The organism is Mycobacterium sp. SMC-18, from assembly GCF_045310895.1.
Classification (GTDB): domain Bacteria; phylum Actinomycetota; class Actinomycetes; order Mycobacteriales; family Mycobacteriaceae; genus Mycobacterium.
Genome location: NZ_JBJIAL010000007.1, coordinates 1 through 115,343 on the forward strand (window position 1 = coordinate 1; position 115,343 = coordinate 115,343).

Sequence of the window (115,343 nt, forward strand, 5' to 3'; positions counted from 1 at the left end):
TCACCCGTCGCCGGCGGCGGTAGCCGGCGATCCCGGCACTGCGCATGACCCGGGCCACCCGCTTGTGGTTGACCCGCTCACCGTCGGGTGCACCGTCGTTGAGTTCAGCGGTGATCCGCGGCGCCCCGTAGGTGTTGTCCTCATCGTGCACGGTGCGGATACGCGCGGCCAGCGCCTTGTCAGCGGCCTGGCGGGCGGCGCGTCCGTCGGCAGCGGCCAACCAGGCGTAGAACGATGAACGCGCAACCTCGACGACTGCGCACAGCCACTTCACCTCGAAGGTGTGCAGGTGGTCGGCGACGAACTGGAAGCGGCTCACCAGTTCGTCTCCCCGGCGAAATACTTGGCCGCCGACCGCAGAATGTCACGCTCGGTAGACAACCGAGCCTCCGTGGCGCGTAACGCCTTGTTCTCGGCCCGTAGCCGGGCCAGCTCCTGCTCTGGGGTCTCAACGCCGGGGCTCGGCTGTGCTGCTGCGGTGGGGTTGCGGTGCCTGATCGGCACCCCGGCGGCTTTGCACCACGCTGAGAGCGTCACACCGGAGATGCCGAGTTCGTCGGCGATCTGCGTGATCGTGGCGCCCTCGGTGTCTCGGTACAGCGCTACCGCGTCCCGTTTGAACTCGTCAGGGTAATTTTTCCTTGCCATCGTGGTGGATCATCTCGCTTCCCCCGCCAACCTTGCGGGATTCAGCGTGTCCAACACACGGGGTCAAGTCCCAACAGACTTGACACCATGCGTACCGCCCCGGCGGCAGTGTCCGCCGGGGCGGTGCAGCCTGCGTTGTTCTGAGTCAACCGACCTGCAGGACCGCGGCGCCCGAGATGCGTCCGGCCGCCAGATCCCCCAGGGCGCGGTCCGCCTGATTCAGGGGATAGATCGGGGCGGTGACGTCGATGCGATGCGTGCCGGCGAAGGCGAGGAATTCCCGGGCGTCGGCGCGGGTGTTCGATGCCACCGACCGCACCTGGCGTTCCTGGAACAGGTGCCGCTGGTAGTTCAGCGCGGGGATGTCACTGAGGTGGATACCGGCGATCGCCAGCGTGCCGCCACGATCGAGGGCCTCGAGCGCCGGCAACACCAGATCGCCCACGGGGGCGAACAGGATCGCGGCGTCCAGGGCGACGGGCGGCCGGTCGGTGGCGCCCTGGGCCGAGGCGGCACCGAGATCGAGCGCGAGTTGCTGGGCGGCCTCGCCGCGGGTCATGACGTGCACCTCGGCGCCGCGGGCGAGCGCCACCTGCGCCGTGATGTGTGCGCTGCCGCCGAAGCCGTAGATGCCGAGCCGGCCACCGGCCGGCAGGTTGGCCCGAAGCAGCGACCGGTAGCCGATGATGCCGGCGCACAGCAGCGGCGCCAGTTCGGCATCGGTGTAGCCCGCGGGCAGCCGGTGGACGTAAACGGCTGGTGCCGTGACGAATTCCGCGTAGCCACCGTCGGCGTCCCAGCCGGTGTAGCGAGAATTCGGGCAGAGGTTCTCCGCGCCGCGCAGGCAGAATCGGCAGCTGCCGCAGGTGTGCCGGAGCCAGGCCACCCCGACCCGATCACCGACGGCGAGCTGCGCATCGGTGTGTTCGCCGAGCGCGACCACCTCGCCCACGACCTCATGGCCGGGGATGACGAGCGGTCGGTGGACCGGCAGGTCGCCCTCGGCGATGTGGAGGTCCGTGCGACACACGCCGCACGCCCGGACGGCGATGAGCACTTCACCGGCACCGGGCGCCGGGACCTCGACAGAGCCGAATTCGAGCGGGCCGCGCCCGATCGGCGCGGGCTCACGCACCCGCCATGCGCGCATGGGCTCAGCCTACGTCGAAGGTCATCCGGCCCGGACGTGGAAGACGTCCGACAGCGGACGGCGCGGTGTCGGTGGCGGCACGTCGTCGAATTCGGGTGCGACGCCGATCCGGACCAGAACCTGCGGCAGCGGATGGCCCGTCAGCGTACTGATCATGGCGCGCGTGGCGGGGTGCTCGGTCACATGGGTCAGGGTGCAACTTGCCAGGCTGGCGCCGGTGGCTTCGATGAGCACCGCCGACAATGTCTCGCCACACGCCAGGATGCCGCGCGGGGTGTCGTCGAGTGCCGATATCACCACGATGGTGGCCTGATCGTCGCCCACGTCCTGCCGCCGTTCCCTGATATGCGTCACCGGAAAGGTGCGCCCGACCTCGACTCGGTCGGATTCGGCGGCCGACACCAGTGCGCTGTGCGGAATTCCGGTGGTGGCCCCGAAAGGAGCTGTCCACCAGGCCAGTTCAGCGTGATACTCGGTGTCGTACATGCGTAGCGCCTCGGCGAGATGCGAGGCTTCGGCCAATTTGACCCGCTGTTGCGGCGTGATCAGATCGACGTGGGTGGGGCGGTCCTTCACCGCCAGCCGCAGCAGCATCTCGAACGCCGCCAGATTCTCGACCGGGCCGTAGGGCAGCCGGTCGGAGCGCCGGCGCGCGACGGCGTCGGCGTCCCTGCGCTGGGCGGCGGTGATGCCGGCCGATTGCCGGAAGTCGATGTCGGCCAGGTGGTGCCGGTTGTTCGGATTCGGAAAGCGGTCGACCAGGATCTCCCAGCCGCGCGCCGCCATGACCACGCGCAGATGGTCGAGGGCCGCGCCGCAGCTCAGCAGTGCCTGACGGCCGGCGCTGTCGGTGTCCACCAGTTGGTCGGGATCGAGAAAAAGCCGCAACGTGGTCGATTCGAGCACCCAGATCCACGGCTGGCTGTTGTGGAACGACGGTGCGCGACAGGCCGAATGAACTGCGTCCTCGATTTCTCCAAGTGCGACGGCGGTTTTCATCATGAGTTCACACTGCCCGCCATGGACCGGCTCAGACAGGGCCGGAAGTCATCAGTTCTCCAACGCGCGCAGGCAGAACGCGTAGATGCGCTCGCTGCCGATCGGGGTGAGCTCGAGGCCAGGTCCGAGTGCGCGCAGCCGTAGGGCGCCGAAGATGGTCTGCATGACGAGAGCCGCGGTGGCTTCGACGTCGAGGCCGGGCGCAAAGGTGCCATCGGCCATTCCGCGTTCGACGATGTCGACGATGAGCGCATGCAACGGTGTCAGCACGCGGCCGTAGTCGTCCGGCATCGTCTCGGCCAGGCGATCGTGGTAGAAGGTCAGCCCACGATTGATGCTGTCCTGCGTGCTGGACGCGGGCGGCACGCAGATGCGGTCTACCAGCTCCCGCAGCGCCTCGGCGGGGCTCAGCCCGGCCGCCTCGGCCTGCCACGTGGTGGTGAACTCGGTCAGCATCGCGTCGATCAAGGCCAGCACCAGCTCGTCCTTGGTGGCGAAGTGCTGATAGAAGGCCCGCAACGACGTCTTCGACCGCTCCACGACCTCGAGCACCGTGAACTCTGTGCGGCCGGTCTCGCCGAGGATGTCGAGGGCCGAGCGCATGAACTGTGTGGCGCGCGCCTGCGCGTCGAGACTGTTGTTTGCCACCCCGGCGTTCGACTTCGCCATGGCGACTGAGGTTACCCGGTCAGATCTTGAGATAACCCTTGTCTGCCGGGATTTGCGCGGCCGTCACCAACGACGACGCGTCGCTCGCCAACCAGACCACGATGTCCGAGATCTGATCCGGCTTGATCAGCGAATCCGTCGGCAGCGCGCCGGGGGAGAAGCTGTGGATGTACTGCGGATGATCCTGTAGGACCTGGTACATGGACACGTCGTTGCCCATGGGCGTGTCGGTGCCGTACGGGTGTACCGAATTCACGCGGATGCCGAACTCGCCCAGCTCTACGGCGAGCGCGTTGATCATGCCCACGACGCCGAACTTGCTGGCGCAGTAGTGCCCGCAACCCGGCACGGCCTTGATGCCGGCGGCCGAACTGGTGGCGATGATCGACCCACCGTTGCCGGCCGCGATCATCGCCGGCACCACGGCCCGGATGGTGTTCCACATGCCGGTCAGGTTGATGTCCAGGGTGTCCTGCCACTGCTGTGGGGAAATCTCCCAGAGCCGCCCCCAGTTCAGCACGCCCGCATTGGCCACCACGATGTCCAGCCGGCCGAACTGCTCGAGGGCCTCGGCGACCACGCGCTGCTGCCCTTCGGCGTCCCGGACGTCGACCTGCTTGGCGTAGATCTTGCGGCCTTCACCTTCGACGAGATTCACCGTCTCGGCCAGGTCCGCGGGAGTCGCGGGCTCGTAGCCGTTGGCCTCCGCCACGGGCGCGCAGGCGTCGATGGCGACGATGTCGGCGCCGGCGCGCGCCAGCCGGACACAGTGTGAACGCCCCTGTCCGCGCGCCGCTCCGGTGACGAAAGCAACCTTGCCGGCCAGCGGTTGATCGGTCATGCGCTGAGCTCCTCACTCCTCGTGGCGGTCCGGACCTCGCTGAACTCGTAGTCTGTCAGCGGTGACCGCCGCGCGAAAATCCTTGAGCCGGTGATGGTTTGCGGTCGGTAGTAGGGGGTTTCGTGCTGCGAGTTGACGAAGTAGGTGTTCAGTTCGGTCGCACGGGTGTAGTACGTGTGCGCGGTGCGCCCACGCCGGTCCATCAGGGCGTTCCACCTGTGGAACGCGTCACTGCTCACCGCGACGACAGGTGCCTCGGCCCGGCCGCGGGCCGCGTCGATCATCCGAACCGCATGGGCAGCAACGGTTTCGACCCAGTCCATCCAGGCGAAGCCGACGAAGCCGAGCGGGCCGACGATCTCCCAGCGGTTGGGCAGCCGCGGGTGCGCAGTGCCGGCATAGGCGTGCAGTCCGTGGGCGCGGTAGTACTCGGCGAGGTCGAAACCGCCTGCGCCCAGGATGGTTCCGGGGCGGTACGTCTCCGGGTCGGTCCACAGTTCGTAGCCCGTGGCGGTGACCAGAAGGTCGGCCGGGTGCTCCACGCCGTCCACCGTGCGGACACCGTCGCGGGTGATCCGCTCGATGGGCGTGGTGATCAGGTGGGTATCCGGATGGTTGAGCGCCGGCAGGAACGAGCTGGAGATCACCGGGCGTTTGGCCATGATGCCGTACCGGGGGAGCAGTGCCTTGCGGGTTGCCGGGTCCTGCACGGTCGACCGCAGCAGCAACCGGTACAGATTGCGGCTGTTGCCGTCGTACAGGGGCATGAGCTTGGTCAGCACCGTGCGGGGCAGCCGGGAGAAAACGTGGACGATCGGCACGACCATCGTGACGTCCATCAACAGCCGGCCGAAGGTGTTGATCGCGCTGACGAAGCCAGGCACTCTGAACAGGCGCCGCAGCCACGGCGGGATGTCGAAGTCGATCTTGGGCAGTACCCACGCCGGAGTGCGTTGGTAGACATCGAGATTCGCGGCGACGCCGGACAACGCTGCGGTGATCTGCACGCCGCTGGATCCGGTGCCGATCACCGCGACGCGTTTGCCGCGGACGTCGTAGTCGTCGTCCCAGGCGTTCGGGCGCAGGATGGTGCCCTCGAAATCCTCGATGCCGTCGATGTCGACGACGTTCTTGGCGTTGACGTAACCGCCGACCGAGCTGATCAGGAACCGCGCCGTCAACTCCGGCTGGTTGCGGATGGACAACCGCCACATGCCGGCGTCGTCGTCCCACTGCTGGCGCAGCACCTCGGAGTTCGCCCGCAGGTGTGGTCGCAGGCCCAGCTTGTCCGCGGTGTCACGCAGGTAGGCGTAGATCTCCGGCCCCGGCGCGAAGAACCGGCTCCAGTCGGGGTTCGGCGCGAACGACAGCTGGTACCACGGTGACGGGATGTCGACGGCGAGCCCCGGATAGTGATTGTCGCGCCAGGTGCCACCGAAGTCGTCGCCCCGGTCGACGATGACGAAGTCGTGAATCCCTTTCTGCTGCAACAGGTGGGCGGAGGCGATACCGCCGGGCCCAGCGCCGATGATGACCACTTCGTGGTCGGGTGTGGTCATGGTGCCTCTCCGTTGAGTCCATTGATGATGTGGTCGGTGACGAAGCGCCGGATGGCGCGGGGGTTGTCGAGGTTGACCCCGATGGGTGGGAGCAGTTCGAAGCTCAGCAGCACTCGGACGATCCATTCGCCGGCGCGAGCCGGGTCGACGCCCGCGCCGATCTCGCCATCGCGCTGCGCGGCTTTGACGCGTGGCTTCCAGAGCTCGACGGCGCGCTTCATGAGGTCCTCGCCGATGTTGCGCAACAGCAGGACGACGATGCCCTCGTTGATGCCCTTCTGCGGCGCAGAGGGCGAGCTCTGCCGGTGCGCGCAGATCAGGACCGCGGCAGCGGCGACCTGGTCGGCCAGCGTGGACTGCTTGTCGATCTCGGCGGCCATGCCGTCGACGAACTTGGATGCCAGGTGATCCAACGCGACGCTGATTGCGTGGTCGCGGCCGCCGAGCGCGTTGTACAACGTGCCTCGCGAGACGCCGGCGGTCTCGGCGACTGCCGTGAGGCTGAATTGCCTTGGGCCCAAACGGTGGAGGGTCTCCGCGGTGGCTTCGAGTAGCGCCGGCGAGATGGTGCGCGGCGGCGGCGGCTTGGCGGGCATTTGCACACATTAACGAAATTTGTTCAAAGTGGTCAACGATTCGGGAAACCGGTCTTGGTCGTGGCACTTGTCGGGGGCGGGGTGTAACTTCGAACGTATGAGCGAAAGCCTGGTGGTGGACCCTGATGCCGATGAGGCGGCGTTGTTGGGTCGCATGACTCAGCTCGAGCGGGTGAAGTCGGCCGCGGCGGCGGAGCAGGCGCGGTTGGCGGCGGCGTTGGAGGCCCGCCGGATCGCGGCGGCGCGGGCGGGTGGGCCGCGGGTGTCGCGGGCGGCGTTGGGCTCGGAGGTGGGGCTGGCGCGGCGGGAGTCGCCGCATCGGGGTGAGCGGTTGATGGTGATGGCCCGCATTCTGACCGCGGATATGCCGTGCACGCTGGCCGCGTTGGAATCCGGGGTGCTGTCGGAGCATCGGGCCGAGTTGATCACGAAAGAGGCGGCGTGCCTGTCGGTGTTGGATCGCCGGCTGCTGGATGTCGAGCTGTGCGGCGACCCGGCCCCGTTGGTTGGTTTGGGCAACGCCGAGGTGTCGGCGGAGGCCGCACGGATCGCCTATGAGCTGGATCAGCAGACCGTGCTGGAGAAGATGACGCGGGCACGGGCCTCTCGGCATGTGCGGTTCCGCGTGGCCGGTGACGGGATGATGTCGATGACGGTGCTCCTGCCCGCGGCTCAGGGGCAGTTGGTGCGCCAGACGCTCGTCCGGGAGGCGGCGTCGGTGGTGGCGGCGGGCTCGGGGCGTAGCCGTGGGCAGGTGATGGCTGATGTGGTGGTGGAGCGGGTCACGGGGCGCGATCCGGTGCGGTCGCCGGTGCCGGTGGCGGTGAATCTGGTGCTTTCGGATGAGACGCTGCTGACCGGGGGTGAGCAGCCCGCGCAGTTGGACGGGTACGGGCCCATTCCGGCGGCCCTGGCTCGCGACATGGTGCTGGCCGCGGCGGCCGAGGGCACGGCGGCGTTGCGGCGCCTGTATGCCCAGCCGGGCACGAACAAGCTGGTGGCGATGGAATCCATTTCCCGAACATTCCCGAAGGGCCTGGCGACGTTCATCGGGTTGCGCGATCAGCTGTGCCGGACGCCGTATTGCAACGCCCGGATTCGGCACACCGACCACGTCCGGCCGCACGCGCACCACGGGCCCACCAGCGCGCATAACGGGGATGGTCTGTGTGAGCACTGCAATTACGTCAAAGAGGAACCTGGCTGGCAGGCCGCGGCGACCTATGACCGGTTCGGGCGGCACACCATCGCGCTGACCACCCCATCGGGAGCGGTCTACACCTCCACCGCACCGCCAATGCCGACCGGACTACAGGTCCTCACCCGCAGGGTCCATCTCGCGATCATCGACAAGGGATCGCGGCCCCGCGTGCTGCGTGACTAGCCCAGATCCTGCGCGTTGTACGTGTCGCACTGCTTGGGGTCACCGGTCTGGTAACCGGTGGTGAACCACTTCTGCCGTTCGGCCGACGACCCGTGCGTCCAGGACTCCGGGTTCACGCGTCCGGTGGCCTGCTTCTGGATGTGATCGTCACCGACCGACGAGGCCGCCGACAGCGCGTCGGCAATGTCCTTGTCGCTCAACGGCTGCAGGAACGGCACACCCGTGCTCTTCTGCTTGACCGTCGACGCGTAGTGCGCCCACACGCCGGCGTAGCAGTCGGCCTGCAGCTCGGTGCGCACGCTGTTGCCCTCGGCGCCCTTCGGCCCGCGCTGGGCCTTGCCGATGTCTCCGAGTAGGTTCTGCACATGGTGGCCGAACTCGTGGGCCACCACGTATTCCTGCGCCAAAGGTCCACCGCTGGAACCGAATTCGTCGACCAGGGTCTGGAAGAAGCTGGTGTCGAAGTAGGCGACCTTGTCGCCGGGGCAGTAGAAGGGGCCCACAGAGGTGTCGGCCGGGCCGCACGCGGTGTTGACCTGTCCCCGGAACAGCCGGATCTTCGGCGGTGTGTAGCCCTTCAGTAGCTGCGACCACACGCCGTCCACCGAGTTGCCCGTAGCCACGATGCGGCACTCCAGGTACTTGTTGGCGTCCGCGCCGGTCTTGCACTTGCTCAGGTCGTAGGCGCTCGATCCCTGGCTGGACTGCGGCGCCTGGCTCTGGTGGCCGAGAATCGAACTGGGATCCACGCCGAGGAACATGGCGACGACCACGATCACCAAGCCGCCCATGCCGCCGCCGATCGCCAGACCCCGGCCGCCGAAGCCACCGCCCCCGCTGGTCGACGTGTTGCTCGTGTCGATCTGCATACCTTCGTTGAAGGACATCACCGCTCCGTCCGGGCCTCGAATACGACTGGATGTCAGCTTTCCACACTAGGATTCATGACGTGGCCGTCCAGCCCGAAACCATCGACCGTTCGACCATCGTTCACACCGTCGCGGGCGCCCTCAGGGGCACCACGGAAGGCGGTGTCTACGTCTGGCGGGGCGTCGGCTACGCCGAGCAGCCCGTCGGGCCGTTGCGTTTCCGCGCTCCGCAACCGCTGATCCCGTGGTCCGGCGTTCGCGAAGCCATCGATCACGGACCCATCCCGCCGCAGGGCAAGTCGTTCGTCGGCGGCGGCCGCGACGACCCCAAGATGCGTGACGAGGCCTGCCTGACCGTCACTGTCTGGTCACCCGACGTGACGGCTGCGCTGCCGGTGATGGTGTGGATTCCCGGCGGTGCGTTCGTGTTCGGGGCCGGCCAGTTGCAGCTGTACAACGGGTCCCGGTTGGCGGCCAACGGCAATGTGGTGGTCGTCAACGTCACGTATCGGCTCGGCGTGTTCGGCGGCTTCGAACTCGGCGATCTGGGTCCCGGGTTCGACGACAACCTGTGTCTGCGGGACCAGATCGCGGCACTGCAATGGGTGCGCGACAACATCGCCGCGTTCGGCGGCGACCCCGACCAGGTCACCGTCTTCGGCGAATCCGCAGGTGCGACGTCGGTGCTGGCGCTGCTGGCCAGCCCCGCGGCCGACGGTCTGTTCGGCCGGGCCATCGCGCAGAGCCCGGCGCTACCGCTCATCGCCGACCGTGAGACCCGGGCCCGCCAGGCGCACGAGTTCGTCCGCCGGTTGGACGTCCCCGTCGACGAGATCGTCGCGCTGCCCCAGCGTCAGCTGCGCCGAGCCGCCGGCCAGCTGCAGGGGGAGAGTGCGGCCAACAGCCCCAAGCTGGCCTACGGACTGACCTACGGCGTCGACCTGCTGCCCGATCATCCGGTGCTTGCCGCCCGGGCCGGTGCCGTGGCCAAGATTCCGCTGATCGTCGGCACCAACAGCCGCGAGGCATCGATGTTCGCCTGGGGCCGGCCACCCATGCTGCCCACCACCGTGCCCATGGTCGACGACTATTTCGCACGTGTCGCCCCGCACGCCAAAGATGCTGTGCTGCAGGCCTATCCGAGCTATCCGCGGCGCCGGGCGCTCATCGCGATCGGCTCCGACGTCATGTTCGGCGCCCCGACATGGGCCTTCGCGGACGCCTACAGCGGGCACGCGCCGACGCACGTCTACCGGTTCGACCACACCACCTGGACGCTGAAAGTGCTGGGGCTCGGCGCGACGCACGGCAGCGAGATCGTGCACATCCAGCACAGCTACGGCTCGTACCTCGGCCGGATGCTGCATCCGCTCGGGCGTCAGGTGCAGCCGTCGGTCGGCCGGCGCATGCAGCGCACCTGGCTGGATTTCGCGACGGCGGCGCTGGCCAATTGGCCGACCTACGACACCGACCGTCGGGCCACCCGGGTGATCGGCTCGATGCGCGACGAGACCATCGATGACCCGGACCAGGCGCGCCGCGAAGTGTGGGAAGGGCTCTACGCGCCCTAGCTTGCGTCCCCGTAGCGCTCGTCGGTGTAGCGGCGCAGGTTGTGCAGGAACCGCTGGAACAGCCACGCCATCATCGGCCGGCCGGCCCGCATGCCCAGCTCGCCGGCGAGGCCCTTGGGCTTCATCGCCATGACCCACGTCAGGTGACAGCCATCGGCGGTTTCCTCGACGGTGTAACCCTCGGCGAACGCCGACAGCATGTTCGAGGTGCTGGTGTTGAACCGGAACGCCATGTAGGAGAACGGTTCCCAGGCGATGAACTCCTCGTCGCCGACGATGTGGCCGCGCATGGTCACCGTGCGCGTGGTGCCCACGCCGTACGGTTTCGGGCTGGTCCACTCGACGTTGGTGATCAGCGTCGCCCAGCGCGGCCAGGACGTCTCATCCGAGAAGACCTCGAACAACTGCTCCGGCTTGACCGCAAGATCGACCTTGCTGACGAAGCGGAACGGTGCGCTGTCGATGAAGTCGACGCCGACGCGCTCGCACTGGTAGGTCTTCATGAGTAGACACGATAGAACAGGGTGTCTACTGGTTCACGGAGTCCAGACCATCAGGTCTTCCATGCCGTTGTTCATCGTCACCGTCGTGGGGGCCGGGCCGGTGACGTCGAAGTGGATCTTTCCGGTCGACTGCCCGCCCTGCGGAATGGTGGCGCCGCTGATGTTGACCGGGCTGGCCACCATCCACAGCACCCGGTACGCCGCCTGGTTCGGTGCAACGGCGTTGAACTGCGAGATGGCCGGGGTCACCGGGCCGCTCAGGGCGCGGACGGTGGCCGTGGCCTCCCACAGCTTTCCGGCGACCCGGTAGCCCGGCATGACATCGGAGCTCGGCTTGAGGTCCGCGACCTGCCAACTCAGCTGGACCTGACCGACGCTGTCCGTCATCGTCATGGCGCTGCCCAGCTTGCCGACCAGCGGGTAACCGGCCGACGCGATCGGCGCGGTGGCGATGCCGACGACCGAGAGAACCGCAACAGCTGTTCCGGTGACCTTCACTTCTGCCTCCTCGAAACGGTTTTCATCTGCCCTGTCAATTACGGAATACCACTGAAAAGTGCTGATGGGAATAGGATCGGAGCTACGCGAAACCATGCATCGAGGCGCGTCTTTCGTGATCGTTCAGAAGCGGGGCGCGTATTGGCCGGTCTGCTGACGGCGTACCGCGGCAGGCGGGATGTCGTCGTGCTCGGTCTGGCCCGCGGCGGTGTTCCTGTCGCCCACGAAATCGCCCGTGCTCTCGACGCGCCGCTCGACGCGCTCATCATCCGCAAGCTGGGCGTCCCCGGCCACGAGGAGTACGCGATGGGCGCGATCGGCGGCGGCGGTCACGTCGTCGTCAATGAGGATGTGGTTGGGCCGCTGCAGATTTCACAGCAGACGCTGTCCGAGGTCGCGGAAGCCGAGGGGCGCGAGCTGCAGCGGCGGGAAACCGATTACCGCCAGGGGCGGCCACCGCCGAACGTCAAGGGGCGCACCGTGATCCTCGCCGACGACGGCATGGCCACCGGCGCCAGCATGCGCGTCGCCGCCGAAGTGGTGCGGGAGAGCGGGCCGCGGACCCTGGTGGTCGCGGTGCCAGTCGGCACGGAAGCGGCGTGCCGCCAGCTCATGGGAATCGCGGACGACGTGGTGTGTGCCGATATGCCGACGCCCTTTGCGGCGGTGGGGGAGTCGTACCGCGATTTCGGCCAGGTCGGCGACGACGAGGTGCGCCGACTGCTGAGCTAAGGATTGACGACGGTTTCGCCAGGCCCGGACTCGACGGTTTTGCCAAAGCCGATGGCGACGGCGTGGCTGTCCGGACCTTCGGCACTCACCGTGTTGGACGTGCCGAACGCCGCGGCGGTGCTGTCGTTCCCGTTCACTTCGACATCGTTGTACGAACCGTTTCCGGCCTCTGCCGCGCTGTTGTTCCCGTTCACCTGCACGCTGTTTCCGGAATCTGTCGATGCCAAGCCGGCCTTGGCGGAGCTGCCGTCGCCGTAGACCTGCGCGCTGCTGAAGTCGCCGAGGGCGTCGGCCGTGCTGTGATCTCCCTCGATCCAGGCGGTGGTGTGGTCGCCGATGGCGCTTGCCGTGTTGCTGTCGCCGACCACGTAGGCAGAGCTGTGGGGGCCAACCGTCGCCACATCGTTGCTGTTGCCGCTGACCGAGGCGCCACTGTCGACGCCGTCGGTGGATACGTCGTTGTGGTCGCCGGTGACTCGCACGGTGACGGTGTCGGTGTTCGTACTGCCGCTGCTGGTGACGTCGTTGTCCGAGCCCCGCACGACGACGACATTGCGGGCCCCGGTCGCGGCCACGGTGTTGTCGGATCCGATCAACGAGACGGTGCTGTCCAGGCCCGTGGCATCGACGGTGTTGCGGGAGCCGGTGACGGTCGCCTCGCTGTCGATACCGGAGGCGCGCACGGTGTTGTCGGACCCGCTGACGGTGGCCTCGCTGCCGGAACCGGAGGCCGTGACCGTGTTGTCGACTCCGGTGACGGTGGCCGTACTGCCGGCGCCGGAGGCAAGGACTCGGTTCCCCGATCCGCTTGCGGTGGCCGTGGCTCCGGTGCCGCTGGCAGTGACCTTGTTGCCCGAGCCGGCCAGGCAGGTTTCGCATGCGCGCGTGTTGATGATGGCGGTGGCGCCGTCGCCGCGGGCGATGGCCAGTGAGCCCTGGCCGCCCGAGGAGATCGCCGTCGCGTCGGATCCGCGGGCGATGGCCACCGAGCCCTTGCCGTCGGAGGTCGCGGTGGCGTCGCCCTTCTGCACCCGCGTTACGCCGTTGGTCGCCACGGCCATGTTCTGGCCTGGAGAGGTGGTGCCCGGCCCATCCGAGGTCGGCGAAGACGGAGCCGGCTTGGCCGAGGCCACGCTGGGTGCGACGGCCAGTCCGACGCCCAATGCCACCGCCAGCGCCCCGATTCGCCCGATGTGATTGGCATGAACCATGATCCGCCCCTTCCGCCTCCGCCCAGCGCCGGCTATCGCGCCGGTGATTGGACGGTAAGGCGGCCGACCGCCCGGGACTGAGGTAAGGCCCTACCCCAATCATGTAGCGCAGCTATTGTTTGCCCCCGGCGAACCTGGCAGCATCTGGTGCAAATGGTGTGAGTTTGCTGGGGCTGGGACGCGCCGGAGGTGATCCATAGTGATCCACGAGTGGCCCCTGCATGGACGAGCCGAGGAACTGCGGGCGATCGAGGCGGCTATCCGTCGCCCGGACCGGGCTCGCGGCATCGTCTTGTCGGGCGCTGCCGGTGTCGGCAAGACGCGCCTCGCGCGTGAAGTCGTCACCGCCTGCCGGCCGCCGGGGCGCTCGCGATGGATCGCCGGCACGGCGTCGGCCCGCAGCATCCCGTTGGGCGCGTTCGCCGACATCGCCAGCGACTTCGGCCCCGATCCGTTGCGCCGCGTGCGGGAGGTGATCGACGGCGTGATCGGCGCCGCGCCGACGGGCGCGGTGGTCGTCGGTGTCGATGACGCGCACCTGCTCGACGATCTGTCGGCCTTTGCCGTGCATCAACTCGTCGCACGGAAGCTGGCCACCGTCGTGCTGACTCTGCGATCGGGCGAACCGGCTCCGGACGCCATCACCGCGATCTGGAAAGACGACATACTGGAACGCATTGAACTGCAACCACTTTCCTCGGCAGCCATCGCGAAGCTGGTCGAGCGCATCCTGGGTGGGCCGGTGCATTCACGGTGTGTGCAACAGCTGTGGCAGTACACGCAGGGCAACGTCCTGTATCTGCGCCACCTGTTGGACACCGAGGTCAGCGCCGGCCGGCTGACGCAGCAATCCGGGGTGTGGATGTGGCAGGGGCAGCCACGACTGACACCCACGCTCGCCGAACTGCTCACCACCCGGATCGGCCAGATTCCGGCGGCCGCACGCAATGTGCTGGACGCCCTCGCCGTCACGGAACCACTCGACATCGAAACCCTTGCGGCGGTGACGGATTCCGATGCCATCGCCGAGACGGAAGCGCTCGGACTGATCCGCATCGACGGCAGCGCGACGCCCGCGTCGGTGCGGCTGGCCCATCCGATGCTCGGCGAGGTGCGCCGCACCGACTCACTGCGGATGCGCCGCCTGCACGGTCAGATCGCCGCCGCGCTGATCGCTCGCCCCGCCACCGATCCGCGTGATCTGGTCCGCCGCGCGGTGCTGACACTGAACTCCGACCTGGCCCCCGACCCGGCGATCCTGAACGCGGCGACGTCGGCGGCGATCCAACTGACCGACATGCGGCTCGCGGAGTCACTGGCCGAGCGGGCGGTGGCGGCGGGTGGCGGCCTGGAAGCCGACATCGCCCTGTCGCTGGCCTTGATCTGGCAGGAGCGTGGCGAGGAGGCCGAGGTCATCTTCGCCCGCCTCGCCGCCGACACCTCCGGCCCGCTGCGGGTGCAGGTCGCCCTCCTGCGCGCCCTGAACTTCGCCGTGATCCTCGGTCACACGGCCCGCGCCGAGGCCGAACTGGACAGCGAGATACCGGCAGGCGACGCCACGGTCGCGGCGACGGCCCTGGCGTTGCGCGCGTCGATCGACGTGGCGCGCGGCCGGTCCACGGCCGCCATCGAGCAGGCGCGGCGGGTTGTCGACGACCCGGCTGCCGAACCCGTCGCGCAGATGCTCTCTACGTGGGCGCTGGTGAGCAGCCTGGGGGAGCTGGGCCGCATCGACGAGGTCGAGACGGTCGCGGAGGCCGGCTACCGGCTGGCCGACACCAGTGCCGAGGTGTCGCACCTGCGCCTGCCGCTGGCGTTTCTGCACCTGCACATGCATCGGCTGGCCGGGACCCTCGACCAGGCCGATGTCACCATCGCACGCATCCGCCGCGACACCGTCGACGTCCCGATCGAGGGCTCGTGGCAGGTCGCCGAATCGTGGCACGCCTTCGTGGCGGGCCTGTCGGCCGTCAGCCGGGGCGCCTTGGTCGACGCACACCGGTTGTGCCTGGAATCGCTCGCCGATTTCAGTGCCCGGGACAGCGGCAGCATGCGCAAGATGCTGGCTCGCTTGTGGCTCGTCACTGCCGACGCCATGGCGGGCCGCGCCGAGGATGCGCGCCGCGAGTTCGCCGCGACGCCGTGGTGGCAGGCCGACCCGGACGCCTGCGCCCGCGATCCTGACCGCACGCTGGCCCATGCCTGGGTCTGTGCGGCCGAAGGCGCTGTGTCCGAAGCGATTTCGATAGCCCGGGCGGCTGCGGCGCGGGAGCGTCAGCTCGGCCGGCTGGGCTGGGAGGTCATGCTGCTGCAGACCGCGACGCAGTTCGGCGACCGCACCACCGCGGCCAGGCTCGCCGAGCTCGCGCTGACGGTACGCGGGCCGCGCGCGGCGGCCGCCGCCGCGCATGCCGTCGCGCTGGCCGCGGCCGACGGCGACGGCCTGGTGGCGGCGGCCAAGCACTACGAATACTTCGGCGACCGGGTGGCGGCCGCCGATGCGGCCGCGCAGGCCGCGGCCGTCTACCAACAGGCGGGGCTGCGCGGATCGGGCCTCGGCGCGGCCAGCACCGCGGCGCGGCTGGCGGCCGAATGCGGCGGCGCCGACACCCCGGCGCTGCGGGCCGCGGCGACTCCGTTGGCCATCACCGCCCGGCAACGCGAGATCGTCGGGTTGGCGGCCAAGGGGCTGAGCAACACCGCCATCGCGGAGCGGCTCGGGATGTCCCGTCGCTCCGTGGAGGGCCACATCTTCCGGGCGTGCCAGCGCGTCGGCGTCAACAGCCGCGACCAGTTGGTCGAGCTCGTCTTCGGCCGCCGCTAACCCGGTCCGTCACTGGCCGCGGCGAGCAGCGGCACCAGCACGTCACTGATCGGCGTGGGGATGCCGTGCGTGGCACCTTTGCGCTGGATGACGCCGTTGCGGATGTCCCACTCCAACGGACGGTGCGCTTCGCGGTCGATCAGCATCGAGGTCGCCATGTCCGTCGGTGCCTGCGCGAGCATGTCGGCGATCTCGTCGACGACACCGTCGGGCAGCGTCGCGCCCTCGGCCCGGGCGACCGCGAGGCACTCGCTCAGGTACCTGCGGGCCACCGCCGCGACGTCGTCGCGCCGGAACATCCCCGAGCGCCGGCCCGACAGCACCATGCACCCGACCACGGCGTTGACCAACAGTTTGCGCCACGCCGCGCTGAGGAAATCCGGGTCGAGCTCGACGGCGATCCCGCTGTCCGCCAGGTCCGCCGCCAGGCGGCCCGCGGCCGCGTCGTCGGGCAGCACCAGCCGCGGGGCGCTCAGCACCTGCACCCAGCCCTCTGGCCGGGTCTCCGCGGCAATCCAGATCGCCGCAGGTACGACGGCGGATTCGGGGCAGTAGGGCCGTAGCCGGTCGGCCTGTTCGACACCGTTCTGCAGTGCGCAGACCACGGTGTCCGGTCCGCACAACCGGGCCAGCCACGGCGCGGAGGCGGCGTACTGGGTGTCCTTGACCGCCAGCAGCACGACGCCGACCGGACCGGCGACAGCGTCGGGATCGGTGTGCACCGGGCCGGGTACGACGATGGGCGCGCTGCCGTCCATCCGCACCTCGATGGCCTCGCGCGGCGTCCGTCCACACAGCAGGACTTCATGACCCGCGGCGTACAGCAGCGCGGCGATCGTTGATCCGATGGCACCGGGTCCCACGAGGGCAAAGCTCACTGTCGCCAAAATACCGGTCGAGGCGCCCCTTAGACTTAGCGGTCGATTCAGACGTCAGAGGAGATTTTCGTGTTGCGCAGCCACGCCGCCGGTTCGTTGCGGTCCACCGATGCCGGTCAGACGGTGACCCTCGCCGGATGGGTGGCGCGTCGGCGCGACCACGGCGGCGTCATCTTCATCGATCTGCGTGACGCCTCCGGAGTCTCCCAGGTGGTGTTCCGGGACGCCGCCGTGCTGGAGCAGGCCCACCGGCTGCGCGCCGAATTCTGCGTCCTGGTCACCGGCACCGTCGAGGTGCGGCCGGAGGGCAACGCCAACAAGGACATCGCCACGGGCGATATCGAGGTCAACGCGACGACGCTCGAGGTGCTGTCCGAGAGCGCGCCGCTGCCGTTCCAGCTCGACGAGACCCCGGGCGAGGAAGCGCGCCTGAAGTACCGCTACCTGGACCTGCGCCGGGAAGGCCCGGGCAACGCGCTCCGGTTGCGCTCCAAGGTCAACGCCGCCGCGCGCGCCGTGCTCGAGAAGCACGATTTCGTCGAGGTCGAGACGCCGACCATGACCCGGTCGACCCCCGAAGGTGCCCGCGACTTCGTGATTCCCGCGCGCCTGCAGCCGGGCTCGTTCTACGCGCTGCCGCAGAGCCCGCAGCTGTTCAAGCAGCTGCTCATGGTGGCGGGCATGGAGCGCTACTACCAGATCGCGCGCTGCTACCGCGACGAGGATTTCCGCGCCGACCGCCAGCCCGAGTTCACCCAGCTGGACCTGGAGATGAGCTTCGTCAACGCCGACGACGTCATGGGCGTCGCCGAAGAGGTGCTGGCCGCGCTGTGGCAGCTCATCGGCGTCGAGCTGACGCTGCCGCTGCCGCGCATCAGCTACGAGGAGGCCATGCGCCGCTTCGGTTCGGACAAACCGGACCTGCGCTTCGCCGTCGAGCTCGTCGAGTGCACCGACTACTTCAAGAACACCCCGTTCCGGGTGTTCCAGGCGCCGTACGTGGGCGCGGTCGTCATGCCGGGCGGGGCGTCGCAGCCGCGCCGCACGCTGGACGGCTGGCAGGAGTTCGCCAAGCAGCGCGGTCACAAGGGGCTGGCCTACGTGCTCGTCGGCGAGGACGGCGAGCTGGGCGGCCCGGTGGCCAAGAACCTCACCGACGACGAGCGGGCCGGTCTGGCCGCACACGTCGGCGCGAAGGTGGGGGACTGCATCTTCTTCGCGGCCGGTCCGGCCAAGGGCGCCCGTGCCCTGCTGGGTGCGACGCGCATCGAGATCGCCAAGCGCCTCGATCTGATCGATCCGAACGCCTGGGCGTTCACCTGGGTGGTCGACTGGCCGCTGTTCGAATCCGCGGACGCGGCCACCGCATCGGGCGACGTCGCTGTCGGTTCGGGCGCCTGGACCGCGGTGCACCATGCGTTCACCGCGCCGCAGCCGGACTCCATCGCGACGTTCGACACCGACCCGGGTGCTGCGATGGCCGATGCCTACGACATCGTCTGCAACGGCAACGAGATCGGCGGCGGCTCGATCCGTATCCACCGCCGCGATGTCCAGGAGCGGGTGTTCGCGATGATGGGCATCGACGAGGCCGAGGCACAGGACAAGTTCGGATTCCTGTTGGACGCCTTCACCTTTGGCGCGCCGCCCCACGGCGGCCTGGCCTTCGGCTGGGACCGCATCACCGCGCTGCTGGCCGGGGTGGACTCCATCCGCGACGTCATCGCGTTCCCGAAGTCCGGCGGCGGCGTCGACCCGCTGACCGATGCCCCGGCACCGATCACCGCGCAGCAGCGCAAGGAGTCAGGGATCGACTTCAAGCCTGAGAAAAGCGCGTAAGGCTTCGGCCATCTGCGCCCGGATCGGCGCCCCGGACACGACGAGGTCGACCATCGTGATCGACAGGTGCGTGTGGCCGCGGGCCTGAACGTGCTCGGTGGGCACGCCGGCCGCGGCCAGTGCGGCGGCGTAGGCGTTGCCTTCGTCGCGCAGTGGGTCGAACTCGCAGGTCACCACCATCGCCGGGGGTAGACCCGCGAGGTTGCCACGCAACGGTGACCGCCGCGGGTCGTGGGCGGGGCCGTCGTACAACTCGGTGAACCACTGCATGAGCGGCGTGGTCAGTCCGTAGCCGTCGGCGTTCTCCTGATACGACGGGTACGGCTGCGCGTCGGTCACCGGGGTCAGCAGGAGTTGCCCGCGGATGTGCGGGCCGCCGTGGTCGCGGGCCCACTGGCACACGGCCGCGGCGATGTTCCCGCCCGCGCTCCAACCGGCGACCGCCAGTTGGTCGGGGAGCCCGCCCAGTGCCGCGGCGTTGTCGGCCACCCACCGCAGCGCGGCGATGCCGTCGTCGATGGCCGCGGGGAACGGATGTTCCGGCGCGTGCCGGTAGTTCATCGAGAAGACCAACGCGTCGGCCCGCACACACAGGTCGCGGCACAGCGGATCGTCCGACGTCGCGTCGCCCAGCACCCAGCCGCCGCCGTGGAAGTACACGATCACCGGGTGTGGCCGCGGCGTCGCCGGCCGGTACAGCCGGTACTCGAGTTCGCCCGCGAATACACCGTCGATGATCTCGCCGACGTCCGGCCCCGGGGGTCGGGCGGCATTGGCCTCGACCATGGCGGCGCGGGCCACCTCGACGGGAAGTGATTCCAGCGGAGGCGGATTCATGGCCGCCACCATCTCCAGCACCATCTGCACGTCCGGTTGCAGCCGCCTGACCACGCCGTCGTGGCACTGCGCACCGTTCGGCCCCGTCAGCTCGAATCCGAGATAGTCCCGGCTCACCACGTCGGTGCAGGCGGCGGCATAGAAGTCGACACCTGCCGCGTACGGCATGAACACCCGGGGCTTACCGGGGATGTTGGCGCCGACGTACCACGAATTGGCTTGCGGGAACATGGTGATGGCGCCGGCGTCGGCGACGTGCTGCATCCAGCCGGCCTCGGCGGTCGGCGTCGGTTCGATGGTGTCGAAGCCGTGCTCGCGCAGATATGCCACCGTCTCGGCGACGAGCTCGACGTGCTGTTCGATGGATACCGCCATGTTGGACAGCACCGACGGACTGCCCGGTCCGGTGATGAGGAACAGGTTCGGAAATCCGGTGGTGGTGAGGCCCAGGTAGGTCGACGGCCCTTGTGCCCATTTGTCTTTCAGTGCGAGTCCGTCGCGCCCGACGATGTCGACGGCCGTCACCGCACCGGTGATGGCGTCGAACCCCGTCGCGAACACCAGCGCGTCGAGGTCGAAGGACTCACCCACGGTCTGCACGCCGCTTTTGGTGAGGCCGACCAGCGGCTGGGTGCGGAGGTCGACGACACGCACGTGGGGCTGGTTGAACGTGGCGTAGTAATCGGTGTCGAGGCACAGCCGTTTCGCGCCGACGGGATAATCATTGGGACACAACAGTTCCGCGGTCTGCGGGTCATGGACCGCCGCGCGGATCTTGTCGCGGACGAAGTCGGCGAACGACGCGTTGGCGGCCGGGTTGCTCATCAGGTCGGAGAACATGTTGAGGGTTTCGAGCAGTTCGCCGATCTGCCAGGCACGTTCGTAGCGCTGTTGACGGTAGGCCTCGGGCACCGCGAACGTCGGGATCAGCGTGCGCTCCTGCGGTACCCCGCCGAACGACGCCCGCGCCGCTGCCCGGTACGCGCGTTCGTCTGCCAGCGCCGCCTGCTTCTCCGGTGACACCGGCCCGTTGTGTGCCGGGATGGAGAAACACGGTGTGCGCTGGAAGACGGTCAGCTGCGCGGCCTGCGCGGCGATCAGTGGAATCGACTGGATGCCGGACGACCCGGTGCCGATCACCCCGACGCGCTTGCCGGTGAAGTCGACCGGTTCGTGCGGCCAGCGGTTGGTGTAAAACGTTTCACCCGTGAAGGTTTCGATGCCCTTGATGTCCGGTTCCTTGGGGATCGACAGGCAGCCGGTGGCCATCACCAGATGACGGCAGGTGACATCGTCACCGTTGCTGGTGCGCACGCGCCACGCGTCGTCGACCCAGTGCGCGCTGGTGACCCGGGTGCCGAAGGTGATGTCGCGGCGCAGATCGAACTTGTCGGCGACGTGGTTCAGGTACCGCAGGATTTCCGGCTGGGTGGCGTACTTCTCCGACCATTGCCAGTCGCGATGCCAGTCCGGGTCGAAGCTGAACATGTAGTCGAGGCTGGGGATGTCGACGCGCGCGCCGGGATACCGGTTCCAGTACCAGGTGCCGCCGACGTCGTCGGCGGCTTCGAAGACGCGGACCGAGAAACCCTGCTGCCGCAGCCGGTGTACCAGATACAGGCCGGCAAACCCGGCTCCCACCACAACTGCGTCCGCGTCTGGCGTCATCGGCACCTCCGTCAATATCAGGCAAGTATCGCGCCGTGACGGGAACATTTGGGCCGGTTCGCGAGGTTGGGTCAGGCATGACCGAATTCACGGACGCCGCGTCCTTTCATGCCTTCAACGCCGCCATCGTCGACGAGTTCCGCGCCAACGGCGGCAAGGTTGGCGGCCAGTTCGAGGGCGGCAATCTGCTGCTGTTGCACACCACGGGCGCCAAGTCGGGTCAGCCGCGCATGTCGCCGCTGGCGTACCTGCCGGTCGACGGCAAGATCCTCATCGTCGGCTCGAAGGCCGGCGCTCCGACCCATCCGGACTGGGTGCACAACCTCCGCGCCAACCCGAATGCGCATATCGAGATCGGAACCGACGCCGGCCTGGAGGAGTACGACGTCGTCGCCCGCGAACTGCCCGATGACGAGCGCGAGGCCACGTATCCGTTGATCACGGCCGTGGCCCCCGTCTTCGCCGACTACCAGGCGAAGACGTCGCGCGTCATCCCGCTGTTCGAGCTCGTGCGCGCCTGAGCGCTACAGCCGCTCGATGATGGTGGCGTTCGCCATGCCGCCGCCTTCGCACATCACCTGCAGGCCGTAGCGGCCGCCGCGCTGGTCGAGGGCATTGACCAGCGTGCTCATGATGCGGGCACCGCTGGCGCCCAGGGGGTGACCGATGGCGATGGCGCCGCCGTTGACGTTGGTCTTCGCCAGGTCGGCTCCGGTGTCGGCCGCCCAGGCCAGCACGACGGGTGCGAAGGCCTCGTTCACCTCGAACAGATCGATGTTCGACAGTGACAGGCCGGAGCGGGCCAGCACCTTCTCGGTCGCGGGGATGACACCGGTCAGCATGTACAGCGGATCCGAGCCGACCGCGGTCATGGTGTGGATGCGGGCCAGCGGCGTGAGCCCATGGCTACGCGCGAAGGCGCCGCTGGTGATCATGACCGCCGCGCTGCCGTCGGACAACGGTGACGAGTTGCCGGGCGTGATCTCCCAACGGATCTGGGGAAAGCGCGCGGCGTAGGCGTCGCTGTAGAACGCGGGCTTCAGCCCGGCCAGGGTCTCCACGGAGGTGCCCGGCCGGATGATCTCGTCGGCGGTCAGGCCCGCCACCGGCACGAGTTCGTTGTCGAACAGTCCGTCCTTGGCGGCGCGGGCGGCCTTCTCGTGGCTGGCGGCGGAGAACTCGTCGAGCTGGGTGCGGGAGAAGTTCCAGCGCGCCGCGATCAGTTCGGCGCTGATGCCCTGGGGGACAAGGCCGTCGGGATACCGCTCGGCCAGGCCCACGCCGAACGGATTGCTGCCCGGCAGGACCGCGGCACCCATCGGCACGCGGGACATGGACTCGACGCCCGCGGCGATCACCGCGTCGTACGACCCGGCCAGCACACCCTGCGCGGCGAACGAGATGGCCTGTTGCGAACTGCCGCACTGGCGGTCGACGGTGGTGCCGGGCACGCTCTCGGGAAAACCGGCGCCCAGCAAGGCATTCCGGGCGATGTTGGCGGCCTGGTCACCGGCTTGCGTGACGGCGCCGGCGATGACGTCGTCGACCAGAACCGGGTCGACGCCCGTGCGTTCCACCACGGACCGCAGGCTGTGGGCGAGCAGGTCGGCGGGAAGTACGTCGTGCAGCGCGCCGTTCGCCTTGCCCTTACCGACCGGCGTGCGCACCGCCGCGACGATCACGGCATCGCGGTCTGTGTATCCCGACATGAGAATCCTCCTGTAACTCCACGCTGAGTACTGCTTCCTATACTCAGATCTAACACCTGAGTATGGCAAGAGCAACCCAGCGGTAGAGTGATTCGCATGACAGCGCTACAGGGTGTGCTCGCCGAACGCGACAAGTGGTCGGCGGTCGGCCAGTGCGCCATCGAGAAGACCATGTCGTTGGTCGGCACCAAATCCGCCATGCTGCTCATGCGTGAGGCCTACTACGGCACAACGCGTTTCGACGACTTCGCCAAGCGGGTCGGCATCACCAAGGCGGCCACCTCGGCGCGGCTCGCCGAACTGGTGGCGGCCGGCCTGCTGACCAAACGGCCGTACCAGGAGCCGGGTCAGCGCAGCCGCGACGAATACGTGCTGACACAGGCCGGCACCGACTTCATGCCGGTGGTGTGGGCCATGTTCGAGTGGGGCCGCAAACACCTGGGCGACACCGGCCTGCGGCTGACGCACCTGGGCTGCGGCGCCGATGCCACCGTCGAGATCCGGTGTGCGGACGGACACGAGGTCCCGCCCGAGGAACTCGGGATGAAGCTGGCACGCCGCCGCGGTCGGTAATCTTCGGCCGTGCTGCATCTACGCGTGATCACCCCGCCGGAACTCGCCGATTCGGTACTCGAGCTCTACCGGCACCACGGCGGCATCGCCAACGTGGTGGCCCACCCGGGCGCGGCGATCGATCCGCGCGGTGACGTCATCACCGCCGACATCGCCCGTGACGCCGCCGACGGGCTGATCAGCGGGCTGCGGGCGCTCGGCATCGATCAGGACGGCGCCATCACGATGGAGGTGCTCGACACCGTGCTGTCGACGGCCGCCTACCGCGCCGAGGACGAGATCGACGGCGACGGCGAAGACGCGGTGGTCTGGGACGAGCTGGTGCTGCGCACCCGCGAGCAGAGCAGCCTCGGCATCTCCTACATGGCGTTCCTGTGCATCGCGTGTCTGCTGGCCGCGGTCGGCGTGCTGACCGATTCGGCGATCACCGTCGTCGGCGCGATGGTCGTGGGCCCCGAATTCGGGCCGCTGGCCGCCCTGGCGGTGGCGGTGGTGCGACGCAAGGGCTATCTCGCGAAGCGCGCGGCGCTGGCCCTGCTCGTCGGATTCCCGGCGGCGATGCTCGTCACAGCGGTGGCCACGCTCGGCTTCGAGGCGCTGGGCTGGGTGACGTTGCGCAGTATCCACGAGCTGCAGAACGTGGACTTCATCTTCCAGGTCGGGCCGTTCTCGTTCGTGGTGGCGCTGCTGGCCGGTGCCGCCGGGATGCTATCGCTGGTGACGTCGAAATCGGCTGCGCTGGTTGGGGTCTTCATCTCCGTGACGACGGTCCCCGCGGCCGGGATGTCGGTGGTTGCGGCCACCACGCGCGACTGGGATGTGGCCCTGGCGTCGGCGGGGCAGCTGGCCGTCAACATGGTCGGCATCGTGGCGGCGGGGGTGCTGGTCCTGGCCGGGTACAACCGGGCCCGCCGCCGCTAGTTTTCTCCGCCCTGCGACCTGCCCGTTCTTGTGGTGGGATCGATCGCTATGGCAATCAAGGTGGCGCTGGAGCACCGCACCAGCTACACGTTCGACCGGCTGGTCAAGGTGTACCCGCACGTGGTTCGGTTGCGCCCCGCACCGCACTCGCGGACGCCGATCGAGGCCTATTCGCTGCAGGTCGAGCCCGCCGACCACTTCATCAACTGGCAACAGGACGCCTTCGGTAACTTCGTGGGGCGCTTGGTCTTTCCGAACCGCGCCACCAAGTTGAGCATCACCGTCGGACTGATCGCCGACCTCAAGGTCATCAACCCGTTCGACTTCTTCATCGAGGAATGGGCCGAAACCGTCCCGTTCGCCTACCCGGACAACCTGCTCGACGACCTCAAGCCCTACCTTCGCCCCGTCGACGACGCCGACGATCTGACGGCGGCCTGGGTCCGGAACTTCGACGTGGTGCCCGGCACCGGCACCATCGACTTCCTGGTGTCGCTGAACCGGGCGGTCAATGCCGACGTCGGCTACAGCGTTCGCCTCGAACCCGGTGTCCAGACACCGGATCACACCCTGCGCACCGGCATCGGCTCGTGCCGGGACTCCGCCTGGCTGCTGGTCGCCATCCTGCGGAAGATGGGCTTCGCCGCCCGCTTCGTGTCCGGCTACCTGGTGCAACTGGCCGCCGACATCGAGGCGCTCGACGGACCGTCGGGCCCCGCCGCCGACTTCACCGACCTGCACGCCTGGGCCGAGGTGTACATCCCGGGCGCCGGCTGGGTCGGCCTCGACGCGACCTCGGGTCTGCTGGCCGGGGAGGGCCACATCCCGCTGTCGGCCACGCCGCACCCGGAATCGGCCGCTCCGATCACCGGCGCCGTCGAGCCCTGCGAATCCACGCTCGACTTCGTCAACGTGGTGACGCGGGTGCACGAAGACCCGCGCGTCACCCTGCCGTACACCGAACAGGCATGGGAGTCGATCCGGGCCCTCGGCGCCGTCATCGATGAACGGATGGCCGAGCGCGACGTGCGGCTGACCGTCGGCGGCGAACCCACCTTCGTCTCGATCGACAACCAGACCGACGAGGAATGGACCACGGCCGCCGACGGCCCGCACAAGCGCGTGCTCGCCTCGGCGCTCACCGCCCAGCTGAAAGCCGCCTGGGCCCCGGACGGGCTGGTACAGCGCAGCCAGGGCAAGTGGTATCCGGGGGAGCCGTTGCCGCGCTGGCAGATCGGGCTGATGTGGCGCACCGACGGGACGCCACTGTGGACCGATGCGGCGCTGCTGGCCGATCCGTGGTCCGGGGAATCGCCTGCGGTCGCACCGGATGCGGCACGGCGGTTGCTCACCGAGATCGCCGACGGGCTCGGGCTGCCGGACAGTCAGGTGCGTCCGGCGTACGAGGACGCCCTCGCCCGGCTGGCCGCTGCCGTCCGGCGGCCGGATGGGGATCCGGTCACCGACGACCTGACGGACGACGGAGCCGCCCAGCGGAAAGCCTTGGCGGACAAGCTCGATGCCGCGGTGACCGAACCCGCGGCCCACGTGTTGCCCCTGCATCGCCGTGATGACGACACCGGATGGGTCTCCGCCGACTGGAAACTGCGCCGCGGGCGATTGGTGCTCATCGGCGGCGATTCACCTGCGGGCCTGCGATTGCCGCTCGACTCGATCAGCTGGCAGCCGCCGCGATCGGTGCCCGACGCCGACCCGCTGGCGCCCGCGCGCGTCGACACCCCCGCCAGGCCCGCGACCGTCGTCAGCGCCGACGGCGCACCTCCCACCGCCCTGGTCGCCGAGGTCCGCGACGGTCTGCTGTACGTATTCTTGCCGCCCACAACGGCATTCGACGATTTCGCCGATCTGGTCGGCCGGATCGAGAAAGCCACTGCCAATCTCGGCGTCGCCGTCGTGATCGAGGGCTACGGACCGCCGCCGGACGCCCGGCTCCAGCAGATGACCGTCACTCCCGACCCGGGTGTCATCGAGGTCAACGTGGCGCCCACCGCCGGCTTCGCCGAGCAGGCCGCACAACTGGAGACCCTGTACGAGGCGGCCCGGCAGGCCCGGCTCGGCACGGAGTCCTTCGACGTCGACGGCACCCACGGCGGCACGGGCGGTGGCAACCACATCACCCTCGGTGGCGTCACCCCCGCCGACTCACCGTTGCTGCGCCGGCCCGACCTGCTGGTGTCGATGCTGACGTACTGGCAACGGCATCCGGCGCTGTCGTACCTGTTCTCCGGCCGGTTCGTCGGCACGACGTCGCAGGCCCCGCGCGTCGACGAAGGACGCCTCGAGGCGCTGTACGAGCTGGAGATCGCGTTCGCCGAGATCGAGCGTGTGGCCGAGGGAGCTCCGTGGGCCGTCGACCGCGCCCTGCGGCACCTCCTCACCGACATCACCGGAAACACGCACCGCGCCGAGTTCTGCATCGACAAGCTCTACAGCCCCGACAGTGCCCGCGGCCGGCTCGGCCTGCTGGAACTGCGCGGCTTCGAGATGCCGCCGCATTTCCAGATGGCCATGGTGCAGTCGCTACTGGTGCGGTCGCTGGTCGCGTGGTTCTGGGATGAACCGCTGCGAGCCCCGCTGATCCGGCACGGTGAGAACCTGCACGGCCGGTACCTGTTGCCGCACTTCGTCATACAAGACATCGCCGAGGTCGCCGCCGACCTGCGGGCGCACGGCATCCCGTTCGACACCAGCTGGCTGGATCCGTTCACCGAGTTCCGCTTCCCCCGGATCGGCAGCGTCATTCTGGACGGTGCCGAATTGGAGCTGCGCGGCGCCATCGAGCCGTGGAACACCCTCGGCGAGGAATCCACCGGCACCGGCACCGCCCGCTACGTCGACTCCTCGGTGGAGCGGCTGCAGGTCCGGCTCATCGGCGCCGACCGGAACCGGTACCTCGTCACGGTGAACGGTCACCCGATCCCGCTGCTGGCCACCGACTCGCCCGACGTGCAGGTCGGCGGCGTCCGGTACCGGGCCTGGCAACCACCGAGCGCGCTGCACCCCACCATCACCGTCGACGGACCGCTGCGGTTCGAACTCGTGGATGGGTTCACCGGTTTCTCCAAAGGCGGCTGTACCTACCACGTCTCGCATCCGGGAGGCCGCGCATACGACACCCCGCCGGTCAACGCCGTCGAGGCCGAGTCACGACGGGGCCGCCGTTTCGAGGACATCGGATTCACCCCGGGCGCCGTCGATCTGGCCGATCTCCGGGAGAAGCGGGCCCGTCAATCCACCGATGGCGGAGCGTCGGGCATCCTCGATCTGCGCCGGGTGCGTACCGTTCTGCGGTAATGGTTCTCCGTACACACACATCCCCAGAGCTGGCCGAGGAGGCGGCGCCCGTCGGCGACCCACTGGCCGGATATCGGGCCGACCGGGCCCAGGAGCCGTTGTTCGACGTCCGCGACGTGGCCGGTGTCGGTTACGACGAGCTGGTCGATGAGTCGGGCGCGATCCGGCCGGCCTGGCAGGAGCTGACCGACTGCGTCCGCGACCGCGGTCGGGCCGGCCTGGACCAGCTGCGTGGCGTCGTCCGGGAACTCGTCGACAACGACGGCATCAGCTATGTGCAGGTCGACCGGGACGGCGAGACCGTCACCGACATCGACGGCACGCCGGTGGTGGACACCTGGCAGCTCGACGCCCTGCCCCTGGTGTTGTCCGCGGCGGACTGGCGCACCCTCGAATCCGGATTGGTGCAACGTTCCCGCCTGCTCGACGCGGTGCTCACCGACCTGTACGGCGCGCGCCGCGCCATCACCTCCGGCGTGCTGCCGCCGGAGTTGTTGTACGCCCATCCCGGTTACGTGCGGGCGGCCCGCGGCATCACGGTGCCGGGACGCCACCAGCTGTTCCTGCACGGCTGCGACGTCAGCCGCCATCGCGACGGTGGCTTCGCGGTGAACGCGGACTGGACGCAGGCGCCGTCGGGCGCCGGGTATGCGCTCGCCGACCGGCGGGTCGTCGCGCACGCGGTGCCCGAGCTGTACGAGAAGATGGCGCCGCGCCCGGCGTCGCCCTGGGCACAGGCCTTGCGGCTGGCACTGATCGATGCGGCACCAGAAGCCGCGCGGGAGCCGGTGGTCGTCGTCCTCAGCCCCGGCAGTCACTCCGAGACCGCCTTCGACCAGGCCTACCTAGCCGGCGTGTTGGGTTTCCCGTTGGTCGAGAGCGCCGACCTCGTGGTGCGTGACGGCAATCTCTGGATGCGCTCGCTCGGCACCCTCAAACGGGTCGACGTCGTACTGCGCCGGGTGGACGCCGAGTACGTCGATCCCTTGGACCTGCGTCCGGATTCCCGGCTCGGCGTCGTCGGTCTCGTCGAGGTACTGCGCCGCGGGGCGGTGACGGTGGTGAACACCCTCGGCAGCGGCATCCTGGAAAGCCCGGGTATCGCCCGCTTCCTGCCGGAGCTGGCCGAGCTGCTCACCGGGGAGACTCCGGAACTGCCGAGCGCCCGATGTTTCTGGGGCGGCATCGACGCCGAGCGTTCGCACCTGTTGAGCAAACTGTCCACCCTGTTGATCAGGCCGGTGACCGGCGGACCGGCGATCGTCGGCCCCGCCCTGTCCAGCGCCAAGCGGGCCGCGCTGGCGGCCCGGATCTCCGCCGCCCCGTGGCAATGGATGGGCCAGGAACTGCCCGAGTTCTCCACGGCCCCCGTGGATCTGCTGCCCAGCGGACTGTCCGCCGACAGCGTCGGGATGCGGCTGTTCACCGTCGCCCAGCGCGGGGGATACGCGCCGATGATCGGTGGGCTGGGTTACGTGCTGGCCCGCGGGCACGCCGCCTACGGCATGGAAACCGTTGCGGCCAAGGATGTCTGGGTGCGATCGCCCGACCGGGCCGCGGTGGTGCAGACGCAGGCCGTCGAGCTGCCGGCCATGACGGCGAGCCCGACCCGCGCGGTGAGCTCGCCGCGTGTGCTCTCCGACCTGTTCTGGCTGGGCCGGTACGCCGAACGTGCCGAGTTCACCGCCCGGCTGCTCACCGTCACCCGCGAGCGCTACCACGAATTCCGCTACCGGCGGGACCTCGGCGGCAGTGATTGCGTGCCGGTACTGCTGACCGCACTGGGCCAGATCACCGGCACCGACACCGGCGCCGACGGCGACTACGCCGAACAACTGGCCATCACGCCGACCACGCTGTGGGCACTCACCGCCGACCGGCACCGTCCGGGCTCGCTGGCGCAATCCGTCGAACGGCTGGGCCTGGCCGCGCGCGCCGTCCGCGACCAGATGTCGAACGACACCTGGATGGTGCTCGCCGCCGTCGAACGCGCGGTGCTGCAGCCGTCCGACCGCGCTCGGCAGCGCCAGGGCACCGCGCTGCCGCCGCCGGATTCGAAGACCAAGGGGGAGGCGTACCTGTCGACCGCGCCCAGCCAGACCCTGGCGGGGATGCTGGCGCTGTCCGGCGTGGCGGCCGAATCCATGGTGCGTGACGTGGGCTGGACGATGATGGACATCGGCAAGCGCATCGAGCGCGGTCTCGGCCTGACCGCGCTGCTGCGGGCCACCCTCACCACCGCCCATGGCGCCGAGACCGAACGGACCGTCAGCGAGTCCGTGCTCGTGGTGTGTGAATCGGCGGTGATGTACCGCAGGCGCATGCTGGGACAGGTGAGCGTGGCAGCCATCGCCGACCTGGTGCTGTTCGACGAGGAGAACCCGCGGTCGCTGGCCTTCCAGTTCGAGCGCCTGCGCACCGACCTGCGGGCACTGCCGTCCTCCACAGGATCGACCCGCCCGGAACGGATGATCGACGAGATCGCCGCCCGCCTGCGACGCCAGGATCCGGCCGACCTCGAGCACGTCACCGACGACGGGCGGCGCACTGAACTCGCCGAGCTGCTCGACGGTATGCACACCGATCTGCGGGAGTTGTCCGAGCTGATCCGTGCCGCGCACCTGGCCCTCCCGAGTGGCATGCAGCCGCTGTGGGGCCCCGACGAACGGCGGCAGATGCCATGAGCCGCGAGTACCAGATCACCCATCGCACGCGGTACCGCTACTCCGACGTTGTCACCAGCTCGTACGGCCGCGGATTCCTCACCCCGCGCGACAGCGGTCAGCAGCGTTGCCAGTCGTACCGGCTCAACATCGACCCCGAACCTGCCGACCGTTCCACGAGCCGGGACGCGTACGGCAACATCAGCTCGTATTTCCATGTGACACAACCACATCACGAACTCGTCGTGACGGGACGCAGCATCGTGGAGGTCGACCCGCCGCCCGCCGAGTGGTACGCCGCAGGTGCGGCGCTGGCGCCGTGGGAGCAGTCCCGGCCGGCCGGGCCGGACGGAGCGCTGGCCACCGAATTCGTGCTCGACCTGCAACCCGCGGAGATCACCGACGAGGTGCGGGATTACGCCGCACCGAGTTTCGCGCCCGGCCGGCCGCTGATCGAGGTGCTGCGCGAGCTGAACTCGCGCATCTTCGCCGACTTCACCTACCGGTCCGGGTCGACGACGGTGTCCACCCGGGTCGCGGAGGTTTTGGCCGCCCGCGAAGGGGTATGTCAGGACTTCGCCCGCCTGGCCATCGCGTGCCTGCGGGCGAACGGTCTTGCGGCGAGCTATGTCTCGGGATATCTGGCGACCGACCCGCCGCCGGGGAAGGAACGGATGGTGGGTATCGACGCCACCCATGCCTGGGCGTCGGTGTGGACGCCGCAGAACCAGTGGCTGGGGCTGGACCCGACCAACGACCAGATGGTCGACGAGCGCTACATCGTGGTGGGGTTCGGCCGGGACTACGCCGATGTGCCGCCGCTGCGCGGCATCATCTACACCGACTCCGAGAGCAGCATCATCGACGTCTCCGTCGACGTCGCACCAATTGTGGGAGGACAACTGCGTGCGTGACTTCAACTGCCCCAACTGCGGGCAGCGACTGGCCTTCGAGAACTCGCTGTGCCTGGGCTGCGGCAGCGCGCTCGGCTTCTCCCTGGACGACATGGCGCTGCTGGTGATCGCGCCGCCCGACAGCAACGGCGACACCGACCATGCCGGCGCGGTGGCCTCGACCGACTACCAGCTGTGCGCGAATCTGCATCTGGCGCAATGCAATTGGCTGGTCCGGATCGAGCCGGTGCGGCAACTGTGCCCATCGTGTGCGTTGACCCGGACCCGACCCGCCGACGATGACACCAAGGCCATGGCGGCTTTCGCGGTCGCCGAGCAGGCCAAGCGCCGGCTGATCGCCGAACTGTCGGAGCTGGGCCTGCCGACGGAGGGACTGTCCTTCGACCTGCTGTCCAGCGAGCAGCACCAGGTGTTCACCGGCCATCAGGACGGGGTCATCACCCTGGACCTCGCCGAGGGCGACGACGTGCACCGCGAACAACTGCGCATCGCCATGGCCGAGCCGTACCGAACCCTGCTGGGCCACTTCCGCCACGAGATCGGGCACTACTACTTCTACCGGCTGGTGCAGCCGTCGCCCGATGCCGTCGCGCGGTTCACCGAATTGTTCGGGGACCCCGACGCCGACTACCAGGCGGCGCTGGACCGGCACTACCGCGACGGTGCGCCCGCCGGGTGGGAGGAGCAGTACGTGTCCTCCTACGCGACGATGCATCCGGCCGAGGACTGGGCCGAGACGTTCGCGCACTATCTGCACATCCGGGACGCACTCGACACCGCGGCGGCCTTCGGCTTCGCGCCCGCCGGTGCCACCTTCGAACGGCGGGTGCTGGGCCCCAGCGGATTTGACACCCTCATCGAGCTCTGGCTACCGCTGGCCTGGGCGTTGAACATGGTCAACCGGTCGATGGGCAAGGACGATCTGTACCCGTTCGTGCTGCCGGCCGCGGTGCTCGAGAAGATGCGGTTCATCCACACGGCGGTCGACGACGCCGGTGCCTCCCGCGCGGCGCGTTGACTCGGCCCACGGCGATAGGACACGATCGCGCCCATGATGCGCGTACGGGTGGGGGCAGCGGTGCTAATGGGTCTGGTGGCCCTGTCGCCGGCTGCGTGTAGCTCAAAGACCACGGTCAAGTCGGACGACGCCGCCAAGCAGGTCGTCAAGCTGGTGTCGGATCAGAACAAGTTCACCCCCACCGATGTGAAGTGTCCGTCCGACGTGGAGGCCACCAAGGGCGCCCAGTTCGACTGTCACTTCACCGGTCCTCGCAAGGTCCAGTACGTCGCGCACATGAAGATCGTGAAAGTCGACGGTGAGCGCATCACCTGTGACATCAAGGTCGAGAAGGCCCCGTAACCGGTCTGTGACGAAAACACGGGTGGCGCAACCGGATCTGGCCCGCGATCGTTCCTAGGATCGGTGCCGTGAGCGACCGATACGGATCCGATGTACTGGCCCGCAACCCGAACGCCAGAAAGCGTTCGACCGAGCAACCCGCCGAGAAGGGGCTCGTGGTGGAGTGCGCCACGACCGGCTTCGTGGGCGCCGTGATCTCGGTCGAGTACGGCCGCATGGTCCTCGAGGACTTCGACGGCTACCGCAAGCCGTTCCCCATCGGCCCGGGCTATCTGGTCGACGGCAATCCCGTCATCCTCACCGCGCCCAAGCGCACCGCGCCGGCCGCGCCCACCCGCACGGCCTCGGGTTCGGTTGCCGTGCAAGGACATCGGGCCCGCACCGCGCTGGCCAGCCGCATCTACGTGGAGGGCCGCCACGACGCCGAACTGGTCGAGCAGGTGTGGGGACACGATCTGCGGGTCGAGGGCGTGGTCGTCGAATACCTCGGCGGTGTCGACGACCTGGCCGCCATCGTGCGCGAGTTCCGGCCGGGACCGGGCCGCCGGCTCGGCGTGCTCGTCGACCACCTGGTGTCGGGCTCGAAGGAGGCCCGGATCGCCGAACAGGTGCGCCGTGGTCCGGGTGGCGAGCACACGCTGGTCGTGGGCCACCCGTTCATCGACATCTGGGAGGCCGTCAAACCCGCCCGCATCGGGCGTGAGGCGTGGCCCGTCATCCCGCGCGGCATCGAATGGAAGCACGGCGTGTGCGACGCGCTCGGCTGGCCGCACGCCGACCAGGCCGACATCGCCCACGCGTGGCAGCGCATCCGGGGCCGGGTGCGGGACTGGAACGACCTCGAACCCGCGCTGATCGGACGGGTCGAGGAACTCATCGACTTCGTGACCGCACCTGCCGACTGAACCGCCGGTCGGTGCGGCGTGGTAAGCCTGAACCGTGTCTGATGGGCTGTTCGACGTAGGGGGCGAACCCGACGTATCGTCCGCCGCCCCCACCCAGGCACCATTGGCGGTGCGGATGCGGCCCGCCGGCCTCGACGAGGTCGTCGGCCAGGATCACCTGCTCAAGCCGGGTTCGCCCCTCCGCCGCCTCGTCGAGGGCTCGGGCGCGGCCAGCGTCATCCTCTACGGGCCGCCCGGCACCGGCAAGACCACCCTGGCGTCGCTGATCTCGGGGGCCACCGGCCGCCGGTTCGAGGCGCTGTCGGCGCTGTCGGCCGGCGTCAAGGACGTCCGCGCGGTGATAGAAGAAGCACGTCGAGGCGCGATTCACGGCCGTCAGACCGTGCTGTTCATCGACGAGGTGCACCGCTTCTCCAAGACGCAGCAGGACGCCCTGCTGGCGGCCGTCGAGAACCGGGTCGTGCTGCTGGTGGCGGCGACCACCGAGAATCCGTCGTTCTCGGTGGTGGCCCCACTGCTGTCGCGCTCGCTGATCCTGCAGCTGCAACCGCTCACGGCCGACGCCGTCCGGACCGTCGTGCAGCGGGCGATCACCGATCCGCGCGGTCTGGGCGGTGCCGTCGAGGTCGACGACAACGCCGTCGAGCTGCTCGTGACGCTGTCGGCGGGTGATGCGCGGCGGGCGCTGACGGCGCTCGAGGTCGCCGCCGAGACGGCCGGAGACGGGCCGGTGTCCATTGAAGTCATCGAGCAGTCCCTCGACAAGGCTGCCGTGCGCTACGACCGCGACGGGGACCAGCACTACGACGTCGTCAGCGCGTTCATCAAATCGGTGCGCGGCTCGGACGTCGACGCCGCGCTGCACTACCTGGCGCGGATGCTGACCGCGGGGGAGGACCCGCGCTTCATCGCTCGCCGGCTGATGATCCTGGCCAGCGAGGACATCGGCATCGCCGATCCGACGGCCCTGCCGATCGCCGTCGCCGCCGCGCAGACCGTGCAGCTCATCGGGCTACCGGAGGCCCAACTGACCCTGGCCCACGCGACGGTGCACCTGGCGACGGCGCCGAAATCCAACGCGGTGACCGTCGCCCTCGGCGCGGCGATGGCCGACATCAAGGCCGGCAAGGCCGGCATGGTGCCCGCGCATCTGCGCGACGGGCACTACGCCGGTGCCGCCGCACTCGGCCACGCCCAGGGCTACAAGTACGCCCACGACCACCCGGGTGGTGTTGCGGCGCAACAGTATCCACCCGATGAGCTGGTCGGGGTCGACTACTACCGGCCCACCGCGTACGGGGCGGAACGCGAGATCGGCGGCCGGTTGGAGAAGCTGCGCGCCATCATCCGGCGCAAGCGCTAGACCAGTTCGGGTACCCGCAGGTGGGCGATCGCGAGATCGAATGCGCAGTCGGCGATCTCCGACGCCCCGGCGGCCTGCACCGATTCGACCTTCAGTGCCGTGGCCTGCTGCCAGTAGTCCGCCATCAACTCGCGGGTGCGGAAGGACGCCGACGACACCGCACGGCCCGAACCGCGGTCGACGAGCAGGCTGGCGCTGCAGAACCCCGGCAGGTGCTCGATCTGCCGCAGCACGGTGTCGCGGTAGTAGTCGATGCCGGCCTCCATGAGATCCGGCGGCACGGTGAGCCAGGTGGCCCGCACACACGCGCCGTTACCGTGCTCACGGTGCAGAACGGCGATCTCCCACTCCTCGACCAGCGGGGCGCCGCCACCGAAGCGTTCGGCGGCGAGATTGCGGAGCCGGCGGCCCTCGCCGGCGCTGTAATGCAGGGCGTCCTCGGACTCCCACGCGCTGGTGGCGATGCACCGGCCGGATTCCCGGTCGACCAGCAGAGACAGGCCGATGGAACCGGGAAGTTCCTGCAGCACGGGCATGACCTCGTCGCGGATATAGGCAATGCCGTCATCGATCTGGTCAGGGCTCGCCATCATCGTGGTAGAACGTGCGAACACGGTCCACCCCCTCTTTGTTCAGGGCGGCGCTCCGGTGGCGCCACCGGATAGACACAACTGTCCGCCGCGGCGGCGCTGCGCACAAGGCCGACCGGTACTGTTATCCGGGCAACTACCCGGTCCCCAGACGGACAACAGAAGGACAACAGCACGTGCAGACACACGAGATCAGGAAACGATTCCTCGATCATTTCGTGAAAGCGGGCCACACCGAGGTGCCGAGCGCATCGGTGATCCTGGACGATCCGAACCTGTTGTTCGTCAACGCCGGCATGGTGCAGTTCGTGCCGTATTTCCTGGGCGACCGCACCCCGTCGTATGACAAGGCAACCAGCGTCCAGAAGTGCATCCGCACACCGGACATCGACGAGGTCGGCATCACCACCCGGCACAACACGTTCTTCCAGATGGCCGGCAACTTCTCGTTCGGCGACTACTTCAAGCGTGGCGCCATCGCGCTCGCCTGGGACCTGCTGACCAACCCGGTGTCCGAGGGCGGCTACGGCTTCGATCCCGAAAAGCTCTGGGCCACCGTCTATCTCGATGACGACGAGGCCATCGGGCTGTGGGAGGAGATCGCCGGTCTGCCGCCCGAGCGCATCCAGCGCCGCGGCAAGGCCGACAACTACTGGTCCATGGGTATCCCGGGGCCCTGCGGCCCGTGTTCGGAGATCTACTACGACCGCGGCCCCGAGTACGGCATCGACGGTGGTCCCGAGGCCAACGAGGACCGCTACATCGAGATCTGGAATCTCGTGTTCATGGAGAACGAGCGCGGCGAGGGCACCAGCAAGACCGACTTCGAAATCCTCGGCCCGCTGCCGCGCCAGAACATCGACACCGGCATGGGTGTCGAGCGCATCGCCTGCCTGCTGCAGGGTGTCGACAACGTCTACGAGACCGACCTGGTCCGCCCGGTGATCGACATGGTCGCCTCGGTGGCGCCGCGCCACTACGGCGTGGGCAACCACGCCGACGATGTGCGCTACCGCGTCATCGCCGACCACAGCCGCACCGCCGCGATCATCATCGGCGACGGCGTCACCCCGGGTAACGAGGGCCGCGGCTACGTGCTGCGCCGCCTGCTGCGCCGCATCATCCGCGCCGCCAAGCTGCTCGGTGTCGAGCAGCCGATCATGAGCGACCTGATGGCCACCGTGCGCGACACGATGGGTCCGTCGTACCCGGAGCTGGTCACCGACTTCGAGCGCATCAACCGCATCGCGGTAGCCGAGGAGACCGCCTTCAACCGCACCCTCGCGTCGGGTTCGCGGCTGTTCGAGGACGCGGCGGCCGCCACCAAGGCCGCCGGCAAGACCGTCGTCTCCGGTAGTGACGCCTTCACGCTGCACGACACCTACGGTTTCCCGGTCGAGCTGACGCTGGAGATGGCGGCCGAAGCCGGCCTGACCGTCGACGAAGAGGGCTTCCGGGGCCTGATGGCCGAGCAGCGCGCCCGCGCCAAGGCCGACGCCGCTGCCCGCAAGCACGCGCACGCCGACCTGTCCGCCTACCGCGACCTGGTCGACGCCGGCCCCACCGAGTTCACCGGTTTCGACGAATTGACCTCCGAGGCACGGATTCTCGGCATCTTCGTGGACGGCAAGCGGGTGCCGGTGGTGACGCACGGCAGTGAGGGCTCGGATCGCGTCGAGCTCGTGCTGGACCGGACGCCGCTGTACGCCGAATCGGGTGGCCAGATCGCCGACACCGGAACGATCACCGGCACCGGGTCGTCGGCCACCGCCAAGGCCGCGGTCACTGATGTGCAGAAGATCGCCAAATCGCTGTGGGTGCACACCGTCAACGTCGAGTCCGGCGAGTTCGTCGAAGGCGACACCGTCACCGCCGCCGTCGACCCGACCTGGCGCCGCGGTGCCACGCAGGGCCACTCCGGCACGCACATGGTGCACGCCGCGCTGCGACAGGTGCTGGGCCCGGGCGCCGTTCAGGCTGGTTCGCTGAACCGGCCGGGCTACCTGCGCTTCGACTTCAACTACCAGGGCGCGTTGAGCGACGCACAGCGCACCGAAGTGGAGGAAGTCACCAACGAGGCCGTGCAGGCCGACTTCGAGGTGCACACCTTCCACGAGAAGCTGGAGAAGGCCAAGGCGATGGGCGCCATGGCGATGTTCGGCGAGTCCTACCCGGACGAGGTCCGCGTCGTCGAGATCGGCGGCCCGTTCTCGCTGGAGCTGTGCGGTGGTACGCACGTCGAGCGCTCGGCGCAGATCGGCCCGGTGACGATCCTCGGTGAGTCGTCGGTGGGTTCGGGTGTGCGTCGTGTCGAGGCCTATGTCGGGCTCGAGTCGTTCCGGCACCTCGCCAAGGAACGTGCGCTGATGGCCGGCCTGGCCGCGTCGCTGAAGGTGCCCTCGGAAGAGGTGCCCGCCCGCGTCGCCACCCTGGTCGAGAAGCTCAAGGCCGCCGAGAAGGAACTCGACAAGGTCCGCCTGGCCGGTGCCAAGGCGGCCGCCGCCGACGCCGCGGCCGGTGCCGAGGTCATCGGCAAGGTCCGCGTCGTCGCCCAGCGGATGGCCGGCGGCATCTCCGGTGGTGACCTGCGCACCCTGGTCGGCGACATCAAGGGCAAGCTCGGCTCGGAGCCCGCGGTGATCGCGCTGATCGCCGACTCGGGCGAGTCGGTGCCGTACGTGGTGGCCGTCAACGCCGCCGCGCAGGACCTCGGGTTCAAGGCCAACGAACTGGTGCAGCAGCTGGGCGCCGCCGTCGGTGGCCGTGGTGGTGGAAAGGCCGATCTGGCACAGGGTTCCGGTAAGGGGGCAGCGGGTATCGACGCGGGTCTGGCCGCGCTACGCGCTGAACTGGGCCGGAGCTAGCTTTGGCTGATACCGACCGCATGCCCGACCGCCCCGGCGCCGACGACCCCGGTCGCGGCCGCCGGCTGGGCATCGACGTCGGCACGGTGCGGATCGGTGTCGCGGTGTGCGACCCCGACGGCATCCTCGCGACGCCGCTGGAGACGGTGCGTCGCGACAAGACCGACAAGCACCTGGGCCGGCTGGTGAAGCTGGCCGGTGAGCAGGAGGCGGTCGAGATCGTCGTCGGGCTGCCGCGCACACTGAAGGACCGGGCGAGCAGCTCGGCGCGGGACGCGATCGAGGTGGCCGACGCCCTGGCGGTGCGGGTGGCCCCGACTCCGGTACGGATGGCCGACGAACGGCTGACGACGGTCACCGCGCAGCGCTCGCTGCGGGAGGCCGGGGTGCGTGCGAAGGGGCAACGTCAGATGATCGATCAGGTGGCCGCCGTCGGCATCCTGCAGAACTGGCTGGACATGCGCCGCTCGGTGCTGGCCGCCGCAGAGCGCGAGGTCGGCGAATGACTCCGGCCGAGGACATGCGCCCGGACGCCCCGGGCGACGACGACGAGTGGGGCAGCAGCACCCGCATCAAGCCCGAATCGGTGGGCCGGCCGCGCCGCGGCATGAGCCGGGCCGAGCGGGTCCGCGCCGAGCGCAACCGCAAGCGCCGCCGGCGCCGCAGCATGGTGGCGTTGACGGTGTTCATCGTCGTCGTGGTCAGCGCGGTGTTCCTCGGCTCCCGGCTGTGGCACGGCATCTTCGGCTCGGGCAACGACTACTCCGGTGACGGCAACAACGACCTCGTCGTCGAGGTGCATCAGGGCGACTCGACCACCGCGATCGGGCAGACCCTGTTCGATCACGGCGTCGTGGCGAACGTGAAGACGTTCGTCCTGGCCGCCGAGGGCAACAAGGCGATGACCGAGATTCAGCCCGGGTTCTACAAGCTGCGCACCGAGATCTCGGCCGCCAACGCGGTGTCCCGGCTCACCGAGAAGAACAATCGGGTGGGCCGCCTGGTGATCCCGGAGGGCCGCCAACTCGACGACACCACCGACGTCAAGACCAACAAGATCAACCAGGGCATCTTCAGCCTGATCTCGGCGGCTTCCTGCGTCGACCTGGACGGCAAGCGCAAGTGCGTGTCCGCCGACGAGCTGAAGAAGGCCGCCGGTGCCGCCGACATCTCGGCGTTGCTCGTGCCGAGCTGGGCGGCCGGACCGGTGAAGTCGCTGGGCCCCGACCACCGCAGGCTCGAGGGCCTCATCGCGCCCGGCACCTGGAACGTCGACCCGGCCGGCACGCCGACGTCGATTCTGGCGAGCCTGATCAGCGCAAGCGGTCACCAGTACGAAAAGGGTGGCCTGCTCGATGCCGGCGCCGCCGCCAACCTGAACCCGTACCAGATCCTCATCGTGGCATCGCTGGTGCAGCGCGAGTCCAACCCGCAGGACTTCGCCAAGGTGGCCCGCGTCATCTACAACCGGCTGGCGACCCCAGACCATCGCAGGCTGCAGTTCGACTCGACGGTGAACTACCCGCTGGACCGGCAGGAAGTGGCCACCACCGACGCCGACCGCGAACAGCCGACGCCATGGAACACCTATGCGCGCGAAGGACTTCCGGTCACGCCGATCTGCTCGCCCGGCCAGCCCGCCGTCGTCGCGGCGCAGGACCCGGCGCCGGGGGACTGGCTGTACTTCGTGACCATCGACCTGCAGGGCACCACGGTCTTCACCCGCGACTACCAGCAGCACCTCGCCAGCATCGAGCTCGCCAAACGCAACGGCGTGCTCGACAGTGCGCGATGAGAGCCGCGGTTCTGGGTTCGCCCATCGCGCATTCGCGGTCCCCGCAGCTGCACCTGGCGGCCTACCGGGAGCTCGGGCTCACCGACTGGACCTACGACCGCATCGAGTGCACCGAGGAACAATTGCCCGGCCTGGTGGGCGGTTTCGGCCCGGAATGGGTCGGGGTCTCGGTCACGATGCCCGGCAAGTTCGCGGCGCTGCGCTTCGCGACCGAACGCACGCCGCGCGCTGAGCTCGTCGGCTCGGCCAACACCCTGGTACGGATCGACGGCGGCTGGCGCGCCGACAACACCGACGTCGACGGCGTCGTCGGCGCCCTGGGCGAGGTATCCGGAGCGGCGGCGGTGCTGGGCTCCGGCGGCACCGCGCCCGCGGCCGTCGTGGCCTTGGCCGAACTCGGTGTGCGGGACCTGGCGATCGTTGCCCGCAATGCCGACAAGGCCGGGGCACTCGTGGAGCTGGGGGAGCGGCTGGGCGTCGCGACGCGCTGGGTAGCCCTCGGCGAGAAGCTGAATTCCCTTGGCGTGGTGGTCAATACACTGCCTGCCGCGGTGGCGGGTGAGATCTCCGGGACCGTGGCCGACACCGCCGTGCTGCTCGACGCCATCTACGACCCGTGGCCGACGCCGCTGGCCGCCGCCGTTTCCGCGGCCGGTGGCCGGGTGGTCAGCGGCCTGCAGATGCTGCTGAACCAGGCCTACGCCCAGGTGGAGCAGTTCACCGGGATGCCCGCGCCCCGCGAGGTGATGGCGGCGGCGCTCGCGGCGTCCTGAATCCAGTTTTGTGCGCGGCTCGGCTGGTAGAGCCGAAAATTGGGGCCCAAGAAGTCCGTGAGTGCAATCGACGTGGTACTTCCCTGGCCGGCACCCTGTGGAACATTCGTGTCGGGACGCCCTGCGCAACGCCCTTAGCCTCGAAAGATGGGGGCGGGCTTGGCTATTGGTGCCTGGATGATCGCGTTGTGTGCCTATGACCTCCGCGAGCGACGGCTGCCGAACTGGCTGACGCTGCCGGGCGCCGCGGTGATCGTCGCGGCCGGCGTGATCACGGGCAAGGGGACTGCCGCGGCGTTGGGGGCCGCGGCTTTGTTCGCGCTCTACCTCCTGATCCACCTGCTCAGCCCACGGGCGATGGGCGGCGGCGACGTCAAACTCGCACTCGGCCTCGGCGCATTGACCGGCATGTGCGGCGCCGGCGTGTGGGTGCTCGCCGCGATCGGGGCGCCGCTGCTGACCGCGGGGTACGCGGCGCTGATCCTCGTGCGGCGAGCCGGACGCACCGTGCCACACGGACCGTCGATGTGCCTGGCGAGCGCCGCGGCCGTCGCGCTCGGTACCTTTGCCTCACCATGACCACCCGCACCGCCACCACCGCCGACCTGCCCGCGATCGCCGACATCTACGCGCATTACGTACGCAACAGCGTGGCGTCGTTCGAGCTCGAGCCGCCCACGGCCGAGGAGTGGCAGGCGCGGTTCGCCAAGGTCTTCGCCGCCGGGCTGCCGTTCCTCGTCGTCGAGCGCGAGGGCAAGGTCGCGGGGTACGCGTACTGCTTGCCCTGGAAATCCCGGCCGGCCTATCAGGGCACGGTGGAGGACTCGATCTACCTGGCGCCGTGGGCCACCGGACAGGGTGCCGGCAAGGAACTCCTCGGCGCGCTGCTGGACGCCGCCCGCGCCGCCGGCGTGCGTGAGGTCATCGCGGTGATCGCCGACAGCGGCGACCCGTCGTCCGTCGCACTGCACAAGAAGGTGGGTTTCGACGAGGCCGGCCGACTGCGGCAGGTCGGGCACAAACACGGCCGCGACATCGACACCGTGCTGCTGCAATGCAGCCTGGGCTGACGGATTTCAGCCGGTAAACCCCCTCATGGGACAATGGGACACGTGTTGCGATGGACCACAGCAGGTGAATCCCACGGTCGTGCCCTGGTGGCCATGCTCGAAGGCATGGTGGCCGGTCTCTCGGTGACCTCGGACGACATCGCCACGCAGTTGCAGCGGCGTCGTCTCGGCTATGGCCGCGGTGCCCGGATGAAGTTCGAAAAGGACGAAGTCACGCTGCTCGGCGGCGTTCGGCACGGCCAGACGCTCGGCGGCCCGATCGCCATCCAGATCGGCAACACCGAGTGGCCCAAGTGGGAGACCGTCATGGCCTCCGACCCGGTCGACCCGGAGGCGCTGGCCAACACCGCGCGTAACGAGCCGCTCACCCGGCCCCGGCCCGGGCACGCCGACTACGCCGGCATGCTCAAGTACGGCTTCGACGACGCCCGCCCGGTGCTCGAGCGCGCCAGTGCCCGCGAGACCGCGGCCCGCGTCGCGGCCGGCACCGTCGCCCGCGCGTTCCTGAAGCAGGCCCTCGGCGTGGACGTCGTCTCGCACGTCATCTCCATCGGCGCATCGAAGCCCTACGACGGCCCGGTCCCGCAGCCCGAGGATCTGGAGGCCATCGATGACAGCCCGGTGCGTGCCTTCGACAAGACCGCCGAGGAAGCCATGATCGCCGAGATCGAGGCCGCCAAGAAGGACGGCGACACCCTCGGCGGTGTCGTCGAGGTGGTGGTCAGCGGACTGCCCGTCGGCCTCGGCTCGTTCATCAGCGGTGACAACCGGCTGGACAGCCAGCTGGCCGCCGCCGTCATGGGCATCCAGGCCATCAAGGGCGTCGAGATCGGTGACGGCTTCGAGACCGCACGGCGCCGCGGCAGCGTCGCACACGACGAGATCTACCCGGGCGCCGACGGCATCACCCGCTCCACCAACCGCGCCGGCGGTCTGGAAGGCGGCATGACCAACGGCCAGCCGCTGCGGGTCCGCGCCGCGATGAAGCCGATCTCGACCGTGCCACGCGCGCTCGCGACCGTCGACATGGCCACCGGCGAAGAGGCCGTCGCCATCCACCAGCGTTCCGACGTGTGCGCCGTGCCCGCGGCCGGTGTGGTCGTCGAGGCCATGGTGGCACTGGTGCTGGCCCGGGCCGCGCTGGACAAGTTCGGCGGCGACTCGCTGGCCGAGACCCGCGCCAACGTCGAGAACTACCTGCGTGCGGTGCATGAGCGCGAACCGCAGATGTCCGGATAACCCGATGGCGCCCAAGGCTGTACTGGTCGGCATGCCCGGTTCGGGCAAGTCGACGATCGGTCGACGGTTGGCGAAGGCGCTGCAGGTGCCGATGCTCGACACCGACGCCAAGATCGTCGAGACCACCGGTCGCAGCATCGCCGACATCTTCGCCGAAGGTGAACCGGTGTTCCGCAAGATCGAAGCCGACGTGATCCGCGACGCGCTCGCCGAACACGACGGCGTCGTGTCGCTCGGCGGTGGCGCGGTGACGACCCCGGAGGTGCGGGAAGCGCTCGTCGGCCATACCGTCGTCTACCTGGAAATCAGTGCGGCAGAAGGCGTTCGGCGCACCGCGGGCGGCGGACGCCCGCTGCTCGCCGGCGACGACCCGGGCGCCAAATACCGCGAGCTGATGGCGCAGCGCGTGCCGCTGTTCCGGCAGGTCGCCACCCTCCGCGTGAACACCAACCGACGCAATCCCGGTGCGGTGGTCCGCCACATCGTGCACCGGCTCGAGCAGCCGCGCTGCGACGAGCACTCCCGGCGCCGCCGCCGCTCGGCGTGGCGCCGGCTGCCCACGGTCCTGAACCCCGGACCGACCACCGAGGCCCCGCCGAGCCCTGCGGCACTGGCGAAACGATTGAAAGGCTCGCAATGACTGAACCCGTCGTCGTCGAGGTGAACGTCGACCGGCCGTACCCGGTGATCATCGGGACCGGTCTGCTCGGCGACCTCGGCCGCGTCCTGCAGGGCCGGCACCGCGTCGCCATCCTGCACCAGCCGGTGCTGAACGAGACCGCCGAGGCGATCCGTAGTTACTTGGCGGCGGGCGGAATCGACGCGCACCGCATCGAAATCCCGGACGCCGAGGCGGGCAAGGAACTGCCCGTTGTCGGGTTCATCTGGGAAGTGCTGGGGCGCATCGGGATCGACCGCAAGGACGCCATCGTCAGCCTCGGCGGCGGCGCGGCCACCGACGTCGCGGGGTTCGCCGCCGCCACCTGGCTGCGCGGCGTGGACATCGTGCACGTGCCCACGACGCTGCTCGGCATGGTCGACGCCGCCGTCGGCGGCAAGACCGGCATCAACACCGACGCCGGCAAGAACCTCGTCGGCGCCTTCCACCAGCCGCTGGCCGTGCTGGTCGACCTCGCGACGCTGGAATCGTTGCCGCGCAACGAGATCATCGCCGGCATGGCCGAGATCGTGAAGGCCGGCTTCATCGCCGACCCGGTGATCCTGGACCTGATCGAGGCCGATCCGGAGGCCGCGCTGGATCCGGCCGGCACCGTGCTGCCCGAACTCATCCGCCGTGCCATCGCCGTCAAGGCCGAGGTGGTCGCCGCCGATGAGAAGGAATCGGCACTGCGCGAAATCCTCAACTACGGCCACACTTTGGCGCACGCCATCGAGCGCCGGGAGCGCTACCAGTGGCGGCACGGCGCCGCCGTGTCGGTGGGCCTGGTGTTCGCCGCCGAGCTCGGCCGGCTTGCCGGACGCCTCGACGACGACACCGCGGACCGCCACCGCCGGGTGCTCACCGCGCTGGGCCTGCCGGTCAGCTACGACGCCGACGCCTTCCCGCAACTGCTGGAATCGATGGCGGGGGACAAGAAGACCCGTTCGGGCGTGCTGCGCTTCGTGGTGCTCGACGGCCTGGCCAAGCCGGGCCGCCTCGAAGGCCCGGACCCCTCGCTGCTGGCGGCCGCCTACTCGGTGGTGGCGAAAGACTGAGCTGCGCTCAGTAGACGGGGTTGAAATAGTCGGTGCCGCCGACCGGGCATTCGACCTTGGCTTTCCACGTCGTGCCGGTCTGGATGCCCGGGAACCACAGATTGTGGCTCTGGTTTGCCTGCAGCTGGAACGGCACCTTGTACACCGGCAGGGGCTTGACCGACTTCCATCCGAACCACGGCTCCGCGGAGTAGAAGCACAGACCTTCACTTCCGGTCGAGTTGATGTGGACCGTGACGCCCGCCGCGTCGCTTGTCGTATCGATCGACGACGCGGCCTGCGCGGTTCCTGTTCCGGTTCCGAGGGCGATCATCGCCAGGGCAGCTGCGGCGGTGACGAACTTCGTGCGGTTCATGATGTGCTCCTGTTTGGGATTTGCGGCTCCGGTTGAGCCGCTCTCACAGGTAGGAGCAGTTACGCCGCGGAAGTCTTACAACTTTTCGGCAAAAAAGATCGCGGCCCGTCTGATGACGGGCCGCGGCCTTTTTGCGTGGCTGCTCAGGACTCGGGGTTGGTCTTGGGCCTGGTCTCGATGACCTCGGTCTCGCCTTCGTGACCCTCGACGGGGACCGCGACAGCGACCGCGGCGAAGACGTCGGTGTCGGCGCGCTCGCTCTCACCGGCGTGGTCGTGCTTCGGCGGCGGCGGGGCGTTGCGGTCGACCAGGTAGCGGCCGAGCGAGACACCGCAGATGCCGCCCACGAAGACGATCAGTGCGGTGAACGCGGCGAAGGTGGTGAGCTCGGCGGCCAGGGCGTCGACGTAGATGTTGTCGTAGAACTGGCCGATGAGCCAGGAGAAGAAGCCGCTGACGACGCCGGCGAACAGACCGCCGACCAGCCAGGCCATCGCCAGGTCCTCGCGGCGGTCGGGGTCCGGCTGCGCCTTCGCGTCGCTCTGGCCGTCGAGGACGCCCCAGGCAAAGGCAGCGAGGATGTACAGCACGACGAGCGTGACGCTGATGATCAGCGACTGTTTTTCCCAGGCACCGATCATTGCGCCTTGCAGCAATCGGACGATCACCATCAACGCCGCAAAGACGATTCCGCGCAGCAACCACTTACTCATGAGCAGACAGCGTAGCGAGTAGCGTCACATATCGTGACAATTTCCCACCGGCGCCACATGCTGCGTCGCCACCTGGCGGCCGCCGAGCTGGATGCGATCCTGATAACCGACCTGGTCAACGTGCGTTATCTGTCCGGATTCACCGGCTCGAACGCGGCACTGCTGATTCCCACTGAAGGGGAGACGCCCATCCTCGCCACCGACGGGCGGTACCGGACGCAGGCGGCGCAGCAGGCCCCCGACGCACAGATCCTCATCGAGCGGGCGTGTGCGCCTCAGCTCGTGCGCGCCGCGGCGGCGGCCGGCATCAAGCGGCTGGGCTTCGAGAGCCACGTCATGACCGTCGACGCCCACGCGGCGCTGCAGCGGGTCGGTGGCGACGACCTCGAACTCGTCCGGGCGCCCGGCATGGTCGAAGTACTGCGCGAGGTCAAGGACGCCGGTGAGATCGCGATCCTGCGGCTGGCCTGTGAGGCCGCCGATGCGGCACTGAAAGATCTCGTCGAATCGGGTGGGCTGCGTGCCGGCCGCACCGAGAAGGAGGTCGGCCGCGAACTCGAGGCGCGGATGCTCGACCACGGCGCCGACGGCCCGTCGTTCGAGACCATCGTCGCGACGGGCGCCAACTCGGCGATACCGCACCACCGGCCCACCGAGGCCGTGCTGGCGGCCGGTGACTTCGTCAAGATCGATTTCGGCGCGCTGGTCGAGGGCTACCACTCCGACATGACGCGCACCTTCGTGCTGTCGCCGGTGGCGCAGTGGCAGCGCGACATCTACGACCTGGTCGCGACGTCGCAGCGGGCCGGCCGGGAAGCGCTGGCGCCGGGCACGACGCTGTCGGCCGTCGACCGGGCATCGCGGCAGGTCATCGTCGATGCCGGGTACGGCGAGCAGTTCTCCCACGGGCTCGGGCACGGCGTCGGTCTGCAGATTCACGAAGCGCCGGGAATCAACTCCGCCGCCGCCGGTACACTGCTTGCTGGCTCCGTGGTCACCGTGGAGCCCGGTGTCTACCTGCCCGGCCGGGGCGGTGTCCGGATCGAGGACACGCTCGTCGTCAGCGGCGATACGACACACACACCTGAGTTGCTTACCCGGTTCCCCAAGGAACTGGCCATCCTCTGATGACAGAGAGCTAGGAGCAGTACCCACCGTGGCATCTACCGCCGACTTCAAGAACGGTCTCGTCCTCAACATCGAGGGCCAGCTGTGGCAGATCATCGAGTTCCAGCACGTTAAGCCCGGCAAGGGCCCGGCCTTCGTGCGCACCAAGCTCAAGAATGTGCTGTCGGGCAAGGTCGTCGACAAGACCTTCAACGCCGGTGTGAAGGTGGAGACCGCGACCGTCGACCGTCGTGACGCCACCTACCTGTACCGCGACGGCGCGGACTTCGTCTTCATGGATGCCGAGGACTTCGAGCAGCACCCGCTGTCGGAGGCCCTCGTCGGCGACGCCGCCGGCTTCCTGCTGGAGAACCTGCAGGTGCAGATCGCGTTCCACAACGGCGCGCCGCTCTACCTGGAACTGCCCGTCAGCATCGAGGTCGTCGTCGCGCACACCGAGCCGGGCCTGCAGGGCGACCGCTCGAACGCCGGTACCAAGCCGGCCACCCTGGAGACCGGCGCCGAGATCCAGGTGCCGCTGTTCATCAACGTCGGTGACAAGCTCAAGGTCGACACCCGCGACAGCAGCTACATCAGTCGGGTCAATGCCTGACCGTCGCTCCGACAAGGGCCGGCACCAGGCGCGCAAGCGCGCCGTCGACCTGCTGTTCGAGGCCGAGGCCCGCGGGATCACTGCGGCCGAGGGCGCCAAGCTGCGCAACACCCTGGCCGACAGCGACCCCGAGGTGTCGGCGCTGAACCCGTACACGGTGACCGTCGCCAACGGCGTCACCGAGCACGCCGCCCACATCGACGACCTGATCTCGGCGCACCTGCAGGGCTGGACGCTGGAGCGGCTGCCCGCGGTGGACCGCGCGATCCTGCGTGTCGCGGTGTGGGAGCTGCTGCACGCGACGGACGTGCCGGAGCCGGTCGCCGTCGACGAGGCCGTCGAGCTGGCGAAGTCGCTCTCCACCGATGAGTCGCCCGGCTTCGTCAACGGCGTTCTCGGCCAGGTGATGCTGGTGACGCCGCAGATTCGGGCGGCGGCCGCGGCGGTCCGGGGCGAGTAGTCATGGACGAGCCGCAGGACTGGGCGCCGTACTCGAGTGTCGACGATGCGGCGAAGGTCTATCTGCGCGATCCGGAGCTGGCGCTCGAGCAGCTGCGGTCGGTGGTCGACTTCCGGTCCATCAAGTCCTTCATCATGTCGCGCGGCGCGTCCGAGGAGTCCTGGGGCGACGCCGTGTGGCAGGAGGTCGTCCTCACCGACGGTGAGCGACTCATCATGTGGCGGGCCGACGACGACGCGAGCGGCGACGACGAGCACCTGCGCCGGACGCTGGACACCTCGGTGCGGACCATCCTGTTGTCGACCATCACCGACCACATCCTGACCACGCAGTTCGAGGTGCTGGGCGACGGTACGCGGCGCCTGGCCGAGGTACGACTGCGGATGTACACCCAGCTGATCACCCGCAGCCGGCAGAAGTCGGCCATCGACACCGACTTCTTCTGCGAGTCGTTCCGGTACACCAAGTCCGTCGATGACGGTGGCCTGGCCCAGATGCAGCGGCTGCTGCAGTTCGGCCGGGAGCTTTCGCACGCGTTGTAGCCCGTCTCCCGGATATCGGGAGCAATCGTGACCCACGTCTCAGTAACGCCGTTACAGTCGGACGATGGGAACCCAGCCACGAATGATCGCCGGAGTCGGCGAAGACGGTCTGCACCTGCACGCCTGCTGCCTGTGCGAAGCCATGTGCGGCTTGGAGATTCAGGTGTCGGACGGCAAGGTCGCCGGCGTCCGGCCCAACAAGGCCGACGCGTGGAGCGCGGGCCATATCTGCCCCAAGGGCGCTTCCCTCGGCGCGTTGCACGAAGACCCCGACCGGATCCGCCGCCCGATGATCAAGGTCGACGGGCAGTGGCACGAGGTCGACTGGGACACCGCGTTCCGCCGCTGCACCGAACTGCTGGCGCCAGTGATCGCAAAGCACGGCATCGGGGCGGTCTCCGCGTACACCGGAAACCCACTGGCGCACTCGTTTTCGCTGTCGCGGTACGCGGCGATCCTGCTCGGCTTGTCCGGCATGCCGATCACGTACTCGCCGGGCACCATCGATCAATGGCCCAAGAACCTGTCGTCGCACCTGATGTACGGCAGCTGGTGGGCGTTCCCGACCCCGGACCTGGAACGCACCGACCTGCTAGTGGTGATGGGCGCCAACCCCGCGGCGTCGCAGGGCTCGCTGCTGGCCGCCCCAGACATCATGGGCCTCATCGGCGGAATCCGTAAGCGCGGCAAGGTGATCGTGATCGACCCGGTGCGCACCCAGACCGCGGCCAAGGCCGACGAGTGGCTGCCCATCACGCCGGGCACCGATGCGGCGCTGCTGCTCGGCGTCATCCACACCGTGTTCGACGAAGATCTGGTGAACCTCGGCGAGCTCGAGCAGCACCTCGACGGGGTGGCCGAGCTGTGCCGGGCCGTCGCCGACTGGTCGCCTGAAAGGGTCTCTGCCGCAACGGGTATCGACGCGGAGCGGATCAGGGGACTGGCGCGCGAACTGGCCGGCACGCCCCGCGCCGTCGTGTACGGCCGCATCGGTACGTGCAACCAGGAATTCGGCAGTCTCGCCAGTTGGCTCATCGACGTCGTCAACATCGTCACCGGCCACTTCGACGTCCCCGGCGGCGCGATGTTCGCCACGCCGACCGCCTGGACCGTCACCAGCCAGACCATCCCGGGACTCGAGGACGGGGCGCCCAACTTCGGCCGCTATCAGACCCGGGTCCGTGGCGCCAAGGAAGTGCTGGGTCAGGTCCCGGTCTCGTGCATGCTCGAAGAGATCACCACCCCGGGCGAGGGCCAGCTCAAGGCCCTCATCACCGTCGCGGGCAACCCCGTGCTGTCGACGCCGGGCGGTGACAAACTCGACGAGGCGCTGCCGCAGCTCGACGCGATGATCTCGGTGGACCTGTGGCTCAACGAGACCACCCGGCACGCCGACGTCATCCTGCCCGGCCCCTCGGCGCTCGAGCAGGCGCACTCCGCGGACCTGCTGCTGGGCGCGGCGATCAACAGCTTCGCCCGGTATTCGCCGCCGGTTTTTCACCGCGAGGACCCCGACGCGCCGGAGGAGTGGGAGATCCTGATCCGGCTCACCGGGCTGTGCACCGGCACCCCGGCCGAAGACGTCGACGTCGCCGCGCTCGACGACGGCTGGTTCGACTACCTGTGCTTCACGCAAGGACTCGACGGCGCCGAGATCCGCAAGAAGTACGACCACGGCGGTCCCGAGCGCATGCTCGACCTGACGCTGCGGACCGCCGCGTTCGGCGACTGGTACGGCGAGAATCCCGACGGGCTGACGCTCGAGAAGCTCAAGGCCCATCCCGACGGCATCAACTACGGCCCCATGGTGCCGCGCGTGCCCGAGGTGCTGGGTACCGCGGACAAGAAGATCCGGGTGGCCCCGCAGTACCTGCTCGACGACCTGCCCCGGCTCGCCGCGCGGCTGGAGCGCCCGGCCGACGAGTTGGTGCTGGTGAGCCGGCGCCACCTGCGGTCCAACAACTCCTGGCTGCACAACGTCGGCGCGCTGATGAAGGGCCGCGACCGCTGCACGCTGCTCATGCACGCCCGTGACGCGGCCGCGCGGGGTATCGCGGACGGCGACAACGCCGAAGTCGCTTCTGGCGCAGGCAAGATCGTCGTACCCGTCGAGGTGACCGACGCGATCAAGCCCGGCGTGGTGTCCATGCCGCACGGCTGGGGGCACGGGCAGCCCGGCACCCGGCTGGGGATCGCCAACGCGTCGCCCGGGGTGAACACCAACGTCCTGTCGCTGCCGGACTTCCTCGACGAGCCGTCCGGCAACGGCGCGCTCAACGGGATTCCGGTGACGGTGTCGGCCGCGGGGAGTTAGCGGCCGCGTTCTGCGTGTTGACTGTGCGGCCCGTCGAGTGCGCGGAGAGGTCCTTGGTTTCAATCGCAAGACACTGTTGGACGTTCTGATTGAAGGCAGGTACTTCTTCGGGGGTCAGCGGTCCCTGAGTTCAATCACCACGGCGGATTGTCATCACGATTGAACTCACGCACTTTCGCGGAGTCGAAGGTTGTGGCCGCGGGTGAACGCTGTTGAATTCATCGAGATTCGAACTATCGGCCGTTCTCGAGGTGGCGCAATAGCCCGCGAACTCAGGGTTTCCGCAGGTCAGGTGTGGATTGAGGCGGCGGAATGCGGGTACCGTCGAGACACCCGATTTGAGGGTGCAGACCTGATGGCGCTGGGTCCCTAGGTTCAACCGCATGCCCGAGTCCTCCCCGTCGCTTCGCTCGCCCCAGGCGACCGATCCGACCCCGCTACGCCGGCGCGCCGACCGTGCCCGCCAGGTGGCCGACGTGCTGCGCCATCAGGTGCGCGACGGCGTCTACGCGGCGGGCCTGCCCGGTGAGGCCGAGCTGGTGGCCGAGTTCTCGGTATCCCGCAACACCGTGCGCGAGGCGCTGGCGATCCTCAAGGCCGAGGGGCTCATCGACCGGGGTCCACGCGTCGGCACCCACGTGGCGCAGCGCAAATACGATCACGGCCTGCACGCGCTGGTCGGGCTGAAGGAGACCTTCAAGGACTACGGCGAGGTCCGCAACGAGGTCCGCGCCGCCACGCGGTTGCCGGCGCCCGCTGCGGTCGCGCGCCGCCTGCAGCTGACTCCCGGTGAGCCCGTGGTGTTCATCGAACGGCTGCGCTATCTGGGCGACCTGCCGCTGAGCCTGGATCTGACGTACCTGGTTCCCGATATCGGTGCCGCCGTCCTCGAGCACTCGCTGGAGACCAACGACGTGTTCGCGTTGATCGAGCAGGTCACCGAACAGCGGCTGGGCTCGGCCGACATTGCGCTGGAAGCGGTTTCGGCCGACCCGCACACCGCGGCCACGCTGGACATCCCGGCGGGCGGCGCGATCCTGATGCTCGAACGGCTCACGACCCTCGACGACGGGCGTCCCGTCGACCTCGAATACATCCGACTGCGTGGTGACCGAATCACCATGCGCGGCAACCTGTTACGGAGTGAATCATGACGCTGGTCAACAACCAACGAGCCGATGTCCCGGTCACGATCGACGAGTCGCTGTGTATCGAGGGCTGCACCCTGTGCGTCGACGTCTGTCCGCTCGACTCGCTGGCCATCAACCCCGACAACGGCAAGGCGTACATGCACGTTGACGAGTGCTGGTACTGCGGTCCGTGTGCTGCGCGCTGCCCAACCGGCGCCGTATCCGTCAACATGCCCTATCTCATCCGTTAAGGACCACCATGAAACGCCTTACCGCCCTGGCCGCCACCGTCGTCCTCGCCGCCACCGGCTGCTCGGTCGATTCGGCCGGCAAGGACGACAACACCGTCAACGTGGTTGTCGGCTACCAGTCCAAGACCATCAACACCGTCACCGCCGGAACGCTGCTGCGCGCCCAGGGCTACCTGGAGCATCGGCTCGATGACATCGGCGCCAAGACCGGCAGGAAGTACCACGTCGAATGGCAGGACTACGACACCGGTGCGCCGATCACCGCGCAGATGGTCGCCGAGAAGATCGACATCGGCTCGATGGGTGACTACCCGATGCTGATCAACGGATCGAAGACCCAGAGCAACGAACGTGCCAAGACCGAACTGGTGGCGGCCACCGGGTCCAGCCCGACCGGGGCGCTCAACATGGTTGTGGTGTCCCCGGATTCACCGGTTCAGTCACTGAACGAGCTGGCGGGACAGAAGGTCTCCGCCAGTGTCGGCTCGGCCGGTCACGGCACCTTGGTCCGGGCGCTGTCGAAGATCGGCATCGACCCGAAGACCGGCGTCGAGGTACTCAACCAGCAGCCGCAGATCGGCGCGTCGGCGCTGGAATCCGGTCAGGTCAAGGCGCTTTCGCAGTTCGTCGCCTGGCCGGGGTTGCTGGTCTTCCAGAACAAGGCCCGGCTGCTGTACGACGGCGCCGAGCTGAACTACCCGACCTGGCACGGCGTCGTCGTGCGACGGGCCTACGCCGCAGCGCATCCCGAGGTGCTCGATGCGTTCCTGCAGGCACAGCTCGATGCCACCGATTTCCTCAACACCAAGCCGCTGGAGGCGGCGAAGATCGTCGCGCAGGGCAGCGGCCTGCCGCAGGAAGTCGTGTACCTGTACAACGGCCCCGGCGGCACGCGGTTCGACACCACGCTCAAGCCGTCGCTCGTGGACGCGCTGAAAGGTGATGTGCCGTACCTGAAGTCGATCGGTGACTTCGCCGACCTCGACGTCACCAAGTTCGTCGAGGACGGACCGCTGCGCAAGGCGCTGTCGGAGCGCGGGCGCGACTACAACGCCGAGGTTGCCCGCACCGCGAATCCGTCGGTCGTGCACGGAACCGACCCGGTGTGCAACATCCCGGTCGACAACCCCGCGCTGGCCGGTGAGCTGTGGCTCGACGGTTCGGACAGCACACAGCCGGCGGCCAACCCGACGTGCCTGCTGAAGGCGATCCGGGCCGCGGAGGCCAAGGGCGCCAAGGTCCGCGCCGCGTACGTGCCGGACGCCGAGCTCGGAACCCGTTGGCTGGCGGACAAATCCGTGTGGGTGCAGCAGGGCGCGGACTTCGTGCCGTTCGACACCGACGCCGGCGCCCGCCGCTACCAGGCGGCCCATCCCGGTTCGTCGGTGGTGACCTACCAGCAGGCTCTGGTGGGTGTGGCATGACGGCGATAGCCGCGGTGTCGGCGGCACCGGTGCTGCCGGTCGAGGCTGACCTGCCGCGGCAGCGCGGATCCGCAAAGTGGCGCAGTTACCTCGTCAAGGCGCTGTCGGTCGTTGCGGCCGTGGGCATCTGGCAGCTGCTGACGGCCAATCACGTCCGGTTCTGGCTGCGTTTCGACAACCTGCCGACGGTGACCCAGATCGCCGCGAAATTCGTCGACCGCCTCGGCGCCACGCAGTACTGGCTGGACCTGACGCAGTCGGTGATCCGGATCGTCAGCGGCTTCGGGCTGGCGGCGGTGATCGGCGCCGCCGTCGGTATCGCGCTGGGCCGGTCGCGGTTGTTCGCCGACATCGTGGGGCCGCTGACCGAGTTGGCGCGGCCGATCCCGGCCATCGCGCTGGTGCCGGTCGCCATCCTGCTGTTCCCGACCGACGAGGCCGGCATCGTGTTCATCACGTTCCTGGCGGCGTTCTTCCCGATCATGGTCAGCACCCGGCACGCCGTGCGGGCGCTGCCGACACTGTGGGAGGACTCGGTGCGGACGCTCGGCGGCAGTCGCTGGGATGTGTTGCGGCAGGTCCTGTTTCCGGGTGTCCTGCCCGGGCTGTTCGGCGGTCTGTCGGTCGGTATGGGCGTGGCCTGGATCTGTGTGGTGTCCGCGGAGATGATCTCCGGCCGGCTCGGCGTCGGGTACCGCACCTGGCAGGCGTACACGGTGCTGGACTACCCGAGCGTCTTCGTCGGCATCATCACGATCGGCGCGCTGGGCTTCGGCACGGCGGCTGCGGTGGAACTGATCGGCCGGCGACTGACCCGCTGGTTGCCGCGCGGTGAGGAGAATGCGCGATGACTGCGGTACTCACTGCGGGTCTCCGGCTGGAGTTGGATCGGATTCGGCTGTCCTACACCGGCGAGCCGGTGGTGGACGGGTTGAGCCTGACGGTCCAGCCGGGGGAGATCCTGGTGCTGACCGGCCCGTCGGGCTGCGGCAAGTCGACGGTGCTGCGGGCGCTGGCCGGGCTGCTGAAGCCCGACGCCGGGCGGGTGCTGGCGGACGGTGAGCTGGTGACCACCACGTCGCGGGACCGCGGCATGGTGTTCCAGGACAGCGCGTTGTTGCCGTGGCGCACAGTGCGATCCAACATCGAGCTGGCGCTGCAGCTGCGCGGGGTGCCGCGCGCCGGGCGCCGCGAACGTGCCGAACGCTGGATCGACGAGGTCGGGCTCACCGGGTTCGCCGATTTTCTGCCGAAGAGCCTGTCCGGCGGTATGCGCCAGCGGGTCCAGCTGGCGCGTGGTCTGGCCGGTGCGCCGCGGGCCGTTCTGATGGACGAGCCCTTCGGCGCCCTGGACGCCAAGACCCGACATGCCATGCAGGCGTTGCTGATCGACACCTGGCAGGCCCATCCGACCACCATCGTGTTCGTCACGCATGACGTCGACGAAGCCCTCGCCCTGGGTGACCGGGTGGCGGTCCTCGGCCGCGCCGGCCAGCCGCTACGTGCGCTGCTGGACGTCCCCAGCCCCCGCGACGCCGAAATCTCCCGCACCGAACTGCGGGCCGAAATCCTTGGAGCACTACACCAATGAGCACGCTGGAGATTCCAGACCTCGCCGATGCCGTCCGCCTCGACTGTGACGTCCTGGTGATCGGCGGCGGCACCGCCGGCACCATGGCGGCCCTGACCGCCGCCGAGAACGGCGCCCAGGTCCTGCTGCTGGAGAAGGCGCACGTGCGCCATTCCGGTGCTCTGGCCATGGGTATGGACGGCGTCAACAACGCCGTCGTCCCGGGCAAGGCCACCCCGGAGGACTACGTCGCCGAGATCACCCGGGCCAACGACGGAATCGTCAACCAGCGCACCATCTATCAGACCGCGACGCGCGGTTTCGCCATGGTGCAGCGTCTCGAGCGCTACGGCGTGAAGTTCGAGAAGGACGAGCACGGCGAGTACGCGGTGCGTCGCGTGCACCGCTCCGGCTCGTACGTGCTGCCGATGCCCGAGGGCAAGGACGTCAAGAAGGCGCTGTACCGCGTGATGCGGCAGAAGTCGATCCGGGAGAAGCTGCGCATCGAGAACCGGCTGATGCCGGTGCGTGTCCTGACCGCGAACGGGCGGGCGGTGGGCGCGGCCGCGTTCAACACGCGCACAGGCGAATTCGTCACGGTGGCAGCCAAGGCCGTCATTCTGGCGACGGGGGCCAGCGGCCGGCTCGGCCTGCCCGCGTCCGGGTACCTCTACGGCACCTACGAGAACCCGACCAACGCCGGCGACGGCTACTCCATGGCGTATCACGCGGGGGCCGAGCTCTCCGGTATCGAGTGCTTCCAGGTGAACCCGTTGATCAAGGATTACAACGGCCCGGCCTGTGCCTACGTCGCGAATCCCTTCGGCGGATACCAGGTGAACGCGCTGGGGGAGCGGTTCGTCGACTCGGACTACTGGTCGGGCCAGATGATGGCCGAGGTCAAGAGCGAGATCGAATCGGCGCGCGGCCCGATCTACCTCAAGGTCACCCACCTGCCGGACGAGACCATCACCGCGATGGAGAACATCCTGCACACCACCGAGCGACCGACGCGCGGCACCTTCCACGCGAACCGCGGCCACGATTACCGCACTCACGACATCGAGATGCACATCTCGGAGATCGGTTTGTGCAGTGGGCATTCGGCGTCCGGCGTCTGGGTCGACGAGCATGCCCGCACCACCGTGCCCGGGCTGTACGCGGCCGGCGACATGGCGTGCGTCCCGCACAATTACATGATCGGCGCGTTCGTCTACGGGGACCTCGCCGGCGAACACGCCGCGTCCACGCTCGCCGATGTCGAAGCGCCCGTGGACCTTCCGCAGGACCAGCTGGCCGAGGCGCACGAACTTATCTACCGTCCCCTGCGGCATCCGGACGGGCCGCCGCAGCCGCAGGTCGAATACAAGCTGCGCCGCTTCGTCAACGACTATGTGGCCCCGCCCAAGACGGCCACCAAGCTGTCGATCGCGGTCCGCACGTTCGAGCGGATGGCCGAGGAGATCGAGCAGATGGGTGCCCGCACCCCGCATGAACTGATGCGGACGGTCGAGGTGTCGTTCATCCGGGACTGCGCCGAGATGGCGGCCCGGTCGTCGCTCACCCGGACCGAATCACGGTGGGGTCTGTACCACGATCGTGCCGACATCCCCGAGCGCGACGACGAGCAGTGGCGCTATCACCTGAACCTGCGTAAGGGCGAGGACGGTGAGATGGAGTTCCTGAAACGGCCGGTGGCACCGTATTTCGTGCCGGTGCCCGACCTGGACCACCTGCCGTCGGACCACGCAGTGCAGCATGTGCACCAGCCGGATCTGGTCGGCGGCAAGGCACCGGCGACCGCGGGCTCGCGGCTGCGCCCGGCCGAACCGGCGACGCCGCCGTCCCCGCGCATCGCTGCCGTGGTGGCGCTGGAAGAGCCGGTGCTCTCCGACCTCACCGAATACCTGCAGGACGCCGACGCGGGGGTCCGGCGAGCTGCCGTCGCCGTGCTGGTGGAGAACCTGCCGGACGGCTACCAGCCGGACCTGGTCGCCGCGCTCGGTGACGCCGACGGCGCGGTGCGCGAGGAGAGTGCCCATGCCCTGCGCGAACTCGTCGAGGTGCTGCCCGACCCCGCGGCGGTCGCGCCGTACCTGACCTCTGCCGACCCGGTGGTGCGGGCTGTGACGCTGTACGTGCTGAGCTCGCGCCGGGTCGGGGCGGCCCCGGATTACCGTGCCGCCGTGACAGATTCGGATCACCGCGTGCGGATCGAGGCCGTGCGTGCGCTGGTCTCCGTCGATGACGTCGACGGGGTGGCCGCGGCCGCCGCCGACGACAACCGCGAGGTGCGGATCGCCGCCGGGAACGGCCTGGCCACGCTCCGGTCGGGTGCCGACACCGTGCGGCAGCTGGTGGCCGACCGTGACCCGCTGGTGCGGGCGGCGGCGCTCGCCGCGCTGGCCGCCGTCGGCTGTGCCGAGCAGGACGTGCCGGAAGTGCAACGCGCCCTTCGGGAGCCAGCGTGGCAGATTCGTCAGGGTGCGGTGCGGGCACTGTCGGGCGCGGCACCGGAGGTTGCCGTCGAACCCTTGTCGCAGGCGCTGCACGACCCGCACCTGGACGTGCGCAAGGCCGCGGTGCTGAGCCTGACGCGGTGGGCCGACTCCGAGGAGGCCGCGCGGACCGCGCTCGGTATCGCGCTGGAAGACGGCGACGCCGACGTGCGGGCCTACGCCCGCCACGCGCTCGGTGACGCCGCGCGGCACGTGCTGGCGGGTTCCTGAATCCGCGCGAACGGCCGCTCGGCTTCCAGGAGGAAGGCCAGTTCGAGCAGCGTGCGCTCGTCGCCGTAGGCGCCGGACAGTTGCACGCCGACCGGTAGGCCGTCGGGAGACTGGTGCAACGGCAACGAGATCGCCGGTGTACCCGCGATGTTGTTGAGCGGCGTGTAGGCGACATACCGGCGCAGGCGGTCGATCAGCTCGGGGAAGTCGACGGTCGGTGCGATGTAGCCGAGCCGCGGCGTGGTGTGCGAAAGCACCGGCGACAGCACGACTTCGTGCCGAGCGAACATCTGCGCGTACTGGTGGGCGACGCGCCGTAGGCGCAGCAGCGCGCCTGGGGTGCGGTGCAGGTGGCGCCGGTGGTGCGCGCGCAGCCCCAGGCTCAGGCCGTCGGCCTTGGCCGCATCGAACGACCGGTCGAGGATCAAGCGGCCGGTACCGACCGCGAGATCGGCCAGCAGCGCCCAGTACTGGACGAAGTCGTCGGCGAACTGGGCGGTGACCGGCAGCGTGATCGGCTCGACGATATGACCGGCGGCCTCCAGCACCGCCGCGGTATCTTCGACGGCCGCGCGGGTGGCGTCGTCGACCGGCTCGCCGGTGACGCTGTCGAACAGCACACCGACGCGCAGGGTCCGTTGCGCCGGCCCGCTCACCCGGCCGATTGGTGCGAGTTTCGGATTACGCCAATGGTTCTCGCACGCGGCGACGAACGCGGCGGTGTCGCGGACGCTGCGGGTCAGGACGCCTTCGGAGATCATGTTGATCGGCAGATGCCGGGCCTGCTCGCCGTCGCGGTGCCGGCCCCGGCTCGGCTTGAGCCCGACCAGGCCCGCGCAGGCGGCGGGAATGCGGATGGAGCCGCCGCCGTCGTTGGCGTGGGCGATGGGCACGACGCCCGCGGCGACCAGGGCGGCCGACCCGCCCGACGAGGCGCCGACGGAGTATTCGGTGTTCCAGGGGTTCCGGACCGGCGGCTCCGTCATGTACTCCGTGGTGGCGTTGAAACCGAATTCGGGCATCCGCGTCTTGCCCAGCAGCGTCAGCCCGGTACTGAGCAACTGCGCCGCATACGCGCCGTCCCGCTTCGCAAGCCGGGCCGTGAACGCCTCCGAACCGTGCGTGGTCGGCAGGCCGGCGACGTCGGTGTTGTCCTTGATGAAGGTCGGGACACCGAAGAACTGGGAACCCCGGTCGGTGCCGTGCCGCGGCGGCAGCTCGCATGCCACCGCCCGCAGCTCGGGGTCGACCAGCTGCGCCCGGGCGCCGGCGGCGGCAGCCAGTTCGTCCGGGCTGACCTGCCGGTCCCGCACCAACCGGGCCAGGCCGACGGCGTCGTGGTCACCGAGCGCGTCATCGCCGAAGGCGTGGATCGTCGTCATGCGTGCCCTCATTCTCCGAGTACTCGGTGCAGGTAGTCGTTTGTGAATGTTCTTCTGGGGTCGAGCTTTTCGCGCACCGCGAGGAAGTCGTCGAACCGCGGGTAGGTGTCGCGCAGGTCCGCCGCGGTGCGGCTGTGCATCTTGCCCCAGTGCGGACGCCCGTCGTAACGGCGCATGATCTGCTCGACCGCGCGGAAGTACTCCGTCGGGTTGTCGCGCACATAGCGGTGCACCGCGATGTACGCGCTGCGGCGGCCGTACGCGGTGGACAGCCAGTTCTCGTCGTCGGCGGCGGCACGGACCTCGATGGGAAAGCCGATGCGCCAACCCCGTTGGGCGATCAGGCTGCGCACCTCGTCGAATGCGGCGCCGACCGCCTCGTAAGGGACGGCGTACTCCATCTCGCGGAACCGCACCCTTCGTGGCGAGGTGAAGACCCGGTCGGAGCGCTGGGTGTGCTCACGGTCGGACAGGAACCGGGTGACGGTGCGGTTCAGTGTGGGCACGGTGGACGGCAGCGCGCTGCCGACGGCGCAGATCGCTCCCAGCACGCCGTTCTCGATCAGTTCCTCCTCGACCCATTGCGACACCCGGTTGGTGGACTCCAGCGGGGTGTAGGCGGGCAGCCGGATATTGGCCTTGGTGAACGCGGTATCGGTGTGCGGGAACCAGTAGAACTCGAAATGGTCTGTGTGCGTGCAACGTTCGTCGAATGTCGCGACGACGTCATCGACCGGTTCGACGCGTTCGATGGCGTGGATCGCGAAGCTCGGGACGCACTGCAGCGTCACCTCGACGATGATGCCCAGTGCGCCCAGGCCGACGCGCGCCGCCGGCAGCAACTCGCTGCTCTGCTCCTCGTCGATGCGGACCAGCTCGCCGGTGCCCGACACCAGGGTCAGCCCGACGACCTGGGTCGCCAGGCCGCCGAAGGCCAGACCGGTGCCATGGGTGCCGGTCGAGATGGCGCCCGAGATGGTCTGGCGGTCGATGTCACCCATGTTCTCGAGCGCGAGTCCGTGCCGCGCCAGTAGCTGCGTCAGTTGCCACAGCGGAGTGCCGCCGCCGACGGTGACCTGCCTGCGCTCCCGGTCGACGCTGATGACGCCGGTCAGCGCGCCCAGATCCAGCTGGATGTCGGGAGCGACGGCGATGCCGGTGAAGCTGTGCCCGGACCCGACGACCTTGATCAGCCGGCCGGTCGCCGTCGCGCGGGTGACGGCGTCACACACTGCCTCGACCGTGTTGGGCCGCAGGACTTCCGTCGGGTTGGCGGTCTCGCAGCGTCCCCAGTTGGTCCAGGTCACAGGAACGTCTTCCCTTCGCCTCGGTAGGTGAGTGCCGTGCCGACGGTCGTGCCGGCATCGACAATGGCGAACGCGTCGACGTGCTCGCTGAGCTCGCCGGCCTTGCAGTGCCGGAACCACACGCGGTCACCGACTTTCAGTGCGGCAGCAGCCTTTCCGGTCACGGGCGTCTGCACTTCGCCGGCCATCTCGGCGGACAGCAGACTCAGCCCCGGCGGCCAGACCGGTAGCGGCACCCGGTCCCGGGCCGGTGGTCCGGAGGCGATCCAGCCGCCGCCCAGCACTGTCGCGATCTGCGGCGTGGGTTTGCGCACCACGGACAGCGCGAATGCCGCGGCCGGAGCCGGCGTGAAGCCCTGGTAGGTGTCGAACAGGTGCGGGCCGAAAAGGCCACTGCCCGCCGCGATCTCGGTGACCGCCGGATCCGAGGCGGTGAATTCCATGGACCCGGTTCCGCCGCCGTTGACGAACTCGAGGTCGGCCACCTGCCGGACTGCGGCCACCGCGAGGCCGCGGCGTTCGAGCAGTTCATCCTTGGAGCGCCGCTGCATCCAGCGGATCAGTTGGGACCGTGCGGCCTGGCCGCGGACATCGTCACCGACCCCGGCGATCTGGGCCTCGTAGGACATCAGGCCCACCAGCGTGAAGCCGGGGCGGCCGGCGATCGCAGCGGCAAGAGCGCGGGCCTGCGCCGCGGTGTGCACGGGGGAGCGGCGCACCCCGACGTGGCCGAGCACCGGCGCCTGCCACGAGGCGTCCAGGTCCAGGCAGACGCGCAGTGCCGGACGCGTCGACGGCGCGGCGACGCTGTCCACCAGGTCGAGCTGGGCGAGGGAGTCCACCATGAGCGTCACCCGCGCCGCCAGCTCCGGTGCCGACGCCAGCCGGGCGATCGCGGCGCGGTCGGCCGTCGGGTAGCCGACGACGACGTCGTCGTGCGGTGGGTGCTCGCCGTCGCCTGCGGCCAGCCACAGGGCTTCGGGCAATGTGAACGCCAGCACCCCCGCGTAGCCGTCGAGCGCCGTGACGGCGTCCAGGATCGTGCGTGACCGGACCGATTTGGACGCCACCCGGATCGGCGTTCCTGCCGCGCGGCGGCGCAGGTCGTGCGCGTTGTGGTGCAGCGCTGCGAGATCGATCGCCGCGAGCGGCGTCTCCAGATGCGCGGTGGCGGCGGTCAATGCCGGCCAGTAGATCTCCGGACGTGCCCACGACCCCTCGACGGAAGGCGGCTTCGACAGATCGACCGGCATTGACCACACCATGGATCGGGAGCTAATCGCATGTCGATGGGTGCGCACGAGGGCATCGGTGACCACAATGGGGGGAAATCCGGACACGTGTTGGAGGTGGGGTGGACAGGCACAGCGCGGCGTTGATCCCGACGTCGGTGCTCGTCAACGTCGTCGACGTCGCCGATCGCGCGGGTCTGCCCACGGAGCGGTGGCTGGCCGCGGCCGGCCTGACGGCCGCGACGCTCAATTCGCCCGAAACGCGGGTGTCGTTCCGGCAGGCGGCGCTCGTGCTGCGGCATGCGGTACGCGCCATGCCGGACCGGGGCCTCGGCATCGACGTCGGGGCCCGCGACATGTTCGTGTCCTTCGGCGTACTCGGACTGGCCATCCGATCGGCCGAAAACCTCGGCGCGGCAATGCAAGTCGGCCTGGAATTGCACCAGAGCGCGGGTAGCTTGATGGACGTCGGCGCCGAGCTGATCGGCGACACCTTCGCCCTGCGCGCCTACGAGCGTTCCCCGGAACCCGAGCTGCTGCCGTTCCTGTGTGAAGAGCTGTTCTGCAGCGTGCTCGTCACCGTCCGGACCGTGCTCGAGCTGCCGCAGCAGACACCGGAGTACGTCCAGGTCAATTACCCGCCGCCGGTGTACGCGCAGCGGTACCGCGAGTTTTTCGGCTGCCCGGTCCTGTTCAATGCCGACGCCAACCGGCTGGCGTTCCCGGATCCGCTGTGGTCGCAGCGGCTACCGCGCGCCGATCCGACGACGCACGCCGTCGCCGTCGCCGCCTGCCGTGACATGGTGACCCAGGGCGACCAGCCGACCGACGTGGTGCAGACCGTCGAGACGATGCTGCGCGAGAGCGTGCGCGATCCACTGACCATGGCCCAGGTCGCCAAGCGGCTCAACATCACCGAACGCACCCTGCGGCGGCGCCTCAGCGCCGATGGGCAGCAGTTCATCGCGTTGCGCGACAAGGTGCGCAGTGAACGCGCGCGATACCTGGTCCGTGAGACCGCGATGCCCATCCACGCCATCGCCGCCGAGGTCGGGTTCACCGACCCGCGGGAGTTCCGTCGCGCCTACATCAAATGGACCGGGCACGCCCCGACTCACGACCGATAGTCCGGCAGGTCGATCGACTCGGCCGTGGAGAACCATTTGCGCGCGGCCCATGGCCGCAGCGGCCACCGCTGCACCCACTTCATGACCGCCGCCCCGATGGCGATGTCACGTTCGGACTGCGGCGCGTAGCCGTCGAGGCCGGCCGGCAGGTCCTGACACCGGTCGACGTACGGCCGCATGACCGCCTCGTAGCGGCGCAATGCCGCCGCGATCCCGGCGGCGTCGAATGCCGCTGCCGGGCCGAGTTCACCGGCCAGCACGTACGCCCCGACCAGCGCCAGGCTCGTGCCCATACCGGACAGCGGCGACGCGCAGTACCCGGCGTCGCCGCACAGCGTGACGCGGCCGACTGACCAGGTGTCCATGTGGACCTGCACGAAATCGTCGAAGTAGAAATCGTCGGATTGCGCTGCGGCACTCAGTAATTCATCGCAGTACCAGCCGGCACCGCGGAGCCGCTCGGCCAGTAGCGCGCGCTGCGCGTCGAGGTCACGGCGGTCGTAGTCGATCGGCTCGGACCGGAAAGCCAGACCGGCCTTGGCCGTCGTCGTGTCGTGCGACGGCCGCAGCGAGGCGTTGAGCCCACCGGCGGCCTGGAACATCAGGAACCAGCCGTCCAGGCCGATCATGTCCGGTGCGGTGAACCAGGCGTTGTAGCCGCCGAGGCGCCGGACGAACCGCTCTTCCGGACCGAAAGCCAACTGCCGGACCGCGGAATGCGGACCGTCGGCACCGACGACCAGGTCGGCCTCGACCACGGAGCCGTCGGTCAGCGTGGCCCGCACCCCCGACTCGTCTTCCTCGAGCACGGAAACCCGCGTGCCGAAGCGGTATTCGGCCACGTCGCGGGTCGCCTGGTAGAGCACATCGGTCAGGTCACCGCGCAGAATCTCGAGCGCGGAGACAATCCCGTTGCCGCCGAACGCCTCGACCGGCATCTCGGCACGCCGGGTACCGTCGGCGCGCACCCAGGCGATGCCGCGCTGAAACAGGCACCGCTCGGTCATCGCAGGCAGCAGGCCCATTCGCGTGACCACCTCGCGGCCCGCGCCACGCAGGTCGACTGTCTGCCCGCCCGGGCGGATGCTCGGCGCCGCCTCGACGATCACCACCCGGTAGCCGTTACGTGCCAGCCAATGCGTCAAGGCGGGGCCGGCGACCCCGGCGCCGCTGATCAACACGGTCGGTTGCACCATGGCGAAAGCCTATGCGCACTGACAGCATTCACTCCTAGGCTGGCCCCATGGCGGACATCGACCGGCGCACAGTTCTCAAAGGCACGGCGGCAGTAGCGGGGGCGGCCGCGGCGGGGGTCGGTGGCTACCAGCTACTGTCGCGGGGCAGCCGCGAGCACTCGGCAAGCAAACCCAACATCCTGGTGATCATCGTCGACCAGATGCGGGCGCCCCAATGGTTTCCCGATGCCAGACAACTCGGCGAACTGCTACCCAACCTGGACCGGCTGCGACAGCGCAGCGTGTCCTTCGAGTCCCACTACTCGGCATCCAACATGTGCACGCCGTCGCGCGGCGTCCTGACCACCGGGCTCTACTCGCATCAAACGGGTTGCCTGTACACCGGGGAAGGCCCCACCGAATCCACCCTGGCGCCGCGCTTCCCGACGTGGGGCACCATGCTCCGCGACCAGGGCTACCGGACCTGGTGGTGGGGGAAGTGGCACCTGGGCCACATCTCCGACACCACCCCCGACGGCCTTGACGCTCACGGTTTCTCCGGCGGCACGTACCCGTCGCCCAACGGTGGCCCGAACCAGGGGCTCCAGGTCGACCACACCATCGCCGACCAGTTCGACGGCTGGTTCGCCGACCACGCGGGCAGTGGCCCGTGGTGCACCACGGTGTCGCTGGTGAACCCGCACGACATCTGCTGGTGGCCGAGAAACCCACTGCCGGACGATGTTCCGCGGGTGTTCTCCGGCACACCCGTCAACTTCGAGAACGCCGACGACCTGCGGCGGCGGGGCAAGCCGCAGCTGCAGATCGACTACATGAACTTCATGTCGCCGCTGATGACCGGCCCGGTGCCGTACTCGGGTCCCGACATGGCAGCGCAGTGGGCCCGGTGCCTCGACAACTACCTGTGGCTGCATCAGCAGGTGGACGTCCAGATCGGCCGCGTCCTGAACACTCTCGCGTCCCGCCCCGACGTCGAGCGCGACACCGTCGTGGTGTTCACCTCCGACCACGGCGAGTACGCCGGCTCGCACGGCCTGCGCGGCAAGGGCGCGGCCATCTATGAGGAGTCGATCCGGGTGCCGCTGTACATCCACGACCCGGCCGGTCACCTGACCCCCAAACCCGGCGAGCGCCGGCGGCAGCTCACCTCCAGCGTCGACATCGCACCGCTGCTGCTCACCATCGCGGCCGGCGGCAACGGCTGGCGCTCCGACAGCCGTTACGCCTACCTGCAGGCGCGCGGCGACATCGCCGCCATCGCGGCCGACCCGGGTGCAGCGGGCCGTCGGTGGGTAGCCCACGCGACCGACGACATGTCGGTCGAGGAAATGGCGACGCTGATGAAATCGCCTGCGGTGCAGAAGATGTTCGGCGGCGGCGCGGTGCCCACCGAGATTCCGACGTCGGCGCCCAGCCACATCGTCGCCGTGCGGACGCCCGACGCGAAGCTCGGCCGCTACGCGTACTGGCAGCCCGGCGGCATGGAAGCCGACCACAGCCGCAAGATCGACTACGAGCTCTACGACTACGAATCGCCCTCGGGCGCACACGAACTCGACAACCAGGCGGGCCGCAGCAGCAAGCAGGCCACGCTGCAGGGGTTGCTCGAAAACGAGGTGGTGCCCGAGCTGCGGGCCCCGCTGCCGGCCTGGATGCACGACGCCCAGGAACAGGGCATGGCAGACATGCAGCGGCTCACCGCAGCGCGGGCCGGCTAGTTACAGCCCCAGCGCCTGGTACGTCCGCTTCACGAATTTCGGTCGCGCCGAACGGAGTTTGGCCTGCGAGGCATTGCCGGCGACAGCTGCCGCGGCATCCACGCTGAGCTCCGGCTGATTCTGGATCAGGTAGATCAGGATCAGGTTCGCGTTCGGGTCGGCCTGCCACCACGTGCCGAAGGCGCCCGGCCAACTGAACGTGCCGGGGCCGCCGGGACCGAAGAACGGCGTCGCCTTGGCCTCGTCGGTGACCAGCGACAGGTTCAGCCCGAAGCCGCGGCCGATCCAGAACGGCGCACCCAGGAAGTTCTGCGACTTCTGCTCGGCGGTCAACCGGTCGGTCCGCATGGACCGCACGGATTCCTCCGACAGCACCCTTACTCCGTCGACCTCGCCGCCGGCCAGCAGCATCCGCGCGAACGTCAGGTAGTCGTCGACGGTCGACCAGAGTCCGCCGCCACCGGCGCAGAACGTCGGCGGCATCACCTGCGGTGGCCCCATCTTCCCGGGCTGCAGGCGCAGGGCGTCCCCGTCGGCGGCCAGCTGGTACATGGTCGCCGCGCGCCGCCGGCCCGAATGCGTCACCGCAAAACCGGTGTCGACCATGTTCAGCGGTTTGAAGATGCGCTCCGCCAACACATCTGGCAGCGGCTTGCCCTCGACGCGCGACAGCAGGAAGCCCAGCACGTCGGTCGACTGGCTGTAGGTCAGCGCGTCGCCGGGCTGGTGCGCCAGCGGCAGCTGTCCCAGCTCGGCCAGCCAGCGGTCGGGATCCTGCAGCGACTGCAGCTTGTTGTAGGCCCGGCCGAGTGGCGGCGGCACGGTGAATCCGTAGGCCAGACCGCCACGGTGGGTCATCAGATCCTCGACGGTGATGGGCCGCCGGGCGGGCACGGACCGGTCCAAGGGTCCGTCGAGGCTCGTCATCACGCGCGGGTTGGCGAGTTCGGGAATCCAGTTCGCGATGGGATCGGTCAGGGCGAGCCGGCCCTCGTCGACCAGCGTCATGGCCGCCGCGACCGTGATCGGCTTGGACATCGACGCGATACGGAAGACGGTGTCGCGCTCCATCGGCAGCTTGGCTTCCACGTCGCGGTGGCCGAGCGTGTTGACCTGCCGCACCGCGCCGTCCTGCCACACCAGCGTGACCGCGCCGGCCAGCAGGCCGGTGTCGATCGCCGCGCTGACCGATTCGGTGTTCGCGTCGAGATTCACCCCGTCACGTTAACCGGTGGGGGTGGGATGGTCGCGGTACCGTCCGAACCATCGGGAAGGTAGGCGATACTGCCTGACGTGGCTGCAGACGTGTCGACCCCGAGCACACCGATGAACAAGGTGGCGTTCGCCAGTTTCATCGGCACCGCGATCGAGTTCTACGACTTCTACATCTACGGGACGGCCGCGGCGCTGATCTTCCCGCAGGTGTTCTTCCCGAACCTGCCGCCCGCCATGGCGACCATCTCGTCGCTGGCCACGTTCGCGGTCGCGTTCCTGGCCCGCCCGATCGGCGCGGCGGTCTTCGGCCATTTCGGAGATCGGCTGGGCCGCAAGAAGACTCTGGTCGCGACGTTGCTGATCATGGGATTGTCGACCGTCGGCGTCGGCCTGGTGCCCAGCTCGGCGTCGATCGGTCTGGCGGCGCCCATCATCCTGCTGACGCTGCGGGTGTTCCAGGGCTTCGCCGTCGGCGGGGAGTGGGCCGGTTCGGCACTGCTGAGCGCGGAGTACGCCCCGGTCGGAAAGCGCGGCATGTACGGCATGTTCACGCAGCTGGGCGCCGGCGCCGGGTTGGCCGTCAGCAATCTGGTGGTGCTGATCGCCAACGTGACGATCGGGGAGAAGAGCCCGGTGTTCCTGGACTGGGGCTGGCGGCTGCCGTTCCTGTTCAGCGCCGTGCTGCTGGCCGTGGCGCTGTACGTGCGGCTGACCATCGACGAGACGCCGGTGTTCGTCGCCGAGCAGAAGCGGGGCACCGTGCCCCGCGCCCCGTTCGGGGAGCTGGTGCGCCGGCAGAGCAAGCAGGTGCTGCTCGGTGCCGGCTGCATGGTCGGCATCTTCACCATGAGCTTCCTCGGCGGCACCTACCTGATGAGTTACGCCAGCACCCGCATCCACCATCCGCGGACGCTGATCCTGTCGGTCGGGGTCCTGGCCGGGGTGTCGCTCATGGTGTTCTCGGCGATCTCGGCGGTGCTGTGCGACCGGTACGGGCGGCGCCGCGTCATCCTGGTCGGCTTCGGGCTGGCACTGCCGTGGGCATTCCTCGTGATGCCGCTCATCGACTCCGGGTCGCCGGTGGCCTTCGCGGTGGCGATCGCCGGCATCTTCTGCATCTTCGGGCTCGCCTACGGGCCCATCGGGGCGTTCCTGCCTGAGACGTTCGCCACCCGATACCGCTACACCGGCGCGGGCATGGCCTTCAATCTCGCCGGGATCGTCGGCGGCGCGCTGCCGCCGCTGGTCGCCGGGCCGCTCGTCGCCGCCCTCGGGAGCTGGGCCGTTGGGCTGCTGATCGCCGTCTTCGTGCTGGTCAGCATCGTCTGCACGCTGGTGTTGCCGGAAACTCGGGGCACCGAGCTCGACGATGCGCAGGATGACATGCGTGACGGTGACGCCGTGGCGGCCTGCTAAGCTACGCGGCTAGTTAGACGTCCTTTAACGATCCGTCCAGAGAGGCGGAGAAGGAGGTCCGGTGTCTCGTGGGTGACTCCACCGACCGGGAATTGCTGTCCGCTGCCGACGTCGGCCGGACCATCTCGCGCATCGCGCACCAGATCATCGAAAAGACCGCGCTCGACGCGCCCGACGCCCCGCGCGTGGTGTTGCTCGGCATCCCGACGCGCGGCGTCACCCTGGCCGCCCGCATCGCCGAGAAGGTCAAGGAATTCTCCGGTGTCGAGCTGCCGGCCGGTGCGCTCGACATCACGCTCTACCGCGACGACCTGAACTTCAAACCGCCGCGGGCACTGGCCTCGACCTCGATTCCGGAGGGCGGCATCGACGACGCGACGGTGATCCTCGTCGACGACGTGCTGTACTCCGGCCGCTCGGTGCGCTCGGCTCTGGACGCGCTGCGCGACATCGGCCGCCCCCGCATGGTGCAGCTGGCGGTCCTCGTCGACCGCGGCCACCGCGAGCTGCCCATCCGCGCCGACTACGTCGGCAAGAACGTCCCGACGTCGCGCAGTGAGAACGTCAAGGTGCGGCTGTCGGAGACCGACGGCGGAGACGACCACGTCTCCATTGCCCCCTACGGAGGACCCACCAGGTGAAGCATCTGCTGTCCGCCTCGGACCTGAGCCGCGATGCGGCGACGGCCATCCTCGATGACGCCGACAAGTTCCGCGAAGCACTGCTGGGCCGCGACGTCAAGAAACTCCCGACGTTGCGCGGCCGCACCGTCATCACGATGTTCTACGAGAACTCCACCCGTACCCGGGTGTCGTTCGAGGTGGCCGGCAAGTGGATGAGCGCCGACGTCATCAACGTCAGCGCCTCCGGCTCGTCGGTCGCCAAGGGGGAGTCGCTGCGCGACACCGCGCTGACCCTGCGCGCCGCGGGCGCCGATGCGCTGATCATCCGGCACCCGGCTTCCGGTGCGGCACAACAGCTTGCGGCGTGGACCCGTGAAGAGCACGGCGGGCCGTCGGTGATCAACGCGGGCGACGGCACGCATGAACACCCGACGCAGGCGCTGCTCGACGCGCTGACCATCCGCCAGCGCCTCGGCGGTCTCGAGGGCCGGCGCGTGGTGATCGTCGGCGACATCCTGCACAGCCGGGTGGCGCGCTCCAACGTCTCGCTGCTGTCGACGCTGGGCGCCGAGGTGGTGCTGGTGGCGCCGCCGACGCTGCTGCCGGTCGGGGTCACGGACTGGCCGGTGACCGTTTCGCACGACCTGGACGCCGAACTGCCGGCCGCCGACGCGGTCCTGATGCTGCGGGTGCAGGCCGAGCGGATGAACGGCGCGTTCTTCCCGTCGGCGCGCGAGTACTCGGTGCGCTACGGGCTGTCCGAGAAGCGCCTGGCCGGGTTGAGCGAGGACACGGTGGTGCTGCACCCCGGTCCGATGCTGCGCGGCATGGAGATCGCCTCGTCGGTCGCCGATTCTTCGCAATCAGCTGTACTGCAACAGGTTTCGAATGGGGTGCATGTTCGCATGGCAGTGCTGTTCCAGCTTCTCGTGGGTGCTGGGCCTGAAGGGGTGGGGGTGATCTCATGACGGTTCTCATTCACGGGGTCCGGCTGTACGGCGAGGGTGATCCGGTCGACGTGTTGATCGCCGACGGGCAGATCGCCGAAATCGGGACAGGCCTGGCCGGTGACGAGGTCATCGACGCCGCCGGCCAGATCATGCTGCCCGGCTTCGTCGACCTGCACACCCACCTGCGCGAGCCCGGCCGCGAGTACGCCGAGGACATCGAAACCGGTTCGGCGGCAGCCGCACTCGGCGGTTACACCGCGGTGTTCGCCATGGCCAACACCGATCCGGTCGCCGACACCGTCGTTGTCACCGACCACGTCTGGCACCGGGGACAGCAGGTCGGCCTGGTCGACGTGCACCCCGTCGGCGCCGTCACCGTCGGGCTCGAGGGCAAGCAGCTCACCGAGATGGGCCTCATGGCCGCCGGTGCCGGGCAGGTCCGGATGTTCTCCGACGACGGCATCTGCGTCGATGACCCGCTGGTGATGCGCCGGGCATTGGAATACGCTGCGGGACTTGGAGTTCTGATCGCGCAGCACGCCGAGGAGCCGCGCCTGACCGTGGGCGCCGTCGCCCACGAGGGCCCGAACGCCGCCCGGCTGGGACTGGCCGGCTGGCCGCGCTCGGCCGAGGAGTCCATCGTGGCCCGCGACGCGATCCTGGCCCGCGATGCCGGTGCCCGGGTGCACATCTGCCACGCCTCCACCGCGGGCACCGTCGAGCTGATCAAATGGGCCAAGGCGCAGGGTATTTCGATCACCGCCGAGGTCACCCCGCACCACCTGCTGCTCGACGACAGCCGGCTCGCGGACTACGACGGCCGTAACCGCGTCAACCCGCCGCTGCGCGAGGCCAGTGACGCCGAGGCGCTGCGGCAGGCGCTGGCCGATGGCGTGATCGACTGCGTCGCAACCGATCACGCGCCGCATGCGGAGCACGAGAAGATGTGCGAGTTCGCCCACGCCCGTCCCGGCATGCTCGGCCTGCAGACCGCGCTGTCGGTGGTGGTCGAGACCATGGTGGCGCCCGGACTGCTCAGCTGGCGCGACGTCGCCCGCGTGATGAGCGAGGCCCCGGCCGCCATCGTCGGCCTGCCCGACCAGGGTCGCCCGCTGGCGGTCGGCGAACCCGCCAACCTGACCGTGGTGGACCCCGACGCGACCTGGACGGTGCAGGGCACCGGCCTGGCCAGCCGCTCGGACAACACGCCGTACGAGTCGATGACGCTGCCCGCCACCGTCACGCTGACGATGCTGCGCGGCAAGGTGACCGCGCGGGATGGGGTCAGTCCGGCGTGAATACAGGGACTCTGATCACCTACCTGGTGCTGGCCGCCGTCGTGGTGGTGCTGCTGGGCTTCGCGATCCGGCAGATGCTCAAGGGCTGGGTGCACCGGGTGCAGCGGCAGGCCGGCGCCGTTGGCCTGCTGCCCGCGCTGCCCGACACCGTGGGACCGGCGATCGTGCCGGCCACCAAGGGCATGTACATCGGCAGCACCTTCGCGCCGAGCTGGCAGGACCGAATCGCGGTGGGCTCACTCGGGTTTCGCAGCAAGGCTGTGCTGACGCGCTACCCCGAGGGCATCATGCTGCAACTCACGGGCGGCAGCCCGATCTGGATTCCCGACGAATCCATCACCGCGATCCGCACCGAGCGGGCCATCGCCGGCAAGGTGCTCACGTACGACGGGATTCTCGCCATCCGGTGGCGGCTGCCGTCGGGTACCGAAATCGATACCGGATTCCGCAGCGACGACCGTCGCGAACTGGCCAAATGGGTTGAGGAGGACAGTAAGTGACGAGTGACCAGACCGCCGTGCTGGTGCTGGAGGACGGCCGGGTGTTCACCGGGACACCGTTCGGCGCCGTGGGCCAGACACTGGGTGAGGCGGTGTTCTCCACCGGCATGTCCGGCTACCAGGAGACGCTGACCGACCCGAGCTACCACCGGCAGATCGTGGTGGCCACCGCGCCGCAGATCGGCAACACCGGCTGGAACGGCGAGGACAACGAGAGCCGCGACGACAAGATCTGGGTTGCCGGCTACGTCGTCCGCGACCCGTCGCCACGGGCGTCCAACTGGCGCGCCACCGGCACCCTCGACGACGAACTGGTGCGCCAGGGCATCGTCGGTGTCGCGGGCGTCGACACCCGCGCCATCGTGCGGCACCTGCGCAACTTCGGGTCGATGAAGGCCGGTGTCTTCTCCGGCCCGGCCCTGGCCGACATCGACACCCTGGTGGACCGCGTCCGCAACCAGCCGTCGATGCTGGGTGCCGACCTGGCCGGCGAGGTCAGTACTGGCGACCGCTACGTCGTCGAACCCGTTGGTGCGGAGCGCTTCTCGATCGCGGCCATCGACCTCGGGATCAAGACCAACACCCCGCGCAACTTCGCGGCCCGCGGCATCCGCAGCCACGTGCTGCCGTCATCGGTGACGTTCGACGAGGTCGCCGCCCTCAAGGTCGACGGCGTGTTCCTGTCCAACGGCCCGGGTGACCCGGCCACCGCCGACCACATGGTCGAGTTCACCCAGCAGGTGCTCTCGGCCGGAATCCCGTTGTTCGGCATCTGCTTCGGCAACCAGATTCTGGGCCGTGCGCTCGGTCGCTCGACCTACAAGATGACCTTCGGCCACCGCGGTATCAACATCCCGGTGGTGGAGCAGGCCACCGGACGCATCGCGATCACCGCGCAGAACCACGGCTTCGCGCTGGAAGGCGAGGCCGGGGAAGAGTTCGACACCCCGTTCGGCCGCGCCGTGGTCAGCCACACCTGCGCCAACGACGGTGTGGTGGAAGGTGTTTCGCTGCTCGACGGGCGCGCCTTCTCGGTGCAGTACCACCCGGAGGCAGCGGCCGGTCCGCACGACGCCGAGTACCTGTTCGACAAGTTCGCCGATCTCATGGCAGGGGAGAAGTAATGCCACGCCGCTCAGACCTCAACCACGTCCTGGTGATCGGGTCCGGCCCGATCGTCATCGGCCAGGCCTGCGAGTTCGACTACTCGGGCACCCAGGCCTGTCGCGTGCTGCGCGCCGAGGGACTGCAGGTCAGCCTGATCAACTCCAACCCGGCGACGATCATGACCGACCCGGAGTACGCCGACAACACCTACGTCGAGCCCATCACCCCGGCATTCGTCGAGAAGATTTTTGCGCAGCAGGCCGAGCGTGGAAACAAGATCGACGCGGTGCTCGCCACCCTCGGCGGGCAGACCGCGCTCAACACCGCGGTCGCGTTGCACGAGAACGGCGTCCTCGAGAAGTACGGCGTCGAGATGATCGGCGCGGACTTCGATGCCATCCAGCGCGGCGAGGACCGGCAGAAGTTCAAGGACATCGTCGCCAAGGTCGGTGGCGAATCCGCCCGCAGCCGCGTCTGTTTCACCATGGACGAGGTCCGCGAGACCGTCGCCGACCTCGGCCTGCCGGTCGTGGTCCGGCCGTCCTTCACCATGGGCGGCCTGGGTTCGGGGATGGCCTACACCAACGAGGACGTCGAGCGGATGGCCGGCGACGGCCTGGCCGCATCGCCTTCCGCCAATGTGCTGATCGAGGAATCGATCTACGGCTGGAAGGAATACGAGCTCGAGCTGATGCGCGATCACCACGACAACGTCGTGATCGTCTGCTCGATCGAGAACTTCGATCCGATGGGCGTGCACACCGGTGACTCGGTGACCGTCGCGCCGGCCATGACCCTGACCGACCGCGAGTACCAGATCATGCGTGACCTCGGCATCGCGATCCTGCGCGAGGTCGGCGTCGACACCGGTGGCTGCAACATCCAGTTCGCCATCAACCCGGCCGACGGCCGCCTCATCGTCATCGAGATGAACCCGCGTGTGTCGCGGTCGAGCGCATTGGCCTCCAAGGCAACGGGTTTCCCGATCGCCAAGATCGCCGCGAAGCTGGCCATCGGCTACACACTGGACGAGATCGTCAACGACATCACCAAGGAAACCCCGGCCTGTTTCGAGCCGACCCTGGACTACGTCGTCGTCAAGGCACCGCGGTTCGCCTTCGAGAAGTTCCCCGGCGCCGACCAGACGCTGACCACCACCATGAAGTCGGTGGGCGAGGCAATGTCGTTGGGCCGCAACTTCATCGAGGCGCTCGGCAAGGTGATGCGGTCGCTGGAGACCAAGCGCGCCGGGTTCTGGACCGGAACCGATCCCGACAAGACGCTCGACGAACTGCTCACCGGACTGCGCACCGCGACCGACGGCCGGCTGTACGACATCGAACAGGCGCTGCGCCTTGGCGGTTCGGTCGAGGTCGTCGCCGAGGCCTCGGGTGTGGACCCGTGGTTCGTCGACCAGATCGCCACGCTGGTGGCGCTGCGCGGCGAACTCGTCGACGCGCCCGTGCTCAACGAGCGCCTCCTTCGCCGCGCCAAGCACAGCGGCCTGTCCGACCGCCAGATCGCCGCGCTGCGGCCGGAATTGGCGGGCGAGGCCGGTGTGCGCGCGCTGCGTGAGCGGCTCGGCATCCGGCCGGTGTACAAGACCGTCGACACCTGCGCGGCCGAGTTCGACGCCAAGACGCCGTACCACTACAGCAGCTACGAGCTGGACCCGGCGGCCGAGACGGAGGTGGCCCCGCAGACCGAGAAGCCCAAGGTGCTGATCCTGGGCTCGGGCCCCAACCGCATCGGGCAGGGTATCGAGTTCGACTACAGCTGCGTGCACGCGGCAACCACGTTGAGCCAGGCCGGTTTCGAGACCGTCATGGTGAACTGCAACCCGGAGACGGTCTCGACCGACTACGACACCGCCGACCGGCTGTACTTCGAGCCGCTCACCTTCGAGGACGTGCTCGAGGTGTACCACGCCGAGCAGGCCTCCGGCGCCGGTGGCCCGGGTGTGGTCGGCGTGATCGTGCAGCTCGGTGGCCAGACCCCGCTGGGCCTGGCCGACCGGCTGGAGAAGGCCGGGGTGCCCGTCGTCGGCACCAGCCCCAAGGCCATCGACCTGGCCGAGGACCGCGGCGAGTTCGGTGAGGTGCTGCGCGCGGCCGGGTTGCCGGCTCCGCGCTTCGGCACCGCAACGAGTTTCGAGCAGGCCCGCCGGATCGCTTCCGACATCGGCTACCCGGTGCTGGTGCGCCCGTCGTACGTGCTGGGCGGCCGCGGCATGGAGATCGTCTACGACGAGCAGACCCTGCAGGGCTACATCGAGCGCGCCACCGAGCTCTCGCCCGAACACCCCGTGCTGGTCGACCGGTTCCTGGAAGACGCCATCGAGATCGACGTCGACGCGTTGTGCGACGGCACCGAGGTCTACATCGGCGGCGTGATGGAGCACATCGAGGAAGCCGGCATCCACTCCGGCGACTCGGCCTGTGCGCTGCCGCCGGTCACGTTGGGCCGCACCGACATCGCGGCCGTGCGCAAGGCCACCGAGGCCATCGCCCACGGCATCGGCGTGGTCGGTCTGCTGAACGTGCAGTACGCGCTCAAGGACGACGTGCTCTACGTCCTGGAGGCCAACCCGCGCGCCAGCCGCACGGTGCCCTTCGTGTCGAAGGCCACCGCGGTGCCGCTGGCCAAGGCCTGCGCCCGGGTCATGTTGGGCGCCACCATCGCCGAGCTGCGGGCCGAGGGCATCCTGGCTGCCGAGGGCGACGGCGCCAGCGTCGCGCCCAATGCGCCGATCGCGGTGAAGGAAGCCGTGCTGCCGTTCCACCGGTTCCGTAAAGCCGATGGCTCGCAGGTGGATTCGCTGCTCGGGCCGGAGATGAAGTCGACCGGCGAGGTCATGGGTATCGACAGCGATTTCGGTACCGCGTTCGCCAAGAGCCAGACCGCGGCCTACGGCTCGCTGCCTTCGGGCGGCACGGTGTTCGTGTCGGTGGCCAACCGCGACAAGCGCTCGCTGGTGTTCCCGGTCAAGCGTCTGGCCGACCTCGGCTTCCGGGTGCTGGCCACCGAGGGCACCGCGGAGATGCTGCGCCGCAACGGCATTCCGTGCGAGGTTGTGCGCAAGAACTTCGAAGAGCCCAGCCCGGACCGTCCGGCGATGTCGGCGGTCGACGCCATCAAGGCCGGCGAGGTCGACATGGTGATCAACACGCCGTACGGCAACTCGGGTCCGCGCATCGACGGCTACGAGATTCGCTCGGCTGCGGTGTCGGCCAGCATCCCGTGTGTGACGACTGTGCAGGGCGCGTCGGCCGCAGTGCAGGGCATCGAGGCCGGTATCCGCGGCGACATCGGCGTGCGGTCGCTGCAGGAGCTGCACAGCCAGTTGGGCGCGAAGTGAGCTTCGGCTCGCGGTTGCGGGCCGCCATGGCACAGCGGGGTCCGCTGTGCCTGGGCATCGACCCGCACCCCGAGCTCTTGAGTGCCTGGGGTCTGCCGGTGTCGGCCGACGGTGTCGCGGCGTTCAGCGACATCTGCGTCGAGGCGTTCGCGGGCTTCGCGATCGTCAAGCCGCAGGTCGCGTTCTTCGAGGCCTACGGTTCGGCGGGCTTCGTCGTGCTGGAACGGACCATCGCCCGGCTGCGGGAGGCCGGCGTCCTGGTGCTGGCCGACGCCAAGCGCGGTGACATCGGCTCGACCATGGCCGCCTACGCGCAGGCGTGGGCGGGCGATTCGCCGCTGGCCGCCGATGCGGTGACGGCGTCGCCGTACCTCGGCTTCGGCTCACTGCAGCCGCTGCTCGACGTCGCGGCCGCCCACGGCCGCGGGGTGTTCGTACTGGCCGCCACGTCCAATCCGGAGGGTGCGTCGGTGCAGCGCGCGGTGGCGGGCGAGCGCACCGTGGCGCAGGCGATCGTCGACGATGTCGCTGCGGTGAATGCCGCGGGCGACGGCTCGGTGGGCGTCGTCGTCGGCGCCACGCTGGCCGAGGTCCCCGATCTGTCGCAGCTCGGCGGTCCGGTGCTGATGCCCGGCGTCGGCGCGCAGGGCGGTCGCCCGGATGCGCTGGCCGGGCTCGGCGGCGCGCAGCCGGGTACCTTGCTGCCCGCGGTGTCGCGTGAGGTGCTGCGGGCCGGGCCGGATGTCGCGGCCGTGCGGGCCGCGGGGGAGAAGCTCCGCGACGCTGTCGCCTACTTGGCCTGACGCCTGCGGCGGCGCGTCCACAGCACCGTGACCAGCAGTGCGCCGGCGACCGCGGCCGCGAGCAGGGCCAGGCCCGTGACGTCGCCGTGGTTGCGGGTCCGGTAGATGACCTGTGCGTAGTCGGCATCGGTCGTCGCACGCGTGAACGTGTAGTCGCCGTCGATGCGCTTCGGCTCATCGAGGTAGTCGGTCCACCTGGTCAGATAGCGACCCCGATACTCGGCGAGCGCCGGTGTGTCGACACGTCCGGCGTACTGCAGCGTCGGCGCGTTGCCGGGCACGGGCACCGCGCGGGGATCCATCCGGTGGTCGGCCAGCACGTACAGATCGACCCGCTGCGGCGCCGTCGCCGACCGGGACAGCCGCATCGGGTAGACGGCGGTGTCCGAGGCGAACGACAGCCGCAGGGGCTGCAAGTTCCCCGACAATGTCGCGCCGGCGGCATCGGGGGCGAGCTGGACCGCGACGATCTCCCAGCGGTCCGCGACGTACGGGGCCAGGTTGGCATCGAGGCCGTCGGGGTGAGGGAAGCCCTTGGCTGTCAGCCACCCGGCCAGGGCCGCGGGGTCGTCGCCGGCCAGGCGCGTGACGTCGAACGGGCCGATCCGCTGATTGCCCAGCACGCTGACGCTGCCGGGACGCGCACCCGCGCTCTCGAGCGCGCCCCGTGAACCCCCGGTGAGCCAGTCGAAGGTGGGCCACCAGCTGTCCCGGTATTCGGTCCGCGGCGCGGTGATACGCGCCAGCTCGGTGAACACTCCCGCATCGCCCAACGTGACACGCGCGGCCGTCGGCACGGGCATCACCCACGCGGCCCGATCCGAGGCGCCGCGCACCCCGAACGACATCAGGATGTCCTCGGTGCTGCCATCCCAGGCGATCAGGGCCCGCTCGTCGACGACGGCGGCGCCGGCGCGGTCCGGAATGTAGGCACCGCAACCGCAGGCCCATGCCGGCGCCGCGATGTTCGCCGTCAGGGTGGCGAACATCAGGATCAGGACGCACAGGAACCGGTACGCGACAGCCATCGGCATGAACGTACCGGCCGTGCACCTCAGGTCACAGCGGAATCCAGATCGGGCCGAGCCAGAAGCCCCACGCACTGAATCGCGGCTCGAACACCGGGTTCACCCATTGACCGTTGTAGCTGAACGGCTGGTGGTCGAACCGGCCGTCATCGATGCCGCGGCCACGCCAGTCCCGGCCGCGATCGTCGCGCCAGCCGTCCCGGTCCTGGTGCCAGTCGACGCCGCGCTGCCAGCCGCCACGGTCGTCGCGGTGGTCATCGTGGCCCCAGCATGGTGCGCCCGGCCCGCACCACGGGTCGGCACTCGCTGTCGCCAGCCCGATGCCGAACAGTCCGGCGGCGCCGATGCCGGCTGCCAGGGTGGATGCGGTAACTGCCTGCTTGATCTTCATACCGCTGACGCTATGGCGGTTCGATGGGCGTGCAATTAGCTGTACTTAGGTGTTTGCTGTGCGTGCGTGGGAGCCGGTTTCGCGCGCTGCCTGGAAGACGACGAGACGGCCCACCACGGGACGTGGCGGGCCGTCTCGTGGTGGGCACGATCAGCGGGTGGCGATCACAGCGGAATCCAGATCGGGCCGAGCCAGAAGCCCCACGCGTTGTGGCCGTTGTCCCACACCGGGTTCACCCACTGGCCGTTGTAGTCGAACGGCTGGTGGTCGAAGCGGGCGTCGTCGATGCCGCGGTGCTGCCAGTCGCGGCCCTGGTTGTCGTGCCAGTTGTCGTCACGGCCGACCGGCGCCGCCGGGCCACGGTTGTCACCCGGGCCCCGGTTGTCACCCGGTCCGCGGTTGTCGTGCTGGCCGCACGGCGCGTTCGGCGGGCAGCCCGGGTCGGCGTTCGCGCCGGCCAGGCCGACGCCGAACAGCCCGGCGACGCCGATGCCGGCTGCCAGGGTGGATGCGGTCAACGCTCGTTTGAGGTTCATCGTTGCTCAGTCCTCCTCGTGATGGGTTCGCCATTGAAGTTAGGACCGCCTAATGTGCGCTCACTTTGGCGTCGTTAGGTGTGTGCTGTGTATGCCGCAACGGTTCGGTCACCCGGCGCTGATCGTTGGCTGTGGGGAAGGCGTCCATCTGGGAAGACGTTGGGCGGGAAACGGTTTCGTCGCAAACCGACCGTCGGGGCGTTGTGTGGCGGGCCGGTCGAGTCGGTTGTCCGCGCCGCGCCTGAGTTTGCGGAGGTTGCGTGGTGGCGCTCATCCGTGTTTCACCGGCCGCGCCGGAGGGTGCTGAAGCGGCCGTCCAACCGGCAAAAAGCCCTCGATTTGGGCGGTTCAACCGCCCAAATCGGCCTCCGGGCGCGCGGGCGGTGCACCGACCGGTTCGGCCCGCCACCGACACGCCCGACACGCCGTGACCTGCGAAAATTTTCCTGACAAACCCCGGATGGCGGCCCGAAAATCGGCCGGGCGCGGTACCGGCCGCGCGGCGGTCATCCCACTGAGTGCTCAAAACCCTTGATACGCAGGCAGATCTGTGGCGAAGATGCCCCGAAACGGGTCTTGCCGAGCTTGCACTTCGCGGCCACCCGGGGCCGCCGTTCGCACTACACGCTGGGGTTTTAGCTTCGTTACCCGGGGGGTGGGGTTAGCGCTTGTCGGGAAGCGTGGGTACGGTCGTCGCTGGCTGGTTCACCCCAGCCGTGACAGAAATTATTTGACGGAGAATCGGAGGAACCCCGTGGCCCTTCCCCAGTTGACCGACGAACAGCGCGCGGCAGCGTTGGAGAAGGCTGCTGCCGCACGTCGAGCACGTGCCGAGTTGAAAGACCGGCTCAAGCGCGGCGGCACCAACCTCAAGCAGGTCCTGACGGACGCCGAGACCGACGAGGTCCTCGGCAAGATGAAGGTTTCCGCTCTGCTGGAAGCTCTGCCCAAGGTCGGCAAGGTCAAGGCTCAGGAGATCATGACCGAGCTGGAGATCGCTCCGACCCGCCGTCTGCGCGGCCTGGGCGACCGTCAGCGCAAGGCCCTGCTGGAAAAGTTCGACTTTTCCTGATCTGACGCAAGACTGACGAGCAGTAGGGGCCGGACGGCGATGAACCGTGTTGTTGTGCTGTCCGGCCCCTCTGCCGTGGGCAAATCCACGGTCGTGCGCTGCCTGCGTGAGCGGGTGCCCGACCTGCATTTCAGTGTCTCCGCCACGACGCGTGCACCGCGTCCGGGCGAGGTCGACGGTGTTGACTACACATTCGTCTCGGCCGACGAGTTCCAGCGCCTCATCGATGACGGCGAGCTGCTCGAATGGGCCGAAATCCACGGGGGACTGCAGCGCTCCGGCACCCCCGCCCGCCCGGTGCGGGAAGCCATCGCCGCAGGTCGGCCCGTCCTCATCGAGGTCGATCTGGCCGGTGCCCGGGCCGTCAAAGAAGCCATGCCCGAGGTGCTGACGGTGTTCCTCGCGCCACCCAGCTGGGAGGCGCTGGAGAGCCGGCTCATCGGCCGCGGCACCGAGAGTGCCGAGGTGCAGGCCCGTCGCCTGGATACCGCGCGGGCCGAACTGGCCGCTCAGGACAGTTTCGATGTGACTGTTGTGAACAGTCAGTTGGAATCCGCCTGTGCAGAATTGGTATCCTTGCTGGTGGGCCGCTGAGCGGTCTGCGCCTTACCGCACAGATATCGCTGATAGCGACACCAATCTTCACACCGAACGCCGGGAGAATCCTTCGTGAGCACCACTGTCGAGAGCATCGACTCCGACGCCGCCATCGCCTACGACACGCCGCTGGGTATCACCAACCCGCCGATCGACGAGCTGCTGGATCGGGTGTCGAGCAAGTACGCGCTGGTCATCTACGCCGCGAAGCGGGCGCGCCAGATCAACGACTACTACAACCAGCTCGGTGACGGCATCCTCGAGTACGTCGGCCCGCTGGTCGAGCCGGGCCTGCAGGAGAAGCCGCTGTCGATCGCCATGCGCGAGATCCACGGCGACCTGCTCGAGCACACCGAGGGCGAGTAAGGCCGCGTAGGCGCCGGACATGGCCGACCGCAAACGCATCGTCGTCGGAGTCGCCGGAGGTATCGCCGCCTACAAGGCGTGCACCCTGGTTCGTCAGCTGAGCGAGGCCGGGCATTCGGTCCGTGTCGTGCCGACCGAGTCGGCGCTCAAGTTCGTCGGCGCCGCCACGTTTGAAGCACTGTCCGGCAATCCCGTGCACACGGGAGTGTTCGAGGACGTCTCCGAGGTGCCGCACGTCCGGTTCGGCCAGCAGGCCGACCTGGTCGTGGTCGCACCGGCGACCGCCGACCTGATGGCGCGCGCGGTGGCGGGGCGCGGCGACGATCTGCTCACGGCCACGCTGCTCACCGCGCGCTGTCCGGTGCTGTTCGCCCCGGCGATGCACACCGAGATGTGGATGCACCCGGCCACCGTCGACAACGTCGCGACATTGCGGCGTCGGGGCGTCGTCGTGCTGGACCCGGCCTCCGGGCGTCTCACCGGCGCCGACAGCGGTGCCGGACGGCTGCCTGAGGCCGAAGAAATCACCACGTTCGCCCAGCTGCTCCTGGAGCGCGGCGACGCGCTGCCCCGCGACCTGGCCGGCGTCAAGGTCGTCGTCACCGCAGGCGGAACCCGCGAGGCCATCGATCCGGTGCGCTTCATCGGCAACCGCAGCTCCGGAAAGCAGGGCTACGCCGTGGCGCGCGTGATGGCCCAGCGCGGCGCCGAGGTCACCCTGATCGCCGGCAACACCGTCGGCTTGGCCGACCCGGCGGGCGTCGATGTCGTGCACATCAGCTCGGCAGCCCAGCTGCGGGACGCGGTGTTCAAGTACGTGTCCGATGCACACGTCCTCGTGATGGCCGCCGCGGTCGCGGACTTCCGTCCCACCGAGGTAGCGACCACCAAGATCAAAAAGACGCACGGCCCCGGCGAAACCGACGGCGCCCCCGTCATCGAACTGACCCGGACCGACGACATCCTCGCCGGCGCGGTGCGCGCCCGCACCGACGGTCAGCTGCCGAACCTGCGCGCCATCGTCGGATTCGCCGCCGAGACCGGCGATGCCAACGGCGACGTGCTGTTCCACGCCCGGGCGAAGCTGCAGCGCAAGGGCTGTGACCTGCTGGTTGTCAACGCGGTGGGGAACGGCAGGGCCTTCGAGGTCGACGTCAACGACGGTTGGTTGCTGGCGGCGGACGGAGCCGAGTCGGCGCTGGAGCACGGGTCCAAGACCTTGATGGCCAGTCGCATCGCCGATGCGATCACGGCTTTCCTGCGCGGCAAGGACGAATGAACATCGCCTGACCGCGCCGCGGAACGGGTTTGCTGTGCAGGGGTACCCGACAGTTGTTGGCCGGGCGTGGATATTATGCGCGGACTAAAGTTTTGGAAGGGATTTGCGACGTGAGTGAAGGTCGGCTGTTTACCAGCGAGTCAGTGACCGAAGGACATCCGGACAAGATCTGCGACGCCATCAGCGATTCGGTGCTGGACGCGCTGCTCGCGCAGGATCCCAAGTCGCGGGTTGCGGTGGAGACCCTGGTGACCACGGGTCAGGTGCACGTCGTGGGCGAGGTGACCACCAGCGCCAAGGAGGCGTTTGCCGACATCCCGCTGATCGTCCGGGACCGGATCCGCCAGATCGGCTACGACCACTCCGACAAGGGCTTCGACTACGCCACCTGTGGTGTGAACATCGGCATCGGCGCGCAGTCCCCGGACATCGCCGCGGGCGTCGACACTGCCCACGAGGCGCGCGTCGAGGGTGCCGGCGATCCGCTGGACGCCCAGGGCGCCGGCGACCAGGGCCTGATGTTCGGCTACGCCATCAACGACACCCCCGAGCTGATGCCGCTGCCCATCGCGCTGGCGCACCGGCTGTCGCGGCGCCTCACCGAGGTCCGCAAGAACGAGACGGTCGACTACCTGCGGCCCGACGGCAAGACCCAGGTCACCATCGAGTACCGCGACAACGTCCCGGTCCGCCTGGACACCGTGGTGCTGTCGACGCAGCACGCCGAGGGCGTCGACCTGGACGGCACGCTGGCCCCGGACATCCGCCGCCACGTCGTCGAGACCGTGCTGGCCGACCTGGCCCACGACACCATGGACACCTCCGACTTCCGGCTGCTGGTCAACCCGACCGGCAACTTCGTCGTCGGCGGCCCGATGGGCGACGCCGGCCTGACCGGCCGCAAGATCATCGTCGACACGTACGGCGGCTGGGCCCGCCACGGCGGCGGCGCCTTCTCGGGCAAGGACCCGTCAAAGGTGGACCGCAGCGCGGCATACGCGATGCGCTGGGTGGCCAAGAACGTCGTCGCCGCCGGCCTGGCCGACCGCGTCGAGGTCCAGGTCGCCTACGCCATCGGCAAGGCCGCCCCGGTGGGCCTGTTCGTCGAGACCTTCGGCACCGAGCACTTCGACCCGGCCCGCATCGAGAAGGCCATCACCTCGGTCTTCGACCTGCGTCCCGGCGCGATCATCCGCGATCTGGACCTGCTGCGCCCGATCTACGCGCCGACCGCCGCGTACGGCCACTTCGGCCGCACCGACATCGAACTGCCGTGGGAGCAGCTGGACAAGGTCGACGACCTGAAGGCTTCCGTCTAGCACCTGCACCACACAAAACTGCCCCTCGTCGCTGGACGAGGGGCAGTTTTGCGTTCGGTCAGCCGACCGGCTGCGGCTCCAGCCGGCGGCTTCGGTACAGGGCGAGCGCGACCAGCAGGCTGATCGCCGTGAGCGACACCCAGACCAGTGCCGGCCGGCCGGCGTGACGCGCCGTCTCCATCAGCGCGCCCGTGGCGAGATTTCCCACCAGGATGCCGACGCCGACGATGGTGTTGTAGAAGCCGTAATACGTCGCGACCAGCCGGTCGCCGGCCAGTGACACCACGGTGTCCATCTCGAACGGATAGATCGCGGCCGAGCCGACGGCCAGCAGCGCGGCCGTCAGCAACAGCGCGGCCACCGCGGCCGGTTGCCCCCAGCGGTCGTCGGGCACCACGATGAGCGGGACGAACGCCGCTGCGAGCACCAGCACGCCGATGGTCAGCGACTGGGCGCGGCCGTAGCGCGCCGTGAACCAGGCCGTGATGCGGATCTGGCCGCCGATGGCGACCAGTCCCGACACGGCGAAAACCGCCGCCACGATGGCTGATTCGTGGCGCGGCGACAGCACTCCGGCGTGCAGTGGCAACGCGAGGTACACCTGGAACGTCACCACATAGGTGCCGACCATGGACGCCGCGAACAGCAGGAACGGGCGGTTGGCGAGCACGGTGCGCCAGTCGTGTAGGACCGAGACGCGTTCGGTGACAGCATGATCGGCGTGGTCCTTCGGTAGTGCGAACAGCTGCGCGATGGTCAGCACCGCGAACACCACCGCCGCCATGCCCGCCGTCACCCGGAAGTCCAGTCCCATCAGGGCCAGGCCCACGAGCGGGCCGGCGAGGATGCCGCCTTGATAGAAGACGTTGAACACCGTGAACGCCGCCACCCGGCGCTCGCCGGAGTCCGCGGCCAGGTAGGCCCGCACCGCCGGGTTGAAAAGTGCCCCCGCGAAACCGGTTGCCGCCGAGGCGATCAGCAACGCCGGGAGCGACTGTGCGACCGCGAGCAGGCCGAACGCGGCCGTGCGCAGCAGACAGCCCGCCACGATCAGCGGCTTGTAGCCCAGCCGGTCGGCCAACGTCCCACCGACGATGAACATGCCCTGCTGCGAGAAGTTCCGGACCCCGAGCACCAGGCCGACGGCCCAGCCGGCCAGGCCGAGCGGTCCGGCCAGATATCCGGCCAGGTACGGCATCAGCATGTAGAAGCCGAGGTTGATGCCGAACTGGTTGAGCATCAGCACCCGGCTGGGCCAGCCGAAGCTGCGGAACTGCGTGAGCACCTCCATCAGAGCGTCGCAGCCTCGGGCCTGCGCACCGTGGTGCAGCGGGTCCACGAATCCACCACGCGCTCAGTGTGGTCCGCGATCACCGCGGGTTCGGCGGGCGGCTCGATGCCGAGGAGGTGGTGCCGGCGGCAGTAGTCGTCGTTGTAGACGGTGTCGAAATACCGTTGCGGCCCATCGGGAAAGATCGCGGCGATCGTGGTGTCCGCGTCGTGGTGGCGGGCCGCCCAGCCGGCGACCAGCGCCACCGCGCCGCCGCTCCAGCCGCTGCTGGCATAGCTTGTCGAGGCCAGTGCCCGGCACGCCCACACTGCCTCGGCGGGTGCCACCCAGTGCACTTCCGAGAACGCGGCGTAGTCGACGTTGTCGGGGTAGATGCTCGACCCCAGGCCACGCATCAGCCGGCTCTGCGCGGGCTGGCCGAAGATCGTCGACCCGATGGTGTCGACGCCGATCAGTTTCAGGTCGGGATTGAACTCCCGCAACACTTTTGCCACCCCGGCCGAATGCCCGCCGGTGCCCACCGAGCACACCAGGATGTCGACGATGCCCAGCTGCGACTGCAGTTCGAGCGCGAGGTCGCGGTACGCGTCGACGTTGTCGGGGTTGTTGTACTGGTCGGGGTACCACGCGGTGGGGTCACCGGCCAGGATCTCCGCGACCCGGTCGCGGCGGGCCTGCTGCCAGCCGCCGGTCGGGTGGGGCTCGGTGACCAGGTCGATGTCGGCGCCGTACGCGGCCAGCATGCGCAGCATCATCGGTTCCATGCCGGGATCGGTCACCAGCGTGACCGGGTGCCCGTACACGGTGCCGGCCAGGGCCAGACCGAGTCCGAGTGTGCCGCTGGTGGATTCGACGATCCGGGCGCCGGGCAACAGGTCGCCGCGGGCCCGGCCGCGTTCGACCATGTACATGGCGGGCCGGTCTTTCATACCGCCGGGGTTCACGCCTTCGAGCTTGGCCCAGAAGCCGCGGTCGTCGGTGGTGAAGGGCGCGGCGATCCGCAGCACCGGGGTGCCGCCGACCATGGTGCCCGGCCGGTCGTAGCGGGCCAGTCGGCACGGTCCCGACGCCGGTCGAGAGGGTTTTCTGGGCAGGGTGAGGTTGGACGAATTGTTCATGGGTGCATCACTTTTCGCTTGAGGCCGCGGTGCGGTAGCGGGATCGGGCAGCGAACACCGATCAGCCACGAACAGTGGCCGACCTGCGCTGACCGATCAGCGTCGGGAGATGCAGAGCCGGGTCAGGACCGCCCGGCCGGTGTGGAGCACAGCCACCTGCCGGGGCGGGCCCCGGCTCGTGAGCGTCCTCGACGCGCACCAGCACACCGTGGCGACACACAGCGCCACCACCAGGCCGCGAGCCAGGAGGGTGGTGGCGGACCGGGGGAGACCCGCGGTGGCGAACAGTTCCGGAGCCGGCAGGATCGAGCCGTCCCGCGCGTGCGGGTGTTCGGCGGTCACCGACGGCAGCGTGTGTCCGGGGGCGACGAGCATGGGGGCGGCGTGCGCGTGCGCTGTGGCAACGGGCTTGGCACCCAGCTGGATTCCCAGGCCGAGACCGAGCAGCGCGACGAGCAGCACTGCCGCTGTCCGCCATCGCATCGGCCGGGTCGTCACCTCCGCGACTGTACCGACGATTCAGCGCCTATAGCCGTGCCGCTGCGAACGCATGCGGAAAAGTTACCGGGTTCAAAGAACTTTCATATGAGTGCCGGCGCGGACCTCAGGCGCTGAACTCGTAGTCGTCGAGGTCGAAGCGGCGGCTGCGGACGTAGGCCTCCACCGTGGTGGCGGGCCGCAGCGGCACGTCACCGTTCTTGTCGAAGTAGTAGCTGTTGGCCGTCTGGCAGCTGTCCTGCCAGAACACCTGGCGGTGACGCTTGCGCATCATCTCGTCGAAGTACCGGTCATTGGCTTCCTGCGAGACCTCCACGCGGTGGGCGCCGAGCTTTTCCGCCCGCTGCAGACACCGCACGATGTGGTGGGTCTGGGCTTCGATCAGCGCGAAATACGACGAACCCACGTAGCCGTACGGGCCCATCACCGTGAAGAAGTTCGGGAAGCCGGGGATGCTGACGCCCTCGTAGGCCTGCAGCCGCTGCGTCTCCCAGAACTCGCCGAGGGTATGACCGCCGGCGCCGGTGACGGGGAACGTCGGCACGCTGTCGACGTCCATCACCTTGAATCCGGTGGCCAGGATCAGCACGTCCACCTCGTGCTCCGGCCCGTCGGCGGTGCGTACTCCCGTGGGCGTGATGCGTTCGATGGATTCGGTTACCAGGCTTACGTTTTCGCGGTTGTAGGTCGCGAGGTAGGTGTTGTGGAACCCCGGTCGTTTACAGCCGACGGCGTAGCGCGGCGTGAGCTTGTCGCGCACCACGGGGTCGTGCACCTCGCGGCGCAGGAACGACCGGCCCATCCGGGCCGCACCGTCGGCCAACGGGAACACGCTGTAGTACTGCGCCGACAGCGGGAAGGTGAGCTCGACGTAGGCCTGGCTGGCCAGCCGCTGCAGGGTCTTGCCGCCGGGGACGCGCATCGCCCACCGGGCGGCCGCGGGCAGCGGTAGGTCCAGCTTGGGGAAACACCAGATCGGCGTCCGCTGAAATACCGTGAGGTGCTCCACGACCGGTGCGATCTCGGGGATCACCTGGACGGCCGAGGCCCCGGTGCCGATGATCGCGACCCGCTTGCCGCGCAGGTCGATGCTGCTGTCCCAGCGCGCGGTGTGCAGCGTGATGCCCGCGAAGTCGTTGACACCGTCGATGTCCGGCGGCTTGGGCACCGTCAGGACACCGCTGCCGTTGATCAGGAACCGCGCGGTGATGGTGCCGCCGCTGGTGTGCACGCGCCACAGGTCGGCGGCATCGTCGTACTCGGCACCGGTGACCTCGGTGCCGAACCGGATCCGGTCCCGCAGCCCGTACTTGTCGACGCAGTGCTCGGCGTAGGCCTTGAGCTCGTGGCCCTTGGCGTAGGTGCGCGACCAATCGGCGCTCTGCTCGAACGAGAACTGGTACGAGAACGACGGGATATCCACGGCGACACCGGGATAGGTGTTCCAGAACCAGGTACCGCCGGGACCCGAGCCGGCCTCGAGAATTTGGTAGTCACCGAGCCCGGCCCGGTCCAGCAGGATGCCGGCCCCGATCCCGGAGAACCCGGCGCCGACGATCACCGTTTGGACATCAGGCGTTGTCATGGGTCCATACTTGCGGAAATTCAGGCGTAGAGGGCGGCTTTCAGGGCCGCGAGTCCACGGTTGGTGGCCTCGGTCGCCACCGGCGAAGCCAGGGCGAGGCTGACGAACCCGTGCACCATGGTCGGCTCGTTGCTCAACTCGACCGGAACACCTGCTGCGGCAAGCAGTTTGGCGTACTCGGCGCCGTCGTCCCGCAGCGGGTCGTGCTCGGCGGTCCCGATGTACGCCGGCGGCAGACCTGCCAGCGACTCGGCGTTCGCCGGGGCCAGGTCGGTCGGCAGGGCCGAGGCGTCGCTGAGGTCCATGCCCGGCAGGTACCAGGTCAGGAAGGCCGCCGTCACATTGCTGTTGAGCATGGGGGCGTCGGCGTTCTCGGTGAACGACGGCAGCGTGACATCACCCGTCACCACGGGGTACCAGAGCAGCTGGAACGCCAGCTTCGGGCCACCGGCGTCACGCGCCCGCAGCGCCATCACCGCGGAGATGTTGCCGCCGGCCGAGTCGCCGGCCACCGCGAGGCGCGCCGGGTCGCCACCCAGTTCGGCGGCATGCGCGCCGACCCACTGCAGCGCGGCCCAGGAATCCTCGATGGCGGCCGGGAACGGGTGCTCGGGCGCCAGCCGGTACTCGACCGACACGACGATGGCGCGGGCGCCGACGGCGTGGGCGCGCGCCACATGGTCATGGGTGTCCAGGTCCCCGATGGCCCAGCCGCCGCCGTGATAGAAGACCACGACGGGCAGCGGCCGGGTTTCGCCGTCGATGGGCGGCCAGTAGATGCGGACCGGAATCTGGCCTGCCGCACCGCAATCGAGCGTACGGTTCTCGATCCGCAGGTCAGGCAGCATCGCCGCCGGCGGCCGCATCGCGGCGATCTTGGCCCGCGCCACCTCGACACCGTCGTCGATGGTGAACTCCAGTGGCACGGCGTCCAGGAGGGCTTTGAGGATCGGGTCGATACCAGGCCGAGTGTCCGGCGTCACATCTGATGTCATGCCTCAGGCTAACGCTGCCTTCAGCGCGGCGATTCCGCGGTCGGCCGCCTCGGTCGTCGCCGGCACCACGCCGTGGTACCCGAGGTAGCCGTGCACCAGGGTCTCGGCGTTGTGCACCTCGACGGAAACCCCGGCCGCGGTGAGCATCTCGCCGTACCGGATGCCGTCGTCACGCAGCGGGTCATATCCGGCGACGGCGATGTAGGCCGGTGCCAGCCCGGCCAGCGACTCGGCCCGCGCCGGGACCAGGGCGGCCGGCGGGTTCCGCAGGTCGACGCCAGTGGCGTACAGCAACGAGAAACCGCCGACGGCGTCGCGGCCCAGGACCGGTGCGTCGGCGTTCTCGGTGAACGACGGCAGCGACGTGTCCCAGGTGGTCGCGGGGTACCACAGCAGCTGGGCGCGCAGCGTGATGCCGGCATCGCGGGCCAGCTGCGCGACCACGGCGGCGAGGTTGCCGCCGGCCGAATCACCGGCCACTGCAAGACGATTCGGGTCACCGCCGATCTCGTCGGCGTGGGCGGCCACCCACTGCGTCACGGCCCAGACGTCGTCGACCGCGGCGGGGAAGGGGTGCTCGGGAGCGAGCCGGTAGTCCACCGACACCACCACGGCGCCGGCACCGGCGGCGTGCAGGCGGGCGGTGCCGTCATAGGTGTCCAGATCGCCGACCACCCAGCCGCCGCCGTGGAAGAACAGCACCACCGGCGCCGACGGTTCGATGTCCGCGGGCCAGTAGACGCGCACCGGCACGCCGTCGATGACGCGGTCCTCGGCGCGGACCTCCGGGAACACCGCCTTGCGGGGCAGCTCGCGGAACCGGGCCCGGGCGGCTTCGACGCCACCGTCCATGGTCAATTGGAACGGAACCGCTTCCAGTACCTTTTGCAGAATGGGATCGAGCGGGGGACGCGCAGTGTCCGACATGAGTTCACCGTACGCACCGCGCCGGCGGCTGTGGCTGGCGGCCGCCGTGATCGCCGCCGGCTATGGCATCTTCCTCATCGCGACGGCGCTGCGGTTGCCGTCGGGCGCCGACCTGATCGGCCAATTCGCCCTGCAGCCCATGGTCAAGGCACTGCCCGCGCTGCTGCTGGCGGCGGCCGCGGCGAGCCATCCGATCGTCCGCGAACGCAACTGGCTGGTCGCCGCACTGGTGTTCTCGGCCGGTGGTGACTTCCTGCTGGCCGTGCCGGGCTGGCCCATGGGATTCGTCTTCGGGCTCGGCTCGTTCCTGATCGCGCACCTGTGCTTCCTGGCCGCCCTGCTGCCGTTGGCCCGCCGCACCCCAGCGGCCACCGCCGGCGCCGCGGTCCTGGTCGTCATCTGCCTCGGGCTCATCGTCTGGTTCTGGCCGAGCCTGGTCGCGCAGCAGATGACCATCCCCGTGACCGTGTACATGGCGGTACTGGTGGCCATGGTGTGCACGGCGCTGTTCGCCGACCTGCCGACCCGCTGGACCGCCCTCGGCGCGCTGTGCTTCGCGGTGAGCGACGGCATGATCGGCATCAGCAAGTTCGTGCTCGGTGACGAGACGCTGGCGGTCCCGATCTGGTGGGCCTACGCCGCGTCGTTGCTCCTGATCACCGCTGGATTCTTCGCCGGCAGGACGTTGTCGGCCGCGTCTGCTACACCGGCTGCGTGACCGTCACCAGACAGCAGGCCGAGCACGAGCCCGTGGCTCGGGTGCTGCCGATGCTGTCGGTGCCGCATCTGGACCGCGAGTTCGACTACCTGGTGCCGGCCGACCTGTCCGACGACGCCCAGCCGGGCGTGCGGGCCAAGGTCCGGTTCAATGGCCGCCTCGTCGACGCGTTCATCCTCGAAAGGCGTTCGGACACCGATCATTCGGGCAAGCTGGGCTGGCTGGACCGGGTGGTCTCGGCCGAACGGGTGCTGACCCCGGACGTGCAGCGCCTCGCCGAGGCGGTGGCCGCCCGGTACGCCGGCAGCCGGCCCGATGTGCTGCGCCTGGCCATCCCGCCGCGGCATGCCACCGTGGAGAAGCAACCGCCGCCGGAGCTTCCGCCGTTCGTTGCACGCGACGTCGACGCCGGCGCCTGGCAGCAGTACGGCCGCGGCGAGCAGTTCCTCGAAGCGCTTGCCGAGGGCCGGGCCGCGCGCGCGGTGTGGCAGGCGCTGCCGGGGGAGGACTGGGCCCGGCGGCTGTGCGAGGCGGCGGCTGTCGTCGTCAACGCCGGCCGCGCGGCACTGCTGATCGTGCCGGACCAGCGCGACGTCGACGCCGTCCACGCCGCGGCGCTGACGCTCGTCGACGAGTCCCGGGTCGTGGCATTGTCCGCCGGCCTCGGCCCGTCGCAGCGCTACCGGCGCTGGCTGTCGGTGCTGCGCGGTCAGGCCCGGCTCGTCATCGGCACCCGCAGCGCGGTGTTCGCCCCCGTCGCCGACCTCGGGCTCGTCGTCGTATGGGACGACGGCGACGACTCGCTCGCCGAACCGCGTGCGCCGTATCCGCACGCCCGCGAGGTCGCCATGCTGCGGGCGCACCAATTGCGTTGCGGCGCAGTCATCGGCGGCTTCGCGCGCACTGCCGAGGCGCAGGCCCTGGTCCGCAGCAAGTGGGCGCACGACCTGGTGGCGGGCCGCAGCGTGGTGCGCGCCCGAGCGCCACGCGTCGTCGCGCTCGACGACGATGCCCACACCCACGAACGCGACGCCGCCGCCCGCACCGCGCGGTTGCCGTCGATGGCCCTCGGCGCGGCCCGGGCGGCGCTGAGTGCCGGCCGGCCCGTGCTGGTCCAGGTGCCGCGCCGCGGCTACGTGCCCGCGCTGGCCTGCGGTAAATGCCGGACCATCGCGCGGTGCCGCCACTGCACCGGTCCGCTGTCGCTGCCGGACCGCGACACCGTCGGCGCGGTGTGCCGCTGGTGTGGCCGTCAGGACGTCGCGCTGCGCTGCGGCCGGTGCGGTTCGGACGCGGTACGCGCGGTTGTGGTCGGGGCCCGGCGCACCGCCGAGGAGCTGGGCCGGGCCTTCCCGGGCGTTCCCGTCGTCACCTCCGGCGGTGACGCCGTCGTGACCGAGGTGCCCGCGCGCGCCGCCGTCGTGGTGGCGACCCCGGGCGCCGAACCGCGGGCCGACGGCGGTTACGGCGCGGCGCTGTTGCTGGACGGCTGGGCGCTACTGGGCCGTCAGGATCTGCGCGCGGCCGAGGACACGCTGCGCCGGTGGATGTCGGCAGCGGCCATGGTGCTCGACCGCGCGGCCGGGGGCACCGTCGCGGTGGTGGCCGAATCGTCGATCCCGACGGTGCAGGCGCTGGTGCGCTGGGACCCCGTCGGGCACGCGGAGTCCGAGCTCGACGGCCGTACCGAGGTCGGGCTGCCCCCCGCGGTGCATCTCGCTGCCGTCGACGGTGTCCCGGAGGCGGCCGACGCGCTGCTGGAGGCCGCCGCCCTGCCGCCCGATGCCGAGGTGCTGGGTCCGGTCGACCTGCCGTTCGGCGCCCGTCGTCCACCCGGAGTGGACCCGGACGCTCCCGTGCACCGCATGCTGGTGCGGGTCTCGCGTGATCGCGGGCTGGTGCTCGCGGCGGCCCTGCGCCGGGCGACCGGCGTGCTCAGCGCCCGCCACGATCAGACGCCGGTGCGGGTGCAGATCGATCCGCTGCACATCGGATGAGTAGGTTCGGCCGCCGCACAAGTAGCCTGGTGGATCGTGCGTATCGTCTTCGCCGGAACCCCGGAACCCGCGCTGCCGTCGTTGCGTCGGCTCATCGCGTCGCCCCGCCACGAGGTGGTCGCGGTGCTGACCCGTCCTGACGCGGCCTCCGGTCGCCGTGGCAAGCCCGCGCCGTCCCCGGTCGCGGAACTTGCTCTGGCCGAAGGCATTCCGGTGCTGCGTCCGGCCAAGCCCAACGAGCCCGAGTTCGTCGCCGAACTCGCCGCGCTGGCCCCCGACTGCTGCGCCGTCGTCGCCTACGGTGCGCTGCTGCGCGACGAGCTGCTGGCGGTGCCCCGGCTGGGCTGGATCAACCTGCACTTCTCGGTGCTGCCGGCGTGGCGCGGCGCCGCCCCGGTCCAGGCCGCCATCGCCGCGGGCGACGAGGTGACCGGCGCCACCACGTTCCAGATCGAACGGGCCCTGGACTCCGGGCCCGTGTACGGCGTGCTGACCGAGGCGGTGCGGCCCATCGACACCGCGGGCGACCTGCTGGCCCGTCTGGCCGACGCCGGCGCCGGTCTGCTGGAGACGACGCTCGACGGTGTCGAGGACGGCGAGCTGACCGCGGTGCCGCAGCCCGCCGAGGGCGTGACTATCGCACCCAAGGTGACCGTCGAGGACGCGCGCGTGCGCTGGGACCTGCCCGCGCACGTCGTCGACCGCCGCATCCGCGCGGTCACGCCGAACCCGGGTGCCTGGACCGAGATCGGCGACCTGCGGGTGAAACTCGGGCCGGTGGTCCCGGTCGAAGCAGAACCGTTGGCGCCCGGGGTAATTCGCGTGCAGAAATCCGGCGTGCTGGTCGGCACCGGCAGCACTCCGGTGCGCCTGGGCATGGTGCAACCGCCGGGGAAGAAACTGATGAATGCGGCGGACTGGGCGCGCGGTGCCCGGCTGGACGAAGGTGTGGTGGCCCGGTGACCGAACGGAGCGGACGAGGCGGACGGCAGGGCCGGCCGAACAACCAGGGGCGTACCGGCGGCGGCCACCGGCAGCCGGCGGCCCGGGCACAGGCCCCCCGCGGCCCGCGCCGCAAGCCGCTCGATCCGGCCCGCCGCGCCGCGTTCGACGTGCTGCGCGCGGTGTCGCAGCGCGACGCCTACGCCAACCTCGCGCTGCCGGCCATCCTGCGCGAGCGCGACATCACCGGCCGCGACGCGGCCTTCGCCACCGAACTGACCTACGGCACCTGCCGCTGCGTCGGGCTGCTGGACACGGTGATCGAGAGTGCCGCCGGGCGCCCCACCGACCGGATCGACCCGGTTCTGCTGGATCTGCTGCGGCTCGGCGCCTATCAGCTGCTCCGCACCCGCGTCGACGCCCACGCCGCGGTGGACACGACCGTCGAGCAGGCCGGCATCGAATTCGATTCGGTGCGTGCGGGTTTCGTCAACGGCGTGCTGCGCGCCATCGCGAGCAAGGACGAGGCCGCCTGGGTCGCCGAGCTCGCGCCGTCGGCCGCCGCCGACCCGATCGGCCACACCGCGTTCACCCATGCGCACCCGCGCTGGGTGGCGCAGTCCTTCGCCGACGCCCTCGGCGCCGACGCGGGGGAGCTCGACGCGATGCTCACCAGCGACGACGAACGCCCCGTCGTGCACCTCGCGGCCCGTCCGGGAGAGATCAGTGCCGAGGAGCTGGCCGCGGCGATCGGCGGCGACGTCGGCCGCTTCTCGCCGTACGCGGTGTATCTGCCCGGCGGCGACCCCGGCCAGCTGGACCCGATCCGCGACGGCCTGGCGCAGGTGCAGGACGAGGGCAGCCAACTGGTGGCCCGCGCACTGACCGAGGTGCCGGTGGAGGGCAACGACAGCCGGTGGCTGGACCTGTGTTCGGGTCCCGGCGGCAAGACCGCGATGCTGGCGGCCATCGCCGCGCAGTGCGGCGCCACGGTGACCGCCGTCGAGCCGACGGAACACCGTGCCGATCTGGTGGAGCGCAACACCGCCGGCATGGGGGTCGAGGTCCTCCGGGTCGACGGCCGTGAGTCGGGCCTGGCGCCCGGATCCTTCGACCGGGTCCTGGTCGACGCCCCGTGCACCGGTCTGGGTGCGCTGCGCCGCCGGCCCGAGGCGCGGTGGCGCCGGCAGCCGTCGGACGTGCCCGGCCTCGCCCGGCTGCAGCGTGAATTGCTCGCTGCGGCAATCAAACTCACCCGCCCGGGCGGTGTGGTGCTGTACGCGACCTGTTCGCCGCACCTGGCCGAGACTGTCGGGGTGATCGCCGACGCGGTGCGCCGTCAGCCGGTCGAACAGATCGACACCCGCCCGCTGTTCGCGCCGGCGGACCGGCTGGGACCCGGACCACATGTGCAGTTATGGCCACATCGGCATGGCACCGATGCGATGTTCGCGGCCGCGCTCAAAGTAGTCTGACCGCCATGGCAGGACCACTGATCGCCCCGTCCATCCTTTCGGCCGACTTCGCCCGGCTCGCCGACGAGACCGCGGCGGTCGAGGGCGCCGACTGGCTGCACGTCGACGTCATGGACAACCATTTCGTCCCCAACCTGACGCTGGGTCTGCCGGTCGTCGAGAGCCTGCTGAAAGTCACCGACATCCCGATGGACTGCCATCTGATGATCGAGGACCCCAAGCGCTGGGCTCCGTCGTACGCCGAGGCCGGCGCCTACAACGTGACGTTCCACGCCGAGGCCACCGACGACCCGATCTCCGTCGCCCGCGACATCCGCGCGGCCGGCGCCAAGGCGGGCCTGAGCGTCAAGCCCGGCACCCCGATCGAGCCCTACCTGGAAATCCTGCGTGACTTCGACACCCTGCTGGTGATGTCGGTCGAGCCGGGCTTCGGTGGCCAGAAGTTCATCGCCGAGGTGCTGCCGAAGGTGGCGCTGGTCCGCAACCTCGTCGACTCCGGTGAGCTCACCCTGGTCGTCGAGATCGACGGCGGCATCAATGACGACACCATCGAAGCCGCCGCCGCGGCCGGCGTGGACTGCTTCGTCGCCGGCTCCGCGGTGTACAACGCGGCGGATCCGGGTGCCGCGGTGGAATCCCTGCGGCGTCAGGCCGCGGCCGCGTCACCGCATCTGGTGCTGTGACGCCGGAGGCCATCGAAGCGGCCATGCGGCTGGCCATCGGCCAGGCCGACGCGGTCAAAGGCACGACGTACCCGAACCCGCCGGTCGGCGCGGTGATCCTGGACCGTGACGGCGAAGTGGCCGGTGTCGGCGGGACCCAGCCGCCGGGGGAGGCGCACGCCGAGGTCATGGCGCTGCGGCGGGCCGGTACCCGCGCCGCGGGCGGCACCGCCGTGGTGACGCTCGAGCCGTGCAACCACCAGGGCCGCACCGGCCCGTGCGTGGACGCGCTGCTGGACGCCGGGGTGGCGGCCGTGGTGTTCGCCGTGGCCGACCCCAATCCGGTGGCCGCGGGCGGCGCCCAGCGGCTGACCGATGCCGGCGTGACGGTGACTTCGGGTGTTCTCGCCGACGAGGTCAGCGGCGGGCCGCTGCGCGAATGGCTGCACCGTCAGCGCACCGGCCGACCCCATGTGACGTGGAAGTTCGCGGCCAGCCTCGACGGGCGCAGCGCCGCCGCCGACGGCACCAGCCAGTGGATCACGGGCCCCGCCGCCCGGGCCGACGTGCACCGGCACCGCGCGGCGGCCGACGCCATCGTCGTCGGCACGGGGACGGTGCTGGCCGACGACCCGACATTGACCGCCCGGCTGTCCGACGGCACCCCGGCGCCCCGTCAGCCGCTGCGGGTGGTGGTCGGGGAACGCGAAATCTCGTCGGAGGCCAACGTCCTGAACGATGATTCCCGGACCATGGTGATCAGGACGCACGATCCGCTCGAGGTGCTGCGGGCGCTGTCGGACCGCACCGATGTGATCCTGGAAGGCGGGCCGACGCTGGCCGGGGCATTCGTCCGGGCGGGACTCGTGGACCGGATTCTGGCGTATCTGGCGCCGACGCTGCTGGGCGGACCCATCACGGCGATCGACGACGCCGGGGTGTCGACCATGTCGCAGGCCCGCCGCTGGCGTTTCGACGGCGTCGAGACCGTCGGGGCCGACGTGCGGCTCAGTCTCGTGCCGAACTGATTGCTCGGGCGCTTCCAGCGAACTTTTCGCGCCGTGCGCGGCGGTTCGGCGCAGGCGTACGGCGGGTCTGAAGGCCCGAACTGATTCCCGATTGTGGCTGAGATGTGCGATTCACCGTGACGCTCAATGTGAGTGGGCTCACCGCGGCCCATCTTTAGTTTTGCTAATCGTTACCACTTCGAGATCAACGCCGCGACATTCGCGCAGGAGGCCGCGATTTCGCATCCGTAAAATTGAGGGCAGACACCGGATCATCTGGATCCGGCTGAAATATCGCGCTCACCGATGTCGTTAGAGCGAAGGTGATCACGAGCAAAGGATAAGAGCATGACTGCACTGCAGGACTGGCTCAGCTTCCGTCCGAGTGAAGATGGCATCCGGGACATGATGTTCCGCCGGCCCCTACGGGCGGTGCTGAGTGTCGTCGAAGAGTTCGACGAAGCCGTGGACGTCGCGCTGGAACGCCTCGCGGCCCACGCGAACGGATCCCACCCGGATCCGGCGCCCGCGCCGACCCCGGCGTACATCCCGGACAACGTGGTGCTGATGCGCCCGGGCGTAGAGCGGTGCTAGTGCGCTGCCGCTGACGGCCGATACAACGCCGAGACAACGGAGCCGCAGAGTCGATCGACTCTGCGGCTCCGTTGTCGTTACGGCCTACGCCACCGGCGCGGGATCGACCTCGGGAGCGGTCTCGGGCTCCTCGGCCTGCTCGTGGCGACCGGCGATCAGCAGACCGGCCAGCGCACCCACCACACACACGATCGCGGTGATCAGGAAGATCGAGCTGTACTGCATGGTGTAGGCGGTCTTCACGTTCTTGGCGATCTGCTCCGCGGCGTCGGCAAGACTGCCGCCCTTGGCCGGCGGCAGGGCGGCCAGGTTCTGGTTGAACTTGTACAGACCCCATGCGGACAGCGCCGCCATACCGATCAGCATGCCGATCATGCGGGACACCACGACCGCCGCCGAGGCGATGCCGTGCTGCGCCGTCGGGACCACGCGCAGCGTCGCCGACGTCAGCGGTCCGATGACCAGACCCAAGCCCAGGCCGGCGATGATCAGATCGGTCGGCAGTGTCGGGAGCTTCACGATCGCGAGGTCGTGGGTGGCTTCCAGCACGTTCATGTCCCAGTGCGAGACCAGCAGATACGCGGCGGCTGCGATGAGCAGACCGACGAACGCGACGATCCGGTCGCCGATCCGGGTGGCGATCCACCCGCCGACCAGCGCGCCGACAGGCAGCGCACCCAGGAACCACGCGAGCTTGAAGATCGCATGCGCCTGGTCGATGCCGAGCACACCGCGGCTGAACAACTCGACGTTCACCAGCGTGACCATGAGCGCCGCGCCCGCGCACAGCGACGACGCCAGGCCCGCCAGGAACGGCCGGAAGTGCACGCCCACCGGATCGATCAGCTTGGTGCGGGCCATCTTCTCCCACACGAAGAACGCGACCGCGACGACCGCGGCGGCGATCAGCAACGGCGGGCCGTTTTCCGGGAGCACCTGCTTGCCGTCGGGGTTGGGGTTGTACAGGCCCCACGTCGCCAATCCCAGGGCGACGGCGAGCAGCACGCCGCCCAGGACGTCGATCTTCTCGGGCTTCTCGGTCTCGATGCGTGACGGCAGGCTGAAGTGGATCATCACGATGGCCGCGAGGGTCAGCGGCACGTTGATCCAGAAGACATCCCGCCAGTCGTGCAGCAGCCACACCACGGCGACGCCGTACAGCGGGCCGAGCACGCTGCCCAGCTCCTGCGCGGCACCGATGCCACCGAGCACGCCGGCGCGGTTGCGCGCGGCCCACAGGTCGGCCGCCAGCGCCAGCGTCACCGGCAGCAGCGCGCCGCTCGCCACACCCTGGATGGTGCGGCCGACGATCAGCTGATTGAGCGGCTCGATCAGCTCGTTCGCCGGGATGAACATGCCGGCCATCGCCGTGACGATCGAGCCGACCGCGAACAGCGCGAGGCTCGCCTGGAGCACCAGCTTGCGGCCGAACCGGTCGGACGCCCGGCCCAGCAGCGGCATCGCCGCGATGTAGCCCAGCAGGTACCACGTGACGACGGGCGTGACCTGCTGGATCTTGTTGATCGGGATGCCGATCCCGTCCGGCGGGTCCTTCATCATGTCGGTCATGATCGTCACGACGACGTAGGTGTCGAGCGCGCCGAGCAGGACCGCGAGACTGCCCGCGGCTATGGCGACGTGGCGGTTGCTACCCCCGGCCATTACTGAACGTCGGGCTTGTTGACGGTGACCGGCTTACCCCAGTCCGTCAGCGTCATCTGCAGGTTGTTGCCCGGGCTCGTCTCCAGCTGCGCCTGCGCGAGCTGGTGGTTGCCGCCCTCTTCGATCCAGGCGGTGCCCGGCAGCGCGGTGGTGACCTTCAGCTGCGGGGCGATCTTGTTGACGGCCTCGGCGCTGACGGTGCCGGTGACCTTGACGGTCTTCACGCCGTTGATGTCCTCGCGGCCCACGGCCTTGGCGTCGGTGAAGTTGTCCAGGATGTTGGCCAGGCCGGTCTCCGGGCGCAGGATCGCCGAGATGTCGTAGATGGCGTCGGCGGGGCCGAAGTCGGACAGCGGGCCACCGGACGACAGCGAGGCGTACAGGTGGTTGTCGTAGACGACGAACGGCGCGTCCTGGACGCCCATGCCGCCCACCGAGAGGTTGGCCTTGCCCTGGCCGGCGACGGCGGGGGTGAGCGTCATGTCACCGGTCAGCTTGGTGACCGTCAGCTTGGCGATCTTGCCGTTGACCGTCAGGACCAGGTGCACGCTCTGCTGGCCGCGGGTGGTGTCCGCGGACTGCTTGAGCAGCGCTGCGGCGTCGGGCAGCGGCGTCGAGGGGGCCTCGGACTTCGAACATCCGGAGACCAGGAGCACCCCGGCCATCACGGTGGAGAGTAGGGAAACAAGCATGGCGGAGCGTTTGCGCGTCTGCATGTCCTGCATCGTAATAGGTGCGCCCGACCAACAAGTTGCCTCGATCGGCCGGCCCGGCGCCAATAGCTAGGCTGAGGCCCATGTTCACCGGCATTGTCGAAGAGCTCGGCGAGATCGTCAGCAAGGACCAACTGGCCGACGCGGCGCGGTTCGTCATCCGCGGCCCCTTGGTCACCACCGATGCCGGGCATGGTGACTCGATCGCGGTGAACGGCGTCTGCCTGACGGTCGTGGACGTGCTGCCCGACGGCGCGTTCTCCGCCGACGTGATGGCCGAGACCCTGAACCGGTCGAGCCTCGCCGGCGTCGAAGTCGGCGGCCGGGTGAACCTGGAGCGCGCCGCGGCGATCAACAGCCGCCTGGGCGGGCACATCGTGCAGGGTCATGTGGACGGCACCGGCACTGTGTTGTCGCGCACACCGTCCGAGCACTGGGAGGTCGTGCGCATCGCGCTGCCGCCGCAGCTGGCCCGGTACGTGGTCGAGAAGGGCTCCATCACCGTCGACGGGGTTTCGCTGACGGTGTCCGGCCTGGGCCGAGACGAGCAGGGCGACTGGTTCGAAATCTCTCTGATTCCAACGACGTTGCAGCTGACGACGCTCGGCCGCGCCCCGGTCGGGACCACCGTGAACCTGGAAGTGGACGTCATCGCCAAATACGTCGAACGGCTGCTCGGCCCGGCGCAGTAGCGCCCGGTTCTACCGTGTCCGCTGAGCGGACCGGCGGGAGTAAGTCGGCCCGTACCAGTGGTTCATACTGGTAGGTGATCAACATGGCCCTGATGTGGCCACGGCAAGGGTGGTGGAGATGACGAGGCTTGATTCCGTCGAGCGGGCGATAGCCGATATCGCGGCGGGCAAGGCTGTCGTCGTCATTGACGACGAAGATCGCGAGAACGAAGGCGATCTGATCTTCGCCGCGGAGAAGGCGACGCCGGAACTGGTGGCCTTCATGGTCCGCTACACCTCGGGCTACCTGTGTGTGCCGCTCGACGGCGCCATCTGCGACAAGCTGGGCCTGCTGCCGATGTACGCGGTGAACCAGGACAAGCACGGCACTGCCTACACCGTCACGGTGGACGCGAAAAAGGGTGTGGGAACCGGCATTTCGGCTTCCGACCGCGCCAAGACCATGCAGCTGCTGGCCGATCCGGACGCCGTCGCGGACGACTTCACCAAACCCGGACACGTAGTCCCGTTGCGCGCCAAGGACGGTGGCGTGCTGCGCCGCCCCGGCCACACCGAGGCCGCCGTCGACCTGGCCCGGCTGGCCGGTCTGCAGCCCGCCGGCGCGATCTGCGAGATCGTCAGCCAGAAGGACGAGGGCTCCATGGCCCAGACCGACGAGCTGCGCGTCTTCGCCGACGACCACGACCTGGCGCTGATCTCCATCGCCGACCTCATCGAATGGCGCCGCAAGCACGAGAAGCACATCGAGCGCGTCGCCGAGGCCCGGATCCCGACCCGGCACGGCGAATTCCGGGCCGTCGGCTACACCAGCATGTACGAGGACGTCGAGCACGTGGCGCTGGTGCGCGGCGAGGTTTCCCCGGAGAACGGTGACGACGTGCTGGTGCGCGTGCACTCCGAGTGTCTGACCGGTGACGTGTTCGGCTCGCGGCGCTGCGACTGCGGCCCCCAGCTCGACGCCGCCATGGAGATGGTGGCCAACGAAGGCCGCGGCGTGGTGCTGTACATGCGCGGACACGAGGGCCGCGGCATCGGCCTGCTGCACAAGCTGCAGGCCTACCAGTTGCAGGACGCCGGCGCCGACACCGTCGACGCCAACCTCGAGCTGGGCCTGCCCGCCGACGCCCGCGACTACGGCATCGGCGCGCAGATCCTGGTCGACCTCGGCATCCGCTCCATGCGGCTGCTGACCAACAACCCGGCCAAGCGCGTCGGCCTGGACGGCTACGGGCTGCACATCATCGAACGCGTGCCGCTGCCCATCGGCCCCAACGCCGACAACATCCGGTACCTGATGACCAAGCGGGACCGGATGGGCCACGACCTCATCGGCCTCGACGATTTCGCCGGTGACGCAACAGACGGAGAAGGTAAATGAGTGGTGTCGGTGTGCCGGACATGCCGGCGCTCGACGCGTCCGGGATCAAGCTGGCCATCGTCGCCAGCACGTGGCACACCAAGATCTGTGACGCGCTGCTCGACGGCGCCCTCCGGGTCGCCACCGCATCGGGTATCGCCGAACCGACCGTGGTCCGCGTGCTCGGTGCCATCGAAATCCCGGTTGTGGCACAGGAATTGGCCAAGAACCACGACGCGGTGATCGCGCTGGGTGTGGTGATCCGCGGTGGCACACCGCATTTCGACTACGTGTGCGACGCCGTCACGCAGGGCCTCACGCGGGTGTCGCTCGACGAGTCGACACCGGTCGCCAACGGTGTGCTGACGGTCAACACCGAAGAGCAGGCCATCGACCGTGCGGGCCTGCCCGGCTCGGCCGAGGACAAGGGTGAGCAGGCCGCGTCGGCGGCCCTCGCCACCGCGATCACGCTGCGCGACCTGCGTCGATGACGAAGGAAACCGGCAGCTGGGACCTGGAGGTCCGGCCGCAGCGCGTGAAGTACGTCGCGTACGCGGCGGCCGCCGTCATCATCGCCGTGCACGTCACGGTGGGGGCGCTGCTCAAAATCGGTGCCACCGGGGTGATCTTCCAGACCGCCGACCAGGTGTCCATGGCGCTGCTCGGTGTCATCCTCGCCGGTGCGGTGCTGTTGCCGACACGGTCCCGGCTGCGGGTCGGCCCGGCCGGCATCGTCGTCCGTAACGTCTTGAGCGACAAGACGATTGCCTGGTCCGACATCGTCGGGGTGTCGTTCCCGCTGGGCGCCCGCTGGGCGCGGGTGGATCTGCCCGACGACGAGTACGTCCCGATCATGGCCATCCAGACCGTCGACAAGGCGCGGGCCGTCGACGCGATGGACCGGCTTCGGGAGCTGGTCGCGAAATACCGCCCGGACCTCAGCTCAGCGTCAAAGACATCGTGAGTTCGTCTGCCGGGCCCGGGCTTCGGGAACCCTCCGCCGGGTCGGCCGTGGCGACGAATCCGAAGGCGCGATAGACCCCGAGCGCGGCGGTGTTGTCGCGGTGCACCCGCAGCGTCACGGTGCGCGCTCCCAGACCGCGACCCCAGTCGATGGCCGCGGTCAACAGAGTGCGCGCCACCCCGCGGCCGCGGGCGACCGGATCGGTCCACAGCGAGTACAGGTACACCGAGCTCGGGCTGGCCCGATGTGCCGCGATCAGGCCCACCAGCTGGTCCTCCTGAGCCACGGCGAACTGCGCGTGCGCCCGCAGGCGACGGCGCCACTGCGTCCCGGTGAAGCTCATCTCGGCGCGGTACTCGGCATCGTCGGTGCCCGCGGAATCGGCCAGCGCGCGCAGCCGCAGCGCCGCGAACACCCGCCAGTCGGCTTCGGTGAGCCGGATCACCCCCACCTGGGTGCTCCCTCCCATGGGATAGAATTTGCTGATAGTGACCGATTTTCGCATGCCTTCGCCGCCCGACGCCGTGGCGATCGCACCCGATGAACTGGTCGGCCGCCTCGGTGCGTACCCGACGGTGACCGTGCCGATCTACCAGGGCCGGACCGTCGACACCCCGTCGCTGTGGCAGCACCTCGCCGAACCCGCGGACTACTTCGGGCTGACCATGCCTGCCCGCGCCGATCTGGACGCCGCGCTGGCTTCCTTCTCGACCCTGCCGGGACTGGTCGCCGCCACGGTCACGATCACCGACGGCGGCCGGTGCGCGGTGACGGGCCTGCCCTCGCAGGTCTGCACGCCGAAGCCGGTACGCATCGGATGGCGCGACAGCGGCTGGACCCCGCCGGCGGCGACGGACGAGCCGTGGCTGCGGATGGCGGCCCGGACGACCAGCCTGGGCACCGTGGACCTGCTGCTGCGCCGGCTGGCCGAACAGGGCTGCGTGGACGGCATCGCACCCGGTCCCGAGATCACGCCGGCCGTGGTCGGCGCGTTGCTCCTCGACATCGGCGCCGAACTGGTCGGCGTCGAGAATCCGGAGCCGGTCTCGTTGGTGGACCAGCTGCAGACGTGTGGCGTCGTGCGCGGTGTCGAGCGCCGTGCTTCGGTGCCCGCCGACCAGGTACTGCGCGCCTGGTGGATCTCGCCGCAGTACCGCACCCACCCGGTCGCACAACTCGGCGACCATGCCGTCCCCGTTGATCCCGCCCACCCGCCGTTCCTGGAGCAGCTGTGACCGAACCTTTTGTCCCACAGTCCTACAAGTCGTTCCGCATCGACGGCTACGACATCGAGGGCGGTGTGTTCCACGGGCGCTACACCATGTGCGGGGCCGACTCCGCCGACGATGTCAGCTTCGCCGAGACCGTCGATTTCGGCGACACCCTGGGCGGTGGCCGGCCCGACGACCGGCTGCTGCGCCTCCTGACGCTGACCTGCTCGTTGAGCTACTACAAGGCGGCAGCGCCGCCGCAGATCGAAATCGCCTTCCCGACTTACGATTTCGAACGCGAATATCTGCGGCAGGTGTTGGCAGGTGGCCTGGGTGAGTACGCGTACCGCAACAACCTCCCGGGCGCACTGAGCCCGGAGATCACCGGCGACCGTGCCGAGATCGGCGAGCCGCGGGCGGATACCTGGAATCCCGACGCGGCGCCGCTGGTGCCGGTCGGCGGCGGCAAGGACTCGGTGGTGACCATCGAAGCGCTCGCGCCGCTGCGGCCGGTGTTGTTCAACGTCAACAAGTTCGACCCGATCGACCGGTGTGTCGAGATCAGCGGGCTGCCGCACGTGCGCGTCATGCGGACCATCGACCGCACGCTCATCGACGTCAACGCCGCCGGCGCCTACAACGGGCACATCCCGGTCACCGCGATCAACAGCATCATCGGCCTCATCGTGGCCGACGCCAACGGCCTGGGGCCGGTCGTGCTGTCCAACGAACGCTCGTCCAACGTCGGCAATGTCGAATGGATGGGCCAGGACATCAACCACCAGTGGTCCAAGAGCGTCACCTACGAGACGCTGTTACGCGACACCCTCGCCGCGTACGGACTGAACCCGGACCGGTACTTCTCGCTGCTGCGTGGCCTGTCGGAGTCGCAGATCGCCGACCGGTTCGCCGCCAGCCCGCAGTATTTCCGCGCGTTCATCAGCTGCAACCGGCCGTTCGCGCTCGACGCCGGCCGCCGCGGCGCCACCTGGTGCGGGCACTGCCCGAAGTGCCAGTTCGTCTTCGTGCTGATGGCGCCGCGGCTGGGCCGCGCCGAGGTCGAGGCGATCTTCGGCCGAAACCTGTTCGAGGGCACCGACAGCCGTGCCGAGTTCGAGGACATCCTCGGGGTGGGCGCGCACAAGCCGTTCGAGTGCGTCGGTGAGTACTACGAGGCCGCCGAGTCGATGCTGACGATCCTCGACGACGAGGCCTGGGCCGGCCTGCCGCTGGTCGAGCAGTTCCGCAGTGCGCGAGCCGATCTGGAGCGCGTCGCCGCCGACCACGACGACAGCCCGGCGGTGCAGTACGTGCCCGAGCGTTACCGAGCCGCCCTGGACGCGCGGCCATGACGGCACAGCGCCCGCAACTTTCGGGTGCCACCGTCGGCATCTGGGGTTTCGGCAAGGAGGGCCAGTCGCTGGCCCGGACCGCGGCTGCCGCGGGAGCGGCGCGGATCGACGCCGTCGACGACGCCGGCCGCGGCACCCTGGACGCACCGACCGACATCGCCAACCTCAACCTGTGGCGCGGCGCCGAACACCTGACCCGCCTTGCGGACTCCGACGTCGTCTTCCTCAGCCCCGGAATACCTTGGCACCAGCCATTTTTCGCCGAGTTACGCGCCGCCGGCGCCACGCTGTCGAGTGCCGCCGACTGGTATCTGCGCCGGTACGCCGCGCAGACCGTCGGCGTCACCGGGACCAAGGGCAAGAGCACCACCGCATCGTTCCTGTCGCACCTGCTGTGCCGGCTCGACGCCGATGCCGTCGTCGCGGGCAACATCGGCACCCCGCTGTCGGACCTGGATCCGGGACCGGACGCCGTCGTGGTCGCCGAGCTGTCCAGCCAGCAGTTGGCACTGGTGACGGCGTCACCGCGGATCTCGGTGATCACCAACCTCTTCGAGGACCACCTCGACTGGCACGGCGACATCGACGCCTACCACGGCGCGAAAGCCAACATCTTCGCCCACGGCGGTGAGGTCCTGGTCACCACGCCACAGGTGCTGGCCGCCCTCGAGCGGCTGGGCATCGCGTTGCCGCCGGTGGTGCGCACCGTCGACCCGGCGGACGTGACGCGTCCCGAAGGTGACTACGTCATGGCCTACGAGCACAACGTCGTCAACGGCGCCCTGGCTGCCGCCGCGGCGGCAGAAGTGCTCGGCCGGGCTGTGACCGAGGACGAATTCCTCGGCGCGGTAACGACATTCGAGGCCCTCCCGCACCGGCTGCAGGTCGTGCGCCGCACCGGGGACGTGCGCTGGATCGACGACACCCTGGCCACCACGGGGGAGAGCGTGGTCGCGGCCCTGCGCTCCATGCGGCCCGACGACCGGGTGGCGCTCATCGTCGGCGGCATGGACCGTCAGCTCGACTACGACCAGATCGACGACTATCTGCTCTCGGGCGCACGTGACGTTCACCTCATCCAGGGACCGACCAACGGGACCGCGATCGGCCGCCGCTTCGCCGCGGCGCGGCCCGCGTCGGTGCACCCCGTGGACAGTCTGCAGGCGGCGGTGCAGGTCGCGGCCGCCGTGCCGGGGGTGACGGCCGTGCTGCTGTCGCCGGGCGCGGCGAGCTACGACCTGTACGCGAACTACGTGGCCAAGGCCGCGGCGTTCTGCGAGCTCATCGATGCTGTCAGCCGGCCGAACTAACCTGTAACGGTGCCTGATCCATCGACGTACCGGCCTGCGCCGGGGACCATCCCGTTGGAGCCGGGGGTGTACCGGTTCCGGGATCCGCACGGTCGGGTCATCTACGTCGGCAAGGCCAAGAGCCTGCGCAGTCGGCTGAACTCGTACTTCGCCGACCTGTCGGCGCTCGCGCCGCGGACCCGGCAGATGGTGACGACGGCCGGCAGTGTCGAGTGGACGGTCGTCACGACCGAAGTCGAAGCGCTGCAGCTGGAATACAACTGGATCAAGGAATTCGATCCGCGCTTCAACATCCGGTACCGCGACGACAAGTCGTACCCCGTGCTGGCGGTGACCCTCAATGAGGAGTACCCGCGGCTGTTCGTCTACCGCGGTCCGCGCCGCAAGGGCGTCCGGTACTTCGGTCCGTACTCGCACGCCTGGGCCATCCGCGAGACGCTGGATCTGCTCACCCGGGTGTTCCCGGCGCGCACCTGCTCGAACGGAGTGTTCAAGCGGCACAACCAGATCGGGCGGCCCTGCCTGTTGGGCTACATCGACAAGTGCTCGGCACCGTGCGTCGGCCGGGTGACCGCCGCCGAGCACCGCAAGATCGTCGAGGACTTCTGCGACTTCCTGGCCGGCAAGACCGACCGGCTGGCGCGGGACATGGAACAGCAGATGGCCGAGGCCGCCGAGGAATTGGAGTTCGAGCGCGCCGCGCGGCTGCGCGACAACATCTCGGCGCTCAAGCGGGCACTGGAGAAGCAGGCCGTCGTGCTCGGTGACGGCACCGACGCCGACGTGGTGGCCTTCGCCGACGACGACCTGGAAGCCGCCGTGCAGGTCTTCCACGTCCGGGGCGGCCGGGTCCGCGGTCAGCGCGGCTGGGTCATCGAGAAGTCGGGCGAGCCGGGGGAGTCCGGTGAGGACTATCTGGTGAGCCAGTTCCTCACGCAGTTCTACGGCGATCAGGCCGAGCTGCGCGGCGCCGGACCGACCGACGAGACCACCAACCCGGTACCGAAAGAGGTTCTGGTGCCGGTACTTCCGGACAACGCCGGCGAACTCGCCGACTGGTTGTCGGGCCTGCGGGGGTCGCGGGTGCAGTTGCGCGTGGCGCAACGTGGCGACAAGCGCGCCCTGGCCGACACCGTGCAGCGCAACGCGCAGGACGCGCTGGCGCAGCACAAGCTCAAGCGGGCCGGTGACTTCAACGCCAGATCGGAAGCATTGCAGAGCATTCAGGACTCGCTGGAGTTGGACGACGCGCCGCTGCGCATCGAGTGCGTCGACATCAGCCACGTGCAGGGCACCGACGTGGTGGCCTCGCTGGTGGTGTTCGAGGACGGGTTGCCGCGCAAGTCCGACTACCGGCACTACGCGATCCGGGAGGCCGCCGGCGACGGCCGGTCCGACGACGTCGCGTCCATCGCCGAGGTCACCCGCCGGCGCTTCGCGCGCCATGTCGCCGATACCCAGGTGCTGGAGAACGCCGACGTGACCGACGCCACCGAAACCCCGGTGCGGCCAAAGCGTTTCGCCTATCCGCCGAACCTGTTCGTGGTCGACGGCGGCGCGCCCCAGGTGAACGCGGCGGCCGCGGTGCTCGACGAACTGGGCGTCACCGACGTGGCGGTCATCGGGCTGGCCAAGCGTCTGGAAGAGGTGTGGGTCCCCGAGCAGCCGGACCCGCTGATCATGCCGCGCAACAGCGAGGGCCTGTATCTGTTGCAGCGGGTGCGTGACGAAGCCCACCGGTTCGCCATCACCTATCACCGCAGCAAACGGTCGAAGCGGATGACGGCGTCGGTGCTCGACGCGATCCCGGGTCTCGGTGAGCACCGGCGCAAGGCGTTGGTCACCCACTTCGGTTCGGTGGCACGGTTGAAGGAGGCCGGCGTCGACGAGCTGACGGCGGTGCCGGGCATCGGGGCGGCGACGGCGCAGGCGGTCGTGGATGCGCTGCGCTCGGATTCCCCGGGGCCCGATTCCCCGCCGGAACCGGGGGCGGCGCCGACGGTTATCGGCAATGATCGGACAGAGCAGTGAGCGCGCAGCACCAGCGGATGAGCAACGGGGGACGGACGAAGTCGTGACGGACGATCAGATGGACGGTGCTGCCGGCGAGATCGACGTGGTTCTGGTCACGGGTCTGTCCGGTGCCGGCCGCGGCACCGCCGCCAAGGTGCTCGAGGATCTCGGCTGGTACGTCGCCGACAATCTGCCCCCGGAGTTGATCACCCGGATGGTCGAGCTGGGTCTGGCCGCCGGTTCGCGCATCACCAAGCTGGCCGTGGTGATGGACGTCCGTTCGCGCGGCTTCACGGGCGACCTCGATTTCGTGCGCCGGGAATTGGCGACCCGCAGTGTGTTCCCCCGGGTGCTGTTCCTGGAGGCCTCCGATGACATCCTGGTGCGCCGCTACGAGCAGAACCGGCGCAGTCACCCGCTGCAGGGCAACCAGACGCTCGCGGAAGGCATTGCCGCCGAACGGAGATTGCTGGAGTCGGTGCGCGCCACGGCCGATCTGATCATCGACACGTCGACGCTGCCGGTGCCGGCGTTGCGCGCCAGCATCGAGCGCGCCTTCAGCGGGGAGGCTGTCGCCGGCACGAGCGTGACCGTCGAGAGTTTCGGCTATAAATATGGTCTGCCGATGGACGCCGACACCGTGATGGATGTCCGGTTCCTGCCGAATCCGCATTGGGTCGACGAGTTGCGGCCCCATACCGGGCAGCATCCGGCGGTTCGGGACTACGTGCTGGGACAAGAGGGCGCCGCCGAGTTCCTGGACACCTACCATCGGCTGCTGGGGGTTGTGATCGACGGCTATCGCAGGGAGGGGAAGCGCTACATGACCGTGGCCATCGGCTGCACCGGCGGCAAGCATCGCAGTGTCGCGATCGCCGAAGCGCTGGCGGGCCGGCTGCGTGGCGGTGACCACCTGACCGTGCGCGTGCTGCACCGGGATCTGGGGCGCGAATGACGGAAGATCGGGCTCCCGCACGCATCGTGGCGCTCGGCGGCGGGCACGGCTTGTACGCGACGCTGTCCGCGGCGCGCCGGCTGACGCCGCATGTCACCGCTGTCGTCACCGTCGCCGATGACGGCGGTTCCTCGGGCCGGCTGCGCTCCGAACTGGACATCGTGCCCCCGGGTGATCTGCGAATGGCGTTGGCGGCCTTGGCATCCGACAGTCCACACGGGCAGTTGTGGGCCACCATCATCCAGCACCGGTTCAACGGCAGCGGCGCGCTGGCCGGTCATCCGATCGGCAATCTCCTGCTCGCCGGCCTCAATGAGGTCCTGGCCGACCCGGTCGCCGCGCTCGACGAGCTGGGCCGGATCCTCGGGGTCAAGGGCCGCGTGCTGCCGATGTGTCCCATCGCATTGCAGATCGAGGCCGACGTGTCGGGGCTCGAGGCCGATCCGCGGATGAGCCGCGTGATCCGCGGTCAGGTCGCGGTCGCCACCACACCGGGCAAGGTGCGCCGGGTCCGGCTGCTGCCGGGCGATCCGCCGGCGACCCGGCAGGCCGTCGACGCCATCATGTCGGCAGACCTCGTGGTGCTCGGTCCGGGTTCCTGGTTCAGCAGTGTCATCCCGCATGTGCTGGTGCCCCAGCTGCTGGCCGCGCTGCAGGCGACCGAGGCACGCCGGGCCCTGGTGCTCAACCTCGCCGCCGAGCCGGGGGAGACCGCCGGGTTCTCCGCGGAGCGTCATGTACACGTGCTCTCGCAGCACGCCCCGGGCCTGACGGTCCACGACATCATCGTCGACGCCGCGAGCGTCCCCAGCGAACGGGAACGCGACCAACTGCGCCGGGCGGCGTCGTTTCTCGAGGCTCAGGTCGAGTTTGCTGACGTATCCCGACCTGGTACACCTTTACATGACCCGGCACGGCTTGCGGCTGCGCTGGAGCGGGTGCGTCGTGGTGGCAGCGCACCGGCCCGGCCCGCATACGAGCCATCTACTCCCGCCGCTCGGTCGGCCGACGGATTACTCCGTCAGCAGCCGGCCCCTGAAGGACCAAGAGGTGACGATTCGTGGCGATGACTTCGGAAGTGAAGGACGAGCTGAGCCGGCTGGTCGTCAACTCGGTGACCGCACGCCGGGCCGAGGTGGCGTCGCTGCTGCGGTTCGCCGGCGGCCTGCACATCGTGGCCGGACGCGTCGTCGTCGAGGCCGAGGTCGACCTGGGCAGCATCGCCCGGCGGCTGCGCAAGGACATCTACGACCTGTACGGCTACAACGCCGTCGTACACGTGCTGTCGGCCAGCGGCATCCGCAAGAGCACCCGGTATGTGGTGCGCGTCGCGCAGGACGGTGAGGCGCTGGCGCGTCAGACCGGGCTGCTCGATCTGCGTGGCCGGCCCGTGCGTGGCCTGCCCGCCCAGGTGGTCGGTGGCAGCGTCGGCGACGCCGAGGCGGCGTGGCGAGGTGCGTTCCTGGCGCACGGTTCGCTGACCGAGCCCGGGCGGTCGTCGGCGCTCGAAGTCAGTTGCCCCGGACCGGAGGCGGCACTGGCGCTCGTCGGTGCGGCCCGCCGGCTCGGGGTCAGTGCCAAGGCCCGCGAGGTCCGCGGCAGCGACCGCGTGGTGGTGCGCGACGGCGAGGCCATCGGCGCGTTGCTGACCCGCATGGGCGCCCAGGACACCCGGCTCAATTGGGAAGAGCGGCGCATGCGCCGCGAGGTGCGTGCCACCGCCAACCGGCTGGCCAACTTCGACGACGCGAACCTGCGCCGGTCCGCACGGGCGGCCGTCGCGGCCGCGGCGCGGGTCGAACGGGCGCTCGACATCCTCGGCGACACGGTGCCCGACCACCTGTCGGCCGCGGGCCGGTTGCGCGTCGAACACCGGCAGGCCTCGCTCGAGGAACTGGGCCGGTTGGCCGACCCGCCGATGACGAAAGATGCTGTGGCAGGCCGGATTCGGCGCCTGCTGTCGATGGCCGACCGCAAGGCCAAGCTGGAGGGCATTCCGGACACCGAGTCGGCCGTCACCCCGGACCTGCTCGACGACGCCTAGCGCGAGTCTCCGGTACCGCACGTGAGGTCCCTCACCGCACTAGGCTGGCTGAGGATTCACCGCATGACCTGTCCAGGAGTACCGGCGAGGGAGCACAGCAGTGACTATTCGGATCGGCGTCAATGGTTTCGGGCGTATCGGGCGTAACTTCTTCCGGGCCCTGGATGCGCAAAAAGCGGGGGGGAAGAACGCCGATCTGGAGATCGTCGCGGTCAATGACCTGACCTCGACGGATGCGTTGGCGCATCTGTTGAAGTTCGATTCGATCCTGGGCCGGCTGCCGTACGACGTCCGCGCTGATGGCGACACGCTGATCGTGGGTGAGACCAAGATCAAGGCCCTGGCGGTCAAGGAAGGCCCGGCGGCGCTGCCGTGGGGCGATCTGGGCGTGGACATCGTGGTCGAGTCCACCGGTATCTTCACCGACGCCGCCAAGGCCCGCGGCCACCTGGAAGCGGGTGCCAAGAAGGTGATCATCTCCGCGCCGGCGACCGGTGAGGACATCACCATCGTGATGGGCGTCAACGACGACAAGTACGACGGCAGCCAGGACATCATCTCCAATGCCTCGTGCACCACGAACTGTCTGGGCCCGATCGCCAAGGTCCTCAACGACGAGTTCGGGATCGAGCGCGGCCTGATGACCACGATCCACGCCTACACCCAGGATCAGAACCTGCAGGACGGGCCGCACAAGGATCTGCGCCGGGCCCGGGCGGCGGCGATCAACATCGTGCCGACCTCCACCGGCGCGGCCAAGGCCATCGGCCTGGTGCTGCCCGAACTCAAGGGCAAGTTGGACGGGTACGCGCTGCGGGTGCCGGTGCCCACCGGGTCGGTGACCGATCTGACCGCCGAGCTGGGCAAGTCGGCGTCGGCGGCGGAGATCAACGCCGCGATGCAGGCCGCGGCTGAGGGGCCGCTCAAGGGGATTTTGAAGTACTACGACGCGCCGATCGTGTCGTCCGATATCGTCACCGACCCGCACAGTTCGCTGTTCGATGCGGGACTGACCAAGGTCATCGACAACCAAGCCAAGGTCGTGTCCTGGTATGACAACGAATGGGGCTACTCCAACCGCATCGCTGATTTGGCTGCGCTGGTCGGCAAGTCGCTGTAGACGCACGTGAGAGAAAGACAGGTATGAGCATCAAGACCCTCGATGAGCTGTTGGCCGAAGGCGTAGAGGGGCGGGGCGTCCTGGTCCGCTCCGACCTGAACGTCCCGCTCGACGAGAACGGCAACATCACCGATCCCGGCCGGATCATCGCCTCGGTCCCGACGCTGGCCGCGCTGGCCGACGCCGGTGCGAAGGTCGTCATCACCGCGCACCTGGGCCGGCCCAAGGGCGGACCGGACCCCAAGTTCTCGCTCGCGCCGGTGGCCGCCGCGCTCGGAGAGAAGCTGGGCCGGCACGTGCAGCTCGCCGGTGACGTCGTCGGCACCGACGCGCTGGCGCGTGCCGAGGGTCTGACCGACGGCGACGTGCTGCTGCTGGAGAACATCCGCTTCGACCCGCGCGAGACCAGCAAGGACGACGCCGAGCGCGCGGCCCTGGCCCGCGAGCTGGCGGCTCTGGTCGAGGGTCCCGACGGCTCGCCCGGCGCGTTCGTCTCCGACGGCTTCGGTGTGGTGCACCGTAAGCAGGCCTCGGTGTACGACGTCGCGAACATCCTGCCGCACTACGCCGGCACGCTGGTCGACGCCGAGGTCAAGGTGCTCGAGCAGCTGACCAGCTCGACCGAGCGGCCCTACGCCGTCGTGCTCGGCGGCTCGAAGGTGTCCGACAAGCTCGCCGTCATCGAGAACCTCGCCACCAAAGCCGACAGCCTCATCATCGGCGGCGGCATGTGCTTCACCTTCCTTGCCGCGCAAGGCCTTTCGGTCGGTACCTCGCTGCTGCAGGAGGAGATGATCGACACCTGTAAGCGGCTGCTGGACACCTACGCCGACGTCATCCACCTTCCCGTCGACATCGTGGTGGCCGACAAGTTCGCCGCCGACGCCGCGCCGGAGACCGTGGCCTCCGACCGCATCCCGGACGGCAAGATGGGCCTGGACATCGGCCCCGAGTCGGTCAAGCGCTTCACCGCGCTGTTGTCCAACGCCAAGACCGTGTTCTGGAACGGGCCGATGGGCGTTTTCGAGTTCCCGGCCTTCGCCGACGGCACCAGGGGCGTCGCCGAGGCCATCATCACCGCCACGTCCAAGGGCGCGTTCAGCGTCGTCGGTGGCGGCGACTCGGCTGCCGCGGTGCGCCAGCTCGAACTCGCCGAGGACGGCTTCTCCCACATCTCGACCGGCGGCGGTGCGTCGCTGGAGTACCTCGAGGGCAAGACCCTCCCGGGCATCGAAGTGCTGGGGTCGTAAACCATGGCGCGTAAGCCGCTCATCGCCGGCAACTGGAAGATGAACCTCAACCACTTCGAGGCCATCGCCCTGGTGCAGAAGATCGCATTCGCCTTGCCGGACAAGTACTTCGCCAAGGTCGACGTCACCGTCCTGCCGCCGTTCACGGACCTGCGCAGCGTGCAGACCCTGGTCGACGGCGACAAGCTGCTGCTCACCTACGGCGCCCAGGACGTGTCCCAGCACGACTCCGGCGCCTACACCGGTGAGATCAGCGGCGCGTTCCTGGCCAAGCTGGGCTGCACGTTCGTCGTCGTCGGGCATTCCGAGCGCCGGACCTACCACCACGAGGACGATGCCCTGGTCGCCGCCAAGGCCAAGGCCGCGCTCAAGCACGGCCTGACGCCGATCGTGTGCATCGGCGAGGGACTCGACATCCGCGAGGCCGGCAACCACGTCGAGCACTGCACCGGCCAGCTGACGGGCTCGCTGGCGGGGCTGTCCGCGGACGAGATCAGCCGCGTCGTCATCGCCTACGAGCCCGTCTGGGCCATCGGCACCGGCCGCGTGGCCAGTGCCGGCGACGCGCAGGAGGTGTGCGCCGCGATCCGCTCGACCCTGGGCGAGCTGGCGTCACCCGAGATCGCCGCGACCGTGCGCGTGCTCTACGGCGGCTCGGTCAATGCCAAGAACGTCGGCGAGCTCGTGGCGAAGCCCGACATCGACGGTGCGCTGGTCGGCGGCGCATCACTCGACGGTGAGCAGTTCGCGACGCTGTCGGCGATCGCCGCCGGCGGGCCACTGCCGTGAAACGGCGAATTAGACCCCTGCCCTGACG

General features: G+C 69.2%; 103 protein-coding genes and 3 pseudogenes. 71 read left to right on the forward strand and 35 right to left on the reverse strand.

Translation table 11 applies throughout. The features are described 5' to 3' along the window. From ACJH6J_RS08165 to ACJH6J_RS08200, 8 genes and pseudogenes are all read right to left on the reverse strand, one after another. Positions 1-459: pseudogene (locus tag ACJH6J_RS08165) on the reverse strand (IS3 family transposase); the annotation flags it as partial. Next, positions 460-648 (reverse strand): annotated as a pseudogene (locus ACJH6J_RS08170) (transposase); the annotation flags it as partial. Positions 649-793: 145 nt separating this feature from the next. After that, positions 794-1,798, reverse strand: a complete 1,005-nt coding sequence (locus tag ACJH6J_RS08175) for a zinc-binding alcohol dehydrogenase family protein (protein WP_133426709.1) — start codon at positions 1,796-1,798, stop codon at positions 794-796. Between the two features lie 21 nt (positions 1,799-1,819). After that, positions 1,820-2,800, reverse strand: a complete 981-nt coding sequence (locus ACJH6J_RS08180; protein ID WP_133426708.1) for an Acg family FMN-binding oxidoreductase — start codon at positions 2,798-2,800, stop codon at positions 1,820-1,822. A gap of 48 nt (positions 2,801-2,848) precedes the next feature. After that, complete coding sequence (locus ACJH6J_RS08185; RefSeq protein ID WP_133426707.1) at positions 2,849-3,466, reverse strand: TetR/AcrR family transcriptional regulator; 618 nt, start codon at positions 3,464-3,466, stop codon at positions 2,849-2,851. Between the two features lie 19 nt (positions 3,467-3,485). Next, a complete protein-coding gene (locus ACJH6J_RS08190) occupies positions 3,486-4,307 on the reverse strand; it encodes a mycofactocin-coupled SDR family oxidoreductase (RefSeq protein WP_406803799.1) in 822 nt (273 codons plus the stop codon). Beyond that, positions 4,304-5,866 carry a flavin-containing monooxygenase gene (locus tag ACJH6J_RS08195; protein WP_406803800.1) on the reverse strand — a complete coding sequence of 521 codons (1,563 nt, stop codon included), beginning with the start codon at positions 5,864-5,866 and terminating at the stop codon, positions 4,304-4,306. Before ACJH6J_RS08195 ends, ACJH6J_RS08190 begins: the two co-directional genes overlap by 4 nt. Further along, positions 5,863-6,462, reverse strand: a complete 600-nt coding sequence (locus tag ACJH6J_RS08200; protein WP_212811598.1) for a TetR/AcrR family transcriptional regulator — start codon at positions 6,460-6,462, stop codon at positions 5,863-5,865. Before ACJH6J_RS08200 ends, ACJH6J_RS08195 begins: the two co-directional genes overlap by 4 nt. 97 nt (positions 6,463-6,559) lie before the next feature. Here ACJH6J_RS08200 and ACJH6J_RS08205 point away from each other — a divergent pair, with 97 nt between their 5' ends. Then, complete coding sequence (locus ACJH6J_RS08205; protein WP_212811597.1) at positions 6,560-7,846, forward strand: DUF222 domain-containing protein; 1,287 nt, start codon at positions 6,560-6,562, stop codon at positions 7,844-7,846. Here the strand turns inward: ACJH6J_RS08205 and ACJH6J_RS08210 are convergent. Beyond that, on the reverse strand, positions 7,843-8,733 hold the full coding sequence (locus tag ACJH6J_RS08210; RefSeq protein WP_212811596.1) for a neutral zinc metallopeptidase: 891 nt from the start codon (positions 8,731-8,733) through the stop codon (positions 7,843-7,845). The genes ACJH6J_RS08205 and ACJH6J_RS08210 overlap by 4 nt on opposite strands. A gap of 32 nt (positions 8,734-8,765) precedes the next feature. Between ACJH6J_RS08210 and ACJH6J_RS08215 the strand changes: the two genes are divergently transcribed. Then, positions 8,766-10,286, forward strand: coding sequence for a carboxylesterase/lipase family protein (locus tag ACJH6J_RS08215; RefSeq protein WP_212811595.1), 1,521 nt, complete (start codon positions 8,766-8,768; stop codon positions 10,284-10,286). Here the strand turns inward: ACJH6J_RS08215 and ACJH6J_RS08220 are convergent. Both ACJH6J_RS08220 and ACJH6J_RS08225 read right to left on the reverse strand, forming a co-directional pair. Further along, complete coding sequence (locus tag ACJH6J_RS08220) at positions 10,283-10,789, reverse strand: SRPBCC family protein (protein WP_212811594.1); 507 nt, start codon at positions 10,787-10,789, stop codon at positions 10,283-10,285. The two genes, ACJH6J_RS08215 and ACJH6J_RS08220, sit on opposite strands and share 4 nt — an antisense overlap. A gap of 33 nt (positions 10,790-10,822) precedes the next feature. Further along, positions 10,823-11,287 carry an MPT63 family protein gene (locus tag ACJH6J_RS08225; protein WP_318984512.1) on the reverse strand — a complete coding sequence of 155 codons (465 nt, stop codon included), beginning with the start codon at positions 11,285-11,287 and terminating at the stop codon, positions 10,823-10,825. Positions 11,288-11,362: 75 nt separating this feature from the next. Between ACJH6J_RS08225 and ACJH6J_RS08230 the strand changes: the two are divergent. After that, positions 11,363-12,016, forward strand: a pseudogene (locus tag ACJH6J_RS08230) (phosphoribosyltransferase); the annotation flags it as partial. Here ACJH6J_RS08230 and ACJH6J_RS08235 read toward each other — a convergent pair. Next, entirely contained in the window at positions 12,016-13,230 is a 1,215-nt protein-coding gene (locus ACJH6J_RS08235; RefSeq protein WP_406803801.1) for a DUF3060 domain-containing protein, read from the reverse strand. The pseudogene ACJH6J_RS08230 and the gene ACJH6J_RS08235 sit on opposite strands and share 1 nt — an antisense overlap. Before the next feature lie 199 nt (positions 13,231-13,429). Here ACJH6J_RS08235 and ACJH6J_RS08240 point away from each other — a divergent pair, with 199 nt between their 5' ends. Next, a complete protein-coding gene (locus tag ACJH6J_RS08240; RefSeq protein ID WP_346415613.1) occupies positions 13,430-16,054 on the forward strand; it encodes a LuxR C-terminal-related transcriptional regulator in 2,625 nt (874 codons plus the stop codon). Here ACJH6J_RS08240 and ACJH6J_RS08245 read toward each other — a convergent pair. Further along, on the reverse strand, positions 16,051-16,932 hold the full coding sequence (locus tag ACJH6J_RS08245; RefSeq protein WP_406803802.1) for an oxidoreductase: 882 nt from the start codon (positions 16,930-16,932) through the stop codon (positions 16,051-16,053). The two genes, ACJH6J_RS08240 and ACJH6J_RS08245, sit on opposite strands and share 4 nt — an antisense overlap. Before the next feature lie 63 nt (positions 16,933-16,995). Between ACJH6J_RS08245 and aspS the strand changes: the two genes are divergently transcribed. Beyond that, positions 16,996-18,771 carry an aspartate--tRNA ligase gene (gene aspS / locus ACJH6J_RS08250; RefSeq protein ID WP_346415695.1) on the forward strand — a complete coding sequence of 592 codons (1,776 nt, stop codon included), beginning with the start codon at positions 16,996-16,998 and terminating at the stop codon, positions 18,769-18,771. On the opposite strand, the gene ACJH6J_RS08255 is transcribed toward aspS, so the two are convergent. Next, positions 18,736-21,276, reverse strand: coding sequence for a flavin-containing monooxygenase (locus ACJH6J_RS08255; protein ID WP_406803803.1), 2,541 nt, complete (start codon positions 21,274-21,276; stop codon positions 18,736-18,738). The genes aspS and ACJH6J_RS08255 overlap by 36 nt on opposite strands. Positions 21,277-21,353: 77 nt before the next feature. Here ACJH6J_RS08255 and ACJH6J_RS08260 point away from each other — a divergent pair, with 77 nt between their 5' ends. After that, on the forward strand, positions 21,354-21,797 hold the full coding sequence (locus tag ACJH6J_RS08260) for a nitroreductase family deazaflavin-dependent oxidoreductase (RefSeq protein WP_318984518.1): 444 nt from the start codon (positions 21,354-21,356) through the stop codon (positions 21,795-21,797). A 3-nt stretch (positions 21,798-21,800) separates the two neighbouring features. Here ACJH6J_RS08260 and ACJH6J_RS08265 read toward each other — a convergent pair whose 3' ends face one another. After that, the gene (locus ACJH6J_RS08265; RefSeq protein ID WP_406802081.1) at positions 21,801-22,985 is read right to left on the reverse strand and encodes a thiolase family protein; all 1,185 of its coding nucleotides are present in this window, start codon (positions 22,983-22,985) and stop codon (positions 21,801-21,803) included. 96 nt (positions 22,986-23,081) lie between these two features. On the opposite strand from ACJH6J_RS08265, the gene ACJH6J_RS08270 reads away from it, so the two are divergent. From ACJH6J_RS08270 to ACJH6J_RS08310, 9 genes are all read left to right on the forward strand, one after another. Then, entirely contained in the window at positions 23,082-23,558 is a 477-nt protein-coding gene (locus tag ACJH6J_RS08270) for a helix-turn-helix domain-containing protein (RefSeq protein WP_212811586.1), read from the forward strand. 9 nt (positions 23,559-23,567) lie between these two features. After that, positions 23,568-24,479, forward strand: a complete 912-nt coding sequence (locus ACJH6J_RS08275; protein ID WP_346415618.1) for a DUF389 domain-containing protein — start codon at positions 23,568-23,570, stop codon at positions 24,477-24,479. A gap of 48 nt (positions 24,480-24,527) precedes the next feature. After that, positions 24,528-27,794, forward strand: coding sequence for a DUF2126 domain-containing protein (locus ACJH6J_RS08280; protein WP_406802080.1), 3,267 nt, complete (start codon positions 24,528-24,530; stop codon positions 27,792-27,794). Further along, a complete protein-coding gene (locus ACJH6J_RS08285; protein ID WP_212811583.1) occupies positions 27,794-30,478 on the forward strand; it encodes a circularly permuted type 2 ATP-grasp protein in 2,685 nt (894 codons plus the stop codon). Before ACJH6J_RS08280 ends, ACJH6J_RS08285 begins: the two co-directional genes overlap by 1 nt. Then, positions 30,475-31,371, forward strand: coding sequence for a transglutaminase N-terminal domain-containing protein (locus tag ACJH6J_RS08290; RefSeq protein WP_406802079.1), 897 nt, complete (start codon positions 30,475-30,477; stop codon positions 31,369-31,371). Before ACJH6J_RS08285 ends, ACJH6J_RS08290 begins: the two co-directional genes overlap by 4 nt. After that, positions 31,364-32,389 (forward strand): putative zinc-binding metallopeptidase, encoded by a 1,026-nt coding sequence (locus tag ACJH6J_RS08295; protein ID WP_406802078.1) that lies wholly within the window; start codon positions 31,364-31,366, stop codon positions 32,387-32,389. The genes ACJH6J_RS08290 and ACJH6J_RS08295 overlap by 8 nt, the downstream gene beginning before the upstream one ends. 33 nt (positions 32,390-32,422) lie before the next feature. Continuing rightward, entirely contained in the window at positions 32,423-32,731 is a 309-nt protein-coding gene (locus tag ACJH6J_RS08300) for a DUF4333 domain-containing protein (protein WP_234785318.1), read from the forward strand. 68 nt (positions 32,732-32,799) lie between these two features. Then, positions 32,800-33,636, forward strand: coding sequence for a DUF3097 domain-containing protein (locus tag ACJH6J_RS08305; protein WP_406802077.1), 837 nt, complete (start codon positions 32,800-32,802; stop codon positions 33,634-33,636). 34 nt (positions 33,637-33,670) lie between these two features. Further along, complete coding sequence (locus tag ACJH6J_RS08310; RefSeq protein WP_212811579.1) at positions 33,671-34,999, forward strand: replication-associated recombination protein A; 1,329 nt, start codon at positions 33,671-33,673, stop codon at positions 34,997-34,999. On the opposite strand, the gene ACJH6J_RS08315 is transcribed toward ACJH6J_RS08310, so the two are convergent. Continuing rightward, positions 34,996-35,613 (reverse strand): hypothetical protein, encoded by a 618-nt coding sequence (locus tag ACJH6J_RS08315; protein WP_212811578.1) that lies wholly within the window; start codon positions 35,611-35,613, stop codon positions 34,996-34,998. The genes ACJH6J_RS08310 and ACJH6J_RS08315 overlap by 4 nt on opposite strands. A 152-nt stretch (positions 35,614-35,765) precedes the next feature. Here ACJH6J_RS08315 and alaS point away from each other — a divergent pair, with 152 nt between their 5' ends. From alaS to aroB, 9 genes are all read left to right on the forward strand, one after another. Beyond that, positions 35,766-38,453 carry an alanine--tRNA ligase gene (gene alaS / locus ACJH6J_RS08320; protein ID WP_212811577.1) on the forward strand — a complete coding sequence of 896 codons (2,688 nt, stop codon included), beginning with the start codon at positions 35,766-35,768 and terminating at the stop codon, positions 38,451-38,453. Positions 38,454-38,455: 2 nt separating this feature from the next. Then, positions 38,456-38,959 (forward strand): Holliday junction resolvase RuvX, encoded by a 504-nt coding sequence (gene ruvX / locus ACJH6J_RS08325; protein WP_212811576.1) that lies wholly within the window; start codon positions 38,456-38,458, stop codon positions 38,957-38,959. Beyond that, positions 38,956-40,248 carry an endolytic transglycosylase MltG gene (gene mltG / locus ACJH6J_RS08330; protein WP_244872565.1) on the forward strand — a complete coding sequence of 431 codons (1,293 nt, stop codon included), beginning with the start codon at positions 38,956-38,958 and terminating at the stop codon, positions 40,246-40,248. Before ruvX ends, mltG begins: the two co-directional genes overlap by 4 nt. Next, entirely contained in the window at positions 40,245-41,021 is a 777-nt protein-coding gene (locus ACJH6J_RS08335; RefSeq protein ID WP_212811575.1) for a shikimate dehydrogenase, read from the forward strand. Before mltG ends, ACJH6J_RS08335 begins: the two co-directional genes overlap by 4 nt. 147 nt (positions 41,022-41,168) lie before the next feature. Then, positions 41,169-41,600: an A24 family peptidase gene (locus tag ACJH6J_RS08340; RefSeq protein WP_212811574.1), complete on the forward strand. Its 432-nt coding sequence runs from the start codon at positions 41,169-41,171 to the stop codon at positions 41,598-41,600. Further along, positions 41,597-42,091 carry a GNAT family N-acetyltransferase gene (locus tag ACJH6J_RS08345; protein WP_212811573.1) on the forward strand — a complete coding sequence of 165 codons (495 nt, stop codon included), beginning with the start codon at positions 41,597-41,599 and terminating at the stop codon, positions 42,089-42,091. Before ACJH6J_RS08340 ends, ACJH6J_RS08345 begins: the two co-directional genes overlap by 4 nt. Positions 42,092-42,133: 42 nt before the next feature. After that, on the forward strand, positions 42,134-43,330 hold the full coding sequence (aroC, locus tag ACJH6J_RS08350) for a chorismate synthase (RefSeq protein WP_212811572.1): 1,197 nt from the start codon (positions 42,134-42,136) through the stop codon (positions 43,328-43,330). A gap of 4 nt (positions 43,331-43,334) precedes the next feature. Then, positions 43,335-43,970, forward strand: a complete 636-nt coding sequence (locus ACJH6J_RS08355) for a shikimate kinase (protein WP_020101671.1) — start codon at positions 43,335-43,337, stop codon at positions 43,968-43,970. After that, on the forward strand, positions 43,967-45,046 hold the full coding sequence (aroB, locus tag ACJH6J_RS08360; RefSeq protein WP_212811571.1) for a 3-dehydroquinate synthase: 1,080 nt from the start codon (positions 43,967-43,969) through the stop codon (positions 45,044-45,046). The genes ACJH6J_RS08355 and aroB overlap by 4 nt, the downstream gene beginning before the upstream one ends. A 7-nt stretch (positions 45,047-45,053) precedes the next feature. Here aroB and ACJH6J_RS08365 read toward each other — a convergent pair whose 3' ends face one another. Both ACJH6J_RS08365 and ACJH6J_RS08370 read right to left on the reverse strand, forming a co-directional pair. Then, the gene (locus ACJH6J_RS08365) at positions 45,054-45,401 is read right to left on the reverse strand and encodes a hypothetical protein (protein ID WP_053853629.1); all 348 of its coding nucleotides are present in this window, start codon (positions 45,399-45,401) and stop codon (positions 45,054-45,056) included. 143 nt (positions 45,402-45,544) lie between these two features. After that, on the reverse strand, positions 45,545-46,114 hold the full coding sequence (locus tag ACJH6J_RS08370; protein ID WP_212811570.1) for a B-4DMT family transporter: 570 nt from the start codon (positions 46,112-46,114) through the stop codon (positions 45,545-45,547). A gap of 33 nt (positions 46,115-46,147) precedes the next feature. On the opposite strand from ACJH6J_RS08370, the gene ACJH6J_RS08375 reads away from it, so the two are divergent. From ACJH6J_RS08375 to ACJH6J_RS08425, 11 genes are all read left to right on the forward strand, one after another. Continuing rightward, entirely contained in the window at positions 46,148-47,242 is a 1,095-nt protein-coding gene (locus ACJH6J_RS08375) for a Xaa-Pro peptidase family protein (RefSeq protein ID WP_212811569.1), read from the forward strand. Positions 47,243-47,270: 28 nt separating this feature from the next. After that, positions 47,271-47,834: an elongation factor P gene (gene efp / locus ACJH6J_RS08380; RefSeq protein ID WP_212811568.1), complete on the forward strand. Its 564-nt coding sequence runs from the start codon at positions 47,271-47,273 to the stop codon at positions 47,832-47,834. Continuing rightward, a complete protein-coding gene (nusB, locus tag ACJH6J_RS08385; protein ID WP_020101665.1) occupies positions 47,827-48,294 on the forward strand; it encodes a transcription antitermination factor NusB in 468 nt (155 codons plus the stop codon). Before efp ends, nusB begins: the two co-directional genes overlap by 8 nt. Before the next feature lie 2 nt (positions 48,295-48,296). Further along, positions 48,297-48,836, forward strand: a complete 540-nt coding sequence (locus ACJH6J_RS08390) for a hypothetical protein (protein WP_212811567.1) — start codon at positions 48,297-48,299, stop codon at positions 48,834-48,836. A 64-nt stretch (positions 48,837-48,900) separates the two neighbouring features. After that, a complete protein-coding gene (locus ACJH6J_RS08395) occupies positions 48,901-51,150 on the forward strand; it encodes a molybdopterin-dependent oxidoreductase (RefSeq protein ID WP_406802076.1) in 2,250 nt (749 codons plus the stop codon). Positions 51,151-51,533: 383 nt separating this feature from the next. Further along, on the forward strand, positions 51,534-52,304 hold the full coding sequence (locus tag ACJH6J_RS08400; RefSeq protein ID WP_318984529.1) for a GntR family transcriptional regulator: 771 nt from the start codon (positions 51,534-51,536) through the stop codon (positions 52,302-52,304). After that, the gene (locus ACJH6J_RS08405) at positions 52,301-52,531 is read left to right on the forward strand and encodes a ferredoxin family protein (protein WP_061006677.1); all 231 of its coding nucleotides are present in this window, start codon (positions 52,301-52,303) and stop codon (positions 52,529-52,531) included. Before ACJH6J_RS08400 ends, ACJH6J_RS08405 begins: the two co-directional genes overlap by 4 nt. An 8-nt stretch (positions 52,532-52,539) precedes the next feature. Further along, complete coding sequence (locus ACJH6J_RS08410) at positions 52,540-53,955, forward strand: ABC transporter substrate-binding protein (RefSeq protein ID WP_212811565.1); 1,416 nt, start codon at positions 52,540-52,542, stop codon at positions 53,953-53,955. Continuing rightward, the gene (locus tag ACJH6J_RS08415; protein WP_212811564.1) at positions 53,952-54,806 is read left to right on the forward strand and encodes an ABC transporter permease; all 855 of its coding nucleotides are present in this window, start codon (positions 53,952-53,954) and stop codon (positions 54,804-54,806) included. The genes ACJH6J_RS08410 and ACJH6J_RS08415 overlap by 4 nt, the downstream gene beginning before the upstream one ends. Next, positions 54,803-55,546: an ABC transporter ATP-binding protein gene (locus tag ACJH6J_RS08420; RefSeq protein WP_212811563.1), complete on the forward strand. Its 744-nt coding sequence runs from the start codon at positions 54,803-54,805 to the stop codon at positions 55,544-55,546. Before ACJH6J_RS08415 ends, ACJH6J_RS08420 begins: the two co-directional genes overlap by 4 nt. Continuing rightward, entirely contained in the window at positions 55,543-58,254 is a 2,712-nt protein-coding gene (locus ACJH6J_RS08425) for a fumarate reductase/succinate dehydrogenase flavoprotein subunit (protein ID WP_406803804.1), read from the forward strand. The genes ACJH6J_RS08420 and ACJH6J_RS08425 overlap by 4 nt, the downstream gene beginning before the upstream one ends. Here ACJH6J_RS08425 and ACJH6J_RS08430 read toward each other — a convergent pair. Genes ACJH6J_RS08430 through ACJH6J_RS08440 form a run of 3 tightly spaced genes read right to left on the reverse strand, consistent with a single transcriptional unit; the run spans position 58,200 to position 62,196 of the window. Continuing rightward, positions 58,200-59,636: an amidase gene (locus ACJH6J_RS08430; RefSeq protein ID WP_406803805.1), complete on the reverse strand. Its 1,437-nt coding sequence runs from the start codon at positions 59,634-59,636 to the stop codon at positions 58,200-58,202. The two genes, ACJH6J_RS08425 and ACJH6J_RS08430, sit on opposite strands and share 55 nt — an antisense overlap. 8 nt (positions 59,637-59,644) lie before the next feature. Then, entirely contained in the window at positions 59,645-60,943 is a 1,299-nt protein-coding gene (locus ACJH6J_RS08435; protein ID WP_406803806.1) for a D-arabinono-1,4-lactone oxidase, read from the reverse strand. After that, on the reverse strand, positions 60,940-62,196 hold the full coding sequence (locus ACJH6J_RS08440; protein ID WP_406803807.1) for an alanine racemase: 1,257 nt from the start codon (positions 62,194-62,196) through the stop codon (positions 60,940-60,942). The genes ACJH6J_RS08435 and ACJH6J_RS08440 overlap by 4 nt, the downstream gene beginning before the upstream one ends. 101 nt (positions 62,197-62,297) lie before the next feature. Between ACJH6J_RS08440 and ACJH6J_RS08445 the strand changes: the two genes are divergently transcribed. Further along, complete coding sequence (locus ACJH6J_RS08445; protein WP_244872563.1) at positions 62,298-63,302, forward strand: AraC family transcriptional regulator; 1,005 nt, start codon at positions 62,298-62,300, stop codon at positions 63,300-63,302. Here the strand turns inward: ACJH6J_RS08445 and ACJH6J_RS08450 are convergent. Then, complete coding sequence (locus ACJH6J_RS08450; protein WP_406803808.1) at positions 63,290-64,498, reverse strand: FAD-dependent monooxygenase; 1,209 nt, start codon at positions 64,496-64,498, stop codon at positions 63,290-63,292. The genes ACJH6J_RS08445 and ACJH6J_RS08450 overlap by 13 nt on opposite strands. A 47-nt stretch (positions 64,499-64,545) precedes the next feature. Between ACJH6J_RS08450 and ACJH6J_RS08455 the strand changes: the two genes are divergently transcribed. After that, positions 64,546-66,216: a sulfatase-like hydrolase/transferase gene (locus ACJH6J_RS08455; RefSeq protein ID WP_406803809.1), complete on the forward strand. Its 1,671-nt coding sequence runs from the start codon at positions 64,546-64,548 to the stop codon at positions 66,214-66,216. Here the strand turns inward: ACJH6J_RS08455 and ACJH6J_RS08460 are convergent, their stop codons facing one another. Beyond that, positions 66,217-67,431, reverse strand: a complete 1,215-nt coding sequence (locus ACJH6J_RS08460; RefSeq protein WP_212811556.1) for a serine hydrolase — start codon at positions 67,429-67,431, stop codon at positions 66,217-66,219. Positions 67,432-67,542: 111 nt separating this feature from the next. Here ACJH6J_RS08460 and ACJH6J_RS08465 point away from each other — a divergent pair, with 111 nt between their 5' ends. The 8 genes from ACJH6J_RS08465 (at position 67,543) to pyrF (ending at position 77,486) form a co-directional block, all read left to right on the forward strand. Beyond that, the gene (locus ACJH6J_RS08465; RefSeq protein WP_212814826.1) at positions 67,543-68,847 is read left to right on the forward strand and encodes an MFS transporter; all 1,305 of its coding nucleotides are present in this window, start codon (positions 67,543-67,545) and stop codon (positions 68,845-68,847) included. Positions 68,848-68,915: 68 nt separating this feature from the next. Next, positions 68,916-69,488 (forward strand): bifunctional pyr operon transcriptional regulator/uracil phosphoribosyltransferase PyrR, encoded by a 573-nt coding sequence (gene pyrR / locus ACJH6J_RS08470; protein ID WP_020101634.1) that lies wholly within the window; start codon positions 68,916-68,918, stop codon positions 69,486-69,488. Further along, the gene (locus tag ACJH6J_RS08475) at positions 69,485-70,438 is read left to right on the forward strand and encodes an aspartate carbamoyltransferase catalytic subunit (RefSeq protein ID WP_212811555.1); all 954 of its coding nucleotides are present in this window, start codon (positions 69,485-69,487) and stop codon (positions 70,436-70,438) included. The genes pyrR and ACJH6J_RS08475 overlap by 4 nt, the downstream gene beginning before the upstream one ends. Continuing rightward, positions 70,435-71,718, forward strand: a complete 1,284-nt coding sequence (locus ACJH6J_RS08480) for a dihydroorotase (RefSeq protein ID WP_406803810.1) — start codon at positions 70,435-70,437, stop codon at positions 71,716-71,718. The genes ACJH6J_RS08475 and ACJH6J_RS08480 overlap by 4 nt, the downstream gene beginning before the upstream one ends. Then, positions 71,715-72,218, forward strand: coding sequence for a transporter (locus ACJH6J_RS08485; protein WP_212811553.1), 504 nt, complete (start codon positions 71,715-71,717; stop codon positions 72,216-72,218). The genes ACJH6J_RS08480 and ACJH6J_RS08485 overlap by 4 nt, the downstream gene beginning before the upstream one ends. Continuing rightward, positions 72,215-73,342, forward strand: a complete 1,128-nt coding sequence (gene carA / locus ACJH6J_RS08490) for a glutamine-hydrolyzing carbamoyl-phosphate synthase small subunit (RefSeq protein ID WP_212811552.1) — start codon at positions 72,215-72,217, stop codon at positions 73,340-73,342. Before ACJH6J_RS08485 ends, carA begins: the two co-directional genes overlap by 4 nt. Then, on the forward strand, positions 73,342-76,683 hold the full coding sequence (carB, locus tag ACJH6J_RS08495; RefSeq protein ID WP_212811551.1) for a carbamoyl-phosphate synthase large subunit: 3,342 nt from the start codon (positions 73,342-73,344) through the stop codon (positions 76,681-76,683). The genes carA and carB overlap by 1 nt, the downstream gene beginning before the upstream one ends. Continuing rightward, positions 76,680-77,486, forward strand: a complete 807-nt coding sequence (gene pyrF / locus ACJH6J_RS08500; RefSeq protein ID WP_406803811.1) for an orotidine-5'-phosphate decarboxylase — start codon at positions 76,680-76,682, stop codon at positions 77,484-77,486. Before carB ends, pyrF begins: the two co-directional genes overlap by 4 nt. Here pyrF and ACJH6J_RS08505 read toward each other — a convergent pair. From ACJH6J_RS08505 to ACJH6J_RS08515, 3 genes are all read right to left on the reverse strand, one after another. After that, positions 77,474-78,514 carry a DUF2330 domain-containing protein gene (locus ACJH6J_RS08505; protein WP_406803812.1) on the reverse strand — a complete coding sequence of 347 codons (1,041 nt, stop codon included), beginning with the start codon at positions 78,512-78,514 and terminating at the stop codon, positions 77,474-77,476. The two genes, pyrF and ACJH6J_RS08505, sit on opposite strands and share 13 nt — an antisense overlap. Before the next feature lie 31 nt (positions 78,515-78,545). Next, positions 78,546-78,905, reverse strand: a complete 360-nt coding sequence (locus ACJH6J_RS08510; protein ID WP_212811548.1) for a hypothetical protein — start codon at positions 78,903-78,905, stop codon at positions 78,546-78,548. 164 nt (positions 78,906-79,069) lie between these two features. Beyond that, the gene (locus tag ACJH6J_RS08515) at positions 79,070-79,441 is read right to left on the reverse strand and encodes a hypothetical protein (protein WP_212811547.1); all 372 of its coding nucleotides are present in this window, start codon (positions 79,439-79,441) and stop codon (positions 79,070-79,072) included. A 754-nt stretch (positions 79,442-80,195) separates the two neighbouring features. Here ACJH6J_RS08515 and mihF point away from each other — a divergent pair. From mihF to metK, 5 genes are all read left to right on the forward strand, one after another. Next, entirely contained in the window at positions 80,196-80,513 is a 318-nt protein-coding gene (gene mihF / locus ACJH6J_RS08520) for an integration host factor, actinobacterial type (RefSeq protein ID WP_011894593.1), read from the forward strand. 39 nt (positions 80,514-80,552) lie between these two features. Beyond that, positions 80,553-81,107 (forward strand): guanylate kinase, encoded by a 555-nt coding sequence (gene gmk, locus ACJH6J_RS08525; protein WP_090562820.1) that lies wholly within the window; start codon positions 80,553-80,555, stop codon positions 81,105-81,107. 75 nt (positions 81,108-81,182) lie between these two features. Continuing rightward, entirely contained in the window at positions 81,183-81,476 is a 294-nt protein-coding gene (gene rpoZ / locus ACJH6J_RS08530; protein ID WP_020101623.1) for a DNA-directed RNA polymerase subunit omega, read from the forward strand. A gap of 19 nt (positions 81,477-81,495) precedes the next feature. Then, positions 81,496-82,755, forward strand: a complete 1,260-nt coding sequence (gene coaBC / locus ACJH6J_RS08535) for a bifunctional phosphopantothenoylcysteine decarboxylase/phosphopantothenate--cysteine ligase CoaBC (RefSeq protein ID WP_212811545.1) — start codon at positions 81,496-81,498, stop codon at positions 82,753-82,755. Between the two features lie 110 nt (positions 82,756-82,865). Continuing rightward, on the forward strand, positions 82,866-84,074 hold the full coding sequence (gene metK, locus ACJH6J_RS08540) for a methionine adenosyltransferase (protein ID WP_406803813.1): 1,209 nt from the start codon (positions 82,866-82,868) through the stop codon (positions 84,072-84,074). Between the two features lie 58 nt (positions 84,075-84,132). On the opposite strand, the gene ACJH6J_RS08545 is transcribed toward metK, so the two are convergent. From ACJH6J_RS08545 to ACJH6J_RS08570, 6 genes are all read right to left on the reverse strand, one after another. After that, complete coding sequence (locus ACJH6J_RS08545) at positions 84,133-85,365, reverse strand: MFS transporter (protein ID WP_064860683.1); 1,233 nt, start codon at positions 85,363-85,365, stop codon at positions 84,133-84,135. Continuing rightward, on the reverse strand, positions 85,365-86,390 hold the full coding sequence (locus ACJH6J_RS08550; RefSeq protein ID WP_234789774.1) for a PLP-dependent cysteine synthase family protein: 1,026 nt from the start codon (positions 86,388-86,390) through the stop codon (positions 85,365-85,367). The genes ACJH6J_RS08545 and ACJH6J_RS08550 overlap by 1 nt, the downstream gene beginning before the upstream one ends. A 189-nt stretch (positions 86,391-86,579) precedes the next feature. Beyond that, positions 86,580-86,981, reverse strand: coding sequence for a hypothetical protein (locus ACJH6J_RS08555; RefSeq protein ID WP_131808840.1), 402 nt, complete (start codon positions 86,979-86,981; stop codon positions 86,580-86,582). A 106-nt stretch (positions 86,982-87,087) separates the two neighbouring features. After that, a complete protein-coding gene (locus ACJH6J_RS08560) occupies positions 87,088-88,566 on the reverse strand; it encodes an NAD(P)/FAD-dependent oxidoreductase (protein ID WP_135356407.1) in 1,479 nt (492 codons plus the stop codon). A gap of 20 nt (positions 88,567-88,586) precedes the next feature. Then, positions 88,587-89,561, reverse strand: a complete 975-nt coding sequence (locus ACJH6J_RS08565) for an alpha/beta hydrolase (protein WP_318984549.1) — start codon at positions 89,559-89,561, stop codon at positions 88,587-88,589. Between the two features lie 3 nt (positions 89,562-89,564). After that, complete coding sequence (locus ACJH6J_RS08570) at positions 89,565-90,488, reverse strand: alpha/beta hydrolase (protein ID WP_318984550.1); 924 nt, start codon at positions 90,486-90,488, stop codon at positions 89,565-89,567. Here ACJH6J_RS08570 and ACJH6J_RS08575 point away from each other — a divergent pair. From ACJH6J_RS08575 to ACJH6J_RS08605, 7 genes are all read left to right on the forward strand, one after another. Next, positions 90,487-91,206, forward strand: coding sequence for a lysoplasmalogenase (locus ACJH6J_RS08575; protein WP_212811536.1), 720 nt, complete (start codon positions 90,487-90,489; stop codon positions 91,204-91,206). The genes ACJH6J_RS08570 and ACJH6J_RS08575 overlap by 2 nt on opposite strands. Further along, the gene (locus tag ACJH6J_RS08580) at positions 91,203-93,203 is read left to right on the forward strand and encodes a primosomal protein N' (protein ID WP_212811535.1); all 2,001 of its coding nucleotides are present in this window, start codon (positions 91,203-91,205) and stop codon (positions 93,201-93,203) included. Before ACJH6J_RS08575 ends, ACJH6J_RS08580 begins: the two co-directional genes overlap by 4 nt. A 36-nt stretch (positions 93,204-93,239) precedes the next feature. Then, positions 93,240-94,166 carry a methionyl-tRNA formyltransferase gene (fmt, locus tag ACJH6J_RS08585; RefSeq protein WP_212811534.1) on the forward strand — a complete coding sequence of 309 codons (927 nt, stop codon included), beginning with the start codon at positions 93,240-93,242 and terminating at the stop codon, positions 94,164-94,166. Further along, positions 94,163-95,620: an RsmB/NOP family class I SAM-dependent RNA methyltransferase gene (locus ACJH6J_RS08590; RefSeq protein WP_212811533.1), complete on the forward strand. Its 1,458-nt coding sequence runs from the start codon at positions 94,163-94,165 to the stop codon at positions 95,618-95,620. Before fmt ends, ACJH6J_RS08590 begins: the two co-directional genes overlap by 4 nt. Positions 95,621-95,625: 5 nt before the next feature. Further along, positions 95,626-96,303, forward strand: a complete 678-nt coding sequence (rpe, locus tag ACJH6J_RS08595) for a ribulose-phosphate 3-epimerase (RefSeq protein WP_212811532.1) — start codon at positions 95,626-95,628, stop codon at positions 96,301-96,303. Further along, entirely contained in the window at positions 96,300-97,310 is a 1,011-nt protein-coding gene (ribD, locus tag ACJH6J_RS08600; RefSeq protein ID WP_371824543.1) for a bifunctional diaminohydroxyphosphoribosylaminopyrimidine deaminase/5-amino-6-(5-phosphoribosylamino)uracil reductase RibD, read from the forward strand. Before rpe ends, ribD begins: the two co-directional genes overlap by 4 nt. Before the next feature lie 327 nt (positions 97,311-97,637). Continuing rightward, on the forward strand, positions 97,638-97,883 hold the full coding sequence (locus ACJH6J_RS08605) for a hypothetical protein (protein WP_212811531.1): 246 nt from the start codon (positions 97,638-97,640) through the stop codon (positions 97,881-97,883). 84 nt (positions 97,884-97,967) lie between these two features. Here ACJH6J_RS08605 and ACJH6J_RS08610 read toward each other — a convergent pair whose 3' ends face one another. After that, a complete protein-coding gene (locus ACJH6J_RS08610; RefSeq protein ID WP_212811530.1) occupies positions 97,968-99,545 on the reverse strand; it encodes an MFS transporter in 1,578 nt (525 codons plus the stop codon). Then, the gene (locus ACJH6J_RS08615; RefSeq protein ID WP_212811529.1) at positions 99,545-100,261 is read right to left on the reverse strand and encodes an LppX_LprAFG lipoprotein; all 717 of its coding nucleotides are present in this window, start codon (positions 100,259-100,261) and stop codon (positions 99,545-99,547) included. Before ACJH6J_RS08615 ends, ACJH6J_RS08610 begins: the two co-directional genes overlap by 1 nt. Before the next feature lie 80 nt (positions 100,262-100,341). Here ACJH6J_RS08615 and ACJH6J_RS08620 point away from each other — a divergent pair, with 80 nt between their 5' ends. The 4 genes from ACJH6J_RS08620 (at position 100,342) to ACJH6J_RS08635 (ending at position 103,271) form a co-directional block, all read left to right on the forward strand. Beyond that, positions 100,342-100,950, forward strand: a complete 609-nt coding sequence (locus ACJH6J_RS08620; RefSeq protein ID WP_212811528.1) for a riboflavin synthase — start codon at positions 100,342-100,344, stop codon at positions 100,948-100,950. Positions 100,951-101,068: 118 nt separating this feature from the next. Beyond that, on the forward strand, positions 101,069-102,328 hold the full coding sequence (locus tag ACJH6J_RS08625; RefSeq protein WP_212811527.1) for a bifunctional 3,4-dihydroxy-2-butanone-4-phosphate synthase/GTP cyclohydrolase II: 1,260 nt from the start codon (positions 101,069-101,071) through the stop codon (positions 102,326-102,328). Then, entirely contained in the window at positions 102,325-102,798 is a 474-nt protein-coding gene (ribH, locus tag ACJH6J_RS08630; RefSeq protein WP_029120839.1) for a 6,7-dimethyl-8-ribityllumazine synthase, read from the forward strand. The genes ACJH6J_RS08625 and ribH overlap by 4 nt, the downstream gene beginning before the upstream one ends. Then, complete coding sequence (locus tag ACJH6J_RS08635; RefSeq protein ID WP_029120840.1) at positions 102,795-103,271, forward strand: PH domain-containing protein; 477 nt, start codon at positions 102,795-102,797, stop codon at positions 103,269-103,271. Before ribH ends, ACJH6J_RS08635 begins: the two co-directional genes overlap by 4 nt. Here the strand turns inward: ACJH6J_RS08635 and ACJH6J_RS08640 are convergent. Further along, positions 103,246-103,740, reverse strand: a complete 495-nt coding sequence (locus tag ACJH6J_RS08640) for a GNAT family N-acetyltransferase (RefSeq protein ID WP_244872561.1) — start codon at positions 103,738-103,740, stop codon at positions 103,246-103,248. The two genes, ACJH6J_RS08635 and ACJH6J_RS08640, sit on opposite strands and share 26 nt — an antisense overlap. Before the next feature lie 34 nt (positions 103,741-103,774). On the opposite strand from ACJH6J_RS08640, the gene ACJH6J_RS08645 reads away from it, so the two are divergent. The 10 genes from ACJH6J_RS08645 (at position 103,775) to tpiA (ending at position 115,315) form a co-directional block, all read left to right on the forward strand. Further along, positions 103,775-104,506, forward strand: a complete 732-nt coding sequence (locus tag ACJH6J_RS08645) for a hypothetical protein (RefSeq protein WP_212811525.1) — start codon at positions 103,775-103,777, stop codon at positions 104,504-104,506. Next, a complete protein-coding gene (locus tag ACJH6J_RS08650; RefSeq protein WP_212811524.1) occupies positions 104,503-105,834 on the forward strand; it encodes a hypothetical protein in 1,332 nt (443 codons plus the stop codon). Before ACJH6J_RS08645 ends, ACJH6J_RS08650 begins: the two co-directional genes overlap by 4 nt. Continuing rightward, positions 105,831-107,144: a UDP-N-acetylmuramoyl-L-alanine--D-glutamate ligase gene (murD, locus tag ACJH6J_RS08655; RefSeq protein ID WP_406802631.1), complete on the forward strand. Its 1,314-nt coding sequence runs from the start codon at positions 105,831-105,833 to the stop codon at positions 107,142-107,144. The genes ACJH6J_RS08650 and murD overlap by 4 nt, the downstream gene beginning before the upstream one ends. Positions 107,145-107,153: 9 nt before the next feature. Continuing rightward, a complete protein-coding gene (gene uvrC / locus ACJH6J_RS08660; RefSeq protein WP_135356417.1) occupies positions 107,154-109,175 on the forward strand; it encodes an excinuclease ABC subunit UvrC in 2,022 nt (673 codons plus the stop codon). A gap of 58 nt (positions 109,176-109,233) precedes the next feature. Continuing rightward, entirely contained in the window at positions 109,234-110,112 is an 879-nt protein-coding gene (gene rapZ / locus ACJH6J_RS08665) for an RNase adapter RapZ (protein WP_135356433.1), read from the forward strand. Beyond that, positions 110,109-111,182: a uridine diphosphate-N-acetylglucosamine-binding protein YvcK gene (gene yvcK, locus ACJH6J_RS08670; RefSeq protein ID WP_135356418.1), complete on the forward strand. Its 1,074-nt coding sequence runs from the start codon at positions 110,109-110,111 to the stop codon at positions 111,180-111,182. The genes rapZ and yvcK overlap by 4 nt, the downstream gene beginning before the upstream one ends. After that, complete coding sequence (whiA, locus tag ACJH6J_RS08675; protein ID WP_029105256.1) at positions 111,179-112,156, forward strand: DNA-binding protein WhiA; 978 nt, start codon at positions 111,179-111,181, stop codon at positions 112,154-112,156. Before yvcK ends, whiA begins: the two co-directional genes overlap by 4 nt. Positions 112,157-112,256: 100 nt before the next feature. After that, positions 112,257-113,276 carry a type I glyceraldehyde-3-phosphate dehydrogenase gene (gene gap, locus ACJH6J_RS08680; RefSeq protein WP_406803814.1) on the forward strand — a complete coding sequence of 340 codons (1,020 nt, stop codon included), beginning with the start codon at positions 112,257-112,259 and terminating at the stop codon, positions 113,274-113,276. Between the two features lie 23 nt (positions 113,277-113,299). Beyond that, a complete protein-coding gene (locus ACJH6J_RS08685; protein WP_318984555.1) occupies positions 113,300-114,526 on the forward strand; it encodes a phosphoglycerate kinase in 1,227 nt (408 codons plus the stop codon). A 3-nt stretch (positions 114,527-114,529) separates the two neighbouring features. Then, positions 114,530-115,315, forward strand: coding sequence for a triose-phosphate isomerase (gene tpiA, locus ACJH6J_RS08690; protein ID WP_213020316.1), 786 nt, complete (start codon positions 114,530-114,532; stop codon positions 115,313-115,315). The last annotated feature ends 28 nt before the right edge of the window (positions 115,316-115,343 follow it).

Excerpts from the sequence above, each read along its gene's own strand:
- ACJH6J_RS08175 (WP_133426709.1), bottom strand. The coding sequence starts at position 1,798 with ATGCGCGCATGGCGGGTGCGTGAGCCCGCGCCGATCGGGCGCGGCCCG.
- ACJH6J_RS08180 (WP_133426708.1), bottom strand. The coding sequence starts at position 2,800 with ATGATGAAAACCGCCGTCGCACTTGGAGAAATCGAGGACGCAGTTCAT.
- ACJH6J_RS08185 (WP_133426707.1), bottom strand. The coding sequence starts at position 3,466 with ATGGCGAAGTCGAACGCCGGGGTGGCAAACAACAGTCTCGACGCGCAG.
- ACJH6J_RS08190 (WP_406803799.1), bottom strand. The coding sequence starts at position 4,307 with ATGACCGATCAACCGCTGGCCGGCAAGGTTGCTTTCGTCACCGGAGCG.
- ACJH6J_RS08195 (WP_406803800.1), bottom strand. The coding sequence starts at position 5,866 with ATGACCACACCCGACCACGAAGTGGTCATCATCGGCGCTGGGCCCGGC.
- ACJH6J_RS08200 (WP_212811598.1), bottom strand. The coding sequence starts at position 6,462 with ATGCCCGCCAAGCCGCCGCCGCCGCGCACCATCTCGCCGGCGCTACTC.
- ACJH6J_RS08205 (WP_212811597.1), top strand. The coding sequence starts at position 6,560 with ATGAGCGAAAGCCTGGTGGTGGACCCTGATGCCGATGAGGCGGCGTTG.
- ACJH6J_RS08210 (WP_212811596.1), bottom strand. The coding sequence starts at position 8,733 with ATGTCCTTCAACGAAGGTATGCAGATCGACACGAGCAACACGTCGACC.
- ACJH6J_RS08215 (WP_212811595.1), top strand. The coding sequence starts at position 8,766 with ATGTCAGCTTTCCACACTAGGATTCATGACGTGGCCGTCCAGCCCGAA.
- ACJH6J_RS08220 (WP_212811594.1), bottom strand. The coding sequence starts at position 10,789 with ATGAAGACCTACCAGTGCGAGCGCGTCGGCGTCGACTTCATCGACAGC.
- ACJH6J_RS08235 (WP_406803801.1), bottom strand. The coding sequence starts at position 13,230 with ATGGTTCATGCCAATCACATCGGGCGAATCGGGGCGCTGGCGGTGGCA.
- ACJH6J_RS08255 (WP_406803803.1), bottom strand. The coding sequence starts at position 21,276 with ATGACGCCAGACGCGGACGCAGTTGTGGTGGGAGCCGGGTTTGCCGGC.
- ACJH6J_RS08260 (WP_318984518.1), top strand. The coding sequence starts at position 21,354 with ATGACCGAATTCACGGACGCCGCGTCCTTTCATGCCTTCAACGCCGCC.
- ACJH6J_RS08265 (WP_406802081.1), bottom strand. The coding sequence starts at position 22,985 with ATGTCGGGATACACAGACCGCGATGCCGTGATCGTCGCGGCGGTGCGC.
- ACJH6J_RS08270 (WP_212811586.1), top strand. The coding sequence starts at position 23,082 with ATGACAGCGCTACAGGGTGTGCTCGCCGAACGCGACAAGTGGTCGGCG.
- ACJH6J_RS08280 (WP_406802080.1), top strand. The coding sequence starts at position 24,528 with ATGGCAATCAAGGTGGCGCTGGAGCACCGCACCAGCTACACGTTCGAC.
- ACJH6J_RS08285 (WP_212811583.1), top strand. The coding sequence starts at position 27,794 with ATGGTTCTCCGTACACACACATCCCCAGAGCTGGCCGAGGAGGCGGCG.
- ACJH6J_RS08290 (WP_406802079.1), top strand. The coding sequence starts at position 30,475 with ATGAGCCGCGAGTACCAGATCACCCATCGCACGCGGTACCGCTACTCC.
- ACJH6J_RS08300 (WP_234785318.1), top strand. The coding sequence starts at position 32,423 with ATGATGCGCGTACGGGTGGGGGCAGCGGTGCTAATGGGTCTGGTGGCC.
- mltG (WP_244872565.1), top strand. The coding sequence starts at position 38,956 with ATGACTCCGGCCGAGGACATGCGCCCGGACGCCCCGGGCGACGACGAC.
- ACJH6J_RS08335 (WP_212811575.1), top strand. The coding sequence starts at position 40,245 with ATGAGAGCCGCGGTTCTGGGTTCGCCCATCGCGCATTCGCGGTCCCCG.
- ACJH6J_RS08340 (WP_212811574.1), top strand. The coding sequence starts at position 41,169 with ATGGGGGCGGGCTTGGCTATTGGTGCCTGGATGATCGCGTTGTGTGCC.
- ACJH6J_RS08345 (WP_212811573.1), top strand. The coding sequence starts at position 41,597 with ATGACCACCCGCACCGCCACCACCGCCGACCTGCCCGCGATCGCCGAC.
- ACJH6J_RS08355 (WP_020101671.1), top strand. The coding sequence starts at position 43,335 with ATGGCGCCCAAGGCTGTACTGGTCGGCATGCCCGGTTCGGGCAAGTCG.
- aroB (WP_212811571.1), top strand. The coding sequence starts at position 43,967 with ATGACTGAACCCGTCGTCGTCGAGGTGAACGTCGACCGGCCGTACCCG.
- ACJH6J_RS08365 (WP_053853629.1), bottom strand. The coding sequence starts at position 45,401 with ATGAACCGCACGAAGTTCGTCACCGCCGCAGCTGCCCTGGCGATGATC.
- ACJH6J_RS08370 (WP_212811570.1), bottom strand. The coding sequence starts at position 46,114 with ATGAGTAAGTGGTTGCTGCGCGGAATCGTCTTTGCGGCGTTGATGGTG.
- nusB (WP_020101665.1), top strand. The coding sequence starts at position 47,827 with ATGCCTGACCGTCGCTCCGACAAGGGCCGGCACCAGGCGCGCAAGCGC.
- ACJH6J_RS08390 (WP_212811567.1), top strand. The coding sequence starts at position 48,297 with ATGGACGAGCCGCAGGACTGGGCGCCGTACTCGAGTGTCGACGATGCG.
- ACJH6J_RS08395 (WP_406802076.1), top strand. The coding sequence starts at position 48,901 with ATGGGAACCCAGCCACGAATGATCGCCGGAGTCGGCGAAGACGGTCTG.
- ACJH6J_RS08400 (WP_318984529.1), top strand. The coding sequence starts at position 51,534 with ATGCCCGAGTCCTCCCCGTCGCTTCGCTCGCCCCAGGCGACCGATCCG.
- ACJH6J_RS08405 (WP_061006677.1), top strand. The coding sequence starts at position 52,301 with ATGACGCTGGTCAACAACCAACGAGCCGATGTCCCGGTCACGATCGAC.
- ACJH6J_RS08410 (WP_212811565.1), top strand. The coding sequence starts at position 52,540 with ATGAAACGCCTTACCGCCCTGGCCGCCACCGTCGTCCTCGCCGCCACC.
- ACJH6J_RS08415 (WP_212811564.1), top strand. The coding sequence starts at position 53,952 with ATGACGGCGATAGCCGCGGTGTCGGCGGCACCGGTGCTGCCGGTCGAG.
- ACJH6J_RS08420 (WP_212811563.1), top strand. The coding sequence starts at position 54,803 with ATGACTGCGGTACTCACTGCGGGTCTCCGGCTGGAGTTGGATCGGATT.
- ACJH6J_RS08425 (WP_406803804.1), top strand. The coding sequence starts at position 55,543 with ATGAGCACGCTGGAGATTCCAGACCTCGCCGATGCCGTCCGCCTCGAC.
- ACJH6J_RS08430 (WP_406803805.1), bottom strand. The coding sequence starts at position 59,636 with ATGACGACGATCCACGCCTTCGGCGATGACGCGCTCGGTGACCACGAC.
- ACJH6J_RS08440 (WP_406803807.1), bottom strand. The coding sequence starts at position 62,196 with ATGCCGGTCGATCTGTCGAAGCCGCCTTCCGTCGAGGGGTCGTGGGCA.
- ACJH6J_RS08450 (WP_406803808.1), bottom strand. The coding sequence starts at position 64,498 with ATGGTGCAACCGACCGTGTTGATCAGCGGCGCCGGGGTCGCCGGCCCC.
- ACJH6J_RS08455 (WP_406803809.1), top strand. The coding sequence starts at position 64,546 with ATGGCGGACATCGACCGGCGCACAGTTCTCAAAGGCACGGCGGCAGTA.
- ACJH6J_RS08465 (WP_212814826.1), top strand. The coding sequence starts at position 67,543 with ATGAACAAGGTGGCGTTCGCCAGTTTCATCGGCACCGCGATCGAGTTC.
- ACJH6J_RS08480 (WP_406803810.1), top strand. The coding sequence starts at position 70,435 with ATGACGGTTCTCATTCACGGGGTCCGGCTGTACGGCGAGGGTGATCCG.
- carB (WP_212811551.1), top strand. The coding sequence starts at position 73,342 with ATGCCACGCCGCTCAGACCTCAACCACGTCCTGGTGATCGGGTCCGGC.
- ACJH6J_RS08505 (WP_406803812.1), bottom strand. The coding sequence starts at position 78,514 with ATGGCTGTCGCGTACCGGTTCCTGTGCGTCCTGATCCTGATGTTCGCC.
- ACJH6J_RS08510 (WP_212811548.1), bottom strand. The coding sequence starts at position 78,905 with ATGAAGATCAAGCAGGCAGTTACCGCATCCACCCTGGCAGCCGGCATC.
- ACJH6J_RS08515 (WP_212811547.1), bottom strand. The coding sequence starts at position 79,441 with ATGAACCTCAAACGAGCGTTGACCGCATCCACCCTGGCAGCCGGCATC.
- gmk (WP_090562820.1), top strand. The coding sequence starts at position 80,553 with ATGAACCGTGTTGTTGTGCTGTCCGGCCCCTCTGCCGTGGGCAAATCC.
- coaBC (WP_212811545.1), top strand. The coding sequence starts at position 81,496 with ATGGCCGACCGCAAACGCATCGTCGTCGGAGTCGCCGGAGGTATCGCC.
- ACJH6J_RS08545 (WP_064860683.1), bottom strand. The coding sequence starts at position 85,365 with ATGGAGGTGCTCACGCAGTTCCGCAGCTTCGGCTGGCCCAGCCGGGTG.
- ACJH6J_RS08550 (WP_234789774.1), bottom strand. The coding sequence starts at position 86,390 with ATGGTCGGCGGCACCCCGGTGCTGCGGATCGCCGCGCCCTTCACCACC.
- ACJH6J_RS08560 (WP_135356407.1), bottom strand. The coding sequence starts at position 88,566 with ATGACAACGCCTGATGTCCAAACGGTGATCGTCGGCGCCGGGTTCTCC.
- ACJH6J_RS08565 (WP_318984549.1), bottom strand. The coding sequence starts at position 89,561 with ATGACATCAGATGTGACGCCGGACACTCGGCCTGGTATCGACCCGATC.
- ACJH6J_RS08575 (WP_212811536.1), top strand. The coding sequence starts at position 90,487 with ATGAGTTCACCGTACGCACCGCGCCGGCGGCTGTGGCTGGCGGCCGCC.
- ACJH6J_RS08570 (WP_318984550.1), bottom strand. The coding sequence starts at position 90,488 with ATGTCGGACACTGCGCGTCCCCCGCTCGATCCCATTCTGCAAAAGGTA.
- rpe (WP_212811532.1), top strand. The coding sequence starts at position 95,626 with ATGGCAGGACCACTGATCGCCCCGTCCATCCTTTCGGCCGACTTCGCC.
- ACJH6J_RS08605 (WP_212811531.1), top strand. The coding sequence starts at position 97,638 with ATGACTGCACTGCAGGACTGGCTCAGCTTCCGTCCGAGTGAAGATGGC.
- ACJH6J_RS08610 (WP_212811530.1), bottom strand. The coding sequence starts at position 99,545 with ATGGCCGGGGGTAGCAACCGCCACGTCGCCATAGCCGCGGGCAGTCTC.
- ACJH6J_RS08615 (WP_212811529.1), bottom strand. The coding sequence starts at position 100,261 with ATGCAGACGCGCAAACGCTCCGCCATGCTTGTTTCCCTACTCTCCACC.
- ACJH6J_RS08620 (WP_212811528.1), top strand. The coding sequence starts at position 100,342 with ATGTTCACCGGCATTGTCGAAGAGCTCGGCGAGATCGTCAGCAAGGAC.
- ACJH6J_RS08625 (WP_212811527.1), top strand. The coding sequence starts at position 101,069 with ATGACGAGGCTTGATTCCGTCGAGCGGGCGATAGCCGATATCGCGGCG.
- ribH (WP_029120839.1), top strand. The coding sequence starts at position 102,325 with ATGAGTGGTGTCGGTGTGCCGGACATGCCGGCGCTCGACGCGTCCGGG.
- ACJH6J_RS08635 (WP_029120840.1), top strand. The coding sequence starts at position 102,795 with ATGACGAAGGAAACCGGCAGCTGGGACCTGGAGGTCCGGCCGCAGCGC.
- ACJH6J_RS08640 (WP_244872561.1), bottom strand. The coding sequence starts at position 103,740 with ATGGGAGGGAGCACCCAGGTGGGGGTGATCCGGCTCACCGAAGCCGAC.
- ACJH6J_RS08645 (WP_212811525.1), top strand. The coding sequence starts at position 103,775 with ATGCCTTCGCCGCCCGACGCCGTGGCGATCGCACCCGATGAACTGGTC.
- murD (WP_406802631.1), top strand. The coding sequence starts at position 105,831 with ATGACGGCACAGCGCCCGCAACTTTCGGGTGCCACCGTCGGCATCTGG.
- rapZ (WP_135356433.1), top strand. The coding sequence starts at position 109,234 with ATGGACGGTGCTGCCGGCGAGATCGACGTGGTTCTGGTCACGGGTCTG.
- yvcK (WP_135356418.1), top strand. The coding sequence starts at position 110,109 with ATGACGGAAGATCGGGCTCCCGCACGCATCGTGGCGCTCGGCGGCGGG.
- whiA (WP_029105256.1), top strand. The coding sequence starts at position 111,179 with ATGACTTCGGAAGTGAAGGACGAGCTGAGCCGGCTGGTCGTCAACTCG.
- ACJH6J_RS08685 (WP_318984555.1), top strand. The coding sequence starts at position 113,300 with ATGAGCATCAAGACCCTCGATGAGCTGTTGGCCGAAGGCGTAGAGGGG.
- tpiA (WP_213020316.1), top strand. The coding sequence starts at position 114,530 with ATGGCGCGTAAGCCGCTCATCGCCGGCAACTGGAAGATGAACCTCAAC.